Here is a 113,175-nt window from a genome sequence, read left to right as displayed (position 1 = left end):
GGTGGTGTGCGAGGTCAAGACCCGCACCGGGGAGGGCGGCGCGGCCCCGCACGAGGCGATCACCGCCGCCAAGCTGGACCGGTTGCTCCGGCTGGCTGAGCGCTGGCAGGTGGAGCAGGGGGTGCGGGCGCCGGAGGTCCGCATCGACCTCGTCGCCGTGCACCACCCGCGCCGCGGGGCTGCCCGTGTCGAGCACGTGCGGGGGCTGGTCTGATGCCGGTCGCCACCACCTGCACCGTCTCGCTCGACGGTGCCGTCGGGCACGTCGTCACCGTCCAGGCCGACGTCTCCTCGGGCATGGTCCGCACCGACCTCGTCGGTCGGGTCGACCAGTCGCTCAACGAGGCCCGCGACCGGGTCCGGATGGCCATCACCAACTCCGACCTGCCGTGGCCGGCCACCAAGCGGATCACGGTGCTGCTCGCGCCGGCCGACCTGCGCAAGCGCGGCACCCACCACGACCTCGGCATCGCCCTGGCCGTCCTCGGTGCGGAGGGGACGGTGGACCCGCTCCTGCTCAGGCACTGCTTGTACGTCGGTGAGCTGATGCTGGACGGCAGCCTGCGCTCGGTGCGCGGGGTGCTGCCGATGGTGCTGGCCGCCCGGGACCGCGGCATCACGACGGTGATGGTCCCCGAGCCGCAGGTCGCCGAGGCCCGGATGGTGCCCGGCACCACCGTGTTCGGGGTCCGGTCCCTCGCTCAGGCCGTCGCCGTGACCACCGGTGAGCCGCTGCCCGAGGCACCGCCGGTCGTGGAGTCCAGTGCCGCGAGCCTGCTGCAGTGGCGCGGCTCGAGCAGGCACGAGGCCGTCGACCTCGACGACGTGCTCGGCATGGGCGACGCCCGCGTGGCCCTGGAGGTCGCGGCCGCCGGTGGCCACCACCTCCTGCTGTCGGGGCCCAAGGGCGCCGGGAAGACGACGCTCGCCGAGCGGCTGCCGACCATCCTGCCGGACCTGGCGGGCGAGGAGTCGCTCGAGCTGACCGCCATCCACTCGCTGGCCGGCATCCTCGACCCGGGCGCCGGGATGCTCGTGCGCCCGCCGTACTCAGCCCCCCACCACGACGCGAGCAAAGTCAGCATCGTGGGTGGCGGCTCGGGCCAGGTGCGGCCCGGAGAGCTCAGCCGCACCCACTCAGGGGTGCTGTTCCTGGACGAGTTCCCGCTGTTCCGGGCCGACGTGGTCGAGGCCATGCGCGAGCCGCTGGAGAACGGCGAGATCACCATCGCCCGTGCCGAGGAGCTGGTGACCCTCCCCGCGCGCGGCATCGTGGTCCTCGCGGCCAACCCGTGCCCCTGCGGGGACCACAAGCCGCACGCCAAGGACGACCGCTGCCGCTGTCGGCCGCAGGCGCTGCGGGAGTACCGCGCCAAGCTCTCCGGACCGGTCGCCGACCGCATCGACATCGTCCGCCACGTCGAGCCGCTGGCGGCCCACGAACGGGCCGACCGGTTCGCCGCGCGGGAGGACTCCGCCACGGTGCGTGCCCGGGTCGCCCGCGCCCGCGCCCGACAGGCCGAGCGCTACGCCGACGTCGGGTGGCGGCTCAACGGACACGCCACCGGTGCCGCACTGCGCGACCACTGGCCCCTCACCGACGCCGCCACCGCACTCCTGGACTCCCACGTCGTGAAGGGCGCGCTCACCAGTCGCGGCGCCGTCCGGGTGCACCGGATGGCCTGGACCGTGCACGACCTCGCACCCGAGCCCTCCGGCCGGCCAGGTGTCGACGAGCTCGACGTCGCCCTGCGCCTGCGCACGGGTGCCCCGTTGCTCGCGACGAGCCTGGGCCGGAGGAGCGCATGAGCACGGGAGGAGGTCGCTCGGTGGATCCCTGCCTCGACGAGGACCGCCTGCACCGGCTCGGCATCGCCCACCTGACCGAGCCCGGCGACCCCCGCGTCGCCGGGCTGGTCGACGACCTGGGGGCCGCGGTCGTGCACGAGGGCCTGCTGCGCGGCCTGGACCTGCAGGGGGTCGAGCTCGACGCCGCCGCCCGGGTCGGGGCGACCGAGCCCGCCCGCGCGCTCGAGCGGGCGCACCGCGCCGGGCTGCGCTTCGTGGTCCCCGGGGACACCGAGTGGCCCGCTCAGCTCGACGACCTGGGCTCCGCGGCCCCGGTGTCGCGCCACGGGGGGCGCCCGCTGGGGGTGTGGGTGCGGGGGCCGCTGGGCCTGCACGAGATCGCGCGCTCGGTCGCGGTCGTGGGGGCCCGGGCGGCCACCACCTACGGCACCGACGTGGCTGCGCGCCTCGCGGCCGGTGTGGCCGAGAGCGGCCGCACCGTCGTCTCCGGCGCGGCCTTCGGGATCGACCAGGCCGCCCACCGTGGAGCGCTGGCCGCCGACGGTCGCACGGTCGCGGTGCTGGCGTGCGGGGCGGACCGTGTCTACCCCCAGGCGCACGCCCGCCTCATCGAGCACCTCGCCGACGAGCACTGCCTGGTCTCGGAGACCGTGCCCGGGGGCGCCCCGACGAGGATGCGGTTCCTCAGCCGCAACCGGCTGATCGCCGCCCTCACCCAGGGCACCGTGGTCGTCGAGGCGGCCCTGCGCAGCGGGGCCCTCAACACCGCCAACTGGGCGGGCCGGCTGCACCGTCACCTCATGGGGGTGCCGGGGCCGGTCACCAGCGCCCACTCCGCCGGGGTGCACCAGCTGCTCCGCGAGGGGGGTGCCCTGGTGGTCACCCACGCCGACGAGGTGCTGGAGGTGGTCGCCCCGGCGGGCGAGCAGCTGACCGTCCGGGCCCGTGGCGAGGACCGCGCCCGTGACCGTCTCACCCACCGCCAGCAGCAGGTGCTCGAGGCCGTGCCCCTGCGTCGGGCGGCCGACGACTTCTCGATCGCCGGCACCGCCGGGGTCGCCCCCCTCGAGGTGCGCGGGACGCTGCTGAAGCTGGAGGAGGCCGGGTTCGTGCGCCGTGAGGGCACCGGGTGGCGCCTCGCCGACCACGATCCCCAGCTCCCCGGCCAACCGTTCCTAGACTGGACCGGGTGAGCCAGCCGCCCGTCCAGCCTGTCGACGGGGACGACGACCCGTCCGCGGTCGAGGGGCTGCCCCCGGCGTTCCGCGACGTGCTCACCGACTACCGCCGGCACCTGGAGTCCGAGCGCGACCTGTCGGCCCACAGCGTGCGCGCCTACGTGACCGACCTCACCTCGATGCTCGAGCACGCACGCCGGCTCGGGCACGACGACCTGGCCACGCTCGAGCTCCGCACGCTGCGCAGCTGGCTGGCCCAGCAGCAGAGCCTCGGCCGCAGCCGCACGACCGTGGCCCGACGCGCGACGGCCGCCCGGGTGTTCACGGCGTGGCTGGCGCGCACCGGCCGGGTGCCGGCCGACCCAGGGGCGAGCCTGGCCAGTCCCAAGGCACACCGGGTGCTGCCGCCCGTGCTGCGCCGTGACGAGGCGGAGTCGCTGGTGCGGGCCGCGGCCGACCACGCCGACGACGGGAGCCCGATGGGGCTGCGCGACGTGGCGGTGCTCGAGCTGCTCTACGCCACGGGCATCCGGGTGGGGGAGCTGTGCGGGCTCGACGTCGATGACATCGACACCGAACGGCACGTGATCCGGGTGCTCGGCAAGGGGCGCAAGGAGCGCACCGTGCCCTTCGGACGCCCCGCCGACCTGGCCCTGCGGCTCTGGCTGCGCCGGGGACGGCCACACCTGGTGGCCGAGCACTCCGGGCCGGCACTGTTCCTCGGCGCCCGCGGCGGCCGGCTCGACCCGCGGGCCGTGCGCACGCTGGTCCACCGCCGCATCGCCGAGGTGCCGGGTGCCCCCGACATCGGCCCGCACGGCCTGCGGCACACCGCCGCGACGCACCTGCTCGAGGGCGGGGCCGACCTCCGCTCGGTCCAGGAGCTGCTCGGGCACGCCTCGTTGGCGACCACCCAGCTCTACACCCACGTCACCACCGACCGGCTGCGTCGCGCCTACCAGCAGGCGCACCCGCGCGCCTGAGCCGCCGGCCCTCCACAACCCCGAGGCCCAGCGGCCCCGTCCCCACCCGTGCCGCGGGCCCGACCTGCCGTGCACCAGTGCGACGACGCTGGACCGATGAGACTCCCCGCCGCCACCCGCCTATCCACCACCCGCCCGTCCACCCTCCCGCCCATCCGGTCGCTGGTCCTCCTCCCAGCCGTGCTGTTGGGGCTGTTGGGGCTGCTGGGGTTGCTGGGCACCGTCGTCCCACCGAGCCGGGCGGTCGCCGGCACCGAGCCGGTGGGGGAGTGGCCGCTGCGCCCCCGCCCGGCGGTGGTCGCCGGCTTCGACCCACCGGCCGACCCCTGGGGGGCAGGGCACCGCGGTGTCGACCTCCTCGGGCACGCGGGACAGCCCGTCCGTGCCGCCCTCCCCGGCACCGTGACGTACGCCGGTGGGCTGGCCGGCCGCGGCGTGGTGGTCGTCTCGCACGGCACGACCCGCACCACCTACGAGCCGGTGGAGCCAGCCGTCTCGCCGGGGGCGGACGTCGCGGCCGGTGACCGGCTCGGCACGCTGCAGGCGACGCCCTCCCACTGCGCGCCCCGGGCCTGCCTGCACTGGGGCTGGATCGACTCCGTCTCCGGCGCCTACCTCGACCCGCTGCGCCTGGTGGGGGTCGGGCCGGTGCGGCTGCTGCCGTTCCTGGGCGCGGACCCACTGGGTCCGGTGCCGGGATCGCTACCGGGACCGGTGCAGCGAACGGTCCGGGGCGGGTCGCCGGCGACCGGCTCCGTCGGATTCGCGCTCGACCCGCGAGTCGGCGTACTCTGACGGACGCAATCCTCAGGGATTGACTTCGCACGTCCGCAGACCACGACGTCCCTCCTCTCCGGAGGGGCGACCACCCGTGGGCGCTGACTCCCGGTCCCGGTCCGCCGGGTGGGGTCACGCGTGGGCGTCAGGGCGAGCCGACACCCGTCGGTGAGCAACCAACTGGAAACCAGACCGGGGTCGCAGCCGGTGCGTCCTGTCCGTCGTCGCACGGATCGACAAAGGACGTGCGGACGCCTGCGCCCCCATACAGGAGAAGAATTCACATGGCAGTCGTGACCATGCGCCAGCTCCTCGAGAGCGGCGTCCACTTCGGACACCAGACCCGTCGCTGGAACCCGAAGATGAAGCGCTTCATCATGACCGAGCGCAACGGCATCTACATCATCGACCTGCAGCAGTCGCTGTCCTACATCGACCGCTCCTACGCCTTCATCAAGGAGACCGTCGCCAAGGGCGGCACCGTGATGTTCGTGGGCACCAAGAAGCAGGCCCAGGAGGCGATCGCCGAGCAGGCGACCCGCGTCGGCATGCCCTACGTCAACCAGCGCTGGCTGGGCGGCATGCTCACCAACTTCCAGACCGTGCACCAGCGGATCAACCGCCTCAAGGAGCTCGACGAGATCGACTTCGACGACGTCGCCGGCTCCGGTCGCACCAAGAAGGAGCTCCTGCAGATGAAGCGGGAGCGCGACAAGCTCGACAAGACCCTCGGCGGCATCCGCGAGATGTCGCGCACCCCCTCCGCGGTGTGGGTCGTCGACACCAAGAAGGAGCACCTCGCCGTCGAGGAGGCCCGCAAGCTCCGGATCCCGATCATCGGCATCCTGGACACCAACTGCGACCCCGACGAGGTCGACTTCCCGATCCCGGGCAACGACGACGCCATCCGCGCCGTCGGCCTGCTGACGCGCGTCGTCGCCGACGCCGTGGCCGAGGGCCTCATCGCCCGCTCGGGCGCCAAGACCGAGGGTGCCGAGAACGGCGCCGAGGAGCCGCTGGCCGAGTGGGAGCGCGAGCTGCTCGCCGGTGACGCCGAGAAGGCCGCCGAGACCGCGACCGCCGCCGACGCCGAGGCCGCCTCCGAGGCCACCGGCGCCTCCTCCGAGGGTGCCGAGGCCGCTGCGGCCACCGAGACCCCCGCCGAGGCTCCTGCCGCCGACGAGGCCCCCGCCGAGGCTCCCGCCGCGGACGAGGCGCCCGCCGCCGACGAGGCCAAGGCCTGACGGTCCCACCACCACACGCCCCTCTTACTTCAAGGACGAAAGAAGAACATGGCTTACACCGCCGCCGACGTGAAGAAGCTCCGTGAGCTCACCCAGGCCGGGATGATGGACTGCAAGAAGGCCCTCGACGAGACCGACGGCGACTTCGGCAAGGCCGTCGAGCTGCTCCGCGTCAAGGGTGCGGCCAAGGCCGCCGCCCGCGCCGCCGAGCGCGAGGCCTCGGCCGGTCTGGTCGCTGCCTCGGGCAACGCCCTGATCAGCCTCAAGGCCGAGACGGACTTCGTCGCCAAGAACGAGGCCTTCATCAACGCCGCCCAGCAGATCGCCGACGCCGCCGACGCCCACAAGGTCGGCGACGCCGAGGCCCTCAAGGCCGTCTCCCTCGGTGAGTCCACCGTGGGCGAGACCGTCGAGGAGCTCGCGCGCACCATCGGCGAGAAGATCGAGCTCGGTGAGGTCGCCTACTTCGACGGCTCCACCACGGTCTACCTGCACAAGAAGGCCTCGGACCTGCCCCCGACCCTCGGCGTGCTCGTCGAGTTCGAGGGTGACGAGACCGCCGCCCGCCAGGCCGCCCAGCAGGCTGCCGCCCTCAAGGCGCAGTACCTCACCAGCGACCAGGTCCCCGCGGACGTCGTCGAGGCCGAGAAGCAGGTGCTGACCAAGAAGACGCTGGAGGAGGGCAAGCCCGAGGCTGCCGTCACCAAGATCGTCGAGGGTCGCATCAACGCCTTCTTCAAGGAGATCGTCCTGCTCGACCAGGAGTCGGTCTTCGAGTCGAAGAAGTCGGTCAAGCAGGTCCTCGACGCCGCCGGCACCACGGTCACCCGCTTCGCCCGCTTCGAGGTCGGCGCCTGACGCCCACCGCGTCCGGCTCCCGCCACCCGGGGCTGCCCAGCACCCAGGGGATCCGCTAGGTTCTCCTGGACGTCGAAGGAGGCCGGTCCGCTTGAACCTCAACCACAGGTCGAGCGGACCGGCCTTCTCGCACGTCCGGACCCGCCCCACTCCCCAGACCTCTCGGAAGGACGCAGGATGACCCAGTACCAGCGCGTGCTGCTCAAGCTCTCGGGCGAGGTGTTCGGCGGCGGCCAGGTCGGCGTCGACCCCGACGTCGTCTCGACCATCGCCCACGACGTGGCCGAGGTGGTCCGCAGCGGGGTCCAGGTCGCGGTCGTGACCGGCGGCGGCAACTTCTTCCGCGGCGCCGAGCTCCAGCAGCGCGGCATGGACCGCGTCCGTGCCGACTACATGGGCATGCTCGGCATCGTCATGAACTGCCTGGCCCTGCAGGACTTCCTCGAGAAGCTCGGCATCGAGACGCGGGTGCAGACCGCGATCACCATGGGCCAGGTCGCTGAGCCCTACGTCCCGCGGCGCGCCATCCGGCACATGGAGAAGGGCCGCGTGGTCATCTTCGGTGCCGGGATGGGCATGCCGTTCTTCTCCACCGACACCGTGGCGGTCCAGCGGGCCCTGGAGAGCCGCTGCGACGCGGTGTTCTTCGCCAAGAGCGGTGTCGACGGCGTCTACAGCGCCGACCCGCGCAAGGACCCCGAGGCCACCAAGTACGACCACATCACCTTCGACGAGGCCATCTCCCAGGGCCTGGCCGTCGTCGACCAGACCGCCTTCACCCTGTGCGCGGAGAACAAGCTGCCCATGGTGGTCTTCGGGATGGAGCCCGAGGGCAACATCCCGCGCGTGCTCAAGGGTGAGAGGATCGGGACGCTGGTCGACGCCGGCTGAGCCCCGCTCGCCACCTCGCCAGCAGCAGCACGGACCGGACAGACCCCCGCAGACCAGCAGCACGTACGCCGCACGAGACGCCGAGACCAGGAGCAACAGTGATCAACGACATCCTCAACGAGGCTGACAGCAAGATGGACAAGTCGGTCGAGTCGACCCGCGAGGACTTCGTCGCGATCCGGGCCGGCCGCGCCAACCCCTCGATGTTCAACAAGATCGTCGTGGACTACTACGGCACCCCCACGCCGCTGCAGCAGCTGGCGTCCTTCACCGCCCCCGAGGCGCGGATCATCCTGATCAGCCCCTACGACCAGGGCGCGATGAAGAACATCGAGCGCGCGATCCGCGACTCCGACCTGGGGGTCAACCCCGCCGACGACGGCAAGGTCATCCGCTGCGTCTTCCCCGAGCTGACCGAGGAGCGCCGCAAGGAGTTCATCAAGGTCGCCAAGGCCAAGGCCGAGGACGGCCGGGTCGCCGTGCGCAACCTGCGCCGCACCGCCAAGCAGGCCCTGGAGAAGCTCGAGAAGGACGGCGAGGTCGGCAAGGACGACGTGACCGGCGCCGAGAAGAAGCTCGACTCGATCACCAAGAAGCACACCGACGCCATCGACGAGATGCTGAAGAACAAGGAGGCCGAGCTGCTGGAGGTCTGAGACCTCCGCACGCTCGACCCGATGGACACCCCCACCCCCACGGGCCCCACTCCCGCGAGCCAGCCCACCTCGGGCAAGGACCACGGTCGAGCCGGTCGCGACCTCAAGGCCGCGATCGGCTCCGCGGCCGTCCTGCTCGGGGCGATCGCCGCCTCGCTGCTCTTCTTCAAGGCCGCCTTCATGGTGATCGTCGCGATCGCTGTGTGCGTGGCCGTCTGGGAGCTCGGCCGCGGGTTCTCCGCCAAGGGCATCGACCTGCCCGAGGAGCCGCTGATGGTGGGCGGCGTGGTCATGGTGGTCGTCGCCTACCTCTTCGGCTCCGACGCCCTGGTGACCGCCACCGCGGTGACCGGCCTGGTCACGATGCTCTGGCTGCTGCGCCGCGGCATCGAGGGCTACGTCCAGAACGCCTCCGCCTCGCTGTTCACCCTCGTCTACGTGCCCTTCCTGGGGTCCTTCGTCGCCCTGCTGCTCTCCGAGGGCGGACTGGGCGGCGGCGGCCTGGACGACGACGGCGTGCGCGGCATCATCGTCTTCATCGGTGTCACCATCGCCTCCGACACCGGCGGCTACGTCGCCGGTGTGCTGTTCGGCAAGCACCCCATGGCCCCGGTGATCTCGCCCAAGAAGTCCTGGGAGGGCTTCGCCGGGTCGATGGTGTTCACCGTCGCCGCCGGCATCATCCTGATCGTGTGGCTGCTCGACGGGGACTGGTGGGTCGGCATCTTCCTGGGCCTCATCGCGGTCGTCATGGCCACCCTGGGCGACCTGTGCGAGTCGGTGATGAAGCGCGACCTCGGCATCAAGGACATGAGCCAGGTCATCCCCGGCCACGGCGGGCTGATGGACCGGCTGGACTCCCTGCTGGCCACCATCGCGCCGATCTGGCTGCTGCTGCACCACCTCGTCTACCGCTGAGCCGCTGCTGGCGGCACCCCGCCCGGCGCGGGGGTGCGTGCCCGGCCGGGGTTCGGGGCATGCTGGGCCCATGACGGGCCACCCCAGCGACCCCAGCGCCGCTCTCGACCCGCGGGACACCGCGACCCTCCCGGCGACGCCCGCCGAGGAGCCGCAGCCGAGCTGGTGGCACCGCGGGCACCCCGTCTTCGCGGCCCTGACCGGCTTCTTCGCCGGGCTGGTCTTCGTCGTGGTCGTCCCCGGCGCGTACGCCGCCGTGCTGGCCGCCCTGATGGACTACGAGGCCGCCGAGGAACTCTTCCCGTTCGTGCTGGTCACCCTGGCGGTGCCGATCGCGCTGCTGGTCCACCCGCTGACGCGCCGCTTCGCCCGCTACATGCTCCTCGGCATCTTCTCCACCGCCCTCGTGGTCGGGGGAGTGGCCGCCCTGGTGCTGTGGCTGCTGGTCAGCCGGGGCTGAGGCACGGGTCACGGTGCCGGCCGATGGTTCGGCCGTACACCCCCGCGGGTGGGAGGATGGGGCCGTTATGTCCCAGACGCCTGCTGAGCCCATCAAGACGCTGCCCCTGGTGATGGAGGAGCCGCGCGGTCGAAAGAAGCCGCCGCGGCACCTGGCCGACCTCACCCCGGCCGAGCGCAAGGCGCTGCTGGAGGAGCAGGGCCTGCCCGGCTTCCGCGCCAAGCAGCTCTCCACGCACTACTTCGCGCGGCTGGTCGACGACCCCGAGCAGATGACCGACCTGCCGTCGGGGCAGCGCGCCGACCTGGTGGGGGCCCTGCTGCCCGAGCTGATGACCCCGCTGCGCACCATGGAGGCCGACAAGGGCACCACGCGCAAGGTGCTGTGGAAGCTCTTCGACGGCGCCCTGGTCGAGTCGGTGCTCATGCGCTACCCCGACCGCGCGACCATGTGCGTGTCCAGCCAGGCCGGCTGCGGCATGGCCTGCCCGTTCTGCGCCACCGGTCAGGGCGGCCTGCAGCGCAACATGAGCACCGCCGAGATCGTCGAGCAGGTCGTCGCCGGCGCCCGGTCGCTGGCCCGTGGCGAGGTGCCGGGCGGCCCGGGCCGGGTCTCCAACGTGGTCTTCATGGGCATGGGGGAGCCGCTGGCCAACTACAAGGCGGTCATCGGCGCCGTTCGCCGGCTCACCGACCCCACCCCCGACGGGCTCGGCATGTCCGCGCGCGGCGTCACCGTCTCCACCGTCGGCCTGGTGCCGCGCATCAAGCAGCTGGCCACCGAGGGCATCCCGGTCACGCTGGCGCTGAGCCTGCACGCCCCCGACGACGAGCTGCGCAACGAGCTGGTCCCGATCAACACCCGCTTCTCCGTGGCCGAGACCGTCGACGCCGCCTGGGAGTACGCCCGCACCACCAAGCGCCGCGTCTCCATCGAGTACGCCATGATGCGCGGCATCAACGACCAGGCCTGGCGCGCCGACCTGCTCGCCGACGTCCTCAACGCCCGCGGTGACTGGGGCTGGGTGCACGTCAACCTGATCCCGCTCAACCCCACGCCGGGCAGCAAGTGGACCGCCTCCGACCCCGCCGACGAGCGTGAGTTCGTCCGCCGGCTGGAGGCCAAGGGGATCCCGACGACGGTCCGCGACACCCGCGGCTCCGACATCGACGGCGCCTGCGGGCAGCTCGCGGCCACCGAGTAGGCCGGCGAGCGGGTTCCACGGACGTTCACCTGAGCGTCCCGGACACCCCACCCCACGCTTCCCCGGAGGTCCGCTCGCGGCCCCACCGTGAGGGTCATGACGATCCTGCACGCACCCCGCCCCACCGGCAGCGACCGGCTGCGGGTGCTGGTGGTCTCCGAGTCCTTCCTCCCGCAGGTCAACGGGGTGACCAACTCCGTGCGCCGGGTGCTGGAGCACCTGGCCGCCGAGGGCCACGTGGCCGAGCTGGTCGCACCCACCGGCCCGGCGTCGTACGCCGGCTTCCCGGTGACCGTGGCGCGCGGCGCCAGCCTGCCGTTCTACCGCGACTTCCGCATCGGCCTGGAGACACGGCGACGACTGCGGTTCGTGATGCAGCGCTTCCGGCCCGACGTCGTGCACCTGGCCTCCCCGGCCACGCTCGGGCACCAGGCGGCCCTGGTCGCGCAGGAGCTCGGCATCCCGGCGGTCGCGGTCTACCAGACCGACCTGGTCGGCTTCGCGCTGCGGTACGGCATCGCCGGCGGTCCCCGCGCGATGGCCCGGCTGACCACCCGGATCCACGGCCGGGTGGCGCGCACCCTGGCGCCCTCCAGCGCCAGCATGCGCCAGCTCGCCGACCTCGGCGTGGCCGACACCCACCTGTGGCCGCGGGGCGTGGACCTCGAGGCGTTCCACCCCGGGCGCCGCGACGACGCCGTGCGCGACCGGATCGCTCCCGACGGGCGGCTGCTGGTCGGGTACGTCGGCCGGCTGGCCGCCGAGAAGGAGCTGGACCTCCTCGTGCACCTGCACGCCGACCCGCGCTTCCGCCTGGTCCTGGTCGGCGGTGGGCCGGAGGAGGGCCGGCTGCGTCGGCTCCTGCCCGACGCCCACTTCGCGGGGGTGCTCCACGGCGCGGAGCTGGGGGCGGTCTACGCCTCGCTCGACGTGTTCGTGCACACCGGGCGGCACGAGACCTTCTGCCAGTCCGCCCAGGAGGCGCTGGCCTCCGGCGTCCCGGTGGTGGCGCCGCGCAGCGGCGGCCCCGTCGACGTGGTCGCCGACGAGGTGGCCGGCTTCCTCTACAGCCCCGGCGACGTCGGCGAGCTGGGCGGCTTCGTGGACCGCCTCGTGGACGACGCGCTCCTGCGGCGCCGCGTCTCGCGCGCGGCGCGGCTCAGCGTGGCCGACCGGTCGTGGCGTGCGGTCAACGACGCCCTGGTCGATCACTACCGCGAGGTCAGCGGCGTCCCGGCACGCGCGGGGCTGCTCGCGGGCTGAGCCGGCCTCAGACCAGCAGCGCCGCGGCCTCCTCGACGGTGTCGACGAGGTGCACCGAGTCGGCCATCGCGCGCTCGGCGGCCAGCGCCTGCAGCAGCGGCCACGCAGGCAGGGTGCGGGTCCAGTGCTCGACCCCGACCAGCACCATCGGGGCCACGTCGCCGGCGTCGGCGTAGTAGTTCTCGCAGGCGTCCTGGAAGACCTCCTGCACCGTTCCCGCGGCGCCCGGCAGGAAGACGATGCCGGCATCGCAGACCTCCAGCAGGATCGCTTCGCGGGTGGCGTTGCGGAAGTACTTCGCGATGGCCGTGGCGAAGACGCCCGGCGGCTCGTGGCCGTAGTGCCAGGTCGGGATCGCGAGGTTCTCGCGCGGATCGCCGAAGCGGTCGCAGATCGCGAACGCCGAGCCGGCCCACGCATCGACCGACGGGCGGTACGACGGCACGCGGGCCAGCTCGGCGACGGCCTCGTCCACCGCCGCAGCCGGGTGCGCCGCGAGCCGGGCGCCGAGGTTGGCCGCCTCCATCGCCCCGGGGCCACCGCCGGTGGCCACGGTGAGCCCGTCCCCGAGCAGGTGGCCGAGCCGGGCGGCGTCGGTGTAGGTGGCGTCGCCCCGCCGCGCCGCGTGCCCGCCCATCACGCCGACGACCCGGTGCTCGGCCCGCCAGGTGTCCAGGGCGAGGTCGATCGCGTGGTCGTGCAGCGTGCGGGCGAGCGCGGCCTCGTCGGCCGAGGAGCCCGGGGGCAGGTCCTGGGACCACGCGTAGGCGCGACCGTCGAGCGAGTCGGTCCACCGGGGCGCGTCGTAGAGCTCGGCCGCGGTGTAGAGCCTCTGCCGGCGTACGTCGACCGGGACGTCGGGGTCGCTGAGCCGGGGCAGGACCACGGCGCCGTCGGCCTCGGCGCCGCGCACGACCTCCTCGTCGAAGTCGCACCCCAGGAACGTCGCGCCCTCGAGGTCGTGGCCGGCCAGCAGGTCGCGACGACCCCGCAGGTCCACGTGGCGCACCCGCCACCCCGACAGGTGGCGCACCCCCTCGCCGAGCCGGCGCTCGAGCTCGGCGAGGGTGGTGACGTCGACGGTGTGGCCACGGGTGCGTCTCACGACCGAGACCCTACGTGCGGGTCGCGGACCCGGTCAGAACGCGTGCGCCAGCAGCTCGGCGTACAGGTCGAGCTCGTCGACCTCGAGGCCGCGTGCCCGGAACCAGGTGCACATGTTGCGGCAGTCGCGCAGCAGGAAGTCCATCCCGTTGACGTTGCCGACCAGGTCCACCATCTGCGGCAGGTCGATGATCACCAGGCGCTCGCCGGCCGCCAAGGTGTTGTACGGCGACAGGTCGCCGTGCACCAGCCCGGCCTGCACCATCGTGGCCATCGCCTCGCGCAGCTGCTCGAACCACGACCCGAGCAGGTCGGCGTCGGGACGGGTCTGCGCCAGTCGCGGGGCGGTCTCCTCGCCGTCGGGGCCCTCGATGCTGATCCACTCCATCAGCACCTCGGTCCCGTCGACCTGCACGGGGTAGGGGACCGGCAGGCCGAGCGACCAGAGCCGGCTGAGCGCCTGGAACTCCGCCCAGGCCCACTGCCCGGCGGCGACGCTGCGTCCGTAGGCGGACTTCTTGGCCATCGCACGGTTGTCGCGGGTGTTCCGGACCGCCCGGCCCTCGGTGTAGGCCGCCGAGCGGTGGAAGGAGCGCTGCTCCTCGCCGCGGTAGCGCTTGGACACCAGCACGACCGACTCGCCCACCGCGTCGGAGCCCGGCACGGCGCGCTCGAGCAGGAACGCGTCGGCCTCCTTGCCGGTCTTGAGGACACCGAGCTCGGTGTCGATGGCGGCCTGCGAGGTCACGACCCAGTCGGGTCGGGGCTCGGGTCCGCGGGCCAGGGGCTCGACGTCGAGCCAGGTGCTCCAGCGCTGGCTGGTGTCGTCGATCTCGTCGCTGTCGCGGAAGTCGAAGACGAAGGCCGGGTCGATGCCGGCGTACTGCTGGGGGTGCTGCTCAGGGTGACGGGACGACGTCCCGTGAGGTGTGGTCACTGCGGGTGCTCCGGTGCGTGAGGAGGGGGTGGTCTGCAGGCAGGCCCAGGACAGTCATGGACATGTCACGCTCCTTCACGCTCGGGCGGCGCGGTGCCGCTCAGGTCGGCGCCCGGGTGGGCGCCGAGGACATGGTGGCGCCGGGTGGACCCTGGGCGCCACCGAATTAGCGTGGGTCCCAGGTCGGGCCGGGGGCCCCGCGCAGCCGCACCGACAGGCAGGTCACGCACCCCTCGAGCTTCTCCAGCTCCCCGATGTCGACGGCCACCACCCGCAGGCCGCGCTCCTCGAACCGGGCCCGGGTCCGTGGGGCGGCGCTCGACATCAGCACCGTCGACTCGTCGAGCACCACCACGTGGCAGCCCGGCTCCTCGGGGACCGACTCGTAGCGCTCCCACACGCTCGCGTCGTCGACGACCGGGTCCCACCCGATGACGGTGCCGTCGGGGAGCGCGGTCACCGCGGACTTCAGGTGCAGCACCTTCGCGAGGGGTACGCCGACGACGACCGCCCCGAGCGGCGCGAGGTGCGTGCGGAGCTGGTCGACGGCGCCCGGCGTCGTACGCCCTCCGAGGCCGACCCAGACGGTGCCGTCGTGCTTGAGCACGTCGCCGCCGTCGAGGGTCTCGGGCGCCTCGATGTGCTCGATGCGGTAGCCGAGCCCGCGCAGCTCCTGCTCGGTGCCGGCGGTCTCGGGCTTGCGCTCGTCGGCGCCGGGGCGGCTGATCACCGCGACGTCGCCGTAGACCACGACGGTGTCCTCGACGAAGACAGCGTCGGGGCAGTCGTCGGCCGGCGGCACCTCGATGGTGCGCCAGCCCTCGGCGTGCAGGGCGTCGACGTAGCCCTGCCACTGGCGCAGCGCCAGGTCGGGGTCGACGGGTGACCGCTCGAGGTGGGTCACCAGACCCTCGGCGACGCGGGGGCCGGGGCGACGGACGAGCGCGAGCTTCCTCATGGCGCCATCCTCACACCCGACCGTGCGCCGCGGGGTCAGCCCAGCAGCGGGGCGACGGCACGGGCGACGAGCGAGGGCCGACCGGTGAGCCGCTCCTCGGCGTCGGCGAGCACCGTGGCGCGCAGCCCTGCGTTGATGCCCAGCCAGCGCAGCGGCTCGGGCTCCCAGTGCGGCGAGGCATGCCCGACCCAGGCGAGACGAGTCAGGTCGGTGTCCCGGCCGAGCACGAGGTCGCGCAGCGTGCGGCCCGCGAGGTTGGTGGTCGACAGCCCGTCACCGACGTACCCGCCGGCGTGCGCGAGCCCGGTGCGCCGGTCGAGCCCGACCGAGGCGCACCAGTCGCGCGGGATGCCGAGGGGTCCGCCCCAGGCGTGCTCGACACGCACCCCGCGCAGCACCGGGAACATCTCGTGCAGCGTGCCCAGCAGCCGTGCGAAGACCCGGGGGTCGCGGTCGTGGGCGGGGTGGACGCGCGACCCGAGGTGGTACGGCGCGCCGCGGCCGCCGAAGACCATCCGGCCGTCGGCGGTGCGCTGGCCGTAGACGATGAGGTGGCGGTGGTCGCTGAACGTCTCGCGCTCGCGCAGCCCGATCCGCTCCCAGGTCGCCTCGGGCAGCGGCTCGGTGGCGATGACCAGGGAGTAGACCGGGGCCAGGGCCCGGCGCAGCCCGGGCAGCCGGGGCGTCCAGGCCTCGGTGGCGCGGACGACGACGTCGGCGCGCAGGGTGCCGCGGTCGGTGCGGACCCGGCCGGGCTCCACCGCCAGCGCCGTGGTGCCCTCGTGGATCGTCACGCCGCGTCGCTCCACGGCGCGGGCCAGGCCGCGGACCAGGCGCACGGGGTGCAGCGCGGCGCAGTCGGGCGTGTACGTCGCCCCCACCGTCCCGGCGGCGTCCAGGCGTGCCCGGGCGGCGCCGGCGTCGAGGAGCGCCAGCTCGGTCTCGGGGCGACCCCAGGTGCGGGCGTGCTCGACCTCGGCCCGGGCCCGGGCGAGCTGGGCGGCGCCGCGGGCCAGCACCACCGTGCCGCCCTTGGCGGCCCGGGCGTCGATCCCCTCGGCTGTTGCGGCGCGCAGCACCTCGTCGACCGTGGCCCGCATCGCCCGGTGCTGGGCCAGGGCGGCGTCCCGCCCGTGGTCGCGGGCCAGAGAGTCGGCGGAGGCGGGGAAGAGGGCGGAGCACCACCCGCCGTTGCGGCCCGACGCGCCGTACCCGGCGACCTGCGACTCCACGACGGTGACCCGCAGGGTGGGGTCGGCCTCGGCGAGGTAGTGGGCGGTCCACAGGCCGGTGAGGCCGGCGCCGACGACCGCGACGTCGGCGTCGCGGTCACCGGGCAGCGGCGGCCGCGGCGCCCAGTCCTCCTCGGCGCTCGCGTGCCACAGCGAGAGCCGGGCGACCTCGCTCAGCGCACGCCCCAGGAGTAGGTCTGCTTGCGCAGCTTGAGGTACATGAAGGTCTCGGTGGCCACGACGCCCGGGATGTTGCGGATCCGGTGGGAGATCAGGTCCAGCAGCGCTTCGTCGCTCTCGCAGACGACCTCGGCGAGCAGGTCGTAGGAGCCGGCGGTGATGACGACGTAGTCGATCTCCTCGAGCTCGGCCAGCGCGTCGGCGACCGGCTCGAGCTGGCCGGTGCAGCGCACGCCGACCATGGCCTGGCGGGCGAAGCCCAGCTCGAGGGGGTCGGTGACGGCCACGACCTGCATGACGCCGCTGTCCACGAGCCGCTGGACCCGCTGGCGCACGGCGGCCTCGGAGAGACCGACCACCTTGCCGATGGCGGCGTAGGAGCGTCGGCCGTCCTGCTGGAGCTGCTCGATGATCGCCTTGGACACCTCGTCGAGGTTCAGGCCGGTGCGCTCCTGCTTCCTGGTCATGCCGCGCACCGTACCGTCCTGGGCGCCCTTCGCGCGTGGTGCGGCGACATCCGGACAAGGGATTTCGTTGCACTTCTGTTTCCAGACCACGGTTTCCCTTGTTCGATCGGTCGTAGGCTGCGACGATCCACATTCAGCCCATGGGTGACGCCCGTCCGCGACACCCGTCAGCGATGGAGGTCGACCGATGCCCCTGGAACCCTTCCGCCCCCTTCCGCCCCACCGGGTGGGCCGCCGCTCGCTGCTGCGCGGCGCCGGCCTCGGCGCGCTGGCCCTGGGCGCCCCCTCGCTGCTGGCCTCCTGCGGCACCGAGTCCCAGGTGCAGACCACGGAGAGCTGCACCTCCACCGACCTCTCGGACACCGAGAAGATGCTGGTCTTCTCCAACTGGCCGGAGTACATCGACGTCAAGGGCAAGAAGATGCCCACGCTCGACGCCTTCGAGGCCGAGTCGGGCATCAGCGTCACCTACAACACCGACATCAACGACAACAACGAGTTCTTCGGCAAGGTCAAGGACCAGCTCGGCAGCTGCGAGCCGATCGGGCGCGACATCGTGACCATGACCGACTGGATGGCCGCCCGGATGATCAGCCTGGGCTGGATGCAGGAGCTGGACAAGGACGCGATGCCCAACGTCGCGGCCAACCTCAAGAGCGACCTGCGCTCGCCCACCTGGGACCCCGACCGCTCCTACAGCGTCCCGTGGCAGTCCGGGCTCACCGGCATCGCCTACAACGCCAAGTACACCGGGGAGGTCGGCTCCTTCGAGGAGCTGATGACGCGCAGCGACCTGAAGGGCAAGGTCAGCCTGCTCAGCGAGATGGGCGACACGATGCTGTTCATGCTGCTGCTCGAGGGGGCGGACCCCGAGGAGTTCAGCCAGGACCAGTGGGGCTCTGCCCTGGAGCGGCTCGAGGGCTACGTGAAGTCCGGGCAGGTCCGCCGCTTCACCGGCAACGACTACATCCGCGACCTCAACGCCGGCAACGTCGTGGCCTGCGAGGCGTGGTCGGGCGACGTCATCGCCATGCAGTACGACAACCCCGACATCAAGTGGGTCGTGCCCGAGGAGGGCCTCTCCCTGTGGTCGGACAACATGATGGTGCCCAACCGCGCCGACCACCGGGCCAACGCCCAGGCGCTGATGGACCACTACTACCAGCCCGAGGTCGCCGCGACCCTCGCCGCGTGGGTCAACTACATCTGCCCCGTCGACGGGGCCCAGGAGGCCATGGAGTCGATCGACCCCTCGCTGGTCGACAACGAGCTGATCTTCCCCAGCGAGGAGTTCCTCTCCGGGGCCTACGGCTTCATGGAGCTGGACGAGAAGACCCGTCAGCAGTACGACAAGGACTTCGCCCGGGTGATCGGCGCGTGAGCGTGGCCACCTCGTCGGACCCCGCGCAGCCCGGCGCGGCCGCCGCGGCCGCCGCGGGGACCCCCGGCACCGGTGAGGACCTCGTCCTGACCGGGGTGACCAAGCGCTTCGCCACGTTCACCGCGGTCGACGACCTCGACCTCACCGTGCCGCAGGGCTCGTTCTTCGCGCTGCTGGGCCCCTCGGGCTGCGGGAAGACCACGACGCTGCGGATGGTCGCGGGCCTGGAGGAGCCCACCGAGGGCAGCATCCGGCTCGGGCAGCAGGACATCACCCGCCTCAAGCCCTACAAGCGCCCGGTCAACACCGTCTTCCAGAGCTACGCGCTCTTCCCGCACCTCACGATCGCCGACAACGTCGCCTTCGGGTTGCGGCGCCGCGGCCGCAAGCAGGTCGCCGAGGACGTACGCCGCATGCTGGAGCTGGTCGAGCTCGGCGACCTGGCCGGGCGCCGGCCGGCCCAGCTCTCCGGCGGACAGCAGCAGCGCGTCGCGCTGGCCCGTGCACTGATCAACCAGCCGCAGGTGCTGCTGCTCGACGAGCCGCTCGGCGCGCTGGACCTCAAGCTGCGCCGGCAGATGCAGATCGAGCTCAAGCGGATCCAGACCGAGGTCGGGCTCACCTTCGTCCACGTCACCCACGACCAGGAGGAGGCCATGACGATGGCCGACACCGTCGCGGTGATGAACGCCGGTCGCATCGAGCAGCTCGGCTCCCCCGAGGAGCTCTACGAGAGCCCGGCGACCACCTTCGTGGCCAACTTCCTGGGCCAGTCCAACCTGGTCTCCGGGCGGGTCTCCGGACGCGACGGCGACCGGCTGGTGCTCGACGTGCACGGCCACCGGGTCGCCGCCAGCGGCGACCGGGCCGCCCCCGGGGCCGCCGACGGCGACGTGTGGGTGGGCGTGCGCCCGGAGAAGGTCGTGGCCACCGCCTCCGGCACCCCCGGTCCCGACGGCTGCGGCACGCTGCCCGGCGGCACCGTCACCGACGTCTCGTTCGTCGGCGTCAGCACCCAGTACCTCGTGCGGATGCCGTGGGGGCAGGAGCTGACGGTCTTCGCCCAGAACGACGGCTCCGCGGCCCGGCTGGTCCACGGCGCCCCCGTCGACCTGCACTGGCGCCCTGAGCACACCTTCCTGCTCGACGCCGCCCAGGACGCCCGCGCCGGAGTGCAGCGGGAGGGGGAGTGAGCGCCGCCGGACACCTGCCCGGGGGCGAGCCGGCGACCGACGTACCCGCCGCCGTGCCCGCCGCGCAGGGCCGGCGACGCGGTCTCGCGGGCTACCTCCTGCTGCTGCCCGGCGGGGCCTGGCTCGCGCTGTTCTTCGTGGTCCCCACGCTCACCCTGGTCGCCACCAGCCTCTACGACCCGGCCGGGTCGCTGCAGCTGGGCTACCAGATGACCTGGCACTGGCAGAACTACCTCGAGTCGATCAGCGACTACTCACCGCAGCTGGTGCGCAGCCTGCTCTACGCGCTCAGCGCGACCGTGGCGTGCATGCTGCTCGGATATCCGCTGGCCTACGCGATCGCCTTCAAGGCCGGGAGGTTCAAGAACCTCATGCTGGTCGCGGTCATCGCCCCGTTCTTCACCAGCTTCTTGGTGCGCACGCTGTCGTGGCAGTACATCCTCGGCGACAACGAGGCGGTGGTCTCGGTGCTGCGGACCCTGCACGTCCTCGGGCCCGAGGGGCACCTGCTGGCGACCCCGTTCGCGGTCGTCACCGGCATCACCTACAACTTCCTGCCGTTCATGGTGCTGCCGCTCTACGCCTCGCTCGAGAACATCGACGGCCGGCTCGTGGAGGCGGCGGCCGACCTGTACTCCTCGCCGTTCACCGCGTTCCGCACGGTCACGCTGCCGCTGTCGATGCCCGGCCTGGTCGCCGGCACGCTGCTGACCTTCATCCCCGCCGCGGGCGACTACATCAACGCCGAGCTGCTGGGGAACCCGACGACCCGCATGGTCGGCAACGAGATCCAGGACCTCTTCGCCGCCGGCGACTACCCGACCGCCTCGTCGCTGTCGGTGACGCTGATGGCCGCGATCGTGGTGCTGGTCTTCGTCTACGTACGCCGGGCCGGCACCGAGGAGCTGGTGTGAGCGCCGTGACGAGCCGGACCGCGGCGACGAGGCGCGCCCCGGCGCGACCGGGGCCGGCGGCACGGGTCGGGCGCTGGCTCGCCGACCACCTGCTGCTCGGGCTCGGTCTGCTGGTGCTGCTCTACATGTGCGTGCCGGTCTTCGTGGTGGTGCTGATGTCGTTCAACGACCCGGCCAGCCGCAACTCCTACAGCTTCGACGGGTTCACGCTGGCCAACTGGACCGACATCTGCGGGCCCTACCAGCTGTGCGACTCGCTGGTGACCAGCCTGCAGATCGGGTTGCTGGCGACGCTGGTGGCCACGCTGCTCGGCACCCTGATGGCCTTCGCGATGGTGCGGCACCGCTTCCGCGGCCGGGGCACCGCCAACGTCGTGATCTTCCTGCCGATGGCCACCCCCGAGGTCGTGATGGGCTCCTCGCTGCTGGCGCTCTTCGTCAACGCCGGCTTCTCCGGGGTGCTGGGCTTCTGGACGATCTTCGTGGCCCACGTGATGTTCTGCCTGTCCTTCGTCGTGGTCACCGTCAAGGCGCGGCTGACCGGCCTGGACCCGCGGCTGGAGCAGGCGGCGATGGACCTCTACGCCAACGAGTGGCAGACGTTCTGGCGGGTCAGCTTCCCGCTGGTGTTCCCGGGCATCCTGGGCGCGGCGCTGCTGTCGTTCTCGCTGTCCTTCGACGACTTCATCATCACCAACCTCAACGCCGGCCAGACCGTCACCTTCCCGATGTTCGTGTGGGGCGCCGCCCAGCGCGGCATCCCGCCGCAGATCAACGTCATCGGGACGATCATGTTCCTGCTGGCGCTGCTCGCGGTCGGGTTCGGCGAGCTCGCCAGCCGCCGGCGCCAGGGCCGGTGAGCCGCACCGCCGCCGCGGCGGCGCTGGCCGACGCCGCCCCGCGCACCTACTGGCTCGACGACCCCGCGCGACCGGCGCCGCTGCCGTCGCTGCGCGGACGGGTGGAGGTCGACCTGCTGGTGGTCGGCGGCGGTTACACGGGGTTGTGGGCGGCGCTCGAGGCCCGGCGCCGTCACCCCGACCGGTCGGTGCTGCTCGTCGAGGCCGGCGAGTGCGGGGGCCAGGCGTCGGGGCGCAACGGCGGCTTCGCCTCCGCCAGCCTCACGCACGGCTTCGGCAACGGTCTGGAGCGCTGGCCCGAGGAGCTCGCCGAGCTCGACCGGCTGGGGGAGCGCAACCTGGCCGAGATCGGCGAGACCGTCGCGGCACTCGGGATCGACTGCGACTGGCAGCCCACCGGTGAGCTCACGGTGGCGACCAGGCCCCACCACTTGGCCGAGCTGGCCGGGCTGCAGGAGGCCATGCGCGCGCACGGGGCCGACGGCGTACGGCTGCTGGAGGGGGAGGAGACGCGCGCGCTGCTGGACTCCCCGACCTACCTCGGTGCACTGCACGACCCCACCGGCACGACCCTGGTGGAGCCGGCACGGTTGGCGTGGGGGCTGCGCGAGGCGTGCCTGGACGCCGGGGTGCGGGTGCACGAGCGGACCCGGGCCACGGGGCTGGAGCGCGCCGGTGCCGCGGTGGAGGTCGGGACGCTCGGTCCGGAGGGCGCGGGCACGGTGCGGGCGCGGCAGGTGGTGCTGGCGACCAACGCGTTCCCGCCGCTGCTGCGCCGGCTGCGGCTGATGACGGTGCCGGTCTACGACCACGTGCTGATGACCGAGCCGCTCACCGCCGAGCAGCGACGCGCGATCGGCTGGGAGGGCCGCCAGGGGGTCGGCGACGCGGCCAACCTCTTCCACTACTACCGGCTGACCCGCGACGACCGGATCCTGTGGGGCGGGTACGACGCGGTCTACCACCACGGCTCGCGCATCGATGCCTCGCTGGAGCAGCGCGACGCGACCCACCGGCTGCTGGCCGAGCACTTCCTGGAGACCTTCCCGCAGCTGGAGGGCATCCGGTTCACCCACCGCTGGGGCGGGGTCATCGACACCTGCACCCGGTTCACCGCGTTCTTCGGCACCGCCGTCGGCGACCGGGTCGGGTACGCCCTGGGCTACACCGGTCTCGGTGTCGCGGCCTCCCGGTTCGGCGCCCAGGTGGTGCTGGACCTGCTGGACGGTGCCGACACCGAGCGCACCCGGGTGCGGATGGTCCGCGAGAGGCCGCTGCCCTTCCCGCCCGAGCCGCTGCGCCGGGTCGGTATCGACCTGACCCGCTGGTCGCTGGCCCGCGCCGACGCGCGCGGCGGACGGCGCAACCTGTGGTTGCGCGGCCTGGATGCCGCCGGCCTGGGCTTCGACTCCTGACCCGCCCTTGTCCCCTTCGGAGAGGAACACCATCGTGAGCACCCTGATCCCGCACTGGCGCGACGGAGCCCGCTGGCCGGGCGCGGCCTCCCGCACCGGCGACGTGCACGACCCGGCGACCGGCCGGGTCGCCGCGCAGGTGTCGTTCGCCTCCGCCGAGGAGGTCGACGCCGTGGTGCGCGAGGCCCGGGTGGCCGGCCGGGCGTGGGCGGAGGCGTCGCTGAGCCGGCGTACGTCGGTGCTGTTCGCGTTCCGCGAGGCGCTGGTGCGCCGGCGCCACGACATCGCGGCCGCCATCACCGCCGAGCACGGCAAGGTCCTCGACGACGCGTTGGGGGAGGTGCAGCGGGGGCTGGAGGTCGCGGAGTTCGCGTGCGGCGCCCCGCACCTGCTGAAGGGCTCGTTCTCCGACGGGGTCTCGAACGGGGTGGACGTGCACTCGCTGCGCCAGGCGCTGGGCGTGGTGGCGGTGGTCTCGCCGTTCAACTTCCCGGCGATGGTGCCGCTGTGGTTCGTGCCGGTGGCGATCGCGTGCGGCAACGCGGTGGTGCTCAAGCCGAGCGAGAAGGACCCGTCGGCGTCGCTGCTGCTGGCGCAGTGCTGGGCGGAGGCGGGTCTGCCGGCGGGCGTCTTCACTGTCCTTCACGGCGACAAGGAGGCGGTGGACGCGCTGCTGGAGCACCCGGAGGTGGCGTCGGTGTCGTTCGTCGGCTCGACGCCGGTGGCGCGCTACGTCTACGAGACGGGCACGCGGCACGGCAAGCGGGTGCAGGCCCTGGGTGGGGCGAAGAACCACATGGTGGTGCTGCCGGACGCGGACCTCGACGAGGTGGCGGACGCGGCGGTCTCGGCGGGCTTCGGCTCGGCGGGGGAGCGGTGCATGGCGATCTCGGTCGTGGTCGCGGTCGACCCGGTGGGGGACGAGCTGGTCGAGCGGATCGCCGCTCGGATGGCGGGGCTGCGCACCGGCGACGGGCGTCGCGGCTGCGACATGGGCCCGCTGGTGACCGGCGCGCACCGGGACAAGGTGGCCTCCTACGTCGCGGCCGGGGTGGAGGCGGGCGCGTCGCTGGTGGTGGACGGCCGGGAGGTGGTCCCGGACGGGGACGAGAACGGTTTCTGGCTGGGGCCGACGCTCTTCGACCACGTGGCGCCGGGGGTGCCGGTCTACGACGAGGAGATCTTCGGGCCGGTCCTGTCGGTGGTGCGGGCCGCGTCGTACGACGAGGCGCTGGCGCTGGTCAACGCGAACCCCTACGGCAACGGCACGGCGATCTTCACCGGCGACGGTGGCGCGGCCCGGCGGTTCCAGCGCGAGGTGGAGGTCGGCATGGTCGGCGTCAACGTCCCCATCCCGGTGCCGATGGCCTACTACTCCTTCGGCGGGTGGAAGGCGTCGCTCTTCGGTGACACCCACGCGCACGGCATGGAGGGCGTCCACTTCTTCACCCGCGGCAAGGTCGTCACCACCCGCTGGCCGGACCCCGCCTCGCGGCCCGGCATCGACCTGGGGTTCCCACAGCACCGCTGAGTCGTGGCTGCCGGGTGCCTTTCGGCGTGTCCGGCCGGGCGCGGTCGGCGCATGCTCAACGACGCGGCACACGGTGCGTCGGCGACCGGTGCGCGAGGCCCCGTGGGAGCGTGGGCGTCCTCGGGAAAGGACGGCCACGGTGACCGACTACGACGACTTCGCGGTGGCGTACGCGCGCAGCAACGAGTCCAACCTCTTCAACGCCCACTACGCGCGCCCGGAGGTGGTCCGGCTGCTGGGTGACCTGAGGGGACGACGGGTCCTGGACGTGGGGTGCGGCTCCGGCACGTTGACCGAGTCGCTCGTGGAGCAGGGCGCCGTGGTGACTGGGTCGGACCGCAGTGCCGCGATGGTGGAGCTGGCTCGTGAGCGGCTCGGCGACCGCGCCGAGCTCGACGTCGTCGACCTGAGCTCCCCGCTTCCCTACGCCGACGCGTCCTTCGACGACGCCGTCGCCTGCCTGGTCCTGCACTACGTCCAGGACTGGTCGGCTCCGTTGGCGGAGCTGCGTCGCGTCCTGCGGCCCGGTGGCCGGGTGGTCGTGGTGGTGAACCACCCCACGGCGCACGCGGTCGTCTATCCGGACGCCGACTACTTCGCGACCAGGGAGTACTCCGAGGACTACGAGTTCGACGGCCGCACCGTCTGGCTCACGTTCTGGCACCGCCCCCTCCACGCCATGTCCGACGCTTTCACCGAGGCGGGCTTCAGGATCGGCACCATCAGCGAGCCGCCCCCGGCCCCGGGCACCCCGGTCGAGCTGCTGCCGCCCGGCCTCGAGCCGGGGCGCAGCTTCATCTGCTTCCTGTTCATGGTCCTGGAAGCGGTCTGACGGTCGTGCGGTCTCCGTGCCCGTGATCGGGACGCCCAGTCGCGGCGCTAGGACGCAGTTCCGAACGATCGTCATCGCGGCATGAGCGGACGTTTGCGCCGTAGCCTTCACAGCGTGTTCCCGTCACCGCGAGCCGCCATGGACGACGCGCTGAAACGCGTGCTGGTCGTCGAACTCCGACGCCGTGGCTTCACCGGCAGTCTCCCGCACTTCCGTCGCCGTGATGCGGGACGCATTAGCCTTCTCAGCGTTCAGCACTTCTCTAGCGGAGGCAGTTTCGTAGTCGAGGTCGCTGCCTGCCCTCCGGCTGGGCACGTGACCTCATGGGGTGCAGACGTGGCCCCGTCAAAAGTGACGGCACGCGATATCAACGACCCGCGACCCCGTCTCGGAACCCGAACTTCCTGGGTTTGGTGACCACTGGTTCGTCTACGGGCCCCGCAACTACGAGACCGACGGCCAGACCGTCTTGCCCGACTCTCACTACGTCGCTGTCGCAGAGGACGTGGTGGTCCTCCTCGACCAAGCAGAAGCCTTTTGGTCGACCACGCCTGTGTGACCGCTCATCGGCATGACGGTGCACTCGCCTGTGCGCCGCGTGGCGGAGCTAGGAAGCGGCGCGGAGACCCGCGTCGTGCAGCCGCTCAGCCCGCAGGAGTCGTGGCGGGAAGCCCTCTGATCGCCCATGATCGCGGAGGGTTCGGTGCACCAGGTGCACCGAACCCTCCGCGTTGATGACCTGCGTCTACCTGGGCGGTAGGACTTGCTTCCGTGTGCCGACCACGACGAAGGTCACGGTTGGATCACGACTCCCGGTGGGGGTGTGGATCGGCCTGTTCTGGGGGGCCGGAATGTCGGTGGCGTGGTGTGTGCTGAGGTATGGCGGTTCTCGGGCAGCAGCACCCTCTCGACAAGGTGGTCGAGAAGCTGGCTGGTGCCCTCGACGGCGGCCACGCTGCGTCCCTGATCGGGCTGGACCAGGCTGCGACCGCGAACCTGCTGCGCGGGCTGGCGCAGGTGGCCTCTCGGCTGGATGCGTTGACCGCGACGGTGCTGGCGCACGCCACGAAGGTGCGGGTGGAGGAGACCAACGGCGCGACGACGACGGCGACGTGGTGGGCCGATGCCACCAACCGCAATCGCGCGACCGCGCACCGGGACGTGAAGCTCGCTGTGGCGCTCACTCGCCACGCCGCGCTGGCCGAGGCGCTCGCTGAGGGTCGGGTGAACACCGAGCAGGCCCACGCCATCGCCCGCGCCCTGGCAGACCTGGAGACCGACGGACCCGACGACCTCGACCCGGAGATCGTCACTCAGGCCGAGAAGCACCTTCTCGACTGCGCCGACGGGTTCGACGCCAAGCACCTGAAGGTCCTGGGTCGTCACGTGCTGACCGTGGTGGCGCCGGAGGTCGGGGAGGCGCACGAGGCGCAGCTGTTGGAGGACGAGGAGCGTCGTGCCGCCGAGAAGACCAGGCTGACGTTCGCCTCCGATGGTCACGGGATGGTGCACGGAAGGTTCTCGATCCCGACGCTGCACGGTGCGATGCTCGCGAAGGCGATCCAGGCGTTGACGTGGGCGAGGCAGGACCCGGCCGAGGTCCGCCAGATCCGGCCGACGCCGGTGGCTGCCGGTGCGGCGTTCACCGAGCTGCTGGAGCGGATCGACGCCAAGGACCTGCCCACGATCGGTGGTGTCGGGGCCACGGTGGTGGTCACGATGACCATCGACTCGCTGATGGGCGGCCTCGCGGGCGCGGCCCTGGACACCGGCGAGGTCATCTCCGCCAGCACGGCACGCCGGCTCGCCTGCGAGGCCGGCGTGATCCCGATGGTGCTGGGCGGTCAGTCGGAGGTCCTCGACGTCGGCCGTCGGCGCAGGTTCCACACGAAGGCCCAGCGGCTCGCGATCGCGCAGCGCGACAAGACCTGCGTCGTCGGCGGGTGTGATGCACCGCCGAGCAGGTGCCACGTCCACCACGTGATCCCGTGGTCCCAGGGTGGGGGCACCAGCGTGAAGGACGGGCGGTTGTACTGCTCGGCGCACCACGCGATGGTCCACGACCCGAAGCGGGCGGGAAGGTTGCGGACGTAGAACGCAGTGGGCAGGTTGCTCTTGTCTCACCGGGTCTCGACGCCCGCTCGTCGCTGGCGCTCCTCGCTGCTCGACCAGCCGTGCTCACCGGGTCTCGACGACGCTCGTCGCTGGCGCTCCTCGCTGCTCGACCAGCCGTGCTCACCGGGTCTCGACGACGCTCGTCGCTGGCGCTCCTCGCTGCTCGACCACCGGGATGCGCTGGCGCTCCTTCCTGCTCGACCGGCTGGCCTCAGAGCATCGAGGAGGCCTTGTCCAGGACCACCCGGAGGATCTGCTCGATCTCGTCGAAGTGGGACTGGTCGCAGATGAGCGGGGGAGCGAGCTGGACGACCGGGTCGCCGCGGTCGTCGGCGCGGCAGTAGAGACCCTCGGAGTAGAGCTGCTTGGAGACGAAGCCGAAGAGGATGCGCTCGCACTCCTCGTCGCTGAAGGACTCCTTGGTGGTCTTGTCCTTCACCAGCTCGATCCCGTAGAAGTACCCCTCGCCGCGGACGTCGCCGACGATCGGCAGGTCCAGCAGCCGCTCCAAGGTGGCGCGGAAGGCGTCCTCGTTGCTGCGGACGTGGTCGAGGACCTTCTCCTCCTCGAAGATCTGCAGGTTCTTCAGCCCGACCGCCGTGGAGACCGGGTGGCCGCCGAAGGTGTAGCCGTGGGCGAACATCTCCGCGCCCTGGCGGAACGGCTCCATCAGCCGGCGGCTGGCGATCATCGCGCCCAGCGGCGAGTAGCCCGACGTCAGTCCCTTGGCGCAGGTGATCATGTCGGGCTGGTAGTCGAAGCGCTCCGCGCCGAACATGTGGCCCAGCCGACCGAAGGCGCAGATGACCTCGTCGGAGACCAGCAGCACGTCGTACTCGTCGCAGATCTCCCGCACCCGCTGCCAGTAGCCCGGCGGCGGGGGGAAGCAGCCGCCGGCGTTCTGCACCGGCTCCAGGAACACCGCGGCCACGGTGTCGGGGCCCTCGGCCTCGATCGCCACCGCGATCTGGTCCGCGGCCCAGCGGCCGAACTCCTCCAGCGTGCCGCCGCCGAAGCCCGGGTGCAGCTCAGCGCGGTAGTAGTTGGTGTTCGGCACCCGGAACGTCGAGGGCACCAGCGGCTCGAACTGCTGCTTCAGCAGCGGCAGCCCCGTGATCGACAGCGCGCCCTGCGTGGTGCCGTGGTAGGCGATCGCCCGGGAGATCACCTTGTGCTTCATCGGCTTGCCGGTGAGCTTGAAGTAGTTCTTCGCCAGCTTCCACGCCGTCTCCACGGCCTCGCCGCCACCGCTGGTGAAGAACACGTGGTCCAGGTCGCCGGGCGCGTAGCCGGCGACCTTCTCGGCCAGCTCGATGGCCGTCGGGTGCGCGTAGGACCACAGCGGCATGAACGCCAGCTCCTTGGCCTGCGCCGCCGCCGTCTCCGCCAGGTCCTCACGACCATGGCCCAGCTGGCTCACGAACAGCCCCGCCAGCCCGTCCAGGTAGCGCTTGCCCTTCGCGTCCCACAGGTAGGCACCCTCCCCGCGCACGATCACCGGCACGTCGCCGTCGGCGTACTGCCCGTGCCGCGTGAAGTGCATCCACAGGTGGTCCTTGGCGGCCCGCTGGAGGTGGTCGTAGTCCGGGTGCATGCGCCCATGCTGACCGTCTCGTGACGGCAACGCAAGGGATTCCGTCGCGAAAGCGTAATTATGTGACGAAATCCGTTGTTGCAGACAGGATGCGTTGTCGGGTTCGCGTGCCCGGCTGGTAGGAATCGTCCCCATGGCGACCCTCTTCCGTGGCGGCACCCTCTTCGACGGCGAGCAGTACGCCGGAGTCGCCCAGGTCCTGGTGGCCGACGGCCGCATCGCCGCCGTCTCCACCGGCGACGCTGCCGAGCAGCCCCTCGACGCCCCGGCCGGCACCCGTGTCGTCGACCTCGAGGGCGGCCTGCTCGCGCCCGGCTTCGTCGACGCCCACGTCCACGTCGTCCAGGGCGGCCTCGAGCGGGTCCGCTGCGACCTGTCCGGCCTCGACGGCCGCGAGGCCTACCTCGCCGCCGTCCGCGAGTACGCCGCCGCCCACCCCGACCTGCCCTGGATCCAGGGTGGCGGCTGGGCGATGGCGGCCTTCCCCGGCGGCACCCCCACTGCCGCCGACCTCGACGCCGTGGTGCCCGACCGCCCCGTCGCCCTGCCCAACCGCGACCACCACGGCCTGTGGGTCAACAGCCGCGCCCTCGCCCTGGCCGGCATCGACCGGCACACCCCCGACCCGCCCGACGGCCGCATCGAGCGCGACGCCGCGGGCGAGCCCACCGGCACCCTCCACGAGGGCGCCATGCAGCTGGTCAGCCGCTTGCTGCCCGCCACCACCGACGCCGAGGCCGACGCCGCACTCGCCGCCGGCCAGTCCTACCTGCACTCGGTCGGTGTCGTGGGCTGGCAGGACGCCATCGTGGGGGAGTACGTCGGCATGGACGACCCCGGCCCGGCGTACCTGCGTGCCGCCCGCGCCGGCACCCTCGCCGGCCACGTCGTCGGCGCCCTGTGGTGGGACCGCGACCGCGGCCTCGAGCAACTGCCCGGCCTGCGCGAGCGGCGCGCGGAGTACACCCACGGACGGTTCCGTGCCACCAGCGTCAAGGTCATGCAGGACGGGGTCGCCGAGAACGGCACGGCCGCCCTCACCGAGCCCTACCTCGACCGGTGCGGCCACCCCACCGCCAACGCCGGTCACTCCTTCCTCGACCCCGTCCGGCTCGGTGAGGCTGTCCGCGCCCTGGCCGCCGACGGCTTCCAGGTCCACGTCCACGGGATCGGCGACCGCGGCGTGCGCGAGGCGCTCGACGCCTTCGCCGGCCTCGACGCCGCCGGCCGCGCGCTGCGCCATCACATCGCCCACCTCCAGCTCATCCACCCCGACGACGTCGCCCGGTTCGCCGTCCTCGGGGTCGCGGCCAACATCCAGGCGCTGTGGGCCTGCCTCGACGAGCAGATGGTCGACCTGACGCTGCCGTTCCTCGGGCCCGAACGTGCCACCTGGCAGTACCCCTTCGGCGACCTCCACCGCGCCGGAGCCCGGCTCGTCGCCGGCAGCGACTGGCCGGTCAGCACCCCCGACCCACTCGCGGCCGTCCACACCGCCGTCACCCGCACGGCGTACGGCGAGGCCGGCCCGGCCGGCACCGAGCCGTTCCTGCCCGCCCAGGCGCTGGACCTCGAGACCGCGTTCGCGGCGTACACCTCCGGCAGCGCCTGGATCAACGGTCGGGACGACGCCGGCCGGGTGCGCCCCGGGGCGGTGGCCGACCTCGTGGTGCTCGACCGTGACCCGTTCGCCGGCCCGGCCGAGCAGATCGGCGCCACCCGCGTCCGCAGCACCTGGATCGACGGTGCGCTCGTCCACGAAGCCTGAAGCCGGGTCACCCGGGTCACCCGGGTCACCCGGGTCACCCGGGTCACCCGGGCCACATCGTCGTCAGACCAACGTCATGCGACGGATTCCGCGCCGTTTCGGTCAGACGTCTACCGATTCCGTAGGTCCTTCACTAGTGTCGCCGACATGGCCGACACGACCTTCCGCAACGTCATCAACGGCGAGCTCGTCCCCGCCGCGTCCGGCGCGACCTACGACGTCATCGACCCCACGACCGGTGAGGTCTACGCCCAGGCGCCCGCCTCGGGCACCGAGGACGTCGACCGCGCGTACGCCGCCGCCGACGCCGCCTTCGAGGGTTGGGGCTGGGAGACCACCCCGCAGGACCGCGCCCGCGCGCTGCTCAAGCTCGCCGACGCGATCGAGGACCGCGTCGAGGAGCTGAACGCCGTCGAGTGCCGCGACACCGGCAAGCCGCTGGGGCTGACGATGGACGAGGAGATGCCCTACGCCAGCGACCACTTCCGGTTCTTCGCCGGCGCCTGCCGCGTCCTCGAGGGGCGCGCGGCGGGGGAGTACATGGCCGACCACACCTCGTGGGTGCGGCGCGAGCCGATCGGCGTCGTCGGCCAGGTGACGCCGTGGAACTACCCGCTGCTGATGATGATCTGGAAGATCGCACCCGCCCTGGCCGCCGGCAACACCGTCGTCCTCAAGCCCAGCGACACCACCCCGGCCAGCTCCACGCTGCTCGCCAAGATCGCCCAGGAGTTCCTGCCGCCCGGCGTCCTCAACGTCGTGTGCGGCAACCGTGACACCGGCCGCGCGCTGGTCTCCCACCCGACCCCGCAGATGGTCGCGATCACCGGCTCGGTGCGCGCGGGCATGGAGGTCGCCGGGTCCGCGGCCACCGACCTGAAGAAGGTCCACCTCGAGCTCGGCGGCAAGGCGCCGGTGATCGTCTTCGACGACGCCGACCTCGCCGCCGCCGCCGAGGGCATCGCGGGCGCCGCGCTCTTCAACGCCGGGCAGGACTGCACCGCCGCCACCCGCGTCCTCGCCGCCCCCGGCATCCACGACGACCTCGTCGCCGCGCTCGCGGAGGCCGCCCGGGGGATGCCCACCGGCATGCCCGACGCCGAGGGCACCTACTACGGCCCGCTCAACAACAGCAACCAGCTCGCCCACGTCACCGGGATGGTCGACCGGCTGCCCGACCACGCCGAGGTCGTCACCGGCGGCACCCGTCACGGCGAGGCCGGCTACTTCTACGAGCCGACCGTGCTCTCCGGGCTGCGCCAGGACGACGAGCAGATCCAGACCGAGATCTTCGGCCCCGTCATGACCGTGCAGCGCTTCACCGACGAGGCCGAGGCGCTGCGCTGGGCCAACGGCGTGAAGTACGGCCTGGCCTCCAGCGTGTGGACCGCCGACCACGGCCGCGCCATGCGTGTCTCGCGCCGCCTGGACTTCGGTGCGGTGTGGATCAACACCCACATCCCGTTCGTCTCCGAGATGCCGCACGGCGGCTTCAAGCACTCCGGCTACGGCAAGGACCTCTCGATGTACGGCCTGGAGGACTACACGAGGATCAAGCACGTCATGTCCTCGATCGGTGGCTGAGGCAGCCATGAGGATCCTGCTGGTCGGCGCCGGAGGGGTGGGCTCGGCGTTCTGCGCCATCGCCGCACGGCGCGACTTCTTCGAGACGATCGTGGTCACCGACTACTCCCTGGAGCGGGCGGAGGCCGCGGCCGCCCAGGACGAGCGGTACGCCGCCGCACGCGTCGACGCCTCCTCGGCCGACGCGGTGGCCGCGCTGTGCCGCGAGCACCGCATCACCCACGTGATGAACGCCGTCGACCCGGTCTTCGACATGCCGGTCTTCGAGGGCGCCTTCGCCGCCGGCGCCGACTACCTCGACATGGCGATGTCTCTGTCGAAGCCCCATCCCGAGCGCCCCCACGAGGTGCCCGGCGTCAAGCTCGGCGACGAGCAGTTCGCTGTCGCCGAGCAGTGGGAGGCCGCCGGCAGGCTCGCCCTGGTCGGCATCGGCGTCGAGCCGGGGCTCTCCGACGTCTTCGCCCGCTACGCCGCCGACCACCTGTTCTCCGAGATCGACGAGCTCGGCACCCGCGACGGCGCCAACCTGGTCGTGCGCGACGACGACGGGAACGAGGTCTTCGCCCCGTCGTTCTCGATGTGGACCACGATCGAGGAGTGCCTCAACCCGCCCGTGGTGTGGGAGGACGGCGCGTGGCACACGACCGCGCCGTTCAGCGAGCCGGAGGTCTTCGACTTCCCCGAGGGCATCGGGCCGGTCGAGTGCGTCAACGTCGAGCACGAGGAGGTGCTCCTCATGCCGCGCTGGATCGACTGCCGCCGCGCGACCTTCAAGTACGGCCTGGGCGAGGAGATGATCACCATCCTCAAGGTGCTCCACCAGCTCGGCCTGGACTCCACCGAGAAGGTGTCGGTGAAGGGGGTGCAGGTCAGCCCCCGTGACGTGGTGGCCGCCGTGCTGCCCGACCCCGCGACCATCGGCCCGCGGATGACCGGCAAGACCTGCGCCGGCCTGTGGGTGACCGGCACCGGCAAGGACGCCGAGGGCCGGCCGACCGGGCCGCGCTCGACGTACCTCTACCACGTCGTCGACAACGAGCAGACGATGCGCGAGTACGGCCACCAGTGCGTGGTGTGGCAGACCGCCATCAACCCCGTGGTCGCCCTCGAGCTGCTCGCCACCGGTGCGTGGCAGGGCAGCGGGGTGCTCGGGCCCGAGGCGTTCGACGCCGTGCCGTTCCTGGACCTGCTCACCTCCTACGGCAGCCCGTGGGGTGTGCGAGAGTTGGCGCCGTGACCCACCAGATTCCGCAAGTACGCCGGTTGGCGACCGAGATCCCCGGACCACGTTCGCTGGAAATGCTCGAGCGCAAGAAGTCTTACGTCGCCGACGGTGTCGGCACCGCTCTGCCCGTCTTCGTGGTCGAGGCCGGCGGCGGGGTGCTCGTCGACGTCGACGGCAACAGCCTGATCGACCTCGGCTCGGGCATCGCCGTCACCACCGTCGGCAACAGCGCGCCGGCCGTGGTGCGTCGCGTCGCCGAGCAGCTCGAGGCCTTCACCCACACCTGCTTCATGGTCACCCCGTACGCCGGCTACGTCGACGTGGCCGAGCGGCTGGCCGAGCTCACCCCCGGCGACCACGCGAAGAAGTCCGCGCTGTTCAACTCCGGCGCCGAGGCGGTCGAGAACGCCGTCAAGATCGCCCGCGTGGCGACCGGCAGGGACGCCGTCGTCGTCTTCGACCACGCCTACCACGGCCGCACCAACCTCACGATGGCGATGACGGCCAAGAACATGCCCTACAAGCACGGCTTCGGGCCGTTCGCGGGCGAGGTCTACCGCGCGCCGATGTCCTACCCGCTGCACGACGGGCTCTCCGGTGCCGACGCGGCCGCGCGCGCGATCGACGTGATCGACAAGCAGGTCGGCGCCACCAACCTCGCCTGCGTGGTCATCGAGCCGATCCAGGGCGAGGGCGGCTTCATCGAGCCCGCCCCCGGCTTCCTGCCCGCGCTCGCCGACTGGTGCCGCGAGCACGACGTGGTGTTCATCGCCGACGAGATCCAGTCCGGCTTCTGCCGCACCGGCGACTGGTTCGCCTGCGACCACGAGGGCGTCGTCCCCGACCTGGTGACCACGGCCAAGGGCATCGCCGGCGGCCTGCCGCTCGCGGCCGTCACCGGCCGGGCCGAGCTGATGGACGCCGTCCACGGGGGAGGCCTGGGCGGCACCTACGGCGGCAACCCGCTGGCCTGTGCCGCCGCGCTCGGGGCCATCGAGGAGATGGAGACCCACGACCTGGCCGGCCGGGCCCGCGAGGTCGAGGCGCTGGTGCGCGGGCGGCTGGAGAAGATCGCCGCCGAGCACCCGGTCGTCGCCGAGATCCGCGGCCGGGGCGCCATGCTGGCCATCGAGCTGTGCCGGCCGGGCACCCTCGAGCCGGATGCCGCCCGGGCGGCGGCCGTGTCGGCGTACTGCCACCGCCAGGGGGTCGTCACGCTGACCTGCGGCACCTGGGGCAACGTCTTCCGCTTCCTGCCGCCGCTGTCGATCTCCGACGAGCTGCTCGAGGAGGCCTTCGACGTGGTGGCCGAGGCGTTCGCCGCGACCGCCCCCTGACAGACTCGGGTCCGTGCAGCGTCGCGACGTCGTCATCCTCGGCTCCACCGGATCCATCGGCACCCAGGCGCTCGACCTGGTGCGCGCGAACCCCGACCGGTTCCGCGTCGTCGGCCTGACCGCCGGCGGCTCGAACCCCGACCTCTTCGCCCGGCAGGTCGAGGAGTTCGGCCCGGCCGTCCACGGGCTGGGGGAGCAGGCGTCGGTCGACGCCGCGGCCCACCCCTGCGACGTGGTGCTCAACGGCATCACCGGCGCCGTGGGCCTGCGGCCGACCCTGGCCGCGCTCGACGCGGGCAGCACGCTGGCGCTGGCCAACAAGGAGTCGCTGATCATGGGCGGCCCGCTCGTCCTCGACCGGGCCGCTCCCGGCCAGCTGGTGCCCGTGGACTCCGAGCACTCCGCGATCGCGCAGTGCCTGCGCGGTGGCGCCCGCGACGAGGTACGCCGCCTGGTGCTCACCGCGAGCGGCGGCCCGTTCCGCGGGCGCACCCGCGAGCAGCTCGCCGACGTGAGCGTCGCCGACGCGCTCGCGCACCCGACGTGGGCCATGGGCCCGGTCATCACCATCAACTCCGCGACCCTGGTCAACAAGGGGCTGGAGGTCATCGAGGCGCACCTGCTCTTCGGCGTGCCGTTCGACGCGATCGAGGTCGTGGTCCACCCGACGTCGGTGGTGCACTCGATGGTGGAGTTCCACGACGGCTCGACGCTGGTGCAGGCCAGCCCGCCGACGATGATGATCCCGATCGCGCTGGGACTGGCCTGGCCCGACCGGGTGCCCGACGCTGCCGCCTCGGTCGACTGGAGCCGCCCGGAGACCTGGGAGTTCCTCCCGCTGGACGACGAGGCGTTCCCCGCCGTGGCGCTGGCCCGCGAGGCCGGCGACCTCGGCGGCACGGCCCCGTGCGTCTACAACGCCGCCAACGAGGTGGCCGTGGACGCCTTCCGTTCAGGGAACCTCCCGTTCGTCCGGATCGTCGATGTGGTGGCCGAGGTGCTGCGCTCCCACGACGTACCCTCGGAGCAGGACCTCTCGCTCGACGACGTCCTCGGGGCCGACGCATGGGCCCGCGAGGAGGCGCTCCGCGTGATCGCCCGCACCACCTGACGGACCCTCCCGAGGAATGTGATGACCGCTCTGCTCTACCTGCTCGGCGTCGTGCTGTTCGTCGGCGCCATCCTGGTCTCGATCGGGTTGCACGAGCTCGGCCACATGATCCCGGCCAAGCGGTTCGGCGGGAAGGTCACGCAGTACTTCATCGGCTTCGGCCCCACGGTGTGGAGCCGGCAGGTGGGGGAGACCGAGTACGGCCTCAAGGCGATCCCGCTCGGCGGCTACGTCAAGATCGTCGGCATGCTCCCGCCGGGGGCCACCGAGCTCGGCGAGGTCACCTACGACGAGCACGGTGAGCAGGTCACCCGGGTCCGCAAGTCCAACACCGGGATGTTCACCCAGCTGATCTCCGACGCCCGCGCCGCGGAGTGGGAGCTGGTGCAGCCCGGCGACGAGGACCGGCTGTTCTACAAGATGCCGTCGTGGAAGAAGATCGTGGTGATGGCCGGCGGCCCGTCGGTCAACATCATCATCGCGTTCGCGCTGTTCTGGGGGATCTACGCCACCTACGGCAACGTCGTCGACATCGAGGCCGAGGCCGGCCCGCCGGTCATCGACACCGTCTCCGAGTGCGTCATCCCGTTCAGCGAGGAGGGGCGCGCGTGCACCGACTCCGACCCGCTGGCTCCGGCGTACGAAGCCGGCCTGCGGCCCGGTGACGTCGTCACCTCCTTCAACGGCACCCCGGTCACCGGCTGGGACCAGCTGCGCGAGCTGATCCGCGACAACGCCGACGGCGACGCGGTGATCGGCTACGAGCGCGACGGGACGCGGCTGACCGGCGAGACCTCCACGACCGTCCAGGCGCGCCCGACCGGCGACTCCACCGAGACGCTGACCGAGGTCGGCTTCCTCGGCGTCACCCCGACCGTCCGCTACGTCACCGAGACCGGCGGCCCGCTCTACACCGCACGGCAGATGGTCGGAATGACCAAGGACACCGTGGTCGCGCTCGGCCAGCTGCCGGTGAAGGTCTGGGGCGTGGCGAAGGCGATCGTCGGCGTCGAGGAGCGCGCGATCGACAGCCCCGTCTCCATCGTCGGCGGCGGCCGGATCGCCGGCACCGTCTCCTCCACCGACCAGCTGGACCTCTCCCAGAAGGCCGTCTCCCTGGCGGGCCTGGTCGCCGGGTTCAACCTGTTCATCGGCCTGTTCAACTTCCTGCCGCTTCTCCCGCTCGACGGCGGCCACATCGCCTCCGCGTCCTGGGAGTGGGTCCGCCGCGGCTGGGCGCGCCTGCGCCGCCGCCCCGACCCCGGGTACGTCGACGCCGCCAAGCTGCTCCCCGTCGCCTACGTCGTCGCCTCCGCCCTGCTCGTCATGGGCGTGGTGCTCATCGTCGGCGACCTGGTCGTCCCCGTGCAGTTCGACGCCTGAGGGTCGGCGGGGCTCGGGGGACGTCATACGGACGGGACGTCCGTTCCTTCGTCTCGTATGACGTCCCGCGGTCCTGACCGGCCCGCACAGTCTCCACAGCAGCTCCCCGCGCCAGGCGTTCCACACCCTGCCGATGGCAGCCCCCGAGGTTCCCCTTCACCGGGGATCGTCCGGGCATGGCCACCTCGACGAGCATCGACGACGAGCTCCTCCGCGCCGCCCAGAGCGTCGCGGCGTCCCAGGGGAGCGTCCTGTCCCGACGTCAGCTCTACGCGCTGGGAGTGCCCCGATGGCTGGTGGCCAGGGAGGTCCGCGCACGGCGCTGGGCGCGGGTGGGCGACCAGGCGGTCTGCGTGCACAACGGCCCCATCAGTGACGTCGGCCGGCGCTGGGCGGCGCTGTTCGTCGGCGGCCCCCGCGCCATGCTGGACGGGGCGTCCTCGTTGGTCGCCTCGGGTCTCGAGCGCTTCGACGAGGGCAGGGTGCGGGTCTCCGTCCCACGGGGAGCCCGGATACGGCATCGTCGTGAGTACGACGTCCGCCAGACCCGACGATGGTCCGCCCAGGACCGCATGACCGACGCGGGCATCCCCAGGACCCGGCCGGCCGTGGCAGCCCTCCGCGCGGCGCTCTGGGCGCGGACCGACCGCGAGGCGACGTACGTCGTCACCGCAACGGTCCAGCAGGGCCTCGTACGCCCGGAGCAGCTCGGGCTCGAGCTCTTGCGCATCCGGCGGGACCGGCGCCGGCCCCTGCTCCACGAGGTCGTCAACGAGCTGCTGGACGGCGCTCGGTCGCTGGGGGAGCTCGACGTCGCCCGTGCACTGCGTGAGCGGGGACTTCCGGCTCCGGCCCGTCAGGTGCTGCGTCGAGATGGCCGGGGTCGCTACTACCTCGACCTCTACTGGCCGCAGTTCCGCCTCGTCGTCGAGGTCGACGGGATCCACCACTCCTGGGCCGAGAACGTCGTGGGCGACGCACTGCGCCAGAACGCTCTGACCATGCAGGGTGACCGGGTCCTGCGCCTCCCGCTGCTGGGCTTCCGCCTCGAGCGGGAGGCGTTCCTCGACCAGATCGAGGAGGCCATGGTCGCCGCGGGGTTCCGGCGCGCCGCCTGAGGAACCGCGTGGGACGTCATGCGTACGGCGGCAGCGGACGTCCCCTCCGTATGACGTCCCGGGCGGCCCCGGCGGACGTCATACGCAACGAGACAGCGGACGTCCCCTCCGTATGACGTCCCACCGCACCCCACTGAGTAGCCTGGAGCCATGACCTCGATCAGCCTCGGGATGCCCGCCGCCCCACCGCCGGTGCTGGCTCCCCGCCGCCAGACCCGCCAGATCCAGGTCGGGAAGGTCGGGGTGGGATCTGACCACCCGATCTCGGTGCAGTCGATGACCACGACGCTGACCTCCGACGTCAACGCGACGCTGCAGCAGATCGCCGAGCTGACCGCCAGCGGCTGCGACATCGTGCGGGTGGCCTGCCCCAGCCAGGACGACGCCGAGGCGCTGCCGGCGATCGCGCAGAAGGCGCAGATCCCGGTCATCGCCGACATCCACTTCCAGCCCAAGTACGTCTACGCCGCCATCGAGGCCGGCTGCGCGGCGGTCCGGGTCAACCCCGGCAACATCCGCGCCTTCGACGACCAGGTCAAGCAGATCGCCAAGGAGGCCGCCGACCACGGCACGTCGATCCGCATCGGCGTCAACGCCGGCAGCCTCGACAAGCGCCTGCTGGAGAAGTACGGCAAGGCGACCCCGGAGGCCCTCGTGGAGAGCGCCAAGTGGGAGGCCAGCCTCTTCGAGGAGCACGGCTTCCGCGACTTCAAGATCTCCGTCAAGCACAACGACCCCGTCGTGATGGTGCGGGCCTACGAGATGCTGGCCGCCGAGGGCGACTGGCCGCTCCACCTGGGTGTCACCGAGGCGGGGCCGGCCTTCCAGGGCACCATCAAGTCCGCGACCGCGTTCGGCGCGCTGCTCAGCCAGGGCATCGGCGACACCATCCGCGTGAGCCTGTCGGCCCCGCCGGTGGAGGAGGTCAAGGTCGGCATCCAGATCCTGGAGAGCCTCAACCTCAAGCCCCGACGCCTCGAGATCGTCTCCTGCCCCAGCTGCGGCCGCGCCCAGGTCGACGTCTACAAGCTCGCCGACGAGGTCACCGCCGGCCTCGACGGACTCGAGGTCCCGCTGCGCGTGGCCGTGATGGGCTGCGTCGTCAACGGCCCCGGCGAGGCCCGCGAGGCCGACCTCGGTGTCGCCTCCGGCAACGGCAAGGGCCAGATCTTCGTCAAGGGCGAGGTCATCAAGACCGTGCCGGAGTCCAAGATCGTGGAGACGCTGATCGAGGAGGCCATGCGCATCGCCGAGGGCATGGAGGCCGTCGACGGCGGTTCCGCCGAGGTCACGGTGGGCTGATCCAGCCGTGCCAGTCCCGGTCGAGCACGCACCGGCCCCGCGCCGTACGCCGTAGGCTGCGCGCGTGCTGACCACCCGCGACGGCGTCCGTCCCCTCGGCGTCGCGGACCTCGAGGAGTTCCTGGCCCTGGCCGGACGCGACCCGGTGGTCAACGTCTTCGCCGACTACCGCGCCCGCACCACCAGCCTCGAGCCGCGCTGGCTCGGCGGCGAGGTCTGGGGCCGCTTCGAGGACGGCCGGATGCGCGCCGCCTGCCACGTCGGCGCCAACCTCGTGCCCGTCCAGGCCACCGCCGAGGACGCCCGCGCCTTCGCCGAGCGGGCGATGTCCAAGGGCCGGATGGCCTCGACCGTCGTCGGCCCGCACGCGGCGGTCGAGGCGTTCTGGCGGGCCGTCTCGACGACCTGGTCCGCGCCCCGCGAGATCCGCTGGCAGCAGCCGCACCTCGAGATCGCCGGGCCGCCGCTGGTGGCTTCCGACCCTCTCGTACGCCGTACGACCCGCCAGGACATGGCCCAGCTCTATCCCGCGTGCGTGGCGATGTACACCGAGGAGGTCGGGCTCTCCCCGGAGACCGGTGGCAGCGGGGACCTCTACCGGGCGCGGGTCACGCAGCTGGTCAGCCGCGGCTGGTCCTTCGCCCGCTTCGACGAGGGCCGACTGGTCTTCAAGGCCGAGGTGGCGTGCGCGTCACCGGCCGCGGCGCAGATCCAGGGGGTCTGGGTGCCGCCCGAGCGCCGCGGTGAGGGGCTCGCCGAGTCCGGCATGGCCGCCGTCGTCGACATCGTGCGCCGGGAGATCGCCCCGACGGTCTCGCTCTACGTCAACGAGTGGAACGAGCCGGCCCGCCGCGCCTACCGGGCCGTCGGCTTCGCCGAGACCGCGCGCTTCTCCACGATCATGTTCTAGGGCGGTCTGGCAGGCTGCGTCCGTGACCCTCTCGCGCACCGCCCGCCTCGTCGCCACCGCCTTCACGATCAACGGGGTGGTCCACCTGGTGCGGCCGCAGGTCTTCGAGCCGGCGATGCCCGCCTGGGTCCCGGCGCACCGCGAGATGATCGTGTGGAGCGGGTACGCCGAGCTGGCCTGCGCCGCCGGCCTGGTCGTCCCGCGCACCCGGCGGGTCGCGGCGCTCGCGAGCGTCGGGCTGCTGGCGGGGGTCTACCCGGCCAACGTGCAGATGGCCGTGGACGCCATGGCCGGGGACAAGCCGGCGTGGAAGGTGCTCACGCTGGCCCGGCTGCCGCTGCAGTGGCCGATGGTCCGCGCCATGTGGCGCACCGCCCGCGGCTGAGCCCGCATCGGCACCCGCGGGCTCAGAGCGTGGGCAGCAGCGCGGCGACCTGCTCGAGGACCCGCTCCGAGGCGGCGTACGGCGGCTCCGGCCGTGGCCAGTGCGTGATCGCGTCGGTGAACCCCAGCCCGCCGACCCGGCCGACGAGGTCGGTGAAGAACTCCACGCTCGACAGCGACGTCCGCCCGTCGCCGCCGAACAGGGTGCCCGCGGAGTCCAGCAGCACGTAGCGCGGCAGCTCGCGACCCTCCAGCGCCTCGTCGAGCACGCGCGAGGCGGCGGCCAGCCCCGCCACCCACTCCTCGACGGTGTCGGCCGGCGGACCGGTGGTGACCCACCCGTCGCCGACGCGTGCGGCGTAGCGCACCGAGCGCGGACCGCTCCCGGCGACCAGCAGGGGGGTGCGGGCCAGCGGCGGCAGGGTCCGCGCGTCCCGGACGGAGAACCAGCGGCCGTCGGCGTCGACGTGGTCCTCCGCGCGCAGCCGCAGCAGCAGGTCGACGTCCTCCTGGAAGCGGTCGACCCGTTCCCGCACGGTCAGCTCCGGCTGGGCCAGCAGCCGGGAGTCGAGGTCGCCCCCGGTGCCCAGCCCCAGCAGGAACCGTCCGTCGGAGACGTCCTCGAGGGCCTGGGCCTCGCGCAGCAGCTGGTAGGGGTGACGGAAGTTGGGGGAGGCGACGAGCGTGCCGAGCCCGATCCGCGAGGTGGTCGCCGCGACCGCGCCGAGCACCGGCGTGGCCGCCCGCCACGGGGCGTCCGGCAGCCCGCCCCAGACCAGGTGGTCGTAGGTCCACGCGTGCGCGAAGCCCATCTCCTCCGCAGCCCGCCACCGCGGTGCGGCCTCCCGCCAGGGCAGGTCGGTCAGGACGGTGATGCCGATGCGCATGCCCGGAGTCTGCCGCAGGGCTCCCCGGGCCGGGTCACAGCCAGGGCGCGCCCTTCCCGAGGTCGGAGGCCAGCTCGCAGTCACCGGCGTCGCACCGGACGGTCCCCGAGGACTCCCGCGTCACCGCCCCGAGCAGGACGGTGTCGCCGTCCTCGAAGAGGTAGTGCTCGAAGAAGCCGTCCACCTCGTAGCGACCGGTCTCCACTCCGTCCGCTGTGCGCACGTGCACCTGCGAGGGGCCCAGGCCGTCGGTGAGCTTGAAGACCGTGAGCACGTGGCTCCCGTCCGGGGAGATCGCCCGGACCGCCTCGTCGCAGGAGCGCCACAGCTCCTGCGCAGGGTCGGAGAGCAGGCTCAGGACCGTGCAGCCGCCGTCGTACGGGTCGTCGGTGAACACCACCAGCCGGTCGTTGCGCAGGTCGGCGCGGTAGCCGTACCTGCTGCTCAGCCGCGTCCCGGTGCCACCGGCGAGGTCCCAGGCGACCACGGGGCCGTTCTCCCCGGCGTACACGACGGTCGAGGAGTCGGCGTCGAGCGGGTTGAGGTAGCCCCGGCGCTTGCGCGTCCCGAGCAGCTCCCCGCTGGTGCTGTCGAAGGCACGCAGCAGCGTGTGCCGGCGGGGCCGGGTCTTGAACCGGCCCGTGACCAGCGTGGTCCCGTCGCTCCCGAGCACCGGCTCGGCACCGTGGGTGTCGCCCAGGATCTTGCGGCTCCCGCCGCCGGGGGTCTGGGCGCGCACCTGGTCGCGGCCGTCGCGCCGCACCAGCACGACGTACCTCCCGTCGGGGCGCGTCCCGAGCAGCTGCACCCACCGGCCGCGGACGCGGGTGGCGGTGCCGTCGTCGTGGATGGTGCGCCCGTCGACGTACGGCGCCTTCGCGTCGGGTCCGCGCTCGAGCCGGGCGGGGTCGACCCGGGTGGTCTCGGCGCGTGCTCCGGTCCGGTCGGCGGCACCGCGGGCGTCGGTGCCGGCGTCGGCCGGCACGGCCGCGAGCGCGACGGCGGTCGCGACGGCGGCGGTGGTGGCAGCGAGGGCGGCCAGGGCGGAGCGGCCGGTGCGGCCGGGGCGGGTGTGTCCCGTGCGGCCGTGGCGGGTGGGTGGGACAGGGGTCCGAGAGAAGAGGCTCATGCCCCTACGACGCAGCGGATACCGGATAGGTTGTGACCGACCCGGCGCCGTAGCCTGTGGCCCATGAGTGCCCGTCACCCCCGCGTCCTGCGGATGTCGTCCCTGTTCGTGCGCACCCTGCGCGAGGACCCCGCCGACGCCGAGGTGCCGAGCCACAGGCTGCTGGTCCGCGCGGGCTACATCCGCCGCGCCGCGCCCGGCATCTACACCTGGCTGCCGCTGGGCCTGCGGGTGCTGCGCAGGATCGAGGGGATCGTGCGCGAGGAGATGGACGCGATCGGCGCCCAGGAGCTCTCGTTCCCCGCGCTGCTGCCCCGCGAGCCCTACGAGGCCACCAACCGGTGGACCGAGTACGGCGACGGCATCTTCCGGCTCAAGGACCGCAAGGACGGCGACTACCTCCTCGGCCCCACGCACGAGGAGATGTTCACCCTCGTCGTGAAGGACCTCTACAGCTCCTACAAGGACCTGCCGCTCTCGATCTACCAGATCCAGACCAAGTACCGCGACGAGGCGCGTCCCCGCGCGGGCCTGCTGCGTGGCCGCGAGTTCACGATGAAGGACTCCTACTCCTTCGACGTCGACGACGCCGGGCTGGAGGAGAGCTACCAGCAGCACCGTGACGCCTACGTCCGGATCTTCGACCGCCTCGGCTTCGAGTACGTCGTGGTGCGGGCCACCTCGGGCGCCATGGGCGGTTCGCGCTCCGAGGAGTTCCTGGCCAAGGCCGAGGTCGGCGAGGACACCTACGTGCGCTGCACGGCCTGCGACTACGCCGCCAACGTCGAGGCGGTCGAGGTGCGGGCGCCCGCACCCGTGTCGTACGACGCAGCGCCGGCCGCGCACGCCGAGCAGACCCCCGGCACGCCCACCATCGAGTCCCTGGTCACGCACCTCAACGAGGCGTTCCCCCGCAGCGACCGCCCCTGGGTCGCGGCCGACACCCTCAAGAACGTCCTGGTCCTGCTGCGCCACCCCACCGGGGAGCGCGAGGCGCTGGCGATCGGCGTGCCCGGTGACCGCGAGGTCGACCTCAAGCGGCTCGAGGGCCAGCTCGAGCCGATCGAGGTGGAGCCCATGGACGAGGCGGCGCTCAAGGAGCACCCCGCCCTGGTCAAGGGCTACATCGGCCCCGGCGGCATCGCCGCCGCCGGCATCCGCTACCTCGTCGACCCCCGGGTCGTGGAGGGCACCGCCTGGGTCACCGGCGCCGACGTCGAGGGCAGCCACGTGCTCGACCTCGTGGCCGGTCGCGACTTCACCCCCGACGGAACGATCGAGGCCGCCGAGGTGCGCGACGGCGACGCCTGCCCCCGCTGCGACGAGGGGACGCTGGAGAGCGCCCGCGGCATCGAGATGGGCCACATCTTCCAGCTCGGTCGCAAGTACGCCGAGGCGCTGGACCTGAAGGTGCTCGACGAGAACGGCAAGCTGGTCACCGTCACGATGGGCTCCTACGGGATCGGCTGCACCCGGGCCGTGGCCGCCATCGCCGAGGGGACCCTCGACGACATCGGGCTGTGCTGGCCGCGCAACGTCGCGCCCGCCGACGTGCACGTCGTGGCAGCCGGCAAGGACGAGGCCGTCTTCGCCGCCGCGGACCGGATCGCCCTCGAGCTGGCCGAGCAGGGCGTGGAGGTCCTCTACGACGACCGCACCGGGAAGGTGAGCCCCGGCGTGAAGTTCAAGGACGCCGAGCTCATCGGTGTCCCGACCATCGTGGTGGTGGGCAAGGCGCTGGCCGAGTCCGGCACCGTCGAGATCAAGGACCGGCGTACCGGCGAGCGCACCGAGGTGCCGGCCGACCACGTCGTCGACCGCCTCGTCGGGCTGGTCTCCGCGGGCTGAGGTCCCTCGGCCCGGCTGTCCGCCACGTCGAGCCGGCGTATTGATGCGCCGGTTCGGCGGGTGGTGCGGGTCGAGCCGGCGTATTGATGCGCCGGTTCGGCGGGTGGTGCGGGTCGAGCCGGCGTATTGATGCGCCGGTTCGGCGGGCGGGACGGGCAGGTCAGGACAGCCCGGCGACGAGGGCGAGCACGGCGGTCCTGGCCTCCTCGCGCGCCCGGGCCGGGTCCTCGGAGGCGGCCACGTAGAGCGCGGCCTCCCCGAGCGCACCCATCAGCAGGTGGGCCAGGGCGGGCACCGGGGCGTCCGCCGGTGCGAGGGCCCGCACACTCTGCTCGACCAGCCCGATGGCATGGCGGTGCCCGACCTCGCGCCAGGTCTGCCAGCCGAGCGCGGCCGGGCCCTCGACGAGGGTGATGCGGTGGATGGTCGGGTCGGCGCACGCGTCGAGGTAGGCGTCCAGCCCGGCGAGCAGCCTGGTGGCGGGGTCCGCGGGGTCGGCGCAGGCCTCCATCGCCTGCGAGACCCGGGCCACGACCTCGGCCTCGACCGACTCCAGGACCGCCGCGAAGAGGCCGGTCTTGCCGTCGTACTGGTGGTAGAGCGCGCCGCGCGTCACCCCGGCCGCACGGGCCAGCTCGTCGGTCGCGACGTCGGCGACGCCCCTGGTGGCGAAGAGCCGGCGCCCCGCCTCGACGAGCGCGGCCCGGGTGGTCGCGTTGCGCTCGGCCTGGGTACGCCGACCCGGAGCGGCCGCGGCGGCGGGGCGAGCGGGGCTGGAGTCGTCCATGGTGTCGCCTATGGTGCCCTGCATGGACGGCACGGGCGCGGCGGACACCACGAGCGGCACCGAGCGGGGGACCGGCCGGGGGGCCGGCCGGGGGGCCGGCCAGGGGGTCGAGGCGGTCATCTTCGACTGGGGCGGCACGCTGACCCGCTGGCACGACGTCGACTTCCACGCCGAGTCGCTCGCCCTGGCCGAGGCCGTACGCCGCACGCCGACCCGCGACGACGACCACCACGCCCGTGCGGCGCGGCTGCACGCCGCCGGCGGGGTCGTGTGGGGCCGCAGCCGGGACCACCAAACGTCAGCCACGATCGAGGACCTCTTCACCGAGGCAGGGCTCGACCACGACCCCGACCTGCTCACGGCCTACTACGAGTTCTGGGAGCCGCACACCCTCACGGACCCGGAGGTGGGGCCCCTGTGGGAGTGGCTGCGGGGGCAGGGGATCGCGGTGGGCGTGCTGTCCAACACCATCTGGCCGCGGGCCTGGCACCGGGGCTTCTTCGAGCGCGACGGCGTGCTGGGCCTGCTCGACGGTGACGTCTACACCTCCGAGCTCCCGTGGACCAAGCCGTCCCCGCTCGCGTTCGTGGCGGCGATGGAGGCCGTCGGTGCCAGCGACGCCTCGCGCTGCGTCTACGTGGGGGACCGGCTCTTCGACGACGTCTGGGGCGCCCAGCAGGCGGGGCTGCGCGCCGTCCACGTCCCGCACTCCACCATTCCCGCCGAGCAGGTCGGGCACACCGAGGGCGTCCCCGACGCCGTGGCCCACCGGCTTGCCGACGTGCGCGACATCGTCACCGCCTGGCTCTGAGCCGCTGGCGCACGGCCGAGAGGCCCGCGCGCGCCTGCGCCGAACTGCAACTTACTGCATTGCACATTTCTGAGGGAACGACCAGGAGTGATCGGGCCGGAGGGCGGGGCAGTATGCGTGCGGACCGGCGCGGTGCTCCGCACCGCAGCCGCCGTCCGGCCTCCCGGGGAAGATCTCGGGACTTCCTTCGGGAGGCCGGGCCCCTCTCGTCGGCTCTCCCGTCGGCCCCTCTGGCCGGCCCCGTCTCAGCGGGGGAGCAGGTCGCCCGCGCCGGGCATCGGCTCCGGCTCCGCCCCGAAGCGCACTGCTGAGACGGCCAGCTCGGTGAGCACGCCGGCGGCCCAGCGGCGGGTGCCCCCGGTGGTGCTGGCCACCAGGAACGCCCAGGCCTGCGTGCCGGCGCGCTCCACCCTTGCCGCCGCCCGCTCCACGTCGTCCGGTCGTCCGATCGGCGAGGGGACCGTGTAGGCGGCCTCGCTGCCCACCGGCTCCCGGCCCAGGTCGAGCAGCAGGGCGTGCAGCCGGTCGCGCCGGTCGCGGTGCTCCTCCCAGGCACGTCCGACCCGCGCGAAGAGCTCCGGCGTCGCGGACTGCGACGTCGCGGCCCCCAGCGACCCGAAGGTCCAGACCGCCGCGTGCTCCGTGGCCAGCACCCGCTGCAGGGCGTCCGCCAGCCGGTCCGAGGCCAGGTCGGCGCCGCTCACCGGGCCTCCTCCCCGAGGGTCGCCAGCTGCTGGGACACACCGGCCGCCGACGCGGCCAGCGCGCGGGCGAGGGGCCCGCTGTCGGCCGCGACGGCCCACGTCACCAGCCGCCGGGCCAGCCGCTCCTCCGTGCGTACGACGCTGCGCAGCGCCTCCGGGGCCTCGGCCGGGACCTCGGGCGCGACGGTGCCCCGCGCCGCACCGTCGGGGTCGAGGACCTGCAGCTGCGTGCGGTGGGCCTGCAGCAGGCCGGCCAGCCGCGGGCGCAGCGACGGGTGGGTGCGGCGGACGGCCCGCACCAGCGCAGCGGCCCCGGCCAGGTCGGCCCGGGCGTCCTGGAGCAGCGAGGTGTCGGCGCTCTCGGTGACCGCAGCCGGACGGGTCGTGGCCTGTCCGCAGCCCGTGGCAGCGAGCCCGAGCGTGAGTCCGCTCACGACCAGGGCGGTCCGTCGGCTCGGAGTGGGCATCGGGGTGGGCACCGAGAGACCCTAGGACATCGCGGTGGCCGCTAGGGTGTGCGGACCGGCGAGCCAGCAAGCCACAGCACGCTTTCAAGAGAACATCGGAGGACGCACCTCGTGAACAGTGCCAGTCAGGACGCGACGAGGGAGCGGATCGAGTCCGTGCTCACGGAGCCCCTCGGCGCCCTCGGCCTCGACGTGGAGGCCGTAGAGATCAGCCCGGCCGGGAAGCGACGGGTCCTGCGGGTCGCGGTGGACAAGGACGGCGGGGTGACCCTCGACGACGTCGCCGAGGCGACCCGGGAGGTCAACCGCGTCCTCGACGACTCCGACGTGATGGGCGAGCAGCCCTACACCCTCGAGGTGACCTCGCGCGGGGTCGACCGACCCCTGACCCTGCCGCGCCACTGGCGGCGCAACGCGGACCGCCTGGTGAAGGTCACCCTCGCCGACGGGTCCGCCGTGACCGGACGGATCGTCGCGGCCGGCGAGGAGTCGGTGACCCTGGAGGTCACCGGCCGACGCAGGGACCTGGCCTACGACGGCATCAGCAAGGCGCTGGTGCAGGTGGAGTTCAACCGCAGGAGCACGGCCACCGGTGACGGGGCCGACGAGGAGGGCGAGGACTGATGGACATCGACATGAGCATCCTGAGGATGCTGGAGCGCGAGAAGGAGATCTCCTTCGACGTCCTGGTCGAGGCCATCGAGCAGGCCCTGCACACGGCGTACCAGAAGACGCCGGGCGCCTACGAGGAGGCGCGCGTCGAGCTGGACCGCAAGACCGGGCACGTGACGGTCATGGCCGCCGAGCTCGACGACGACGGCAACAAGATCGGCGAGTTCGAGGACACCCCCGCCGGCTTCGGCCGGATCGCGGCGACCACGGCGAAGCAGATCATGCTGCAGCGGCTGCGCGACGCCGAGGACGACATCAAGTTCGGGGAGTTCTCCGGCCGGGAGGGCGACATCGTCTCGGGTGTCATCCAGCAGGGGCGCAACCCCGACGACGTCATGGTCGACCTCGGTCGCCTCGAGGCACTGCTGCCGCCGGGGGAGCGGGTCCCCGGTGAGCGCTACGAGCACGGGACCCGCATCAAGTGCCTGGTCGTGTCGGTGCGCAAGGGGATGCGCGGCCCCCAGATCACCCTGTCGCGCTCGCACCCCAACCTGGTCAAGAGGCTCTTCGCCCTCGAGGTCCCCGAGATCGCCGACGGCTCGGTCGAGATCGCCGCGCTGGCCCGGGAGGCGGGGCACCGCACCAAGATCGCGGTCATCGCGCGGGGGCAGGGCGTCAACGCCAAGGGCGCCTGCATCGGGCCGATGGGCCAGCGGGTGCGCAACGTGATGGCCGAGCTGCACGGCGAGAAGATCGACATCGTGGACTGGTCCGAGGACCCCGCCACGCTGGTGGCCAGCGCACTGTCGCCGGCCCGGGTCACCTCTGTCGAGATCGTCGACGCCGCCACCCGCTCCGCGCGTGTGGTCGTGCCGGACTTCCAGCTCTCCCTCGCCATCGGCAAGGAGGGGCAGAACGCTCGCCTGGCGGCACGGCTGACCGGCTGGCGCATCGACATCCGCTCCGACGAGCAGCCCGCGGGTGCCGCCGAGGCGACACCGCCGGCCGACGGCTGAGGCAGCACCCCCAGCGGCCCCCGGCGACGCCACACCCGACCGCGGGGGTGGCGCTCCCCGGTTCGGTCCGGGGCCCACGACGCGCTAAGGTGGTGCGCGGTGGCTCGCCAAGACACAACCCCCGCGCGCTCGGACCTGTCGTCCCCGGACGGTCCCGTCCGCACGTGCGTGGGATGTCGGCAGCGGGTCGCCAGACGCGAGTTGCTGCGTCTCGTGGTGGGTGAGCAGGACGGTCGACCGGCCGTCGTGCCCGACCCCACCGGGAGCGCAGCCGGCCGCGGGGCGCACCTGCACCCCACGACCGCGTGCTACGAGCTGGCCGTCCGACGGAAGGCCTTCGCCCGAGCCCTGCGAGCAGCAGGCGGGCAGGGACTCCCGACGGACGCGGTGGCGACGTACCTCACCCGCGTGCCCGACAGCCGCGACCGGACACCAGACCCGGACGCATGACCAGGAACTGGAGCAGCAGCTCATGAGCACTCGATGAGTACTTCCCGATGAGTTTGCACCACCACTAGCGGTCTCGAGGGACACCCCGGACGAGGGTCTCGAGGCCAGAAGGAGAATTGTGGCCAAGACCCGCGTTCACGAGCTCGCCAAGGAGTTCGGAGTCGAGAGCAAGTTCGTTCTCGAGAAGTTCAAGGAGATGGGGGAGTTCGTCAAGTCGGCGAGCTCGACCGTCGAGCTGCCGGCCGAGATGCGCTTCCGCAAGGAGATCGGCGAGAAGCTCAAGGCCGAGCAGGCCAGCGCTCCGGCAGCGGCTGAGAAGCCCGCCGCGAAGCCGGCCCCCAAGCCCGCTGCGAAGCCCGCCGCCGAGGCGGCTCCCGCCGAGCCCGCCGCGGCGAGCGCCCCGGAGGCGCCCGCGGCCGAGAAGCCCGCCGAGAAGGCACCCGCCACGCCGGGGCCCAGGCCCGGCCCCAAGCCCGGCCCGAAGGCCCCCGCGGCCCCCGAGCCCACGCCGGCCCCGGCCGCCGAGCAGCCGGCTGCCGAGACCACCGAGGCCGCGCCCGCCAAGCCGGCGGCACCCGAGGCCCCGGCCGCGTCGGCCTCCCCGGCCACGCCCAAGGCACCGGCCCCGCGTCCGGTCGGCAGGCCCGGCACGCCGCGGCCCGGCAACAACCCCTTCGCCTCCAGCCAGGGCATGGGTCAGCGTCCTGCTCCCCGCCCCGGCGCGGGCGGGCCGGCTGCACCCGGCGGTGGCGCCGGCGACCAGCGTCCGCCGCGTCCGCCGGCCGGCCGTGACGGTGGCGCCCCGGGTCGTCCGGGCATGCCGCGTCCCAACCCGGCGATGATGCCCAAGTCCCCGGCCGCCTTCGGCCAGGGCCCCGGCGGTCGTCCCGCGCCCGGTCGCGGCGGTGCTCCGGGTCGTCCCGGTGCCCCCGGTCGTGGCGGTGCCCCCGGTCGTGGCGGCGGCGCTCCCGGCGCCGGTCGTCCCGGCGGCGGTGGCTTCGCCGGTGGCGGTCGTCCCGGTGGCGGTCGTCCCGGCCAGCGCGGTCAGACGCAGGGTGCCTTCGGTCGCCCGGGCGGTCCCTCGCGCCGTGGTCGCAAGTCGAAGCGGGCCCGTCGCCAGGAGTTCGAGGCCATGGAGGCCCCGACCCTGGGCGGGATGCGCGTCCGCAAGGGCAACGGCGAGGTCGTCCGGCTGGCGCGTGGCGCCTCGCTGACCGACTTCGCCGAGAAGGTCGGCGTCGACGCCGCCCAGCTCGTGCAGATGCTGTTCCACCTCGGCGAGATGGTGACGGCGACCGAGTCGGTCAACGACGAGACGCTCGAGCTGCTCGGCGAGGAGCTCAACTACGTCATCCAGATCGTGTCCCCCGAGGACGAGGACCGCGAGCTGCTGGAGTCCTTCGACCTGGAGTTCGGTGAGGACGAGGGTGGCGAGGAGGACCTCGTGGTCCGCCCGCCGGTCGTCACCGTGATGGGTCACGTCGACCACGGAAAGACCAAGCTCCTCGACGCGCTGCGCTCTGCCAACGTCGTCGACAAGGAGGCCGGTGGCATCACCCAGCACATCGGTGCCTACCAGGTCACGACCGACGTCGACGACAACGAGCGACGCATCACCTTCATCGACACCCCCGGTCACGAGGCGTTCACCGCCATGCGTGCTCGTGGTGCCCAGGCCACCGACATCGCGATCCTGGTCGTCGCCGCCAACGACGGCGTCATGCCGCAGACGGTGGAGGCGCTCAACCACGCCAAGGCCGCCGGTGTGCCGATCGTGGTCGCGGTCAACAAGATCGACCTCCCCGAGGCCGACCCGACCAAGGTGCGCGGCCAGATGGCCGAGTACGGCCTGGTGCCCGAGGAGTACGGCGGCGACACGATGTTCGTCGACGTCTCGGCCAAGTCCGAGCTCAACCTCGACCGGCTGCTCGAGGCCGTCGTCCTCACCGCCGACGCGTCCCTGGACCTGCGGGCCAACCCGACCCAGGACGCCCAGGGTCTGGTCGTCGAGGCGCACCTGGACCGCGGCCGCGGCCCGGTCGCCACGGTGCTGGTCCAGCGCGGCACGCTGCGCGTCGGTGACTCGATCGTCGCCGGCCCCGCCTACGGCCGTGTCCGCGCGATGCTCGACGAGCACGGCGACAACATCGAGGAGGCCGACCCGTCGCGTCCCGCGATGGTGCTGGGTCTGAACGCCGCCCCCGGCGCCGGTCAGAACTTCATCGTCGTCGAGGACGACCGGATGGCCCGCCAGATCGCCGAGAAGCGCGAGGCGCGCGAGCGTGCGGCCATGCAGGCCAAGCGTCGTGTCCGCCGCTCGCTCGAGGACTTCATGGCCTCCATGGAGAAGGGCGAGAGCCAGGAGCTCAACCTCATCCTCAAGGGCGACGTGTCCGGCTCGGTCGAGGCGCTCGAGGACGCCCTGTCCAAGATCGACGTCGGCGACGAGGTCGGCATCCGGGTCATCGACCGCGGTGTCGGTGCGATCACCGAGACCAACGTCGACCTCGCGGCTGCCTCCGACGCGATCATCATCGGCTTCAACGTCCGCCCGCAGGGCAAGGCGACCGAGATGGCCGACCGCGAGGGCGTGGAGATCCGGTACTACTCGGTGATCTACCAGGCCATCGAGGAGATCGAGGCTGCGCTCAAGGGCATGCTCAAGCCGGAGTACGAGGAGGTCTCCCTCGGCAGGGCCGAGATCCGGGCCATCTTCCGCTCCAGCAAGATCGGCAACATCGCCGGCTGCATGGTCACCGAGGGGCTCATCCGCCGCAACGCCAAGGTGCGCCTGGTGCGCGACGGCGCCGTGGTGGCCGACAACCTCGACCTGGCCTCGCTCAAGCGCGAGAAGGACGACGCCTCCGAGGTCCGCGAGGGCTTCGAGTGCGGTCTGGTGCTGCGCAACTACCAGGACATCAAGGAAGGCGACTTCGTCGAGGCCTTTGAGATGCGCGAGATCCCGAGGAGCTGATTCCCGCACCCCGGACGGCGCCTCGCTGCGTTGTCGGGCCTCGACGGCCCGCTCCGCTCGAAGGCCGCCTTCGGCCCTCCGCCTTGCGAGGCATCCGACCGGGGCACGGGCATCAGCCCCTCTCACTGGCCGTACGCCGGGCCGGTCCGTCACCACGGACCGGCCCGGCGTCGGCCGTCCCGCCCCAGGACCCACCCGGTCCCGCCCCAGGAGTAGAAAGACCCCCCATGAGCAACCCGCGCGTGCGCAAGATCGCCGACCGGATCCAGGTGATCGTGGCCGAGATGCTCGAGCGCCGGATCAAGGACCCGCGCCTCGGCTTCGTCACCATCACCGACGTCCGGGTCTCCGGAGACAGCCAGCAGGCCACGGTCTTCTACACCGTGCTCGGCTCGCCCGAGGACCAGGAGGCCCAGCTCGCCTCGACGGCCGCCGCCCTGGAGTCCGCCAAGGGGCTGCTGCGCTCCGAGGTCGGCAAGCAGCTGGGGATGCGCCACGTCCCGACGCTGACCTTCATCGCCGACGCCCTGCCCGAGACCGCACGGCACCTCGAGGAGGTCCTGGCCCGGGCCAAGGCCCAGGACGAGGCGGTCGCCGCCGCCCGCGTGGAGGCCTACGCCGGCGAGCAGGACCCGTACAAGAAGCCGCGCGACCTCGACGACGACGACGACGACCTGGACGACGACCGGCACGACGACCTGGACGACGACCGGGACGACGACCGGGACGACGAGGCGTGACCCAGCCCGGGCTGGTCGTGGTCGACAAGCCCGGCGGCATGACCTCGCACGGGGTGGTGGCTCGGGTGCGCCGGCTCGTGGGCACCCGCAAGGTCGGGCACGCCGGCACGCTGGACCCGATGGCGACCGGGGTGCTGGTGCTCGGTGTCGACCGGGCCACGCGGCTGCTGGGTCACCTGATGCTGACCGACAAGGCCTACGACGCCACGGTGCGGCTGGGAGTGAGCACCACGACCGACGACGCCGAGGGCGAGGTGGTCGCGTCGGCCAGTGCCGCCGACCTCGACGTCGCTGCGGTCGCCGCCGCCTTCGCGACCCAGGTCGGGGAGATCGAGCAGGTGCCCACGGCCGTCTCGGCCATCAAGGTCGACGGCAAGCGCGCCTACCAGCGTGTCCGCGACGGCGAGCAGGTCGAGCTGAAGGCCCGCCCGGTCACCGTCCACGAGCTGCGCGTCGGCGAGCACCGCGTGGTCGGGGACCACCTGGACGTCGACATCTCGGTGCGCTGCTCCTCGGGCACCTACGTCCGCGCCATCGCCCGGGACGTCGGGGCCGCGCTGGGCGTGGGAGGACACCTCACCGCCCTGCGTCGCACCGCGGTCGGACCCTACGACCTCGGTGTCGCCCGGACCCTGGACCAGCTCGAGGCCGACCCGAGCGTGCTGCCGGTCGCCGACGCCGCGCGGGCCGCCTTCCCCTCCCTCGACCTCGACGAGGAGGAGGCGGGATCGGTCCGGGTGGGGCGCGCCCTGGAGCGTGACCTGGCCGGGCTGACGGCCCTGTTCGACCCGAGCGGGGAGTTCCTCGCCCTCTACGAGCCGCGGGACGGCGTCGCGCGGGCGGTCGCGGTCTTCGTCTGAGCGGACGTCCGGTCACGGGGGTCGACGCTCCGTGACCGTCCGCGGTGCGGACGTGGCCCGTTCGGGCCATGGCCACCGTGCCGGTCGAGCCGAAAGTCGCCGCGACCCTGTCCCCGGTCGTCCCCGGCGTACTAGCCTCGGACGTGGGAGAGAGGGGTCGGGGATGACCCGCATGCGGTTCCGCGGGCCGCGCGTCATCGAGGGTGGCCGGATGGGGGAGGCCACCGATGCGCGTGTCGCCGCTGTGCTCGACGTGCTCGCGGGAGGGCGCGCCTCGGTCGTGGCCGAGCGGCACGGGGTCGACCCTGCGCTGCTGCACCGGTGGACCCAGGCCTTCACCGAGGCCGGGACGGCTGCGGTCACCAACCGGCCCGGGCCGGACCTCGCCGTGCAGCGCGACCGGTTCCTCAGCGTCTTCACCCACGGCCTGCGCTCGCCGCTGGCCGTCGCCCAGGCCTGGGTGGGCCTGCTCGGTGACATGTCGATCGATGCCGCTTCGCGTCAGCAGGCACTGGTGCGCCTGCAGGCCGCGCTGGACCTGCTCGACGAGCGCACGGGGGAGGTCGAGCTGCTGACCGCCGCCATGCTCGGGCGCATCGAGCCCGACCCGCGGGCCGTCACCGTCGGCGAGGTCGCCGCCTCGCTCACCGTGCCCGAGGAGATCGGCGGTGACGGCGCGCAGGTCGTCCTCCACGTCGACGTGGACCTCTTCCCGCGCATCGTCCGCGACCTGTGGAAGGCCGCGGTGTCGACCCGGCCGGCCCCGCGCCGCGTCCACCTCGACGTACGCCGTGACGCCCCGTGGACCGAGCTGCGCATCGTCCGCGAGGGCGACCCGGTCGACCCGGAGACCGCCCGCGCCCTCTTCGAGCCCTTCGACGCCCCGGGAGGTGGGCTCTCCGGGATCACGGTCGGGCTCTACCTCGCCCGGGCGCTGACCGTGGTGCACGGCGGCACGGTCGGCATGGAGCAGGACGAGCACCGCGCGGTGCTCTGGGTGCGGGTCCCCGATCCTGCCCCCGCCGACCCCCACCACGAGGAGGAGACCTCATGAAGTTCCAGCTCGCCTGCGGCGACGTCATGCCCGGCTGCCCGACCAGCTTCAGCGCCGGGTCCCAGGAGCAGCTGCTCGGCGAGGTCGCGACCCACGCGGCGCAGGAGCACGGGATCACCGAGATCACCCCCGAGGTCGCCGCGGCGGTCTCGGCGAAGATCCGCGTCGTGGAGTGACCTGCTGCCCTGCGGGGTGACCGGCCGCCAGTAGGGTGCTGACGTGCAGCTGTGGCGGTCCTGGGACGACGTGCCGGACGACCTCGGTCGGACTGCGGTCGTCATCGGCAACTTCGACGGTGTCCACCTCGGCCACCGCCGGGTCCTCGCCCGCGCGCGGGCCGTCGCCGACGAGCGCGACCTGCTGCTGGTGGCGGTCACCTTCGACCCCCACCCGATGGCGGTCCTGCGTCCCGAGCACGCCCCCACGTCGCTGACCTCCCTCGAGACCCGCGCCGAGCTGCTGGCCGGGGCCGGCGCCGACGCCGTGCTCGCCCTCCCCTTCGACCGCGAGGTCGCGACGTGGTCCCCCGAAGAGTTCGTGGAGCGCGTGCTGGTCGACGCGCTGCACGCGGACGCCGTCGTGGTCGGTGCCAACTTCCGTTTCGGCCACCGCGCCGGGGGTGACGTGCGCACGCTCACCGAGACCGGGGAGAAGCACGGCTTCACCGCCGAGGGCATCGCGCTGGACGGCGGGCCCCAGGTCTGGTCCTCGACCTACGTCCGCACCTGCCTGGCCGCGGGCGACGTCTCCGGCGCCGCCCAGGCCCTCGGACGCGCGTACGCCGTCCGCGGCACCGTGGTCCGGGGCGACCAGCGCGGCCGCGACCTGGGCTACCCCACGGCCAACGTGCCGACCGACCCGATGGCCGCCGCCCCTGCCGACGGGGTCTACGCCGGCCGGCTGACCCGGCTGGACACCGGTGAGTCCTACCCCGCGGCGATCAGCGTGGGCACCAACCCCACGTTCCACGGGGAGCGCGCCCGCCGGGTGGAGTCCTACGTCCTCGACCGCACCGACCTCGACCTCTACGGCGTCGAGGTGGAGGTGAGCTTCGTCGAGCGGTTGCGGGGCATGGTCACCTTCGACTCCGTCGACGAGCTCGTCGCGCAGATGGCGGCCGACGTCGATCGCGCCCGCGAGCTGCTGGCGGGCTGAGGAGTGGTCCTGCCGGGCCGCCACGACCGGGGCGGCCGCGACGGTGACCCGGTGGCCGCCGCGGACGCGTGGTTCCTGGCCAACGGCCTGTCCTACTTCGTCCCCGAGTGCCGTCGCGAGGCCCGCGACGCGCTGTCCCCGCGGCGTACCGTCCCGCGGCTGCTCCTGGTGGCACTGGTCGCCGCCGCCGCGGGGGTCGCCCTGGCCTGGGGGACCGGCCAGGTCTCCGCGGCGCCCGCGGTGGTGCTCACGCTCGTGCTGGTGGCCGTGGGCTCCTACGCCCTCACGGTCCTCCACGTCCGCCCGATCCTCTCCTGGGCGCTGCGGCGCACGGCCTCCTCGCTGCCCTCGCTGCTGCCCCAGATGACCCGGGCCCTGCCGCTGCTGCTGATCTTCGTGACGTTCCTGTTCATCAACGCCGAGGTCTGGCAGCTGGCGGCGTCGCTGCAGACGGGCACGCTGTGGCTGGTGGTGCTGCTCTTCGTCGGCATGGCGGTCGCGTTCCTGCTGGTGCGGCTGCCCGAGGAGGTCGACCGGGCCGACGACGCGGTCGACGCCGACTTCCTGCGCCGCGCCTGCCGTCGTACGCCGCTGGAGGAGGTGTGCGAGGAGCTGCTGGCCGACCCGGGGGCCGACCCCGTGGCGCGCGCGACGGTGACGGGCTTCGAGCGGGGCAACCTCGTGCTGTTCCTGGTCATCGTGCAGTTCGTGCAGGTGCTGCTGCTGGCGGCGACGGTCTTCGGCTTCTTCCTGCTCTTCGGCGCGCTCACCATGGGCGTGGGGGTGCAGGAGGCCTGGACCGGTCTGGAGCGCGACGCCATCCACACGCTGCCCTACCTCGCCCAGGTCTCGGTGCCGCTGGGGAAGGTGTCGCTGTTCCTCGGGTCGTTCTCGCTGCTCTACCTCACCGTCTCGACCGTCACCGACGAGGCCTACCGCGAGCAGTTCTTCGGCCTGGTCACCCGCGAGCTCGAGCGGGCCGTCGGGGTCCGGGCGGTCTACCTCACCCTGCGGGAGCGGCGGGAGCAGGGCTCAGCCTGACCGGTGTCCCGTTGAGCGCGGCGTTCCCTGACACGTCGAGACGCTCGGGGTCGGTGAGGTCGTTGATCGAGACCCCGGGCACCGTCGCCGCGTGCGTGAGCCGCGTCCCGGGCAGCGCGTGGCCGTAGCCGTGGGGGAGGGAGACCACCCCCGGCATGACGTCCTCGCTGGCGGCGCACTCGACGTCGACGGAGCCGACCCGGCTGGTGACGGTCACGACGTCGCCGTCGCTGATGCCCCGGGCCCGCAGGTCCTCGGGGTGGGCCAGCAGCTGGTGACGGGGACGGCCGCGGGTGAGCCGGGCGGTGTTGTGCAGCCAGGAGTTGCAGTCACGGCTGTGACGCCGGCCGATCAGCAGCAGCTCGTCGGGCTGCGTCGTGGGCCCGGTGTCCAGTGAAGCCCGCAGGCGCGCGATGTCGTCCACGACCAGCCGGGGCGTGAGGTCGATGCGCTTGTCCTCGGTCTGCAGGCGCTCGGGCAGGCAGGGCCGCAGCGGGCCGAGGTCGACGCCCTCGGGGCGGCGACGCAGGGCCCGCCAGGTCAGGCCGTAGCGGTTCCCGCGCAGCAGCAGGGGTAGCAGCAGCCGCGGGCTGGCAGCCATCCGCACCCGTTGCTGCAGCCGTGCCCGCCACGGCGCCCGGGGGCCCAGCCGCGCCGCCAGCCGCGTGGCCAGCGCGCCGAAGACCTCCCAGTCGTGACGGGTGCCCGGCTCCTTGGGCAGCAGCGCCGGGGTGAACCGGGCGGTGTTGCGGATCGCGAGGCCGTGGAAGACGAGGTCGTACTGGTCGCGCTCGAGGGCGGTGGTCACCGGGAGCACGACGTCGGCGTGCCGGGTGGTCTCGTTGAGGTAGAGGTCGATGGCGACCATGAAGTCCAGGGAGTCCAGCGCCCGGGCCAGCGCACGGCCGTCCGGGGTGGAGAGCACCGGGTTGCCGGCGATGGTCACCAACGCCTTGATCTGCCCCTCGCCCGGGGTCTCGATCTCCTCCCGCAGCACCGAGACCGGCAGCTCCCCGGCGAACTCCGGGAGGTCGCGCACCCGGCTGCGCCACCGGTCGTGGTGGCCGGGGGAGACGATGCGCCTGCCGACCGTGTCGATCGCGGGCTCGGGGAACATCACCCCGCCCTCGCGGTCCAGGTTGCCGGTCAGGACGTTGAGCAGGGTCACCGCCCACTGGCAGATCGACCCGAACCCGTGGGTCGAGACCCCCAGGCGACCGTAGACCGCCGCCCGCTCGGCCGCGGCCAGCTCGCGGGCCAGCCGCTCCACGTCGGCCGCGGGGACGCCGCTGACCCGCTCGGCCAGCTCGGGGGTGAAGTCGGCCACCAGCCCCGGGAGCGCGTCAAGGTGGTCGACGTACGCCGGAGCCGTCACGAGGTCCTCGCGCAGCAGTACGTGGACCATGGCTAGCAGCAGCGCGGCGTCGCTCCCGGGCCGGACGAACAGGTGCTCGTCGGCGACCTTCGCGGTCTCCGTGCGGCGGGGGTCGACGACCACCATCCGTCCGCCGCGCGCGTGCAGCTCGCGGACCCGGGTCGGGAAGTCGGGCACCGTCATGATGGAGCCGTTCGAGGCCATCGGGTTCGCGCCGAAGACCAGGAACAGGTCGGTGCGGTCGATGTCGGGCACCGGCAGCATCAGCTGGTGGCCGAACATCTGCCAGGCGAGGAACTGGTGGGGGACCTGGTCCACCGAGGATGCGCTGAACCGGTTGCGGGTGCGCAGGCTGCGCACGAACGCGCTGCCGTGGGTGGCCGACCCGAGGGAGTGGACGTTGGGGTTGCCGAGGTAGACGCCGACGGCGTCGCGGCCGTGCTCGGTCGAGGCGGCCGCCAGCCGGTCGGCGACGAGGTCGAGGGCCTCCTCCCACGTCATCTCCTCCCACCGGGCCTGCGGCCCGGAGCCGATGCGGCGCACCGGCCGGCGCAGCCGGTCCGGGTCGGCGTGGACGTCGGCGAGGGCGACGCCCTTGGGGCAGACGTGCCCACGCGAGAGGGGGTCGTCGGGGTTGCCGCGGATGCCGGTGACCTCGCCGTCGGTGAAGGTGACGCGCAACCCGCAGATCGCCTCGCACAGGTTGCACACCCCCAGCCGGGTGCCGGTGAAGCCGGAGGGGATCGGGGAGTCCGCGAGCAGGCCCATGACGGCATCGTGCCACCGCCCGCCCCCGGCAGAGCGTGAGCAGCGCTCTTACCCGTCCGGGTGAGCGTGTCGACGCCCAGTCGGGGAAGAACGCTGTGTGGGCACCACAGCCCCGGGCGCGCCGATGCGTCCGCACCCCGAGAAGGAGTAGTGATCATGGGTTACGGAGCCGGAGGCTTTCTCGTCGTCGTCGGGCTGATCCTGGCGCTGGCCGTGCAGGACGCCGTCAGCGGAGTGGACCTGCAGATGATCGGCTGGATCATGACCATCGTCGGAGTGGCACTGCTGGTGCTGACCGCCGTCACGCTCAACCGCCGCCGCGAGACGGGCACGGTCTCCTCGACCACGCACCCCGACGGGTCGGTCACCGAGCGCCGCACCTCCCACCACGACGTCTGACCCGCGCCGCGGGCACCCGGGCCCCGCACGGGCGAGGATTTCCACCCTCGCCCGTGCGGGGCCTATTCTCGTCCGGATGCCGTCCAACGGCCGCGGATCCAGAGTGCCCGGGTGAACAGGCCCCGGCGCGCCGCGCAGCGAACAGGCCCCAGCACACGACCAGGGCCGGAAGGAGACCCGTATGTCGATCGGTACCGACGCGGAGACCAAGAAGAAGATCATCGCCGAGTACGCCACGACCGAGGGTGACACCGGCTCGCCGGAGGTCCAGATCGCGCTGCTCTCGCACCGCATCTCGCACCTGACCGAGCACCTCAAGCAGCACAAGCACGACCACCACAGCCGTCGCGGTCTGCTGCTCCTGGTCGGCCAGCGCCGTCGCCTGCTGAACTACCTGAACAAGAGCGACATCGCGCGCTACCGCTCGATCATCGAGCGTCTCGGCCTGCGCCGCTGACGCACTGCCTGACCTCAGGGCGGAGCGGTCGCCCGACCCGGGCGGCCGCTTCGACGCATTTCCGGCCCCGACCACTAGGCTCGGCGTCGTACAACTGAACAACCATCCACACCAGGAGTGACCCGCTCGCCCGGCTCGGTCCTCGGTAGTGGCTCTCAGAGCGTCGGCCGCCGTGCCGCGCGGCTGCGGGCCTCGATCGAAGACCGGCACCTTTTTCGCGGGACGCAGCGGGATGCTCTGCAACCACGAAGGACCACTCTTGACCGAGTCCCACACGGCTGAGCCCGTGATCTCCGCCGTCGAGACCGTCATCGACAACGGCTCGTTCGGCACCCGTACCGTCAAGTTCGAGACCGGCCTCCTGGCACGCCAGGCCGCCGGTTCCGTGACGGCCTACCTCGACGACGAGACGATGCTGCTCTCGGCGACGACCGCCGGGAAGCACCCGAAGGACCACTTCGACTTCTTCCCCCTGACCATCGACGTCGAGGAGCGGATGTACGCCGCGGGCAAGATCCCCGGCTCGTTCTTCCGCTCCGAGGGTCGTCCGGGCGAGGACGCGATCCTCACCTGCCGCCTCATCGACCGCCCGCTGCGCCCGACCTTCAAGAAGGGCCTGCGCAACGAGGTCCAGGTCGTCATCACCGTCCTGGCCCTCGAGCCGAACACCCCCTACGACGTGCTGGCCATCAACGCCGCGTCGATGTCCACCCAGCTCTCCGGCCTGCCGTTCTCCGGCCCGGTCGGCAGCGTGCGCGTGGCCCTGATCGACGGCCAGTGGGTCGCCTTCCCGACCCACTCCCAGCTCGAGGACGCCGTCTTCGACATGGTCGTGGCCGGCCGCGTCACCGACGCCGGCGACGTCGCGATCATGATGGTCGAGGCCGAGGCCACCGAGACCGCCTTCGGCAAGGTCCAGTCCGGTGCCCAGGCGCCGACCGAGGAGGTCGTGGCCGCCGGTCTCGACGCCTCCAAGCCCTTCATCAAGCAGCTGTGCGAGGCCCAGTCCGAGCTCGCTGCCGCCGCGGCCAAGCCGGTCCAGGACTTCCCGGTCTTCCTCGACTACGAGGACGACGTCTACGAGGCGGTCGAGTCCGCTGCCCGCGAGGACCTCGCGGCCGCGATGAGGATCGCGGACAAGCAGGAGCGCCAGGACCGCACCGACGAGATCAAGGACGGCCTGCTGGACCGTCTCGCCGGCCAGTTCGAGGGCCGCGAGAAGGAGCTCGGCGCGGCGTTCCGCTCGCTGAACAAGGCACTGGTGCGCGAGTCGATCCTGCGCGACAAGGTCCGCATCGACGGGCGTGGCCTCGCCGACATCCGTCCCCTGCACGCCGAGGTCGGCCTGATCCCGCGCGTGCACGGCTCGGCGCTGTTCGAGCGCGGCGAGACCCAGATCCTGGGTGTCACCACGCTGGACATGCTCAAGATGGAGCAGCAGCTCGACACGCTGTCGCCGGAGAAGCACCGCCGCTACATGCACAAGTACGTCTTCCCGCCGTTCTCCACCGGCGAGACCGGTCGCGTGGGCTCGCCCAAGCGCCGCGAGGTCGGCCACGGCGCGCTGGCGCGTCGCGCGCTGCTGCCCGTGCTGCCGGACCGCGAGGAGTTCCCCTACGCGATCCGCCAGCTCTCCGAGGCCATGGGCTCCAACGGCTCGACCTCGATGGGCTCGGTCTGCGCCTCGACCCTGTCGCTGCTGCAGGCCGGCGTGCCGCTCAAGGCGCCGGTCGCCGGCATCGCCATGGGCCTGGTCTCCGGTGAGATCGACGGCCAGACCACCTACGTCGCGCTCACCGACATCCTCGGTGCCGAGGACGCGTTCGGCGACATGGACTTCAAGGTCGCCGGCACCCGTGAGTTCGTCACCGCCCTGCAGCTGGACACCAAGCTCGACGGCATCCCCGCCGAGGTCCTCGGTGCCGCGCTGAAGCAGGCGCGCGACGCCCGCCTGACCATCCTCGACGTCATGGCCGAGGCCATCGACGCGCCGGAGGAGATGTCGGAGACCGCGCCGCGGATCCTCACCATCAAGATCCCGGTCGACAAGATCGGCGAGGTGATCGGTCCCAAGGGCAAGGTCATCAACCAGATCCAGGACGACACCGGCGCCTCGATCTCCATCGAGGACGACGGCACCATCTACATCGGTGCCACCGTCGGGTCCCAGGCCGAGGCCGCCCGGTCGGCGATCAACGCGATCGCCAACCCGACCATGCCCGAGGTCGGCGAGCGCTACCTCGGCACGGTCGTCAAGACGACCAACTTCGGTGCGTTCGTCTCGCTGATGCCCGGCAAGGACGGCCTGCTGCACATCAGCAAGCTGCGCTCGCTGGCCGGCGGCAAGCGTGTCGACGCCGTCGAGGACGTCGTCTCGGTGGGCCAGAAGATCCAGGTCCAGATCGCCGAGATCGACGACCGCGGCAAGCTCTCCCTGACCCCCGTCGTCGAGGACGACGGCGCCGAGGGCGAGGGCGAGACCGCCACGGAGGAGACCGCCTCCGAGGAGTGATCCTCACCAGCACGCCGTGACCGACCCGCCCGAGCCACCGGCTCGGGCGGGTCGGCCGCTTCCCCGCCACGGACAGACCGGAGCGACCCCATGAGCACCATCCAGTCCAGCGCCATGCGCGCGACGACCACGCTGTCGGAGACGACCGACGACGACGGCCTGGCCACCTCCGTCGTACGCCGCACCCTGCTGCCCTCGGGGCTGCGCATCGTGACCGAGCAGATGGCCGGGGTGCGCTCGGCGAGCATCGGCGTGTGGGTCGGTGTCGGCTCCGCCGACGAGGACGAGACGCTGCACGGCTGCTCGCACTTCCTCGAGCACGTGCTCTTCAAGGGCACGGGGACCCGCTCTGCCATGGACATCTCGGTGGCCCTCGACGCCGTCGGTGGGGAGTTCAACGCCTTCACCGCCAAGGAGTACACCTGCTTCCACGCGCGGGTGCTCGACGTCGACCTCGACCTGGCCGTGGACGTGCTCGGCGACATGATCACCGACTCCACGATCACCGCCGAGGACGTCGAGGCCGAGCGCGACGTGATCCTCGACGAGATCGCGATGCACGACGACGACCCCGACGACGTGGTGCACAACCTCTTCGCCGCGCAGGCCTACGGCGAGCACACCGCGCTCGGTCGCCCGATCGCGGGGACCGTCGAGTCGATCACCGCCCTCACCCGTGACCAGGTGGCGCAGTTCCACCGGGTGCACTACCGCCCGGCGACCATCGTGGTGTCGGTCGCCGGCAACGTCGAGCACGACCGGGTGGTGGAGCTGGTCGAGGCGGCCTTCGCGCGCAACGGGTTCCTCGACCGCGTCGAGTCACCCGTCTCACGACTGGGGGAGGGGACCCTCTCCCCGGTGCACCCGGGGACCGCGACCACCCGGCGACCCTTCGAGCAGGTCAACCTCGTGCTGGGGATGGAGGGCATCGCCCGCAACGACCCGCGCCGCTTCGCCCTGTCGATCCTGAGCACCGCCCTGGGCGGGGGCACCTCCTCCCGCCTGTTCCAGGAGGTGCGCGAGCGTCGCGGGCTGGCCTACTCCGTCTACGCCTTCGCCTCCCACCACGCCGACTCGGGTCTGGTCGGGGTGTCCGTCGGGTGCCTGCCGGCCAAGCAGGACGAGGTGCTCGTGGTCGTCCGTGAGCAGCTGGCCCTGGTGGCCAGGGACGGGATCACCGCCGAGGAGCTCGAGCGTGGCAAGGGCCAGCTCCGGGGTGGGCTGGTGCTGGGCCTGGAGGACTCCGGGTCGCGGATGGCCCGCCTGGGCAAGTCCGAGCTCGTGCACGACCGGTTGCTCACCCTCGACGAGGTGCTCGCCCACATCGACGGGGTCAGCCTGGAGGACGTCGCCTCGGTGGCGGCCGAGATCTTCTCCCGGCCCGAGGTGCTCGCGGTGGTCGGTCCCTCCTGAGGCCCGCCCGGCGCCCGCGCCGGTGCCCCGTCTGGGTGTCCTGCTCGCCGCTCAGGCGAGCACGACGCAGGCGGCGCAGGCTGCGGCCCACAGCACGCTGGCGAAGGTCCCGATGATGAACCGCTCGGCCACCGCGCCCGTGCCGGCGTTGCGCAGCTCCGGGTAGCGACCCAGGCCCTTGAGCGCCAGCACCACCGCGAGGCCCTCGGGCCAGCCGGCGACGAGCGAGGCGAGGACGCCGGCACGCTCCAGCGCGCCGATCCAGGCGCCGCCCCGCAGCAGCTGGCCGGCCTGCTCCAGGGTGTCCGGGCCGTCGTCGGCATCCACCAGGTCGAACAGCGACGTGGTGACCGGGCCGCCCCCGAGGACGGCGAGCCCGGCGGCCAGGGCGACCAGCAGGGTGCGGGGGGCGTCGCCGTGGAGCGTGAGGTCGGCGGCCCCGGCCCACCCCAGGGCGGTGACCAGCAGCCCGAGGGCGGCAGGTGCCCAGATCCGCCGACCGCGGGAGGACCACGCCCAGGCAGCGGCCACGAGCGCGGCGGCCAGCAGCACCAGCAGCATGGCTCCCGCGGCGTCGACCTGCCAGGTCATCGCACGACCTCCCGGGGGGCGGCTGACCCGGCTGCGTCCACGGCGAGCGCGGCGAGGTGGGCGACCAGCTCGCGGCCTCGGGCGCCCTCGACGGCGCCGGCAGCCCGAGCACGCTGGGTCACGGCGCTCTGTGAGATGCCGAGCCGGCGTGCCGCCCGGTCGTGCGTGTCGCCGGCGTCGAGGAGGTCGACGACCTCCCACCCACGGTCGGTACGCCGCTGCAGCAGCGACGCCCACAGCCACAGGGCCGACTCGAGGGCCCGTCCGGCCCGCTGCTCGTCGTCGGTCACCCCGACGACCACCCGGAGCCCGGCGGGGGCGTGACGTGCCGCCTCGACCCCGTCGCGGGCATGGACGAACGCCGGTCCCCGCGCCTCGCGCACGTCCCGCGGGAGCGGGGACTCGACGGGACCGATGCCGAGGCCGACGCGCCACCGGCCGTCGCGCAGCACGACCTCCAGGAGCGCGGGCAGGTGGTCGGGGTCGCCGACGAGGCCCTGCACCTCGTCGCCGGCCGTGCGCTGGAACGACAGGCGGGAGGGGAGGGGGGCGAGTGCCTCGAGGAGGGCGGTGACGTGGTCGGGGGCGGCGCGGCTGCCGCGTTGGTCCACGGTGAGGACGATGTCCACCGGGGCGTGCGGATCACCGTTCGGCATCGGACCTCCCTGATCAGGCTGCAGCCTAATGTACGGCGATCATCAGGCTGTGACCTAACGGCGTCCGATGATCCCGACGCAGGCCGGGACCTTCCGCTGCACGACCGAGACCCGGAACCCGGCGCTGCTCAGGGCCGCAGAGGTCTTCTCCACGATCTCGGCGACCTGGTCGGGGCGGGTGGCCTCGAAGAAGATGTAGACCGCACCGCCGGGCAGCACGCGCTCGTGCAGCAGGGCCACCTCGTCGCTGCAGTCGCGCACCCAGAACAGGTTGACGTTGAAGGCGTAGACCTTGTGCAGTCGCTTGACCGGCACCCGCAGGGTGGCCAGGTCGATCTGGCGCACGGTGAGCCGGCCGGCCTCGAGGTACTTCGCGCACCGGCGCTTGGTCCGGTCCACGCCGGACTCGGAGCGGTCGATCGCGAACAGCTTGCCGGTCTCCAGCCGGCTGCAGATCAGCTCCGCGCCGTAGCCGGGACCACACCCGATCTCCAGCACGTGGTCACCGGGCTGGACGTCCATGAGGTCGACCGACCAACGGATCCGGGCCGGAATGGTCTGCAGCACCATGGGGGCAAGACTGCCAGAAGTGTCCGGCGTCCGGTGGCGGGGTCGGCCCCGGTGTCGCAGGCAGGCGGTCTGCGTCACGTGGGCGGGGCCCGATGTGGAACGCTGGCCCGCGTGGAGAACGCAGTGAGCAGCACGGTCCGGCGGGTCGGCGTCCTGGGCGCCCGGGGCAAGGTCGGCACCGAGGTGTGCCGCGCCGTCGAGCAGGCCGAGGACCTCGAGCTCGTGGCCGCGATCGACGCCGAGGACGACATCGCCGCGCTCGTGGAGCGCGGCGCCGAGGCGGTGGTGGACTTCACGCACCCCGACGTGGTCATGGACAACCTCGAGTTCTGCGTCGACCACGGGATCCACGCCGTCGTCGGCACGACGGGCTTCGACGACACCCGGCTCGCGAGGCTGGAGTCGTGGCTGGCAGAAGCGCCCGCCACCGGCGTGCTCATCGCCCCCAACTTCTCCATCGGCGCGGTGCTGATGATGCGTTTCGCCGCCGAGGCCGCGCGCTTCTACGAGTCGGTCGAGATCGTCGAGCTGCACCACCCGGACAAGGCCGACGCTCCGTCGGGCACCGCCCGGCGTACCGCCGAGCTGGTCGCGGCCGCCCGGCGGGAGGCCGGCCTGGGCCCGGCGCCGGACGCCACCAGCACCGCGCTCGAGGGCGCGAGGGGTGCCGATGTCGACGGCGTGCCGGTCCACGCCCTGCGCATCCGCGGCATGGTCGCCCACCAGGAGGTCGTGCTGGGTGGCGTGGGGGAGACCCTCACGATCCGTCACGACTCCATGGACCGCGCGTCGTTCACCCCGGGGGTCCTCGCGTCGCTGCGCGCCATCTCCGGGCGCCCCGGGCTGACCGTGGGGCTGGAGAAGCTGCTCGACCTCGGCTGAGCGTCGCACGACCTGCAGAAAGTCGCAGTGCAGGAACCTGAGGCGACCCATGGGTTCCCAGGTGGTCTGGACCTTTGCCAGGCTCGTCCTCAGCGGTCGGCCCCACCGACCCCGGGTCCGGGACCGCGCCGAACGGAAACGGTGCGGCCCCAGCGGTGCCGGTGCCCTCCGTGGGGGAGGGGCCCGGTGCCGTGCGGAGCCCGCTCCGGAGCACTCCGGGGCGGGCTCCCTCAGGTCATCAGACCGAGCTGGCGCAGCACCGCGGCCGTGACCGCCGAGCCGATGACCACCACCAGGAACGGTGCCCGGGCCAGCAGCAGCACGAGGGCGGCCAGCAGTCCGGCGGCCCGGGCGTCCAGCAGCACCCGCTGGTCGCCCCCGAAGACCTGCACCGCGACCAGTCCGGCCAGCAGCGCCACCGGCAGCCGGTCCGCCACCGCCCGCACCCGCGGTCTGTCCAGCACCGCGGCCGGGACGGAGAGGCCGGCGAGCTTGAGCAGGTAGCAGGCCGCGGCGCCGCCCAGCACCGCCCCCCAGGCGCTCACGCGGGGGTCCGCCGTCCGTCGAGCACCCCGGCCAGGAGGGCGACGCTCCCCGCCAGCAGGACCGGCAGTCCCGAGGGCACCAGCGGCACGACCAGCAGCGCCACCGCCGCCGCGGCCAGGGCGAGGCGCCGGCTCTGCGTGTCCTGCAGGCGAGGCCACAGCAGCGCCAGGAAGGCGCCACCCACAGCGGCGTCGAGGCCGTAGGTCCGCGGGTCCCCCATGACCGAGCCCCCGACGGCACCCAGGAGCGTGAAGAGGTTCCAGAGGACGAAGACACCGAGACCGGTCGTCAGGAAGCCGGTGCGTGCCAGCGCCCGTGTCGGTCTGGTGATGGACATGGCCGTGGACTCGTCGATCACCAGGTGGGCGGCCGCGAGGCGTCGGGCGCCCCGCCAGGCGAGCAGGGGGGCCAGTCGCAGGCCGTAGAGGGTGTTGCGGGTGCCCAGCAGGGCGGCGGTGAGCGCACCGGTGACGGCCGGGCCGCCGGACCCGAGGACGCCGACCAGGGCGAACTGCGAGGCCCCGGTGAACATCAGCAGGGACAGCGCACAGGTCTGGGCGACGTCGAGCCCGGAGGCCACCGACACGGCGCCGAAGGACGCGCCGTACAGACCGGTCGCCACCGCGACCCCCAGGCTGTCGCGCACCACGCGGCGGTGCGCCTCGTGGGCCTGGTCGGGCAGCTGCCCGGTCACTGCCCGGTCACTGCCGCAGGTCGGTGTGCAGCCGCACCTGCTTCACGCGTACCGCGCCGGCGCCGTCGAGGTCCAGCTCGCGGTGGGCGCCGTCCGGGGCCCACCCCGCACCGTCGAGGAAGCCGCGCAGGTCGTCGTCGGAGGCCACCAGCCACGTGACGGCACGGGTGAAGCGGTCCGCGCGCAGCGTGTCGACGGCCGCCTGCAGCAGCCGGCTGCCGTGGCCCTGGCGACGCTCGTCGGGGTCCAGCACGACCTCGGCCAGCTCCCCGTCGGCGACGGGGTCGCAGTCGGGGTCGGTCGCGGGGCCGGTGAGCGCGAAGCCCACGACCCGGTTGCGCTCCAGCGCGACCAGCACCCGCTGACGCGCGTCGGTGGGGCGGGCCAGCGACTGCTCCCAGGTGCGGGTCGCCTCCTCGAGCGCCTCCGGCCCGGTCGGGAACGCCTCGGGCGGCAGCACGTCGGCGTACATCCGTGGCCAGGCGCGCAGCTGGAGGGCGGCGACCGCCGCGGCGTCCTCGGCCCAGGCGACACGGACCGAGACGTCGGCCGTGGGGCTCACCGGTAGTGCTCGGGCAGCTGCTGGCCGATCTTGACCTGGGCCTTGGGCATCCGCATGAACTTCATCTGCATGGCCCGGCTGATGGCGTACCAGGTGGTGCCCTTGGTGCTCTCGCCCGGGAAGCGCTGCGCCAGCTGGCGACGGACCCGGAAGCGCAGCTGGATCATGTCCACGACGACCAGCAGCACGGTCAGCATCAGCACCGTGCTGCCGATGCCGGCGAGCGTCTGGTTGCCGGAGTAGCTGAGGATCATCGTCACGATCAGCACCGGGACGATGACGTCGATGAAGGAGAACCGCGAGTCGACGTAGTCGCGGATGAACCGGCGCACCGGGCCCTTGTCGCGGGGGAGCAGGAAGCGCTCGTCGCCGGACTTCATGGCGGCACGCACCTTCGCGGAGTTCTCCGCCCGCTGGGCACGGGCCGCGGCGGCCTGCTCCTTGCGGGTGCGCGGGACCTTCGCACGGGCCCTGGCCGCGGCCTCGGCCTCCTTGCGCGACGGGGTGGGCCGCCCCTTGCCGGGGGTGCCCTTGCCGGGAGTGGTGGACCCGTCGGCCGCCTCGGAGATGGTCTCGGGGGCCGACTCGGACTTCGAACGACGGAACAACGTGGGCCTGTCTGCTGCGGGGACTGGTGCGGGTCCCGGCGCCGGCGGAGGCGCCGTGGGACGCACGCCAGACTACCGGTGCGGTCCGGACCCGTGCCCGCGCGTTGCCGCCGAGCCGTAGGGTGAGGGGCGACCGAGAGACACCGACCACGACCTCGTGCGAGAAGGACCGTCACCATGAGCCTCTGGAAGCGCATCACCCTGATCTTCAAGTCGAAGGCCAGCAAGGCGCTCGACCGTGCCGAGGACCCGCGCGAGACCCTCGACTACAGCTACCAGCGCCAGCTGGAGCTGCTCACCAAGGTGCGCCGTGGGGTCGCGGACGTCGCCACCAGCCGCAAGCGGGTCGAGCTGCAGATCAACCAGCTCGAGCAGCAGGCCGCGAAGCTCACCGACCAGGCCCAGAAGGCCATCGACATGGGTCGCGAGGACCTCGCCCGTGAGGCGCTGACCCGCAAGTCCGGCCTCACCGGCCAGATCAACGACCTCAAGGTGCAGCTCGCGCAGCTGCAGGGCGAGGAGGAGAAGCTCACGCTGGCCCAGCAGCGGCTGCAGGCCAAGGTGGAGAGCTTCCGCACCCGCAAGGAGACCATCAAGGCGACCTACACCGCGGCCGAGGCGCAGACCCGCATCAACGAGGCGGTCTCCGGCATCGGCGACGAGTTCGGTGACGTGGGCGCCGCGATCGCCCGCGCGGAGGACAAGACCGCGCAGATGCAGGCCCGTGCCGGCGCGATCGACGAGCTGATCGCCTCCGGTGCCCTCGACGACGCCTCCTCCCTCAACGCCGGCGACGACATCGCGCGGGAGCTGGAGTCGATGAGCAGCCAGGCCGACGTCGAGGCCGAGCTGGCCGCGATGAAGGGCGGCAAGGCTGCGCCCGACGCGATCGAGTCGGGCGAGTCGGCGGGCTCGGGGCCGATCCTCGAGGCGGCCGAGGAGAAGGTCGAGCAGCCCGAGGACCGCGCCTGAGCCCCTCAGGCTCCTCTTGGGACGGCCAGGGACACTGGGGACATGGCGCGTACTCGTTTCGTCGGTGACGCCGGGCTGACCGTCCGGATGACGACGGTCATGTTCCTGCTCGGCGGGTTGTTCGTGGCCCTGGTGGTGGCGCTGATGGCGATCGCCGGCGGCTACGGAGGGATGGGTTTCGCCCTCATCGTCGGGTTCATCGGCATCGGCATCGCGATCTACCAGTGGTGGAGCAGCGACACCGTGGCCATGAAGGCGATGCGGGCCCGCGAGGTCACCCCCCAGCAGGCGCCCGAGCTGCACGCCATGGTCGACCGGCTGTGCGTGCTCGCCGACATGCCCAAGCCGCGGGTGGGCGTGGCCGACACCAGCCTGCCCAACGCCTTCGCCACGGGGCGCTCGCCGGACCGGTCGGTCGTGGTGGTCACGACCGGCATCCTGCAGCTGCTCACCGCCGAGGAGCTCGAGGGCGTGCTCGCCCACGAGCTCGCGCACGTGGCCCATCGCGACGTGCTCGTGATGACCGTCGCCTCCTCGGCCGGCATCGTCGCCGGCATGGTCACCCAGGGCGCGCAGTACGGCGCGATGTTCGGCGGGCACCGCCGCGAGGGCAACTCCGCGCTGCCGGTGTGGCTGCTCATGCTGCTCGTGAGCATGGTCGTGTACGCCGTCAGCTTCCTGCTGCTCAAGCTGCTCTCGCGCTACCGCGAGCTCTCGGCCGACCGTGCCGGGGCCTACCTCACCATGAAGCCGGCTGCCCTGGCCTCGGCGCTGCAGAAGATCAGCGGGGGGATGAACGCCATCCCCGACCGCGACCTGCGCGCCAGCCAGGCCATGAACGCCTTCTTCATCGCCCCGGCGATCAAGGGTGTGTCCCTGCGGACCCTCACCTCGACGCATCCCTCCCTCGAGCAGCGGCTCGAGCAGCTGGCCCGCATCCAGGCCGAGCTCGGCCGGCCCACCCCGTGACCGGGCGACGCTGATGGGCCTGCTCGACTCGATCCTGGGGCGCAGCCGCCCCAAGCAGGCCAACCTCGACGCGCTCTTCGCGGTGCCCTCGGCCGCGATCACGCTGCGGGCGGCCGTGGGTCTGGCCCCCACCGGTCTCGGCGCGGTCTGCTACCGCCCCGCGGGCGGGGCCGCCTTCGCCCAGGCCGAGCAGGAGATCGTCGAGCTGCTGCGCGGAGCCGCCGACGCACCCGACGTACGCCTCGAGCACGACGAGTTCGGTTTCACCTGGCTCGTCGTCGACGACGACCCCGACGACGTCGAGGGACTGGTCACCGACCTGCACGCGGTCAACACCACGTTGGAGTCCCACGGCTTCGGTCCGGGCCTGCTGTGCTCGCTGGTGCCCTTCGAGGACGCCACAGGTCGCAGGGCCGGGCTGGTCTACCTCTACAAGCAGGGGTCGTTCTACCCCTTCGCGCCCCAGACCGGGGCCGGGCGGGCCCGGGACAACCTGCTGGAGATCCAGCTCCGCGACCTGCTGGCTGGCGAGCTCCCCGTCGAGCGCGAGATGTCGCGGTGGCTCGCCCTGTGGGGCGCCCCCGGCCTGTGATCCGCGGGTGTGATTTCCCCCGATCCGGTCGCTTTCGGACCGGTTCGGCCGCGCGGGGCGCCGGCCGCTCCCTAGCCTGTGCCCCGAGCAGACGTCGGCGGGACGTCGACGTGGGGCAGGACGGGACGGTCATGAGCGTGACGAGCGACGAGAAGCGTGTGCTGGAGATCGATCGCTACCACGTGCTCCTGGCGCCCCCTCGCGCCGACCTGGTGGCGCTGGTCGAGGTGGCCGCGCAGGTCGCGCAGGTGCCGCTGGCCACGATCAACCTCATCACCGACACCGAGCAGCACCAGATCGCCACGGCCGGCTTCGACGCCTCCATCTGTGCGCGCGAGGACTCCATGTGCAACCTCGTCCTGCACGAGAAGGAGCCGGTCATCGTGCCGGATGCCTCGCAGGACCCACGCTTCAAGGACAACCCGTTCGTGACCGGGGAGATCGGTGACGTCCGCTTCTACGCCACGCACCAGCTGCGCACGCCGGGCGGCATCGTGATCGGGACCCTGTGCGTCTTCGACACCGAGCCCCGGGACCTGGGGGACGACCAGGAGCAGGCGCTGCTCACGCTGGCCGACCGCGTCGTCGACCTGCTCGAACTGGAGCTGCGCACCCGGGAGCTGACCAGCGCCGTGGCGGAGCTCGGTGCGGCGCACGCGGAGCTGGAGCGCTCCAACCAGGTGCTGACCGCCTTCGCCGGTCAGGTCGCCCACGACCTGCGCAACCCGCTCTCGGCCGTCCGGATGTCGCTGGACCTGCTGCAGGAGCAGGTGGAGTCGCCCGATCTCGACGCCGAGACCCTGGCCTACGTCGCCACCCGCGCCACGAGCGGTGCCGAGCGGATGCAGAGCCTGATCGACGACCTGCTGGCCTACGCACGCGTGGGCGGGCAGATGGGGCGCGGGGAGGTCGACCTCGAGGCGGTCGTGGCCGACGTCCGTGCCGACCTGGCCGTGGCCCTCGAGGGCGCCGAGGTCACGGTGGGTCCGCTGCCCACGGTGACCGGTGACGAGGTCCAGCTGCGGGCGGTCCTGCAGAACCTCGTGGCCAACAGCGCCAAGTTCGCCGCCCCGGGGGAGCGAGCCCGGATCGAGGTCTGCGGCACCACGACGGCACACGGCTGGCGGCTCGAGGTGATCGACCACGGTCTCGGCGTCCCCGAGGCGGACCGCGGACGCGTGTTCCTCCCGCTGGCGCGCGCCCACGAGACCGTGGAGGGCCACGGCATCGGGCTGGCGACGGTCCGCCGGATCATCGACGCCCACCACGGGCGGATCGGGATCGACGAGACGCCGGGTGGCGGCGCGACCGTGTGGATCGAGCTGCCGCGCTGACCCACGCCACGCGGGCCGGCTCGGACGGGGCCGGTGGGGCGAGCCGCTGTCGGCTCAGTCCTTGGCGGTCTTCCCGGGCAGCGACAGCATCCGCTCCAGGGCGACCAGGGCCCACTTCTCGGTCTCGGGGTCGACCTCGATCCGGTTGACCACGACTCCGTCGACCAGGGACTCCAGTGCCCACACCAGGTGCGGCAGGTCGATCCGGTTCATCGTCGAGCAGTAGCAGACGTTGCGGTCCAGGAAGGCGATCTTCTTGTCCGGGTGGGAGTCGGCCAGCCGCTTGACCAGGTTCAGCTCGGTGCCGATGGCCCACGACGACCCGGCCGGGGCGGCCTCGATCGTCTGGATGATGAACTCGGTGGAGCCGATCAGGTCGGCCTTGAGGACGACCTCGTGCTTGCACTCGGGGTGGACCAGGATGTTGATGTCGGGGTCGGCCGCGCGCAGGTCGTCGACGACGTCCTCGGAGAAGCGGCCGTGGACCGAGCAGTGCCCCTTCCACAGGATCATCCGCGCGTCGCGCAGCTGCTGCTCGGTGAGGCCGCCGTTCGGGCGGTGCGGGTCCCACACGACGCAGTCGTCGAGGGAGAGCCCCAGCTGCAGCACGGCGGTGTTGCGGCCGAGGTGCTGGTCGGGCAGGAACAGCACCTTGGTGTCCGGCCCCTGCTGCTCGTAGGCCCACTCCAGGGCGGTCTGGGCGTTGCTCGAGGTGCACACGACACCGCCGTTGCGCCCGCAGAACGCCTTGATGTCGGCGCTGGAGTTCATGTAGGTCACCGGGACGACCTGCTGCTGGACCCCGGCGGCGGCCATCGCGTCCCAGGCCGCCTCGACCTGGGTCAGGCGGGCCATGTCGGCCATCGAGCAGCCGGCGGCGAGGTCGGGCAGCACGACCTGCTGCTCGGGCTTGGTGAGGATGTCGGCGGACTCGGCCATGAAGTGCACGCCGCAGAAGACGATGAACTCGGCGTCGGGACGTGCCGCGGCGTCCCGTGCCAGCTTGAAGGAGTCACCGGTCACGTCGGCGAACTGGATGACCTCGTCGCGCTGGTAGTGGTGCCCCAGCACGAACACGCGACTGCCCAGTGCCTCCTTGGCCGCCTGCGCCCGCGCGACGAGGTCGGGGTCGGAGGCGGCGGGCAGGTCGCCCGGGCACTCCACGCCCCGCTCGGCGGAGAGGTCCTTGCCGCGTCCCAGCGGCAGCAGCGGCAGGTCCACGGTGCTCATGGGTCCAGCCTAGGCCGGAGGCGTGTGCGAGCGCTCACCGAGTCGTGGGAGAGCGGGTCGTGGAGCCCGGGTCAGAGCAGCGCGCCGTTGTGCAGGTACGGCGTCGGCGGCTTCATCCCCCGGACCCCGAGGTAGCCCTCGGTGCGGACCGTGAGGCCGGCAGCCAGTCCGACCTGGAGCGCCCACTGGTTGGCGCCGGTGACGTGGGGGACCTCCGCGTCACCGGTGGCGGTCAGCAGCGCCGCCCACAGCAGCCGCGCAGCCGTGCGCCGGTCGGTCGCGGCCAGGGCCGCGACCCGGCCGTCGTCGGCGTAGACGTAGCCCGACGCGGACCGGCTCTCGAGCACCAGCGCGGGGGCCATCTCGGCCAGCAGGTCGTGGTCGGAGCCGCGTCCGGCGCCGCGGCACCGTCGGTCCACCGAGTCCATCAGCTCCCGGTCGCTCGACCGGGCCTCCCGGACGGCCCCGAGCGTCGGGGCGGTCGAGGTGTCGGGGCGTCCCGAGAGCACCATCTGGGGATGGAGGTCGAAGCCGGCCGCCTGGTAGCGGCGTACCGCCCGGGGGTCGGAGGAGGACGAGAGCAGCCCGCGCAGGCACCCCACCGAGTGCTGCAGGGCCGCGTCGAGCAGGGGCCTGCCCACACCGCCCTGTGCCTCGGGCAGCACCGCGAAGGTGGCCAGCGCCCACAGCGTCTCGCGGCGCAGCGAGGTCGCCATCCCGACGGTGCGCCCGTCGAGGTCGGCGACCCAGCAGCCGGGGCCGTCGGTCGCGAGCAGGCGGGCCGTCCGGTCGATCCACCGCTGCGATCGTGCGGCGGGGCGGCGCTCCGGCTCGGGGTCGGTGGCACGCCGGGTGGCCAGGTCGACCTGGAGGAACGCCTCGGCGCTGATCTGCTCGGCCACCTCGACGTCCTCGGGGCGCATCGGCCTCACGACCAGGCCCGCCCGAGACTCCGCCACGACACCCGAACCTACCCGTGCGTGAGGATGGGGTCATGCGAGTTCTGGTGGCACCCGACAAGTTCGCGGGCACCCTGACCGCCGTCGAGGCGGCGGAGGCGATCGCCGAGGGCTGGCGCCGGCGCTCCCCGGGGGACGAGATCGACCTCGCCCCGATGTCCGACGGCGGCCCCGGCTTCGTCGACGTGCTGCACGCCGCGACCGGCGGCGAGCTCGTCGTCGTCACGGTGACCGGTCCGCTCGGTGAGCCGACGCCGGCCACCCTCCTGCTCAGCGGGGACACGGCGTACGTCGAGAGCGCGCAGGCCTGCGGGGTGCACCTGACCGGCGCCGAGGGGGTCGAGCTCGCGACCACCGTCGGGGTGGGGCAGCTGGTCGCCGCGGCCGTCGATGCCGGCGCGACCACCGTCGTGGTGGGTCTCGGCGGCAGCGGCACCAACGACGGTGGGGCCGGGCTCCTGCACGCTCTCGGTGCCACTGCGGACCGTCGGCTCGACGCCGGCCCGCTGGGCCTGGCCGACGTCACGTCCGTGGACCTGGCGCCCGCGCGCGAGCGGCTCGCCGGGGTGCGTCTGGTCGCGGCCAGCGACGTGGACAGCCCGCTCACGGGGCTCTTCGGGGCCACCAAGACCTTCGGGCCGCAGAAGGGCCTGGAGGAGGGCCGCATCGCGCTCGTCGACGGCCTGCTCGAGCAGCTGGCCGTCGCCACCGACCGTCGGCTCTCCCTGGAGAAGGGGGCCGGGGCCGCGGGCGGCCTGGGGTTCGCGCTGATGCTGCTCGGCGCGACCCGCGAACCCGGGATCGACCTGGTCGCGGCTGCCGTGGACCTCGAGGCCCGTGCCCGGGCGGCCGACGTCGTCGTCACCGGTGAGGGGGCCTTCGACTTCTCCAGCCGCTCCGGCAAGGTCCCGTACGGCGTCGCGGAGATCTCCGCCCGGGCGCTGCGGCCCTGCGTGGCACTGGCCGGGCAGGTGCTGGTGGGGTCACGGGAGATGCGGGCACTCGGTGTCGAGGCGGCGTACTCGCTGGTCGAGCTGGTGGGGGAGGAGCGGGCCCTGGGGCAGCCGGCGCAGGCGCTGGGCGAGCTCGCGGAGCGGGTGGCCCGGACGTGGTCGAGGGAATAGCCGACCCTCGCCTACCATTGACCCTGGTGGACACCGGTCCGAGGCCGGACCACCGACCCAGACCCCCGCACCTCTAGTTGGGAGCACCACGACATGACCGAGCAGGTCGAGACCGAGCGTCGTACCGACAGCATCAACCTCAGCTCCGTCGCGGCGGCGAAGGTGAAGAGCCTGCTGGAGCAGGAGGGTCGCGACGACCTCCAGCTGCGGATCTCCGTGCAGCCCGGTGGCTGCTCGGGCCTGCGCTACCAGCTGTTCTTCGACGAGCGCACGCTCGACGGTGACGTCGTCACCGACTTCGACGGCGTGGCCGTCGTGGTCGACCGGATGAGCGTCCCCTACCTCAACGGCGCGATGATCGACTTCGTCGACAGCATCGAGAAGCAGGGCTTCACCATCGACAACCCGAACGCCACGGGCTCGTGCGCGTGTGGAGACAGCTTCCACTGAGCCAGGCCCTCGAGCCGACGTACGACGAAGCCCCCGACCGGACCGGTCGGGGGCTTCATCGTCGTTGCAGTGGACGGGTGCCGTCAGTCCAGGTGCAGCGAGAGCGCGTTGGCGATGCGCTGGGCGGCCTCGCCGATCTCGATGTCGCGCTTCGGGACCTCGCGCGGGTAGTCGGCGAAGTGGATGGAGGGTGCCGGCCGGGTCGCGTGCGCGGCCGCGCGGGCCAGGTGACGCTCCAGGGTGCTCCGGGTGGAGACGGCGTCGGCGTGCATCTGCGCCATGGTGCTCAGGTCGTCGTAGGAGGCCATGTCCTCGACGCTATTGGCTACTGGGGGGTACTCCCAGCTGTACCGATCGGTAGTGTTGCGCCACGTGTCTGAGACCACTGGAACCACTGCCGGGGCGCTGCTCATCGCGGGCTCCATCGCCACCGACCACCTGATGAGCTTCGCGGGCAAGTTCGAGGACTCCCTCGTCGTCGAGCAGCTGCACAAGCTGTCGGTGTCGTTCCTGGTCGACGACCTGGAGATCCGCCGCGGCGGCGTCGCGCCGAACATGTGCTTCGGCCTGGCGGCCCTGGGTTTGCGGCCGGTGCTGGTCGGCTCGGCCGGCGAGGACTTCTCCGACTACCGCTCCTGGCTCGAGCGGCACGGCGTCGACTGCGAGAGCGTGCGGATCTCGGAGTCCAAGCACACCGCCCGCTTCGTGTGCACCACCGACTCCACCATGGCCCAGTTCGCCTCGTTCTACCCCGGCGCGATGAGCGAGGCCCGGCTGATCGAGCTCGCCCCGATCGTCTCCCGTGTCGGCGAGCCCGCCTACGTCCTCATCGGTGCCGACGACCCCGACGGGATGCTGCGCCACACCGAGGAGTGCCGCCAGCGCGGCTACCCCTTCATCGCCGACCCCAGCCAGCAGCTGGCCTTCGGCGAGGGCGAGCTGATCCGCGAGCTCATCGACGGCGCCGCGATCCTGTTCTCCAACGAGTACGAGTCGCACATGATCGAGCAGAAGACCGGTTGGTCGGCCGACGAGGTGCTCGCCAAGGTCGGGCTGCAGGTCACCACGCTCGGCGCCGACGGCGTGCGGATCAAGCGTCAGGGCGAGGAGGACATCGTGGTCCCCGCCGCCAAGGACGTCGCCGCCGTGGAGCCGACCGGTGTCGGGGACGCGTTCCGGGCCGGCTACCTCGCGGCCACCGCGTGGGGCGTCGGGCTCGAGCGGGCCGCCCAGGTCGGCTGCGTGCTCGCGGCGTACGTCGTGGAGACGGTCGGCACGCAGGAGTACCACTTCACCGGGTCGGACTTCGTGGCCCGCCTCGAGGCGTCGTACGGCGCCGAGGCCGCGGCCGAGGTCCGCCCCTTCGTGGGCTGAGCCGCGGCTGGGGGTCAGCTGACCCGTCGTACGCGGTAGCGCGGGACCCCGTCGGGGGCGGAGTCCTCCCCGAGGTACTCCTGCCCGCGCATCCGGCACCACGCCGGGACGTCGGTGCGGGCCGCGACGTCCTCCACCACCACCGCGACCACCCCGCCGACGGGCACGTCGGTGTGGCGACGACCGAGCTCGATCACCGGTTGGGGGCACAGCATCCCGCGGCAGTCGAGCTCCAGGTCCGGCTCGCGTGGCTCGCCGGGGGTCACGATGGGGCTGCTGTCCACTACAGACCCACCTCGGAGCGCAGCCGGCCCACGACGTCGGGCAGCAGCGCGAGGAGGTCCTCGACCTGCTGCTCGGTGACGTCACGGCCCAGCGAGATGCGCACGTTCCCGTGCGTGAGCGCCCCCATCGCCGCCAGCACGTGACTCGGCTCCAGCGTCGAGGCCGTGCACGCCGATCCGCTCGCGACGCCGAAACCGGCCCGGTCCAGCTCGCGCACCAGCGCCTCGCCGCTGAGGTAGAGGCAGGAGAAGGTCACCAGGTGGGGGAGTCGGTCCTCCGGGTCGCCGACGACCTCGGTGTCGGGGAGGGTCGCCGCGACCGCGCGGATGTGGTCCACGAGGCGTCGGCGACGGGCGTCGACCTCCTCGCGCTCGGCGAGCGTGGCCTGGAGCGCGGCCGCCGCGGCCAGGCTCCCGGCCACGTCGGGCAGCGCCCCACCGAAGTCCTGCGGCTCGGGGTCGCCGGGGAAGGGGTTGGTCCACCGGGTGCCGCGGCGCACGAGCAGCACACCGATCCCGGGTGGCCCCGCCCACGAGGTGGCGGCGCCCGCAGCGACGGCCCAGTGCTGCGCGGGGAGGTCGAGGAGGCCCAGGGAGGCGGAGGCGTCGACGAACAGGGGGACCCCGTCCGGGAGCGGGAGGGCGCCGGCCGGCTGGAGGGTGCCCACCTCGTGGTTGGCCAGCTGGCAGGCGACGGCCGCGGTGCTGCCCCCGGCGTGCTCGACCAGGTCGTGCTCGTCGACCCGGCCGGTCGCGTCCACCGGGACCTCGACGACCTCGCCCGTGTGCAGGCGGGTCCACCAACGGGCGGCGTGGCGGACGTGGGCGTGCTCGACACCCGGGAGCACGAGCCGGGTGCCGACGTGACGACGAGCCTCGGCCAGGCCGAGGAAGCCGCGCTGGACCGCGTCGAGGGGACTGGTGAACCAGACCTCGTCACGCCGCACGCCCAGCGCGTCCGCCACGGCCTCGCGAGCGTTGTCGAGGAGCAGCCGGGCGTCCCGGCCCGGACCGTGCAGCGCCCTGGGGTCGGCGTACCCGCGCGCCAGGGCCGCCTCGAGGACCTCCCGGGCCGCCGGGTGCAGGGGAGCGCCCGCGGCTGCGTCGAGGTGTGCGTGTGCCACGCGCCGACCCTACGACCGGGCCGTCCCAACCCCCACCCTGGTCCCGACCTCGTCGCCGGATGGCGGTAGTGTGACCAGCACTCCTGATCGTTTGAGAGGAAGGCTCCACCGTTGAGTCTGCAGCACCCCTTCGGAGCGCCCTTGCGCCGCCGCGGTCGGGCCGCTCGTGCGGGCCTCGCCGTCGCCCTCAGCGCCCCTGTCCTGCTGCTCGCCGGCTGCTCGGCGGAGTCGCGTGGTGAGTGGGAGCGCCTGGCCATGCCCGAGCCCGTCACCGAGCAGGGGGAGAGCACCCTCGCACTGTGGCAGGGCGCCTGGATCGCCGCCCTCGTGACCGGTGTCATCGTGTGGGGCCTCATCGGCTACGCCGTGGTGGCCTACCGCCGCCGCAGCGACGACGAGATCCCGGTCCAGACGCGCTACAACCTGCCGCTGGAGATCTTCTACACGGTCGCCCCGGTGATGATGGTCGTGGTGTTCTTCGTGCACACGGTGCGCGTGCAGAACATCGCGCTGGCCGACGACCCCGTGCCGGACAACATCGTGGAGGTGACCGGCCAGCAGTGGTCGTGGACCTTCAACCACGGTGTCGGAGCGCTGGACGTCGAGGCCAACGAGGACAACACCGACAAGGAGTTCCCCTACTCCGAGTACGCCTACGAGGTCGGGACCGCCTCCTACATCCCGACGCTGTGGCTGCCCGTCGACGAGACGACGCGCTTCAACCTGCACAGCCCCGACGTCATCCACGACTTCGGCGTGCCGGGCTTCCTCATGAAGATGGACGTCATCCCCGGCCGGGTGAACTCCTTCCAGCTCAAGCCGACCGAGGAGGGCGAGTACCTCGGCAAGTGCTACGAGCTGTGCGGGGTCTACCACTCCCGGATGCTCTTCAAGGTCAAGGTCGTCAGCCGCGAGGAGTACGACGACTACGTCGCCGGCCTCGTCGCCGAGGGCAACGACTCCGACCTGCCGCTGATCGGCGGCGACGACGCCCGCACCCAGGCGGGCCTGGACACCGACGAGACCGAGGGAGAGGGCGAATGACCGCCACCGCGGCCCACCCGACTCAGGAGAGCGGACGCAAGACCCTGGGCGAGCTCACGGTCCGGATGCTGACCACGACCGATCACAAGCTGATCGGCAAGATGTACCTCATCACGTCGTTCGCGTGGTTCCTGGTCGGCGGCGTCATGGCCCTGCTGATCCGCGCCGAGCTCTTCGCGCCCGGCTCGCAGGTCGTCAACGACGAGCTGTACAACCAGCTGTTCACCATGCACGGCACGATCATGCTGCTGCTGTTCGCGACCCCGCTGTTCTTCGGGTTCGCCAACGTCATCATGCCTCTGCAGATCGGCTCCCCGGACGTCGCGTTCCCGCGCCTGAACATGTTCAGCTACTGGCTGTTCCTCTTCGGCGGCCTGATCGCCGCCTCCGGCTTCCTCACCCCCCAGGGCGCGGCCGACTTCGGCTGGTTCGCCTACACCCCGCTCTCCGACGCCGTGCGCTCGCCCGGCGTGGGCGGTGACCTGTGGATCATGGGTCTGTGGATGGCCGGTCTGGGCTCGATCCTCGGTGCGGTCAACTTCATCACCACGATCATCTGCATGCGCGCCCCGGGCATGACGATGTTCCGCCTGCCGATCTTCGTGTGGAACGTCCTGATCACCAGCCTGCTGGTGCTGATCGCGTTCCCGATCCTGGCCGGTGCGCTGCTGTCCCTGGAGGCCGACCGGCTGCTGGGCGCCCACGTGTTCGACACCGCGCACGGTGGCGCGATCCTGTGGCAGCACCTGTTCTGGTTCTTCGGGCACCCCGAGGTCTACATCATCGCGCTGCCGTTCTTCGGCATCGTGACCGAGATCCTGCCGGTCTTCAGCCGCAAGCCGATCTTCGGCTACGTCGGCCTGGTCGGCGCCACGCTCGGCATCGCGATCCTCTCGGTGGCGGTGTGGGCCCACCACATGTTCGTCACCGGGGCGGTGGACCTGCCGTTCTTCTCCGGCATGACCTTCCTCATCGCGGTGCCGACCGGCGTGAAGTTCTTCAACTGGATCGGCACCATGTGGGGCGGGTCGTTGTCCTTCGACACCCCGATGCTGTGGTCGGTCGGCTTCTTGACGACCTTCCTCTTCGGTGGCCTCACCGGCATCATCCTGGCCAGCCCGCCGCTGGACTTCCACGTCTCCGACTCCTACTTCGTGGTCGCGCACTTCCACTACGTCGTCTTCGGCACCGTGGTGTTCGCGATGTTCGCCGGCTTCTACTTCTGGTGGCCGAAGATGACCGGCCGGATGCTCGACGAGCGCCTGGGCAAGCTGCACTTCTGGATCCTCTTCGTCGGGTTCCACCTGACGTTCCTGGTCCAGCACTGGCTCGGTGTCGAGGGCATGCCGCGTCGCTACGCCGACTACCTGCCCGAGGACGGCTTCACCTTCCTCAACCAGGTCTCGACCGTGGGCGCGTTCCTGCTCTCGCTCTCGATGCTGCCGTTCTTCTACAACCTCTACGTCTCGCGGAAGGCTCCGCTCGTCGGTGTCGACGACCCGTGGGGCTGGGGCCGGTCGCTGGAGTGGGCCACCTCGTGCCCGCCGCCGCGGCACAACTTCCACACCATCCCGCGCATCCGCTCCGAGTCGCCGGCCTTCGACCTCCACCACCCGGAGATCGCCGCCCTCGACCTCGACCAGAACGAGGCTGCCGCCAACGGTGACTTCGCCGACGCGCCGGACATGACGGGCCGTGACGGCGTCGTGCGGGGCGAGACCTCCGAGGGGGAGAACTCCTGATGAAGGCTGAGACCTGGATCTTCGCGATCACCACGATCTTCCTGGTGCTCGTCACGCCGTCGTACTGGTTCATCACCGGTGCCGGCGAGACCGGTGCCGACTGGACCGGCACGTCGGCCCTGACCATGACGGGGCTGCTGACCCTCATGGTGACGCTGTACCTCGGCTTCCACGCCCGCAAGATGGAGCCGCGCCCCGAGGACAAGCTCGACGGCGAGATCGCCGACGGTGCCGGTGAGCTCGGCTTCTTCCCGCCGTACTCCTGGTGGCCGCTGTGGGCCGCCGCGACGCTCGGCGTGATGGTCTTCGGCCTGGCCATGGCCGCCTGGTGGCTGTTCATCATCGGCGGTGTGCTCGGCGCCCTGGCCACCTGCGGCCTGGTCTTCGAGTACTACCGGGGTGAGCACGCTCACTGAGGTCCGCCACGGATCTCTGCGGTCTGCACCGCAACCATTCGCACGCGCTCCGCGTCTCCTCTTCGGGGGAGGCGCGGAGTTCGTCGTCTCCGGGCCTGCGCCTTTACCCTGGGGACGTCCGCACCGGCCGTCCTCGCCGTCGCACACCTCGTGGGGAGAACCTGTCGATGACCGCCCGATCCGTCCGCCGTCCCGGCGCCGCCGTGGCGTCCCTGAGCCTCCTGGCGCTGGTCAGCGCGGGCCTGAGTGCCTGTGAGAGCGGCTCGGCCCTGCCGGGGTCCCAGCAGGACTCCGGCGACCCCTCGACCGGGGCCACCGCAGAGCCGGCAGCCCAGCCGCGACTGCGGCTCAACGTGCGCCGCGGCGCGAGCGAGGTACCGGTGGACACCGTGCTCGCTGTGCGGGCCGAGCACGCGTCCCTGGAGACGGTGACGGTCTCGTCCGAGGCCGGCGCCGTGGAGGGCGAGCTGGCCAGTGACGGCGCGACCTGGCGAGCCGACGAGCGGCTCGAGCCGGGCGCGGCGTACACCGTGCGCAGCGTGGGTCGCACGGCTGCCGGGGACGAGGTCACCCGGGTGGCGCGCTTCACCACCGCGGACCTCTCGCTCGCCGAGCAGACCTACGCCTCGATCGCGCCCCTGGACGGCGAGACAGTCGGCGTGGGTATGCCGGTGGTCGTCACCTTCGACGTCCCCGTCACCGACCGGGCGGAGTTCGAGCGACACATGCACGTGCAGTCGACCCCCCGCCAGGCGGGCACCTGGCACTGGGTGAGCGACTCCGAGGCGCACTGGCGCCCGCGGACGTACTGGAAGGCCGGTACGCAGGTGCACGTCGACCTCGACGTCAACGGCGTCGCCGCCGGCGAGGGGGTCTACGGGCAGCACGACCGCGAGATCGACTTCCAGGTCGGCGACGCACACGTCTACCGGGTCGATGCCCGGACCCACCAGATGAAGGTCTTCTCCAACGGCGAGCTGCTGCGCACCCTCCCGGTGACGACGGGCAAGCCGGGCTTCGAGACCCGCAACGGCGTGAAGGTCATCATCGAGAAGTTCGACGAGAAGCGGATGAACTCCGAGACCGTCGGGATCTCCGCCGGCTCCTCGGAGGCCTACGACATCGACGACGTCCAGTGGGCGATGCGCCTGACGTACTCCGGTGAGTTCATCCACGCCGCACCGTGGTCGGTCGGCAGCCAGGGGAGGGCCAACGTCTCGCACGGCTGCACCGGCATGTCCACCGCCGACGCCGGCTGGCTCTACGCGATGACCCGCCGCGGGGACGTGGTCGAGACCGTGGGCACCGAGGGCGACGACATGACGCTGACCAACGGGTACGGCGACTGGAACGCCAGCTTCAAGGAGTACCGCGAGGGTTCTGCGCTGTAGGAGCGCAGCGACGCTCCGGAAACGACTCAGCCCCCGGTCCGATCGGACCGGGGGCTGAAGTCTCGTGCTGCTGAGTCAGCGTCGCGACTGGGTCTCGACACGCGGGTCACGGCTTCGCACGCTCAGCCGTGCCGCTCGCTCGACCAGCATCGTCGTAGCCGCTGGCGCGTCTACGACCCGCGAAGCGTCTCACCCTCGACGGCGTGGTGGCCGTCGAACTGGTGGCCGTCGGCCGCGTGGCCGTCCAAGGACGCCGTGAGCTCGTGCTCGTGCTCGGCGTGGTGCCGGGCCTCCTCGAGCTCCTGCGCGGTCGGCTTCTGCACGTTGTCGGCGAACCAGAGCTCGGAGAGCTTGGCCCGCAGCCCGTTGAGGCGCCCACCCGGAGCGTCGACGCCGGAGGCGTCGGTCTCGCCGTGGGGGGAGTAGACCTCGTCGCGGTCCCGCGCGGTCAGCGTGTAGGCGGAGGCCTCGCTGATCGGCAGGTGACGCTCGGAGTAGCCGCCCTCGGGGGAGCGCAGGATGACACCGGTCTCGTAGCCGTGCAGCAGCTTCTCCTGGTCGTGACGCTGCAGGGAGATGCACCAACGCCGCGTGATCCAGAAGGCGATCGCCGGCCCGACGAACACCGCCACCCGCATGAAGTAGGTGATCTGGTTGATGCTCGCGTTGAGCTTGATCGCGATCAGGTCGTTGCCGCCGGCAGCCCACATCAGGCCGTAGAACGTCATCAGCGAGACCATCAGGGCCGTGCGCGTCGGCGCGTTGCGCGGACGCTCCAGCAGGTGGTGCTCCCGCTTGTCGCCGGTGATCCAGGCCTCCAGGAAGGGCAGGAGGAGCAGGATCGTGAACATCAGGCCCGGGAGCACGATGATCGGCAGGAAGACGTTGAGCGCGAAGGAGTAGCCGAAGAAGTGGAACTCCCAGCCCGGCATGATGCGCAGCGCGCCGTCGGGCCAGCCCATGTACCAGTCCGGCTGTGAACCGGCGGTGACCTTGGTCGGGTCGTAGGGGCCGTACTTCCAGATCGGGTTGATGCCGAGCAGGCCGCCCATCAGCGCGGTGACGCCGAAGACGATGAAGAAGAAACCACCGGCCTTCGCGGCGTACACGGGGAGCATCGGGAAGCCGACGACGTTCTCCTCGGTGCGGCCGGGTCCGGGCCACTGGGTGTGCTTGTGGTAGACGAGCAGCAGCATGTGGGCCCCGATGAGCGCCAGCAGGATGCCCGGGATCAGCAGCACGTGGACGGTGTAGAGCCGCGGGATGATCTGCTCGCCCGGGAACTCGCCGCCGAAGAGGAAGAAGCTCATGTAGGAGCCCACGACCGGCATCGACTTCATGAAGCCGTCCGCGGCGCGGATACCGGTGCCGGAGAGCAGGTCGTCGGGCAGCGAGTAGCCGGTGAAGCCCTCGAGGGTGCCGAGGAGCAGCAGCAGCGAGCCGATGACCCAGTTGAGCTCACGCGGCTTGCGGTAGGCGCCGGTGAAGTAGACGCGCAGCAGGTGGACCATCATCGAGGCGATGAAGATCATCGCGGCCCAGTGGTGCATCTGCCGCATGAGCAGTCCACCGCGCACGTCGAAGGAGATGTGGACCGTCGAGGCCATCGCGTCGGACATCAGCACGCCGCGCAGCGGGTCGTAGGAGCCGTCGTAGACGACCTCGGCCATGCTCGGGTGGTACCACAGCGTGAGGAACACGCCGGTCAGGAGCAGGACCACGAAGCTCCACAGGGCGATCTCGCCCAGCATGAAGGACCAGTGGTCCGGGAAGACCTTGCGCAGGTTCTTCTTCATCGCGGTGCCCAGGCCCAGGCGCTCGTCGGCCCAGTTGGCCACCGCCCCGCCCTTGCCGGGCTTCTTCGCGGTGGCGGCCGAGCTGTTGCTCGTGGCCACCTTGCTGGTGTCGATGCTCACAGGTCAGCCTCTCCCTGGTCGCCGATGTCCTTGTGGTCGCGCTCCCAGTACGTCGGCCCCACCGGCTCGGTGAAGTCGGACTGGGCCACCAGGTAGCCCTCCTCGTCGACGGCGAGGGGGAGCTGGGGGAGGTGCCGGCCGGCCGGGCCGAAGACCACGCGACCGGAGTCGGCGAGGTCGAAGGTCGACTGGTGGCAGGGGCACAGCACGTGGTGCGTGGTGCGCTCGTAGAGCGAGATCGGGCAGCCCACGTGGGTGCAGATCTTGGAGTAGCAGACGATGCCGTCCACCGACCAGTTGTCGCGTCCCTCGCCCGGGATGATGCTCTCCGGCTCCATCCGGACCACGATGACCGCGGCCTTGGACTTGGCGACCAGCAGCTCGGCGCCGTGGAGCGTCGGGTAGCCGTTCTCCTCGGTGGGGAAGATCGCCTCGGGCTCGGCGTTGACGAGGTCGCCGATCTCCAGGTCGGAGGCCTTGATCGGGGTGCCGACGACGTCGCGGACCACGCGCATGCCCGCGGTCCACACGGTCTTCTCGAGGCCGGCGCCGGGGTAGTCGGCCTCGGCGGCCTGGCTCGGGGTCGGGCCCAGGTCGCGCAGCAGCACCACGGCGGGCGCGCCGAGCAGGCCGAGCGAGGCCAGCAGCGTGTTGCGCACGAGCGGACGGCGGGCGATGCCGGAGTCCTCCGCGCCGGCCGACAGAGCGGTCAGCGTGGCCTCGCGGTCCTCGTCGGAGGAACGGGCGGGGTGGCGCATCTCGACCATCTCGTGGTCGCTCATCAGCTTGCGGGCCCACTGGATCGTGCCGGCGCCGATCAGCAGCAGCGCGAGGCCGAGGAAGACCCCGAGGCCGACCGTGGAGGCGCCCAGGCCCAGGAAGGTGTTCCAGTTGTCGCCGACGTCGGCGACGAAGTAGGTGACCACGAACAGCACGACGCAGACCATCGACAAGACGTACATCGAGGCGATCTGACGCTCGGCGCGCTTGGCGGCCGCCTCGTCGATGTCGGTGGGGCGCCACGTGTGCTCGGGCAGACCCGGGTTGGGGATCGGCTCCTCGGCCGGGAGGTTGCTCCCGCCGTGGCCGGGCAGCTCGTTGCTCACGCCTCCACCTTCTTCTTGTTCGACCGCGTCGTGTGAGCGGCGATCCAGACTGCGAACCCGACCAGCGCGCCGATGCCGACGACCCAGGCGAACAGGCCCTCGGCCACCGGGCCGAGACCACCCATCGTGAAGCCACCGATGGCAGCGGCGTCGTCGAGGGAGCCGAGGTAGGCGATGACGTCGCGCTTCTCGTCAGGGGTCAGGTTGCCGTTGCTGAAGGTCGGCATGGTCTGCGGACCGGTCAGCAGGGCCTCGTAGATGTACTTGGGCTCCACGCCGCGGATCTTCGGGGCGTAGCCACCGCGGGGCATGGCGCCGCCGGAGCCCTCGAAGTTGTGGCAGGCGGTGCAGTTGGTGAGGAACAGCTGGCCACCGCGGACGATGGCGGCCTCCTGGGCCGCGCTGTCCAGGCCCTCGATGCTGTAGTCGCTCTCGTCGGGGATGGCCGGACCGGGGCCGAGCGTGGCGACGAACGCGGCCAGGGCGGCGGTCTCCTCCTCGCTGTAGGCGACCTCCTTGCGGGGCGCCTGCGCGCCGGGCTGGGCCATCGGCATGCGGCCGGTGCCGACCTGGAAGTCGACCGCAGCGGCGCCGACGCCGACGAGCGAGGGACCGAGGTTGTTGCCGCGGTCGGTGGTGATGCCCTCGCCGTTGGTGCCGTGGCAGGTCGAGCAGCCCACGAGGAAGAGCTTGCGACCCTCCTCGACCTGGCTGGCCAGGTCCTGGGTCTTCTCGGCCGAGGCCGGGGTCATCACGGCGGTCCAGAGACCGCCTGCGGTGACCAGCCCCAGCAGGAGCAGCAGCGCGCCCGCGATCGGCCCGCGACGGTGGCGGGACAGTCGGCCGGCAGTGAGGTTCAGGATGCGCACGTCAAGAGTCCTTGGTCCGGGGTCAGTCTAAGGAGGCAGTTCAAGGTCACTTGACGAGGTAGATCGTCGCGAACAGCCCGATCCACACCACGTCGACGAAGTGCCAGTAGTAGGAGACGACGATCGCGCTGACCGCCTGCTCGTGGGTGAACTTGCGCGCCAGGTAGGTGCGCCCCAGCACGAGCAGGAAGGCGATCAGGCCGCCGGTCACGTGGATCCCGTGGAAGCCGGTTGTCAGGTAGAACATCGTGCCGTAGGCGGAGTCCTGGATGGTGACCCCCTCCTGCACGAGCGTGGCGTACTCGACGGCCTGGCCGCCGATGAAGATCGCCCCCATCACGTAGGTGAGGAAGAACCACTCGCGCAGGCCCCAGCCCTTGACGGCGAGGAGCGACCCCGAGCGGCCGACCTGACCGCGCTCGGCGGCGAAGACGCCGAGCTGGCAGGTCAGCGAGGACAGCACCAGGATCGTGGTGTTGACCGCCGCGAAGGGGACGTCGAGGAGCTCGGTGTTCTGGGCCCACAGCTCCGGGCTGACCGAGCGGATCGTGAAGTACGCCGCGAACAGTGCCGCGAAGAACATCAGCTCGCTGGAGAGCCAGATGATCGTCCCGACACTGACCATGCTGGGTCGGTCGTGGTGCCCGTGGAGCCGGGATGCTGGGATGGTTGCCGCTGTCGCCACGCGAGCATTATGTCGTGGCTTTCCCGAAGGGCCACCCCGACCCCCCGAACATGGGCGACCTAGACTCCTGAGCGTGCTCAGGACCCCCCTGGCGGACGCCTCCGCGACCTCGGAGTACCTGCCTGCCCTGGACCTGACGGGGGTCTTCACCGCCTGGTCGTTCGAGCCGGTGCCCATCGTGCTCGTGGCCTGGTTCGGTGGTCTGTACCTGCTCGGCGTACGCCGGCTCCGTGCCCGCGGCGACGCCTGGTCGCCCGCGCGCACGCTGTCCTTCGTGGGCATCGGGCTCGGGTCGTTCCTCTTCGCCACCTCGTCGGGTCTGGGGACCTACGACACGACGCTGCTCAGCGTCCACATGGTCCAGCACATGATCCTGTCGATGCTGGTGCCGCTGGCGCTCGCGCTCGGGGCCCCGGTGACGCTGGCGCTGAGGACGCTGCCCGGGTCGCCGCGGCGGTGGCTGCTCGCGGTGCTGCACTCGCGGCTCGCGACGGTGCTGACCTTCCCGCCGCTGGTCCTGGCGGCGTACGTCGTCTCGCCCTGGGCGCTCTACTACTCCGGGTGGTACCCCGCGACCCTGGAGTCGACGTACTGGCACGAGGCGATGCACCTGCACCTGGTGCTGGTCGGGGCGATGTTCTTCTGGCCGCTCATGGGGATCGACCCCGTGCCCGGGCGCGTCGGCTACCCCTTCCGAGTGCTCATCACGGTCCTCACGCTGCCCTTCCACGCCTTCCTCGGGGTGACGATCATGGGGCAGGAGACGCTCATCGCCGGGGAGCACTACCTCGCCCTGCGCGAGGGACCGATGGGAGCGTGGCTGCCCGACGCGCTGGAGGACCAGCACCTCGCGGGCGGCATCCTGTGGGGCTCGGGCGACCTCATCGGCCTGGTGTTCTTCGGGGTGCTGTTCACCCAGTGGGTGCGCTCCTCGATGGCCGAGGCCCGGCGTGAGGACCGCCGGCTGGACCGGCTGGAGGCCCAGGAGGCGGCCCGCACGGCGAGGGTCCCGGCGGAGTGAGCGACCAGGGGCCTACGATGGCCCGCGTGAGCGACTCCACTGCCTCCCGCAAGCCGCTGAAGGTCCTCGTCTACTCCGACGACGTCACCACGCGCCAGCAGGTCATCCTGGCCCTGGGTCGTCGGCCGCACCCCGACCTGCCCGAGCTCGAGTACGTCGAGGTCGCCACCGAGCCGGTGGTCATCCAGAACATGGACGCCGGGCACATCGACCTCGCGATCCTCGACGGGGAGGCCGTGCCGGCCGGGGGCATGGGCATCGCCAAGCAGCTCAAGGACGAGATCTTCCAGTGCCCTCCGGTGGTCGTGCTGACCGGGCGCCCGCAGGACGCCTGGCTGGCCACCTGGTCGCGGGCCGAGGCGGCGGTGCCGCACCCGCTGGACCCGATCGCCCTCGCCGAGACCGTCGTGGGCCTGCTGCGCTCGCGGGTCCCGGCCACCTCCGCCTGAGCCCCGGAGCCGCCGCATGAGCACGTGGCCCGAGGTCCTCGGCGACCTCGTCGCCGGCCGCGACCTCTCCGCCGAGCAGACCGCCTGGGCGATGGCCGAGCTGCTCGAGGGCAACGCCACCCCCGCGCAGGTCGCTGGTTTCGCCGTGGCGCTGCGGGCCAAGGGCGAGACCAGCGAGGAGCTCACCGGCCTGGTGGCCGCGATGTACGAGCGGGCGACCCCGATCTCGGTCCCCGGCCGTCTGCTCGACGTCGTCGGCACCGGTGGGGACCGCTCGATGTCGGTCAACATCTCCACGATGTCGGCGATCGTGGCAGCCGGCGCCGGGGCCACCGTCGTCAAGCACGGCAACCGCTCGGCGTCCTCGCAGTCCGGCTCGGCCGACGTCCTGGAGGCGCTGGGGATCCGCCTCGACCTGCCCGCGAGCCGGGTGGCCGAGGTGGCGACCGAGGCGGGCATCACCTTCTGCTTCGCCGCGACCTTCCACCCCGCGATGCGGCACGCGGCGGTCGCCCGCCGCGAGCTCGGGATCGCGACGGCGTTCAACCTGCTGGGCCCCCTGAGCAACCCCGCACGCCCCGCCGCCCAGGCCATCGGGTGCGCGGATGCCCGGATGGCGCCGGTCATGGCGGGCGTCTACGCCGCCCGCGGGGTCGACGCCTGGGTCTTCCGCGGCGACGACGGGCTCGACGAGCTGACCACGACCACCACGTCGACCGTGTGGGTGGTCCACGGCGGCGAGGTCACCGAGGACCGCGTCGACCCCGCCGCGCTCGGCCTCGCGCCCGCGACGACCGAGGACCTGCGCGGCGGCGACGCCCAGCACAACGCCGAGGTCGTGCGCAGGCTGCTCGCCGGGGAGGCCGGGCCGGTGCGCGACGCCGTGCTCCTCAACGCCGGTGCCGCACTGGCCGTCCACGACGAGCCGGGTGTGCCCGTCCACGACGCGCTGCCGCGTGGCCTCGCGCGGGCGGCCGGTGCGATCGACAGCGGAGCCGCCGCCGGTCTCCTCGAGCGCTGGGTGGCCGCGACCGGCCGCTGATCCGGACCTCGGCCGGCCCGTCACCAGTCCTCGGGAGCCTCGAGCAGCTCGACCTCGGCGGAGGTCGCGACCACGCGCCAGCCCGCGTCCTCCAGGGCGGCGGTGAGCCGGTGGTCGGTGCGCAGGAACGCGACCTCGGCACCGGTCCCGCGCACGAGGTCCTGCCAGCCACGGTCCAGGCCGAGGATCGAGGTGTTCCGCTCCAGCTCCTCGGTGGTGAAGGTGTCGCCGTAGCCGTGCATCACCAGGTCGAGCTGGGGATAGGCCCACATGACGTAGCCGCCGTCCCCCCAGTCGTTGAGCACGGTCGTGCCGGCCGGCAGCGAGCCGAGCCGGTCCTCCACCCAGTCGGCGCGGACCGGGGTCTCCGCCGAGGTCCGGGGCACGAGCACGGCCAGCACCAGCAGCGCCGCAACGGCCGCGCCGAGCCCCCACCCGACCTCGCGACGGCCGGGAGGGGTCGGCTGACCGGGGATCAGGGACTGCAGCGCCAGGGCCGTGACGGGCGCGAGGGTCACGGCTGCCAGCGGCAGCGTTCGGTTGGAGTAGAGGGCCAGACCGAGCCCCAGCCCCAGGAACAGCGACGTCGGCCACGAGGCACCGCGTCGCAGCACCACGAGGAGGGCCGGAGCGGCCAGCAGGATCAGGGCCGCTCCCGTCGGGCTGGTGAAGTCGGGGGCGCCCCACTCGGAGAAGAACCGTCCGCGGCCCGCGACCGTCAGCACCGCGCCGTACAGAGCGGGGCCGACGGGGGTCAGTGCCGCGCTGACCGCGCAGGCGACGAGCACCGCAGCCTGGCGCGGCAGCTCGCGGGACCGCAGGCCACGGTGCAGACCGGCGGCCACGACGCCGACCGCGCCGACGACCAGGGCGAAGGGCCACATGCCGTGCCACATCGCCCACCACCAGGTGAGCGGGACGAGGAGCCAGGGGCGGCTCCCGGTCAGGGCAGCCTGCCACCAGGCGTGCACCGTGAGGGCCATGAACGCGTAGCTGAGCACCTGCGGACGCATCGACAGGGCGGGCCAGCAGGCCCACAGCACGAGCGCGGTGAGGACGGCGACCACGACCGGGTCGGCGCGCCGGCGGCAGACCCAGGCCACGGCCAGGACGAGTGCCACGAGCTGCAGGCCGGAGAGCCAGGCGACACCCGGCAGGCCGACCCGCTCCTCGATGGCCGCCATGAGCACCTGCGGCAGCCACTGGGTCGGCAGCCAGTCCCGGGTCGCGGACGTCGACACGCTGCCCGGGTCGCGCAAGGACCACCCGGCGAGGAACTCCGCCCCGAAGCGCAGGTGGAAGTAGGTGTCGGGGTTCGTGAGGGGTCGTGCGGCCCGGGCCACGGCCACGACCAGCACGCCGAGCAGCGTGAGCGCGGGCAACCAGACCCGAGCAGCCCGGGAGACCACGGCGCGGTCAGTCCAGACCGAGGGAGAACGCGGCCTCGAGGTCGTGACGGGAGTGGGTGCGGAAGGCGATGTGGGTCTCGGTGTCGGTGACCCCGGGGACCTTGTTGATGCGGTCGGCGACGACGTTGGCCACGTCCTCGTGCTGCCGCACGCGCACCAGCGCGATCAGGTCGACCTGACCGGTCACGGAGTAGACCTCCGAGACGCCGTCGATCGCAGCGATCTCCTCGGCCACCTCGGGGATCCGGGCGACCTCGGCGTTGACGAACACGATGGCGGTGATCACGGGGTCACCGTACCCGCGAGCGCGTCCCGCGACCGGCGTACGCGCTCGTGCACGGCCAGCTCCTTGGTGGCACCGGCGACCGGGCAGACCCACTCGCCCAGGACGTCGACCAACCGGATGCCCGGCTGCTCGAGCCAGCCGAGGATCCTCTCGGTCTCCTCGACGGTGGCGGCAGGAGCGGGACCCGGGGCCGTGCGGACCGTCTCCGCGCTCGCCCGCAGCTGCTCGACGTAGGCCACCGCGTCGGCTCCGGCGGGGATCACCCCCGCGGCGGCCAGCCGGCCGAACCGCACCACGTGCACGGCCCAACGGCCGTCGTCCTCGCGGCGGGCCGCGACGACCTCCGAACAGCCGCTGAGGGCACCGACGCGCTGGGTGCGGGCCGCTGCGCGGACGAACGCGGCGAGCCGGTCCCGGTGCACGCCGGCCTCCTCGAAGCGCTCGTCGTCGGCCAGGGCGTTCATCCGCCGGTTGATCTGCTCCACGACCGCGTCGGGGCGGCGCAGCAGGGTGTCGCGCAGCTGACGGACCACGGCGGCGTACGTCGCCTCGTCGGCGGAGCCGTCGCACGGCGAGAGGCAGCGGCCCATCTCGGCCAGCACGCACGGGGTGCGCCGGGTGCGCGGGCCGATGCGGTCGGCGCACTGGCGCACGGGGAAGGTCTCGTGCAGCACGTCGAGGCCCGACTGGGCCGCGCGGCGGGAGGAGAACGGACCCAGGTAGTCGGCGCCGTCGTCGAGGACCTTGGAGACCAGCGAGAGCCGCGGCCACGGCTCACGGGTGAGCTTGACGAAGTGGGTCTTCTCCGGGTGCTTGGACCGGCGGTTGTAGCGCGGCTTGTGCTCGGCGATGAGTCGCAGCTCGCGCACCGCCGCCTCGAGCGGGGTCGCGCACTCGATGCCGGTGACCGAGGCGGCCAGCCCGACCATCTCACCCATGCGGGACCGGGTCTCGGAGGCGGTGAAGTAGGAACGGACGCGGGTGCGGAGGTCCTTGCTGGTGCCGACGTAGAGCACGCGCTGGGTCTGGTCGCGGAACAGGTAGACGCCGGGGGAGTGCGGCAGTCCCTCGGCGAGGTGCCGCTTGCGGCGCTGGGCCGCGCTCACCCGCGAGGTGAACGTCTGCAGCTCCTCGAGCGTGTGCACGCCCTGACCGCCCAGGCGCCCCATGAGGCCGTGCAGCACGTCGACCGTGGCCCGAGCGTCGGCCAGCGCCCGGTGGTTGGGCGTCGTGCCGGCCCCGAACAGGCGGGCCAGGGAGGAGAGCTTGCAGTTGGGGGCGTCGTCGCGGGTGACGACCTTGCGGGCCAGTCGCGCGGTGTCGACGACCTCGAAGCGCGGCCAGGGCCGCTGCTGCAGGGCCGCGAAGTGCTGCAGGAACCCCACGTCGAAGGGGGCGTTGTGGGCGACGAGGACGCTCCCGGCGGCGAACTCGAGGAAGGCGGGCAGGGCGGACTCGATGCGCGGGGCCCCGGCCACCATCGCGTTGGTGATGCCGGTGAGGACGGCGATGAAGGGCGGGATCTCGGTACCGGGGTCGACCAGGGTCTGGAACTCCCCGAGGACCTCCCCGCCGCGCACCTTGACCGCCCCGATCTCGGTGATCATGGACCCCGAGGTCGGGGAACCGCCGGTGGTCTCGAGGTCGACCACGCAGAAGGTGAGGTCGCGCAGGGGTCGGCCGAGCTCGTCGAAGCTGCGCTGGCCCTCCCACAGGGCTCCTGCACGGCTGCTGGTCATGGGGACGACGCTAGATCGGTGCGCCGACAACGCGGTGGCGACGCGCGGCCTACGCTGAGCGGACACGAGTCGTGAGGGGGAGTGCAGGTGAGCGGGACGGTCCGGCTGGACGAGCTGCCGGTGGCGGTGCGCACCAGGGTCCTCACCCTGGTCGCTGACGTGCTGCCCGAGGTGCCCCAGCTGCCTGCGGCGCTGCGCAAGGTGGCCGGGTTCGCGCCGGCGCGACGCGCCCGCCTGGGGGGCCAGGCGATCACCGCCGGCCTCGCCGACGAGGACCTGCGGGACCGGATCGCCCACCAGGTGTCGGTACGCCGGCAGGACGAGCTGGTCGCGCTGCGAGACGGCACCATGCACGACTCCCTCGAGGCCGCCGCCCTGGACTGGCTGGTGCGGCCCCAGGGCTGGACCCGCCGCCTGGACACCTCGGTCAGCGAGGTCGAGCAGCACGCCGCGCAGCAGCAGGAGGCCGTCGTCCAGGCGCGCGAGGAGCGGTGGCAGCAGCGGGCGGAGCAGGCCGAGGCCGAGCTGCGCGACCTGCGCGCCTCGTACCGCCAGCAGGTCGAGGGGTACAAGGCCGAGGTCTCCCAGCTGCGACGCAAGCTGGGGGAGGCCCGCGCCCAGCGACGTGACGTCGACGAGGAGGCCGTCGCCGCGGCGCACGCCGCCGAGGAGGGTCGGGCCGCGGCCGAGGTCGCTCTCGCCGCCCGGGAGAAGGAGGTCCGTCGGCTGCGGGCCGAGGTCGAGCGGCTCGAGGCCGAGGCGCGTCAGGGCCGACGAGGTGGCCGCAGCGAGAAGGAGCAGGCCACGGCACGCACCCGGGTCCTGCTCGACACCATCCTCGACGCGGCCGCCGGCCTGCGCCGTGAGCTGGCGCTGCCCCCGGTCACGACCAGCCCCGGTGAACGGGTCGAGGAGTCCCTGGCGGCTCCGGAGGTGCCCGGTCCCCGCGCGGTGCCGGAGGTCGGGCCCGCGCTGCTCGAGCAGTACCTCTCACTGCCCCGGTCCCGACTGGTCGTCGACGGCTACAACGTGTCCATGGGTGCCTGGTCGGGCTCCTCGCTGGAGGCCCAACGCACCCGGCTGCTCACGGCGATGGCACCCCTCGTGGCCCGCACCGGGGCCGAGACGACCGTCGTCTTCGACGGTGCGGACGCCGACACCCGGCCCCCGACGTCCCAGCCGCGCGGGGTCAAGGTGCTCTTCAGCCCCAAGGGGGTCATCGCCGACGAGGTGATCGGGCAGCTCGTCGAGGCAGAGCCACGCGGACGGGTCGTGCTCGTGGTCAGCGACGACCGGGAGGTGCAGGCGCGCTGCCAGCGGGCCGGTGCCCGCGCGGTCGCCTCAGCCGCGTTGCTGGGACTGCTGGGCGGCTGAGCCACCGACGTACCACTGCGGCGCCAGGACCCGGACCGCCATCGTGGCGACGAGAGCCGCGGCCACGAGAGCCGCTCCTGTGGCAGGGACGTCGGTGACCGCCCACCACAGTGCGTTGCTGCGCCACGCCTCGTCCGGATCGACGGAGTAGGCCTCCCGCACGGCGCCGACCGCCACGGCCACGGTCTGGGCTCCCAGCAGCCCGGGCAGGAGCGCTCGCGCCACGCGGCCGGCCCGATGGGCGCTCAGGGTCAGAGCGGGGAACGCGCACGCCATCGTCTCGAGCATCAGCCGGTACCCGTAGAAGCCGGTCCCACCCGCGAAGACGTTCATCAGTCCCTGCACCACCGAGTACGCGAGCCCTCCGAGGAGCAGGGCGGTCGCCCAGTCCGGCAGTCCCCGCCAGTGGCGGGCCAACGCCGGCAGCAGCAGGAGGATGCAGGGGGTGACGACGAGGAGCCCTCGTCCCGGGGAGACCCAGAGACCCGCCAGGTTCGCCAGCTGGTCCCAGCGCTGCCCCTCGGCGGCCCTGGAGGCGTAGACGTCGACCGAGGCGTAGCCGCCGGCGGGATCCCACTCGCCGTACACCCACCGACTCCACGCCGTCGCACCGGCCAGGAACGCGCCGCTGACGAGGCCCGCGGCCACCGCGGGACGCAGCTCACGCCGGCGCGCCGCCACGACGAGCCCCAGGACGGCCACGACCACGGACGCGTGCAGGCGCCCCCACAGCGCCACGCCTCCGAAGGCGCCGACGGTCCCCCACGATCCCGCGGGGGACCGGGAGGCGGCCCAGGCCATCCCGGCGATGCCGAGCAGGGTGACGGTGTGCGGCCACAGGCTGTCGGCGGACACCGCCCAGACGGGGGTCGCCAGCGCCAGCGCGCTGACGGCGACCATGGTCGCGGCGTGCCCGAGGTGGGGCAGCAGTGCCCGAGCCATCAGACCCAGGGTGAGGAGGGTGAGCACGACAGCCAGCACCGAGGCGGGGACGAGTGAGAAGTCCTCGGGGGCGGTGCCTCGTGACCAGAGGTACGCCGGGATGCCGGCAGCGATCGCGCCGGGGGAGCGGAACACCACCTGGTGTCCGTGCAGGGACTCCCGCACCCACAGGTGCTGCCCGGGCTTGGTCTCGATCGCCTCCAGTGGAAAGCCGTCGAGCCAGGGCATCCCCGTGGTCGCGAGGCGCCAGGCGCCCAGGTTGGCCGACAGCACGTCGTTGACGACGTACCGGGTCGAGATCGTGGTGAGCAGGACGCCCGCGAGCAGGAGGGTCCACACGGCCCAGGCGAGACCGCGGCGCATCGGGGACGACATCCGGGGGATCGTGTCACGCGTACGGGACCCACGGCGTGGAACGCGACACGCCGGTCGGGACGTGGGCGGCGCGGACTGTCGGTGCTCGCTGCGAGCGTGCGGAGCATGACGACGAGGATCGATTGCGACACCTGCGTGGTGCGCGGGCTGGCCTGCCACGACTGCGTGGTGACGGTGCTGCTCGGCCCCCCACCCGAGCTGGGCTTCGACGAGGAGGACCGGGCGCTGCTGGGCGCCCTCGCGGACGGAGGGCTGGTGCCGCCGCTGCGGCTGGTGACCCCGACCGACGGGCCGGGGCCGGACGCCTCCGGGTCCGACCTCCCGGGCTCCGACATCGCCACCGCCTGACGTACTCGTGCCGTGCACGTCGGCGGCGCCGTCGATGTGGCGGGTGTGACGGGAGTGACACCAGGACCCTGCTGTGGCAGGGGATCGGTCGGCCCAGCGTGAAATCGTCGTGCGACATGCCCCGGAGGTTTGGCCGGGCTCCGTCCCACCGACTACCGTCACGCGGGGCGTTCGTGACCAGCGGGCCGGCCGGGTCCGCGCGAGCGCCGTCGTCACAGCAAGGGAGACCACTCGCTCGTGCTGCAGCGTCGCTCTCGACTCGCCACCTTCCTCTCCGCCGCACTGCTGGCGGGACTCGTCGGCCTCGTGCCGTCCACGCCGGCGCAGGCCGAGCCGGACATCGACGACGTGAAGTCCCGGGTCGACCGGCTCTACCACGAGGCGGAGCAGGCCTCCGAGCGCTACAACGACGCCCGTCTCGAGCTCGGCGAGCTCAAGCGCGACCTGAAGGCGGTCACCTCCGACCAGGCCCGGCAGGACAAGCGGATGCGCGCGGTGCGCAACCGCGTCCGCGACGCGGTGGTCCGCACCTACGAGGGTCACCGGCTCTCGGCGGTCGGTCAGGTCGCCCTGTCGGGTGACCCGTCGGCGTTCCTGTCGCAGATGTCGACGATGTCTGCCTACGACAGCCTCACCGACCAGCTCTTCGACTCCTACGCCTCGGAGGTCAAGGCCCTCGGCATCCGGCTGCAGGCCACCACCCGGCGCACCGCCGAGGTCACGCGGCTCAAGGACCGGCTGGCCGAGGAGAAGTCGACCATCGAGTCGAAGCTCGACGAGGCCGAGAGCCTCCTGGCCCGCCTGGAGGCCGAGGAGCGCGAAGAGGTCCTCTCGCGCGACAGCGACCGGGTCCCGTCCTCCGTGCCGGCCTCGGGCCGCGCCGCGGCCGCCATCCAGTACGCCATGGCCCAGGTCGGCAAGGCCTACGTCTACGGCGCCGCCGGCCCGAGCGCCTTCGACTGCTCAGGGCTGACCATGCGGGCCTACGGCCAGGCCGGCGTCGGCCTGCCGCACTCCTCGGGTGCGCAGTTCTCCTCCGGTCCGCGCATCGCCGCCAGCGCCCTGCAGCCCGGCGACCTGGTCTTCTACTACAGCCCGATCAGCCACGTCGGCATCTACATCGGCAACGGCATGATCGTCCACGCGGCCAACCCCAGCCAGGGCGTGCGGGTCTCCCCGCTGCACTCCATGCCGTACGTCGGCGCTGTCCGCCCTGGCTGACCTCACCGACGCCGCGCCCACTGCGCGGCGCCGTCGCCCGCGCCTCGTCCTGGCCCTGGTGGTCACGGGCGTGCTCGCCGCGGTGCTGGTCATCGGCCGTGTCGTCGAGGGGCCCTACGTCGCCGCCCCGCCGACCACGTCGACGAACGCCGCTGACCCGGCCGGCGCCACCCGGGTACTGGAGGGTCTCGAGGACGCCCTGGCCGACGGCGACGCGGGGGCAGCGGCCGCCCTCGCTCCGACCGGTGACGCCGCATCGGAGGACCTGCTGGAGTCCCTTGCCGACAACGCCCGCCGGCTGCGGGTCCGCGACCTGGACCTGCGCTACGTCGACGTGGTCGGGGTGCCCGACGGGAGCGGTGCCTGGGCGGTCCGGGCCGACCTGAGCTGGTCGTGGGGAGGGGTCGACAGCGGGGTCGCCCGCAGCGAGGTCGAGGTCGGCCTGCGCACGGTCGACGGCACGCTGGGGACCACGGGCTTCACCGGGGGGCGGGTGCCGCTGTGGCTGACCGGCCCGGTGCTGGTGGACCGGGGCGCGGGCACGCTCGTGGTCACCGCGGGCGCCGACCCCGCGCCGTACTCCATGCTGGCGCGGCGCGCCGTGCCGCAGGCGGCGCGGGTGCTGGGAGCCTCGACGGGTCCACTCGTGGTCGAGGTGCCCGCCGACGCAGCCGGCCTCGACGCACTGCTGGGGGTGCCCGAGGGCACCTACCGCGACGTGGCCGCCGTCACCGCCTCGGTCGACGGCCTGCTCTCGGCCTCCTCGCCCGTCCACGTCTTCGTCAACCCCGCCGAGCTGGGGCGGTTGCGCCGGACGGGCGCCCAGGTGGTCATGACCCACGAGGCGGTCCACGCCGTCACCGGCGCACCGACCAGCCGGGCGCCGGTGTGGCTGGTCGAGGGCTTCGCCGACTACGTCGCCCTGCGCGACGTGGACCTGCCGCTGTCCCGCACCGCCGCGCAGGTCCTGGCACTGGTGCGGGAGGACGGCGTTCCGGGACGGCTGCCCAGTGAGTCCGACTTCGACCTGACGGCTCCGCACCTCGGTGCGGCGTACGAGGCGGCGTGGCTGGCCTGCCGGGCGCTCGCCTCCATCGTGGGCGAGGAGGGGCTGGTCGAGGTCTACCGACGCACCTCCGAGGGCGAGGACGTGGGGGTCGCCCTGGCCGCGGCGGACACCGACCTGGCGGCGGTGACCGCCACCTGGCAGCAGCAGCTGCGACGAGCGGCACGATGAGCTGGATGAGCTCCCAGCGACGGGTGGCCCTGGCCGTGGCGCTGGTCTCGACCACGGTCTTCGTACTGCTGGCGGTCCTGCTCGTGCCCTGGTCGCCGGTGCCGGGAGGCACACCGGCCGCCGTGCCGGTGGGGGAGGTCCTCACCCCGATGGAGGTCTCACGAGCCGAGCAGTTCTCGGGCGTGCTGCGCCGGTGGGGCTGGGCCGCCACGGCCGTGAACCTGGTGGTGGTGGTGCTGCTCGCGTCCTCCGCCCGGGTGCGCCGCTGGGTCGGCGGGCTGCCGTGGCCCTGGTGGCTCCAGGTGCTGGCGGTCGTGGCCGGCATCGAGGTGGCGAGCCGGGCCGCGACGACGGCGTTCTCCGTGCTGGCCCGTCGGCACGTGCGTGCGGCCGGTCTGTCGGAGCAGTCGTGGGCGGGGTTCGCCCGTGACCTCGTGGTCTCCGAGGCCCTCGACATCGTGGTGACCGGCCTGCTCGCCCTGGTGGTCGTGGGCTGCGCGCGTCGCTGGCGCCGCGCCTGGCCGGCCGTCGTGGGCACCATGGCCGCCGGTCTGGTGATCGCGGGCAGCTTCGTCTACCCGCTCGTCGTCGAGCCGCTGTTCAACGACTTCGCGCCGCTGCCGCCGGGGGAGCTCCGCACGGGCGTCCTCGCGCTCGCGGAGGCCGAGGGCGTGCCCGTCGACGAGGTGCTGGTCGCAGACGCCTCCCGGCGCACGACCACGCTCAACGCCTACGTCTCCGGGTTTGCCGGCAGCCGGCGGGTGGTGCTCTACGACAACCTCGTGGACGACGTGCCGCGCGAGGAGGCCCTCTCCGTCGTGGCGCACGAGCTCGCGCACGCCCGGCACGACGACGTGCTCGTCGGCACCCTGCTCGGGGCCAGCGGGGCCGCCGCGGCGGCGGGCCTCCTGGGCCTGCTGCTCATGCGGAGGCGACCGAGCGAGCCCGCGACGGTGCCGACCATGGTGGCGCTGCTCGTGGTGGGGGGCCTGCTGGCCCTCCCGGTCCAGAACGGCATCAGCCGCTCGATCGAGCTGCGCGCGGACGTGGAGGCGCTGCGGGTGACCGGGGACCCGGAGGCCTTCGTGGCCCTGCAGCGTCGCCTGGCCCTGCGGTCCCTGGCCGACCCGACGCCGCCGGCCTGGTCTCAGTGGTGGTTCGGCAGCCACCCGACCCTGCTCGTGCGTGTGGCCCTCGCCCGGTCCTGAGACGGGGCGAGGGCCACACGGCCGCGAGGCGGCAGGTCCGCTAGCAGGTCTGCGAGGTGGTGCTGGCCACGGTCTCGCAGGTGTCGTCGAACAACCCGGCGACCTCCTCGCCGAAGAGGAAGATCACCAGCACAATCACGGCGGCGATGCCAGCGATCAGCAGGCCGTACTCGACGGAGGACGCCCCGGTCTCGCGGTCGACCGGGCGCCTCGCCATCAGCAGCTGGTCGCGGTGGCGCCGGTAGAGATGCAGCTGCTCGTGTCGGAGAAGATGTCCCCGACCACGCCGCCGAAGGCGAACACGACGACGACGATCAGCGCCGCGATGCCGGCGATCAGCAGGCCGTACTCGACGGCGGAGGCGCCGCGCTCGTCGCGGTCCTCGAAGCGGGCGTCCAGCATGATGCGCAGGAACTCGAGCATGTGATTTCTCCCTGTGGTCTTCGGCCCCCGACGAGGAGCCTCATGGCTCCATTCTCCTGTGGACCTCCCGGGAGGTTCATCCCATGAAGGTCCGGACCGGAGTAGTCATTCCGGACTAGTGCGCCCCGGCTGACGGGGGTGGGAGCGGGCCGTCGGTCAGGCGTCGGGCTGCCGCTGCACGCTGGAGAGCAGCCCGATCCGCATCGCGGTGACCAGCGCCTGGGCGCGGTTGGCGGCTCCGAGCTTCTGGTAGATCCGGGCGATGTGGGACTTGGCGGTCGACTCGCTCATGTACAGCTGCGCGCCGATCTGGGCGGCGCCGAGGCCGTCGGCGAGCAGGACGAGGACCTCGTGCTCGCGGTCGGTCAGCCGGGTGGACTCAGCGGCCCCACGGCGCATCATCGCCCCCACCAGCCCGCTGCAGATGAACGAGCGGGGGGAGACCGAGGCGTGCCGGGCGGCCTTGACCACCTCGGGGGAGGGAGCGTCCTTGCCCACGAAGCCGGAGGCCCCCGCCTCCATGGCGGCGAAGATCTGGTCGTCCCCGGAGTGCATCGTGAGCACGATGAGCCCGACGTCGTCGTGGTCGCGGCGCAGCGTGCGGACGATGTCGAGGCCGGTGCCGTCGCCGAGCTGCAGGTCGGTGACGACCACGTCGGGTCGCAGCTCCTCGAAGCGGGTCAGGGCCTCGGCCACCGAGCCCGCCTGCCCGACGACCGTCATGTCGGGCTGGAGGTCGAAGACGCCGGCCAGCCCGGCGCGGATCAGCTCGTGGTCGTCGACCAGCAGCACGGAGATGTTCTCGCTCATCGGGTGGTGCTCACCTGCTTCGTCTCGGGGGTGGGTGCGGCCGGCGGGTGTCCCGACTCCGCGGAGAGCCGGACGCTGACGGTCAGCCCGCCGCCGGGTGGTTCCTCGATCGCCAGGTCGGCGTCGATGAGGTGGGCCCGCTCACGCATGATGCCCATGCCGTAGGAGTCCGAACGCGCCTCGCCCAGGCCCTTGCCGTCGTCGGCCACGGTGATCGCGGCGTACGGCGCCGCCACCTGGCAGTGCACCCGGATCGTGCGGCACTCCGCGTGCTTCACGGCGTTGTTGAGCGCCTCCTGGGTGATGCGGAACAGCTCGGCCTCGACCTCGGGGCGCAGGCGCTGGGCCTGCTCGTCGAGCGTGACCTCGATCGGGATGCCCGAGCTCTGGCTGAGGTTGCGGGTGACACCGACGATCGCGGTGCCCAGCGACTCGCTGCTGCCGACCGTGGTGCGCAGCGTGGTGACCGAGCGACGCACCTCGGAGACGATCGCGGTGATCCGCTCGCGCAGCATGCCCAGCTGGGACTCCGCCTCCGGCGTCGGGGCCTGGGCTGCCAGCGCGTCGACGAGGTAGCCGAGGGAGGCGATGTCCTGGGCGACGCCGTCGTGCATCTCCCGTGAGAGGCGTTGCCGCTCGTCGGCGGTCGCGGTGTCGCGGAACGCCTCGAAGAGCAGCCCCGTCTCGAGCTGGACCGCCTGCTCCTCCAGCGCCAGCTGCAGCCGGCCGACGCGGTGGCGCAGCTCGTCCGGCCCGATGCTGGAGCCCGACGGCACCGCGCCGCTCACGACGGCGATGGTGGTGCGGTGGCCCTCGAGGGGGAAGGCGAAGGAACCGTCCTCGACCACCGGTTGGTCGCGGGCCCAGGCAGCGGCGGCGAAGTCGGCGCACCGGTCCAGGTCGCCGCCGGACAGCGACTTCGCGGCCAGGACAGCGAGGTGGTCGTCGAGCGGCACGTGGATGCTGATGGCCGCGGCGGGGATGTCGTCCAGGACCGTGCTGAGGATGACCCCACCGAGGCTGCGCGGCTCCAGGCCCGAGGACAGGCCGACGGAGAGGTGGTTGAGCTCGCGCAGCAGGTCGGAGGCGTGCCGGTAGGGGGCGGTCGGGTCGTCGTCGCGCAACGCACCGCGGACGAACGTCGCGACCATCCCCAGCGCCAGGCCCATCGCGACCCAGGTGAAGACGGTCAACGACTGCTCGGCGCTGAGGGCTCCGCCGGAGGCCACCCCGACCACCACCACTGCGGTCAGCTCCGCCGACAGCGCGAGGAGGACCCCACGCAGGCCGCGCCAGAGTCCTGCCACGAAGGGCGGGACCGCCAGGGCACCCAGGACCGCCTGCGACGACAGGTCGGTGCCGACCACGAGCCCGACGAAACCGGCGTCGAGCACGACCAGGGGCACCCGCAGCCGAGGCGCCCGCAGCTCCAGGCTGAGGGCCAGCAGCCAACCCGTCCCGAGCGCCGTCAGGAGCACGGCCGCGGAGACGTTCCGGTCCCAGAGGATGGGGCCCCCGAGCGCGAGCAGCACGAAGCCGCGCGCGGCGGCGGCGATGCGCAGGTCGGGGGCGATCCTCATGGGGTCCTCATCATGTGGCTCCGGTGCGGGCCTAGAAGCTGTCCATGATGCTGATGACCGCGGGCCCCATCACCGCGACGAAGAGACAGGGCAGGATGCAGAAGATGAGCGGGACCGTGATCTTCACCGGCACCTGCTGCGCCTTCTCCTCGGCTCGCTGACGACGCTTGACCCGCATCTCGCTGGACTGCACGCGCAGCACCTGGCCGACCGGCACGCCGAAGGAGTCGGCCTGGACCATCGAGCTCACGAAGCTCTTGAGGTCGGCGACGTTGGTGCGGTCCGACATTGCCCGCAGCGCTGCGGCCCGGCCCTGACCGATCTGCATCTCGCGCAGCACCCGGGAGAACTCGTCGGCCAGGGGGCCCTCGGTGTTGCGGGAGACCTGCTGGACCGCGGCGTCGAAGCCGAGCCCGGACTCGACGCTGATGGTCATCAGGTCGATCGCGTCGGGGAGGTCGCGCTGGATCTGCAGGGAGCGGTCGTAGGCCTTCTGGTAGAGGTAGAGGTTCGGGCCGAAGAAGCCCACCACCAGCCCACCCAGGACCACCGCGAGGCGGACGGGGGTGCCGGCGCCCAGCATCAGGCTGAAGAGCAGGGCGACGACCAGCCCGGCCACCGCGCCGACGATCTTGCCGGAGGTGACGCGGTCCACCGTCCAGCCCGGCGGGTTGCCGGCGAGGTCGAGCTTGCGTCGGATCCGATCGGCGGAGTCGGCGCCGGAGAGCCTCCGGCCGAGCCCGAGCGTGCGTGCCTGGAGCGGCTCCCAGACGCGCTCGGAGAAGGGCCGGTCGATCTCGTCGGTGAGCTCCTTCGGGGCGCTGGTCATCGCCTGCAGCACCGCCAGCGACTTGCCGACCCCGGAGGCCTCGGCGTCGCTGGTGGTGGCCGAGGCCACGAGCAGGATGGCGACGAGGACCAGGAGCACCCCCAGCACGAGCAGCAGGGTCATCTCACACCTCCACCTTCACCAGACGGCTCATCCAGAACACTCCCACTGCGAGCCAGAGCCCCGCTCCCACCATCATGACGATCCCGAGCGGTTCGGTGAACATCACGCTGACGTAGTCGTAGTTGGTCAGCAGCAGGTAGACCATGAACAGCGGTGGCAGCAGCCCCAGCACCCACGCCGAGAGCTTGCCCTCCGCAGCCAGGGCGTTGACCTGGCGACGGACGTACTCGCGCTCGCGCATGGTGCCGGCGACGGTGTCCAGCAGCTCGGCGAGGTTGCCACCGACCTGGCGCTGGATGCGGATCGCCATCACGACCCACTCGAAGTCCTTGCTGTCGAAGCGCTCGGCCAGACCCTCCAGCGCGTCCTCGATGGTGACGCCGAGCCGGGTCTCCACGAGCACCCGGCGGAACTCCGTGCAGATCGGCTCGGGGCCCTCGCGGACCACGGTGTCCACCGACTGCGCCAGCGAGAGGCCGGCCGACAGCGAGCCGCTGATCAGCTGCAGCGTGTCGGGCAGGCCGGCGTTGAAGGCCTTGCGCCGCCGGGATCGACGCATGCCCAGGTAGACCCAGGGTCCGAGGACGCCGAGCAGGATGAAGACGAGCCCCAGGACGACGTTGCCGGCGCCCAGCAGCAGTCCGAAGATGCCGGCGACCACCACGATCCCGGCGTGGACCAGCAGCCACTCGGCCGGCTTGAGCTCGCTGCCGGCGCCCTCGAGCCGATGCGCGATGGTGGCCTCGAGGCCCTTGGTCCGGCGCAGCACCTGGGCCGCGGCGTCCTTGGCCTGGGCGATGGCCTGCTCGGTGTCCAGGCGCGGAGCGCCCTGGTCGGCGTCACCGCTCGTGCGAGCGGTGTAGGACGCCACCCGGTCCGCGGCGGTCGGGGCCGGAGCCGGGCGGGGGACCAGGGCCACCAGCAGGACGACCAGCCCGAGCCCGATGGCGAGCACCCCGGCGTACATCGCCCAGCCCGGCAGCGCCCACCCTCCGGAGCGCACCAGCTGGTCGTCGACACCGGTGCCGCCCGCCACGGACTCTGCGACCGCGGCGAAGGCCTCGGCAGAGACCGTGCCGGAGCTGGTGGTCAGGCTGACCGCGACGGTCTGGTCCACCGAGTCCAGGCCGTCGGGCACCTGGGCGGTGACCAGCACCTGGCGGTCGAGCGCGTCGGCCTCGGCGGCGAAGGTGCGGGTCAGCGCCTCGCTCGTCGCCGGGATCACCTGGCCACCGCCAGCGGTGGCCAGGGTGGTGAGGTCGTCGGCCGGTCGCTCCACCAGGGACACGACGTCGAGACGGATCTGTGCCGCCTCGACGGCGGCGGTCACCGTCTCCAGCGTGGTGTCGGTGGTGTCGGCGCCGTCGGAGAGCACGACGAGCGTGCGCTGCCCGTCGGTCCCGGCCACGTCGACGGCGCTGAGGACGCCGTCGTAGAGCGCGGTCTGCCCGGACAGCGAGAGGTCCCCGATGACGGTGCGCGCGGCGGCACGGTCCTGCGTGGGGGCCAGCGGCTGTGCCACCGACTTCGCGAACGTGACGATGCCCAGCGAGACGTCGTCCGGGAGCCCGTCGACGTAGGCCAGCGCAGCCGAGCGGGCGGCCTCGATCTTCTCCCCGGCCATGGAGTTGCTGGTGTCCATCACCAGCACGGCCGTACGCCGCACGGCACCCGACGTGCCGGCGGGCTCGGCCTCCGCGTCGACCCGGTCGCCGCCGATGCGTACCTCGATGCTGCCCAGGTCGGGGGAGGCGTCGGGTGGCAGGGACACGATGACCTGCACCGTGCCGTCGGCGGCGGGCTCGACGTAGGAGATCGAGGCCTCGTCGCCGGCACCCCAGGCCGCGGTGGGCAGCACCACCCAGGCCAGGCCGAGCACCGCCGCGAAGAGGCGCGCGAGACGGGGGGTCATCACATGCGGTCCGTGGCGAAGACCATCGGGTCGACGGTGACGTTGGAGTAGGCCATCTTCTCCAGGAACTTCGGGCGCAGACCGGTCGGACGCAGGCGGCCCAGCGAGCGGCCGTCGGCGTCGAAGCCCAGGGAGGAGTCGAAGACGAAGATGTCCTGGAGGGTGATCACGTCGCCCTCCATCCGCTCCACCTCGGTGATGTGCGTGATGCGGCGCGTGCCGTCCTTGAGCCGGGACTGGTGGACGATCAGGTCCACGGCGCTGGCCACCTGCTCGCGGATGGCCCGCATCGGCAGGTCCATGCCCGCCATCAGCACCATCGTCTCCATGCGCGACAGGGTGTCGCGGGGGCCGTTGGAGTGCAGCGTGCAGATGGAGCCGTCGTGACCGGTGTTCATCGCCTGGAGCATGTCCAGGGCGGAGGCGTCGCGGACCTCGCCGACGATGACGCGGTCGGGCCGCATGCGCAGGCTGTTCTTGACGAGGTCACGGATGCTGACCGCGCCCTTGCCCTCGATGTTGGCCGGGCGTGACTCCAGTCGCACCACGTGGTCCTGCTTGAGCTGGAGCTCGGCGGCGTCCTCGATGGTCACGATCCGCTCGTCGCCGGGGATGAAGGACGACAGCACGTTGAGGGTCGTGGTCTTGCCGGCGCCGGTGCCGCCCGACACGATCACGTTGAGGCGGCCGCGCACGCAGGCCTCGAGGAAGTCGCAGGTCTGCGGGGTGAGGGAGCCGAACGAGATCAGGTCCAGCGCGGTCAACGGGTCGGCGGCGAACTTGCGGATCGTCAGCGCGGAGCCGTCCACGGCCAGGGGCGGGACGACGGCGTTGACGCGGCTGCCGTCGGGCAGGCGGGCATCGACCATCGGCGAGGACTCATCGACCCGTCGCCCGATACGGGACACGATCTTGTCGATGGTGCGGCGCAGGTGTGCCTCGTCGGCGAAGGTCGCCTCGGCCGGGACGAGTTTGCCCTTGCGCTCGAGCCAGATGTCCTTGTGCCCGTTGACCATCACCTCGGAGACGTCGGGGTCGCGCAGGTAGGGCTCGATGGGGCCGTAGCCGAGGATGTCGTCGCTGATCTCCTGCGTGACGCGCTGCCGGTCGCTGCTGGAGAGCGGGCGGTCCTGGGCACCGAGCACGTCGGCGAGGACGGCACGGACCCGCTGGTCGAGCTGGTCCTGGTCCATGTCGGCGTCGTAGAGCTGGGGACCGAGCTGCTTGAGCAGCTCGGTGTGCACGCTCTGCTTCAGCTCCTCGATGCGGTCGCCCTTCTGCGAGGACAGTCGGGACCGGGCGGGTGGCTCGGGAGCGGTACGGCGAGCGGCGGCCGCGGCGGCGTACGAGGTCGTCGGCGCGGGCGTGGTGGCGCCGGCGGAGCCCTCGGTGGAGGCGGCCGGGTCGGTGGTGGACGCGTCGTCCCCCTGCGGGCGGTCGCCCTCCGCGGCGGCCTGCTCGGCCTGACGGGCGGCCGCGAGGCGGTCGGCGAGGCTGCTCATGGGTTACCTCCTGAGCCGGAAGCGGGACCGGCCGCGCTCGGCGGCCTCCTGCTCGTCGCTGTGGGTGGGGGCCGGGCCGGACTCGTCGTCCTCGGGACCGATGAGGGGGACCCCCGCGATCTCCGAGGCGAGGGCGCGCACGGCCTGGCTGGACTGGTGGGAGGGCGTGGCCACCACGATGGGCGTGCCCGCGTTGGTGGCGGCGGCGACCTCGACCGCGGACGAGACCGACGCCGAGACGGGGATGCCCAGGATCTGCTCGACCTTGTCGCCGGTGATGCCCACCGCGTCGTCGGCGCGGTTCAGCAGCAGGTGCCGGTGCCCGCGGGCGATGTCGAGCATGTCGAGGGTCTCCAGGGCGACCTTGACGTTCTTCAGGGTGGGCACGTCGAGCGTGGCCACGATGACGCACTCGTCGGTCTCGTCCAGCGCGGTGAGGACCTGCTCGTCGAAGGACGGTGCGGTGTCGACGACGACGAAGTCGAAGCTCTCCCGCAGCGTCCGCAGGATCTTGGCCACCAGCACGGGGGAGACCCGCTCCCGCACGTCGGGGTGCGAGGGGGCCGCCAGGACCATCATCGAGTCCGCGTGGCGGGTGAGCAGCGTGTCGAGCTGCGCGGCGTCGAGGGAGTCCTCGGAGCCGATGGCGTGCTCGATGGAGTGGGTGGGGAAGAGCTGCATGGTGATGGCGACGTCGCCGAAGGCCAGGTCGAGGTCGACCAGGCAGACCCGTCGGGCGCCGCGCTCGGTGAGCGCGAGGGCCAGGTTGACCGCCATCGTCGTCTTGCCCACGCCACCCTTGGGGGAGAAGACGGTCACGACCCGACCCAGCTGCTGCGCGCCGCTGGGGCCCCTCAACGCCGTCCAGAGCTCGCGGGCCCGGTCGACGGCGGAGCGGATGGCCTCGGTGTCGTCGACGGCCACGACGTCGCGCGCTCCGGCCTTCATGGCACTGCCGAGCACACCGGTGTCGAGCTTGTCCCGCACCAGCACGGCGCTGACCGTGGGCCGGCTGACCCGCAGGTCCTCGCAGACCTTCAGGCAGTCGTCGAGGTCGAGGTGGGGGCCCAGCACCACGACGTACTCGTCGCCGTGCTGTCCCAACCAGGCGCGCATCCGGTCCACCGAGTCGACGCCCTGGCTGCCCGGGGGCATGCCGGACAGCAGCGCGGTGACCGCACTGGTCTCGGTGTCGACGGCGACGGGCATCGGATCAGCTCACTGGAAGAGGGAGTCGGAGGTGGTGGGCGGGGCGAGGGTCACCTTGGAGTCCTCGGTGAGCAGTGCGAAGGACAGCTCACCCTGCTGCTGTCCCAGCAGCACCCGCTGCATCTGGACCTGGCTGACCGAGAGCGTGATGAGGGTGCGCGGCAGCGACTCGACCACCTGCTGGCCGGCCTCGCCGCCCTGGCCGTTGGTGGTGGTCGTGGTCGTGACGGGAGTGGTGGAGCCCACCGCGATGACCTTCACACGGGTCAGCAGCACCCGGGAGTAGGGCTGGCCGGTCGTCGGGTCGCTGCCGTTGATGAAGATCGCGACCTCGGAGCCGGGGTTGACGAACCCGGCGACGCGGGCCGGGTCGGTGAGGTTGATCGACATCGCCATGTCGCCCTCGTCCGGGATCTGCAGCCGGGGCTCGTCCACGGCGGTGTCGCCCAGCTTCTGCGGCACGATCTGCTCGCCGGGGTAGATGACGGTCAGTGCGAGCTTCTGGTCGACCCCCTCGGTGGTGACCAGGGCACCGGGCAGGACCTGGCCCTGCGGCACGGCCTGCCGGGCCAGCTTGCCGGCCGCGGCGGCGTCGGCGATGCGCTCCCCGCGCTCGATCTGCACGGTGGCCACCAGCACGTCGGTGGTCTCGAACTTCTCCTGGGCCCGGTTGTCGGCGCCGCGGACGTAGAGGAACACCAACGCGGTCCCCAGGGCGGCCACCACGGCAGCGGCGACGAGGAGCATCCTGCGACGGTCCATCACGAACCTTTCGTTGCAGGGACGTGGGGCCCCATCCCCATGTCCGCACGTCATGACAGGGGCGCGGCAGCGCCCCCCTCCACGGCCATGCTAGGAGCGCCGGTAGGGCCGATGGGCCCTTTTCCCGCAATTGCGGACCGCTGTGAGCCTCAGCGGATGCCACGGGTGTCGTCCGTCCGCTGGGAGCAGCCGACGAGGCGCGGGAGGGGCGGGGGAGCAGCGAGTGACGGCCGGAGGCCGACCTCAGCGGTAGAGCGCCTCCACGTGCGCCCGCGACTCGCGCATGACCACCGACCGCTTGAGCTTCAGGCTGGGCGTCAGCTGGCCGCCCTCCTCCGTCCACTCCTCGGCGATGACGGCGAACTTGCGGATGGACTCCGCCTTCGAGACTGCTCGGTTGGCGTCCTCGACGGCCTCCTCCACCGCGGCGCGGACGTCCGCGTGATCGAGGAGGTCCTCCGCCGATCCGCTGAGCCCGCGTCCGTCGGCCCAGACCGCGAGGGCCTCGCGGTCGAGCGTGACCAGCGCACCGATGAAGGGCTGGCCGTCGCCCACGACGAGGCACTGGTCCACGAGCGCGTGGGCGCGCACGCGGTCCTCGAGCACGGCCGGCGCCACGTTCTTGCCGCCGGCGGTCACGAGGATCTCCTTCTTGCGGCCGGTGATGCGGACGAAGCCCTCGTCGTCGACCTCCCCGACGTCCCCGCTGTGGAACCAGCCGTCGCGTTCGAGGGTCTCGGCCGTGGCGGTCTCGTTGTCCCAGTAGCCCGCGAAGACCTGGCCGCCGCGGAAGAGCAGCTCGCCGTCGTCCGCGACGCGCACTGCCGTGCCCGGGAGCGGACGCCCGACGGTGCCGATCTTGTGGGCCCCCGGGAGGTTCACGGTGAGCGCGGCGGTGGTCTCGGTCAGGCCGTAGCCCTCGAGGATGGTCAGGCCGACCCCGCGGTAGAAGTGGCCCAGACGCTCGCCGAGCGGGGCGCCGCCGGAGACCGCGAAGGTGCAGCTGCCGCCCAGGGCGGCGAGGAGCTTGCCGTAGACGAGGCGGCTGAACACGGCGTGCTCGGCACGCACGCGCAGCGGCACCCGGCCGCGGTCCTGAGCGCGGGACCAGGCGATCGCGGTCTCGGCAGCCCGGTCGAACACCGTGCCGCGTCCCTCTGCCGCCGCCTTCTGGGAGGCGGTGTTGAAGACCTTCTCGAAGACCCGCGGCACGGCGAGCACGAAGGTCGGACGGAAGGACTGCAGGTCGGGCAGCAGGTTCTTGATGTCGGGGCTGTGCCCCAGCCGGGTGCGCGACATGACGCACCCCACCTGGATGATCCGGGCGAACACGTGGGCCAGCGGCAGGAACAGCAGCGTCGAGGCGCCCTCGGTGTCGAAGAGCGACTCGAGCTCCTCCGTGGCGACACCGAGCTCGAAGAGGAAGTTCCCGTGCGTGAGCATGCAGCCCTTGGGACGCCCGGTGGTGCCGGAGGTGTAGATGATCGTCGCGAGGTCCAGCGGGGTCGCGGACGTACGCCGCTGCTCGAGCAGGTCGTCGGCGACATCGGCCCCGAGCCGGGTCAGCACGTCGACGGCGTTGTCGGCGAAGGACCACACGTGCAGCAGGTCCTCGAGGTCGGCGCGCACGGCACTGACCCGGGCGGTGTGCTCGGGGCCCTCGGTGACGACGGCGCGGGCGCCGGAGTCCGCGAGGATCCAGGCGACCTGCTCCTCCGAGGAGGTCTCGTAGACCGGCACGGTCACGGCGCCGGCGAACCAGATGGCGTAGTCCAGGAGCGTCCACTCGTACCGGGTCTTCGACATCAGCGCCACCCGGTCCCCGGGCTCGACGCCGGCGGCCACGAGACCCTTGGCCACGGCCCGCACCTCGTCGAGGAACACCGCGGCCGTCACGTCGGTCCAGCCGCCCGTGCCGTCGGGGCGGCTCATCACGGCCGCCTCGGGTGCCTCGGCCGCGTTGCGGAGGACCGCGTCGGTGAGGTTGCCGGTGGTGGGGACCTCGACGGTCATGGGCGTCGAGTACTCGCGCACTGCTGCTCCTGTCTGGGCCTTCGACGAACGTGCCTCGGCACGTTACCGCCGTCGGGTCGACCCGGCCCCATCCGGTACGCTCGCGCAGCCGGAGGTCTCCTTCTCCAGCCCCCAT

The 113,175-nt window shown here is 72.5% G+C and carries 110 protein-coding genes (1 of these 110 only partly in view); 68 read left to right on the top strand and 42 right to left on the bottom strand.

Annotated elements, in window-relative coordinates:
- The 13 genes from BKA05_RS11385 to BKA05_RS11325 form a co-directional block, all read left to right on the top strand.
- A protein-coding gene (locus BKA05_RS11385) for a YraN family protein (protein ID WP_179531534.1) crosses the window boundary here: on the top strand, positions 1-214 show its 3' portion. 146 nt of this gene lie to the left of the window's left edge; the window shows 214 of its 360 coding nt (coding positions 147-360); the start codon falls outside the window, past its left edge; it ends in the stop codon at positions 212-214.
- Complete coding sequence (locus tag BKA05_RS11380) at positions 214-1,809, top strand: YifB family Mg chelatase-like AAA ATPase (RefSeq protein ID WP_179531533.1); 1,596 nt, start codon at positions 214-216, stop codon at positions 1,807-1,809. The genes BKA05_RS11385 and BKA05_RS11380 overlap by 1 nt, the downstream gene beginning before the upstream one ends.
- On the top strand, positions 1,806-3,002 hold the full coding sequence (gene dprA / locus BKA05_RS11375) for a DNA-processing protein DprA (protein ID WP_179531532.1): 1,197 nt from the start codon (positions 1,806-1,808) through the stop codon (positions 3,000-3,002). Before BKA05_RS11380 ends, dprA begins: the two co-directional genes overlap by 4 nt.
- Positions 2,999-3,970 (top strand): tyrosine recombinase XerC, encoded by a 972-nt coding sequence (locus tag BKA05_RS11370; protein WP_415836831.1) that lies wholly within the window; start codon positions 2,999-3,001, stop codon positions 3,968-3,970. Before dprA ends, BKA05_RS11370 begins: the two co-directional genes overlap by 4 nt.
- A 96-nt stretch (positions 3,971-4,066) precedes the next feature.
- Positions 4,067-4,765, top strand: coding sequence for a M23 family metallopeptidase (locus BKA05_RS11365; protein WP_179531531.1), 699 nt, complete (start codon positions 4,067-4,069; stop codon positions 4,763-4,765).
- A 266-nt stretch (positions 4,766-5,031) separates the two neighbouring features.
- Positions 5,032-5,991 (top strand): 30S ribosomal protein S2, encoded by a 960-nt coding sequence (rpsB, locus tag BKA05_RS11360; RefSeq protein WP_179531530.1) that lies wholly within the window; start codon positions 5,032-5,034, stop codon positions 5,989-5,991.
- Positions 5,992-6,039: 48 nt separating this feature from the next.
- Positions 6,040-6,849: a translation elongation factor Ts gene (tsf, locus tag BKA05_RS11355; protein ID WP_179531529.1), complete on the top strand. Its 810-nt coding sequence runs from the start codon at positions 6,040-6,042 to the stop codon at positions 6,847-6,849.
- A 177-nt stretch (positions 6,850-7,026) separates the two neighbouring features.
- Positions 7,027-7,740 carry a UMP kinase gene (pyrH, locus tag BKA05_RS11350; RefSeq protein WP_179531528.1) on the top strand — a complete coding sequence of 238 codons (714 nt, stop codon included), beginning with the start codon at positions 7,027-7,029 and terminating at the stop codon, positions 7,738-7,740.
- 101 nt (positions 7,741-7,841) lie between these two features.
- Complete coding sequence (frr, locus tag BKA05_RS11345) at positions 7,842-8,396, top strand: ribosome recycling factor (RefSeq protein ID WP_298755598.1); 555 nt, start codon at positions 7,842-7,844, stop codon at positions 8,394-8,396.
- A gap of 21 nt (positions 8,397-8,417) precedes the next feature.
- A complete protein-coding gene (locus BKA05_RS11340) occupies positions 8,418-9,314 on the top strand; it encodes a phosphatidate cytidylyltransferase (protein ID WP_179531526.1) in 897 nt (298 codons plus the stop codon).
- 70 nt (positions 9,315-9,384) lie between these two features.
- Positions 9,385-9,774 (top strand): hypothetical protein, encoded by a 390-nt coding sequence (locus tag BKA05_RS11335; protein WP_179531525.1) that lies wholly within the window; start codon positions 9,385-9,387, stop codon positions 9,772-9,774.
- A gap of 13 nt (positions 9,775-9,787) precedes the next feature.
- Complete coding sequence (gene rlmN, locus BKA05_RS11330; RefSeq protein ID WP_462938310.1) at positions 9,788-10,978, top strand: dual-specificity RNA methyltransferase RlmN; 1,191 nt, start codon at positions 9,788-9,790, stop codon at positions 10,976-10,978.
- Between the two features lie 96 nt (positions 10,979-11,074).
- Positions 11,075-12,241, top strand: coding sequence for a glycosyltransferase family 4 protein (locus BKA05_RS11325; RefSeq protein WP_179531523.1), 1,167 nt, complete (start codon positions 11,075-11,077; stop codon positions 12,239-12,241).
- A gap of 7 nt (positions 12,242-12,248) precedes the next feature.
- On the opposite strand, the gene BKA05_RS11320 is transcribed toward BKA05_RS11325, so the two are convergent.
- The 5 genes from BKA05_RS11320 to BKA05_RS11300 all read right to left on the bottom strand — a co-directional run bounded on the left by BKA05_RS11320 (position 12,249) and on the right by BKA05_RS11300 (position 17,119).
- Positions 12,249-13,346, bottom strand: coding sequence for an LOG family protein (locus BKA05_RS11320; RefSeq protein ID WP_179531522.1), 1,098 nt, complete (start codon positions 13,344-13,346; stop codon positions 12,249-12,251).
- Between the two features lie 33 nt (positions 13,347-13,379).
- Positions 13,380-14,282 carry an RIO1 family regulatory kinase/ATPase domain-containing protein gene (locus BKA05_RS19725; RefSeq protein ID WP_179531521.1) on the bottom strand — a complete coding sequence of 301 codons (903 nt, stop codon included), beginning with the start codon at positions 14,280-14,282 and terminating at the stop codon, positions 13,380-13,382.
- A 166-nt stretch (positions 14,283-14,448) separates the two neighbouring features.
- A complete protein-coding gene (gene ddaH, locus BKA05_RS11310; RefSeq protein ID WP_179531520.1) occupies positions 14,449-15,240 on the bottom strand; it encodes a dimethylargininase in 792 nt (263 codons plus the stop codon).
- A 35-nt stretch (positions 15,241-15,275) separates the two neighbouring features.
- Complete coding sequence (locus BKA05_RS11305; protein WP_246290224.1) at positions 15,276-16,580, bottom strand: NAD(P)/FAD-dependent oxidoreductase; 1,305 nt, start codon at positions 16,578-16,580, stop codon at positions 15,276-15,278.
- Positions 16,581-16,645: 65 nt separating this feature from the next.
- Positions 16,646-17,119 carry an Lrp/AsnC family transcriptional regulator gene (locus BKA05_RS11300; protein WP_179531519.1) on the bottom strand — a complete coding sequence of 158 codons (474 nt, stop codon included), beginning with the start codon at positions 17,117-17,119 and terminating at the stop codon, positions 16,646-16,648.
- 187 nt (positions 17,120-17,306) lie between these two features.
- Here BKA05_RS11300 and BKA05_RS11295 point away from each other — a divergent pair, with 187 nt between their 5' ends.
- The 9 genes from BKA05_RS11295 (at position 17,307) to BKA05_RS11255 (ending at position 27,339) form a co-directional block, all read left to right on the top strand.
- Complete coding sequence (locus BKA05_RS11295; protein WP_179531518.1) at positions 17,307-18,500, top strand: polyamine ABC transporter substrate-binding protein; 1,194 nt, start codon at positions 17,307-17,309, stop codon at positions 18,498-18,500.
- The gene (locus tag BKA05_RS11290) at positions 18,497-19,693 is read left to right on the top strand and encodes an ABC transporter ATP-binding protein (RefSeq protein ID WP_343045630.1); all 1,197 of its coding nucleotides are present in this window, start codon (positions 18,497-18,499) and stop codon (positions 19,691-19,693) included. The genes BKA05_RS11295 and BKA05_RS11290 overlap by 4 nt, the downstream gene beginning before the upstream one ends.
- Complete coding sequence (locus BKA05_RS11285; protein ID WP_179531517.1) at positions 19,690-20,607, top strand: ABC transporter permease subunit; 918 nt, start codon at positions 19,690-19,692, stop codon at positions 20,605-20,607. Before BKA05_RS11290 ends, BKA05_RS11285 begins: the two co-directional genes overlap by 4 nt.
- Positions 20,604-21,467: an ABC transporter permease gene (locus tag BKA05_RS11280; protein ID WP_343045629.1), complete on the top strand. Its 864-nt coding sequence runs from the start codon at positions 20,604-20,606 to the stop codon at positions 21,465-21,467. The genes BKA05_RS11285 and BKA05_RS11280 overlap by 4 nt, the downstream gene beginning before the upstream one ends.
- Positions 21,464-22,882 (top strand): FAD-dependent oxidoreductase, encoded by a 1,419-nt coding sequence (locus BKA05_RS11275; protein ID WP_179531516.1) that lies wholly within the window; start codon positions 21,464-21,466, stop codon positions 22,880-22,882. The genes BKA05_RS11280 and BKA05_RS11275 overlap by 4 nt, the downstream gene beginning before the upstream one ends.
- Before the next feature lie 34 nt (positions 22,883-22,916).
- On the top strand, positions 22,917-24,413 hold the full coding sequence (locus BKA05_RS11270; protein ID WP_343045628.1) for a CoA-acylating methylmalonate-semialdehyde dehydrogenase: 1,497 nt from the start codon (positions 22,917-22,919) through the stop codon (positions 24,411-24,413).
- A 139-nt stretch (positions 24,414-24,552) separates the two neighbouring features.
- The gene (locus tag BKA05_RS11265) at positions 24,553-25,245 is read left to right on the top strand and encodes a class I SAM-dependent methyltransferase (RefSeq protein WP_343045627.1); all 693 of its coding nucleotides are present in this window, start codon (positions 24,553-24,555) and stop codon (positions 25,243-25,245) included.
- 81 nt (positions 25,246-25,326) lie between these two features.
- A complete protein-coding gene (locus BKA05_RS20480; RefSeq protein WP_415836668.1) occupies positions 25,327-25,662 on the top strand; it encodes a DUF4304 domain-containing protein in 336 nt (111 codons plus the stop codon).
- A gap of 498 nt (positions 25,663-26,160) precedes the next feature.
- A complete protein-coding gene (locus BKA05_RS11255) occupies positions 26,161-27,339 on the top strand; it encodes a DUF222 domain-containing protein (protein WP_179531513.1) in 1,179 nt (392 codons plus the stop codon).
- Between the two features lie 232 nt (positions 27,340-27,571).
- Here the strand turns inward: BKA05_RS11255 and BKA05_RS11250 are convergent, their stop codons facing one another.
- A complete protein-coding gene (locus BKA05_RS11250; RefSeq protein ID WP_179531512.1) occupies positions 27,572-28,954 on the bottom strand; it encodes an aspartate aminotransferase family protein in 1,383 nt (460 codons plus the stop codon).
- Positions 28,955-29,087: 133 nt separating this feature from the next.
- On the opposite strand from BKA05_RS11250, the gene BKA05_RS11245 reads away from it, so the two are divergent.
- The 10 genes from BKA05_RS11245 (at position 29,088) to BKA05_RS11200 (ending at position 41,077) form a co-directional block, all read left to right on the top strand.
- Complete coding sequence (locus BKA05_RS11245) at positions 29,088-30,722, top strand: amidohydrolase (protein WP_179531511.1); 1,635 nt, start codon at positions 29,088-29,090, stop codon at positions 30,720-30,722.
- A 147-nt stretch (positions 30,723-30,869) separates the two neighbouring features.
- Positions 30,870-32,306: a gamma-aminobutyraldehyde dehydrogenase gene (locus BKA05_RS11240; protein WP_179531510.1), complete on the top strand. Its 1,437-nt coding sequence runs from the start codon at positions 30,870-30,872 to the stop codon at positions 32,304-32,306.
- Positions 32,307-32,313: 7 nt separating this feature from the next.
- Positions 32,314-33,543 (top strand): saccharopine dehydrogenase family protein, encoded by a 1,230-nt coding sequence (locus BKA05_RS11235; protein ID WP_179531509.1) that lies wholly within the window; start codon positions 32,314-32,316, stop codon positions 33,541-33,543.
- A complete protein-coding gene (gene gabT / locus BKA05_RS11230) occupies positions 33,516-34,868 on the top strand; it encodes a 4-aminobutyrate--2-oxoglutarate transaminase (protein WP_179531508.1) in 1,353 nt (450 codons plus the stop codon). The genes BKA05_RS11235 and gabT overlap by 28 nt, the downstream gene beginning before the upstream one ends.
- A 13-nt stretch (positions 34,869-34,881) precedes the next feature.
- A complete protein-coding gene (gene dxr, locus BKA05_RS11225) occupies positions 34,882-35,979 on the top strand; it encodes a 1-deoxy-D-xylulose-5-phosphate reductoisomerase (RefSeq protein ID WP_179531507.1) in 1,098 nt (365 codons plus the stop codon).
- 21 nt (positions 35,980-36,000) lie between these two features.
- Positions 36,001-37,362 (top strand): M50 family metallopeptidase, encoded by a 1,362-nt coding sequence (locus BKA05_RS11220; protein WP_281364577.1) that lies wholly within the window; start codon positions 36,001-36,003, stop codon positions 37,360-37,362.
- Between the two features lie 176 nt (positions 37,363-37,538).
- Positions 37,539-38,480: an endonuclease domain-containing protein gene (locus BKA05_RS11215; protein ID WP_179531506.1), complete on the top strand. Its 942-nt coding sequence runs from the start codon at positions 37,539-37,541 to the stop codon at positions 38,478-38,480.
- Positions 38,481-38,630: 150 nt separating this feature from the next.
- A complete protein-coding gene (ispG, locus tag BKA05_RS11210) occupies positions 38,631-39,782 on the top strand; it encodes a flavodoxin-dependent (E)-4-hydroxy-3-methylbut-2-enyl-diphosphate synthase (RefSeq protein WP_179531505.1) in 1,152 nt (383 codons plus the stop codon).
- Positions 39,783-39,846: 64 nt separating this feature from the next.
- Positions 39,847-40,692, top strand: coding sequence for a GNAT family N-acetyltransferase (locus tag BKA05_RS11205; protein ID WP_179531504.1), 846 nt, complete (start codon positions 39,847-39,849; stop codon positions 40,690-40,692).
- Between the two features lie 22 nt (positions 40,693-40,714).
- Positions 40,715-41,077 (top strand): DoxX family protein, encoded by a 363-nt coding sequence (locus tag BKA05_RS11200; protein WP_179531503.1) that lies wholly within the window; start codon positions 40,715-40,717, stop codon positions 41,075-41,077.
- 22 nt (positions 41,078-41,099) lie between these two features.
- Here the strand turns inward: BKA05_RS11200 and BKA05_RS11195 are convergent, their stop codons facing one another.
- Positions 41,100-41,963 carry an LLM class flavin-dependent oxidoreductase gene (locus BKA05_RS11195; RefSeq protein WP_179531502.1) on the bottom strand — a complete coding sequence of 288 codons (864 nt, stop codon included), beginning with the start codon at positions 41,961-41,963 and terminating at the stop codon, positions 41,100-41,102.
- Between the two features lie 34 nt (positions 41,964-41,997).
- Positions 41,998-43,092: a hypothetical protein gene (locus BKA05_RS11190; protein ID WP_179531501.1), complete on the bottom strand. Its 1,095-nt coding sequence runs from the start codon at positions 43,090-43,092 to the stop codon at positions 41,998-42,000.
- A 63-nt stretch (positions 43,093-43,155) separates the two neighbouring features.
- On the opposite strand from BKA05_RS11190, the gene BKA05_RS11185 reads away from it, so the two are divergent.
- Entirely contained in the window at positions 43,156-44,940 is a 1,785-nt protein-coding gene (locus BKA05_RS11185) for a proline--tRNA ligase (RefSeq protein WP_246289792.1), read from the top strand.
- 160 nt (positions 44,941-45,100) lie between these two features.
- On the opposite strand, the gene BKA05_RS11180 is transcribed toward BKA05_RS11185, so the two are convergent.
- The gene (locus BKA05_RS11180) at positions 45,101-45,727 is read right to left on the bottom strand and encodes a TetR/AcrR family transcriptional regulator (protein WP_179531500.1); all 627 of its coding nucleotides are present in this window, start codon (positions 45,725-45,727) and stop codon (positions 45,101-45,103) included.
- Between the two features lie 22 nt (positions 45,728-45,749).
- Between BKA05_RS11180 and BKA05_RS11175 the strand changes: the two genes are divergently transcribed.
- Positions 45,750-46,538 carry an HAD family hydrolase gene (locus BKA05_RS11175; protein ID WP_179531499.1) on the top strand — a complete coding sequence of 263 codons (789 nt, stop codon included), beginning with the start codon at positions 45,750-45,752 and terminating at the stop codon, positions 46,536-46,538.
- A gap of 245 nt (positions 46,539-46,783) precedes the next feature.
- Here the strand turns inward: BKA05_RS11175 and BKA05_RS20320 are convergent, their stop codons facing one another.
- Together BKA05_RS20320 and BKA05_RS20315 are read right to left on the bottom strand one after the other, a co-directional pair.
- Positions 46,784-47,242, bottom strand: coding sequence for a DUF4439 domain-containing protein (locus BKA05_RS20320; RefSeq protein ID WP_179531498.1), 459 nt, complete (start codon positions 47,240-47,242; stop codon positions 46,784-46,786).
- A complete protein-coding gene (locus BKA05_RS20315) occupies positions 47,239-47,721 on the bottom strand; it encodes a hypothetical protein (protein ID WP_179531497.1) in 483 nt (160 codons plus the stop codon). The genes BKA05_RS20320 and BKA05_RS20315 overlap by 4 nt, the downstream gene beginning before the upstream one ends.
- Before the next feature lie 99 nt (positions 47,722-47,820).
- Here BKA05_RS20315 and rimP point away from each other — a divergent pair, with 99 nt between their 5' ends.
- The 10 genes from rimP to BKA05_RS11115 all read left to right on the top strand — a co-directional run bounded on the left by rimP (position 47,821) and on the right by BKA05_RS11115 (position 57,611).
- On the top strand, positions 47,821-48,333 hold the full coding sequence (rimP, locus tag BKA05_RS11160; protein WP_179531496.1) for a ribosome maturation factor RimP: 513 nt from the start codon (positions 47,821-47,823) through the stop codon (positions 48,331-48,333).
- Positions 48,333-49,337: a transcription termination factor NusA gene (gene nusA, locus BKA05_RS11155; protein ID WP_179531495.1), complete on the top strand. Its 1,005-nt coding sequence runs from the start codon at positions 48,333-48,335 to the stop codon at positions 49,335-49,337. Before rimP ends, nusA begins: the two co-directional genes overlap by 1 nt.
- Positions 49,338-49,436: 99 nt before the next feature.
- A complete protein-coding gene (locus tag BKA05_RS11150; protein WP_343045626.1) occupies positions 49,437-49,787 on the top strand; it encodes a YlxR family protein in 351 nt (116 codons plus the stop codon).
- 118 nt (positions 49,788-49,905) lie between these two features.
- Complete coding sequence (gene infB / locus BKA05_RS20065; protein WP_179531494.1) at positions 49,906-52,761, top strand: translation initiation factor IF-2; 2,856 nt, start codon at positions 49,906-49,908, stop codon at positions 52,759-52,761.
- Positions 52,762-52,988: 227 nt separating this feature from the next.
- A complete protein-coding gene (rbfA, locus tag BKA05_RS11140; RefSeq protein WP_179531493.1) occupies positions 52,989-53,501 on the top strand; it encodes a 30S ribosome-binding factor RbfA in 513 nt (170 codons plus the stop codon).
- On the top strand, positions 53,498-54,361 hold the full coding sequence (gene truB, locus BKA05_RS11135) for a tRNA pseudouridine(55) synthase TruB (protein WP_179531492.1): 864 nt from the start codon (positions 53,498-53,500) through the stop codon (positions 54,359-54,361). The genes rbfA and truB overlap by 4 nt, the downstream gene beginning before the upstream one ends.
- 163 nt (positions 54,362-54,524) lie before the next feature.
- Complete coding sequence (locus tag BKA05_RS11130) at positions 54,525-55,415, top strand: ATP-binding protein (protein ID WP_179531491.1); 891 nt, start codon at positions 54,525-54,527, stop codon at positions 55,413-55,415.
- The gene (locus BKA05_RS11125; RefSeq protein WP_179531490.1) at positions 55,412-55,591 is read left to right on the top strand and encodes a DUF1059 domain-containing protein; all 180 of its coding nucleotides are present in this window, start codon (positions 55,412-55,414) and stop codon (positions 55,589-55,591) included. The genes BKA05_RS11130 and BKA05_RS11125 overlap by 4 nt, the downstream gene beginning before the upstream one ends.
- Positions 55,592-55,634: 43 nt before the next feature.
- Entirely contained in the window at positions 55,635-56,570 is a 936-nt protein-coding gene (locus BKA05_RS11120) for a bifunctional riboflavin kinase/FAD synthetase (protein ID WP_179531489.1), read from the top strand.
- A 51-nt stretch (positions 56,571-56,621) separates the two neighbouring features.
- Positions 56,622-57,611 carry a hypothetical protein gene (locus BKA05_RS11115; protein WP_343045625.1) on the top strand — a complete coding sequence of 330 codons (990 nt, stop codon included), beginning with the start codon at positions 56,622-56,624 and terminating at the stop codon, positions 57,609-57,611.
- Here BKA05_RS11115 and BKA05_RS11110 read toward each other — a convergent pair.
- Positions 57,574-59,754, bottom strand: coding sequence for a molybdopterin-dependent oxidoreductase (locus tag BKA05_RS11110; RefSeq protein WP_179531488.1), 2,181 nt, complete (start codon positions 59,752-59,754; stop codon positions 57,574-57,576). The two genes, BKA05_RS11115 and BKA05_RS11110, sit on opposite strands and share 38 nt — an antisense overlap.
- 156 nt (positions 59,755-59,910) lie before the next feature.
- On the opposite strand from BKA05_RS11110, the gene BKA05_RS11105 reads away from it, so the two are divergent.
- The 4 genes from BKA05_RS11105 (at position 59,911) to BKA05_RS11090 (ending at position 64,535) form a co-directional block, all read left to right on the top strand.
- Positions 59,911-60,153: a DUF6458 family protein gene (locus BKA05_RS11105; RefSeq protein ID WP_179531487.1), complete on the top strand. Its 243-nt coding sequence runs from the start codon at positions 59,911-59,913 to the stop codon at positions 60,151-60,153.
- Between the two features lie 181 nt (positions 60,154-60,334).
- Entirely contained in the window at positions 60,335-60,610 is a 276-nt protein-coding gene (gene rpsO / locus BKA05_RS11100) for a 30S ribosomal protein S15 (RefSeq protein ID WP_179531486.1), read from the top strand.
- Positions 60,611-60,842: 232 nt separating this feature from the next.
- Complete coding sequence (locus tag BKA05_RS11095; RefSeq protein WP_415836753.1) at positions 60,843-63,122, top strand: polyribonucleotide nucleotidyltransferase; 2,280 nt, start codon at positions 60,843-60,845, stop codon at positions 63,120-63,122.
- A gap of 90 nt (positions 63,123-63,212) precedes the next feature.
- Positions 63,213-64,535: a M16 family metallopeptidase gene (locus tag BKA05_RS11090; RefSeq protein WP_179531485.1), complete on the top strand. Its 1,323-nt coding sequence runs from the start codon at positions 63,213-63,215 to the stop codon at positions 64,533-64,535.
- Between the two features lie 51 nt (positions 64,536-64,586).
- Here the strand turns inward: BKA05_RS11090 and BKA05_RS11085 are convergent, their stop codons facing one another.
- Genes BKA05_RS11085 through BKA05_RS11075 form a run of 3 tightly spaced genes read right to left on the bottom strand, consistent with a single transcriptional unit; the run spans position 64,587 to position 66,352 of the window.
- Positions 64,587-65,126: a hypothetical protein gene (locus tag BKA05_RS11085; protein WP_179531484.1), complete on the bottom strand. Its 540-nt coding sequence runs from the start codon at positions 65,124-65,126 to the stop codon at positions 64,587-64,589.
- Entirely contained in the window at positions 65,123-65,782 is a 660-nt protein-coding gene (locus BKA05_RS11080; protein ID WP_179531483.1) for a transposase, read from the bottom strand. Before BKA05_RS11080 ends, BKA05_RS11085 begins: the two co-directional genes overlap by 4 nt.
- 54 nt (positions 65,783-65,836) lie before the next feature.
- On the bottom strand, positions 65,837-66,352 hold the full coding sequence (locus BKA05_RS11075; RefSeq protein ID WP_179531482.1) for a class I SAM-dependent methyltransferase: 516 nt from the start codon (positions 66,350-66,352) through the stop codon (positions 65,837-65,839).
- A 123-nt stretch (positions 66,353-66,475) separates the two neighbouring features.
- On the opposite strand from BKA05_RS11075, the gene dapB reads away from it, so the two are divergent.
- On the top strand, positions 66,476-67,234 hold the full coding sequence (gene dapB / locus BKA05_RS11070; protein WP_343045624.1) for a 4-hydroxy-tetrahydrodipicolinate reductase: 759 nt from the start codon (positions 66,476-66,478) through the stop codon (positions 67,232-67,234).
- Between the two features lie 230 nt (positions 67,235-67,464).
- On the opposite strand, the gene BKA05_RS11065 is transcribed toward dapB, so the two are convergent.
- Genes BKA05_RS11065 through BKA05_RS11050 form a run of 4 tightly spaced genes read right to left on the bottom strand, consistent with a single transcriptional unit; the run spans position 67,465 to position 69,644 of the window.
- The gene (locus BKA05_RS11065; protein ID WP_179531480.1) at positions 67,465-67,779 is read right to left on the bottom strand and encodes an AzlD domain-containing protein; all 315 of its coding nucleotides are present in this window, start codon (positions 67,777-67,779) and stop codon (positions 67,465-67,467) included.
- A complete protein-coding gene (locus BKA05_RS11060; protein ID WP_179531479.1) occupies positions 67,776-68,474 on the bottom strand; it encodes an AzlC family ABC transporter permease in 699 nt (232 codons plus the stop codon). Before BKA05_RS11060 ends, BKA05_RS11065 begins: the two co-directional genes overlap by 4 nt.
- Positions 68,475-68,481: 7 nt before the next feature.
- Entirely contained in the window at positions 68,482-69,036 is a 555-nt protein-coding gene (locus tag BKA05_RS11055) for a GNAT family N-acetyltransferase (protein ID WP_343045623.1), read from the bottom strand.
- The gene (locus tag BKA05_RS11050) at positions 69,033-69,644 is read right to left on the bottom strand and encodes a DUF3043 domain-containing protein (RefSeq protein WP_218842394.1); all 612 of its coding nucleotides are present in this window, start codon (positions 69,642-69,644) and stop codon (positions 69,033-69,035) included. The genes BKA05_RS11055 and BKA05_RS11050 overlap by 4 nt, the downstream gene beginning before the upstream one ends.
- 177 nt (positions 69,645-69,821) lie before the next feature.
- Here BKA05_RS11050 and BKA05_RS11045 point away from each other — a divergent pair, with 177 nt between their 5' ends.
- The 4 genes from BKA05_RS11045 (at position 69,822) to BKA05_RS11030 (ending at position 73,511) form a co-directional block, all read left to right on the top strand.
- Positions 69,822-70,616, top strand: coding sequence for a PspA/IM30 family protein (locus BKA05_RS11045; protein ID WP_179531478.1), 795 nt, complete (start codon positions 69,822-69,824; stop codon positions 70,614-70,616).
- 42 nt (positions 70,617-70,658) lie between these two features.
- Entirely contained in the window at positions 70,659-71,585 is a 927-nt protein-coding gene (htpX, locus tag BKA05_RS11040) for a zinc metalloprotease HtpX (RefSeq protein ID WP_179531477.1), read from the top strand.
- Positions 71,586-71,598: 13 nt separating this feature from the next.
- Positions 71,599-72,177, top strand: coding sequence for a PspA-associated protein PspAB (gene pspAB, locus BKA05_RS11035; protein WP_179531476.1), 579 nt, complete (start codon positions 71,599-71,601; stop codon positions 72,175-72,177).
- Positions 72,178-72,308: 131 nt separating this feature from the next.
- A complete protein-coding gene (locus tag BKA05_RS11030; RefSeq protein WP_179531475.1) occupies positions 72,309-73,511 on the top strand; it encodes a sensor histidine kinase in 1,203 nt (400 codons plus the stop codon).
- A 54-nt stretch (positions 73,512-73,565) separates the two neighbouring features.
- Here BKA05_RS11030 and nadA read toward each other — a convergent pair whose 3' ends face one another.
- Together nadA and BKA05_RS11020 are read right to left on the bottom strand one after the other, a co-directional pair.
- Positions 73,566-74,741 carry a quinolinate synthase NadA gene (gene nadA / locus BKA05_RS11025; RefSeq protein WP_179531474.1) on the bottom strand — a complete coding sequence of 392 codons (1,176 nt, stop codon included), beginning with the start codon at positions 74,739-74,741 and terminating at the stop codon, positions 73,566-73,568.
- Positions 74,742-74,812: 71 nt separating this feature from the next.
- Entirely contained in the window at positions 74,813-75,700 is an 888-nt protein-coding gene (locus BKA05_RS11020; protein WP_343045622.1) for a GNAT family N-acetyltransferase, read from the bottom strand.
- A 35-nt stretch (positions 75,701-75,735) separates the two neighbouring features.
- On the opposite strand from BKA05_RS11020, the gene BKA05_RS11015 reads away from it, so the two are divergent.
- Complete coding sequence (locus BKA05_RS11015) at positions 75,736-76,824, top strand: glycerate kinase family protein (protein ID WP_179531473.1); 1,089 nt, start codon at positions 75,736-75,738, stop codon at positions 76,822-76,824.
- A 93-nt stretch (positions 76,825-76,917) separates the two neighbouring features.
- On the top strand, positions 76,918-77,274 hold the full coding sequence (gene erpA, locus BKA05_RS11010) for an iron-sulfur cluster insertion protein ErpA (RefSeq protein WP_179531472.1): 357 nt from the start codon (positions 76,918-76,920) through the stop codon (positions 77,272-77,274).
- Between the two features lie 83 nt (positions 77,275-77,357).
- On the opposite strand, the gene BKA05_RS11005 is transcribed toward erpA, so the two are convergent.
- A complete protein-coding gene (locus BKA05_RS11005) occupies positions 77,358-77,582 on the bottom strand; it encodes a hypothetical protein (protein ID WP_179531471.1) in 225 nt (74 codons plus the stop codon).
- A 133-nt stretch (positions 77,583-77,715) separates the two neighbouring features.
- Between BKA05_RS11005 and BKA05_RS11000 the strand changes: the two genes are divergently transcribed.
- Positions 77,716-78,648 (top strand): carbohydrate kinase family protein, encoded by a 933-nt coding sequence (locus BKA05_RS11000; RefSeq protein ID WP_246290215.1) that lies wholly within the window; start codon positions 77,716-77,718, stop codon positions 78,646-78,648.
- Positions 78,649-78,662: 14 nt separating this feature from the next.
- Here the strand turns inward: BKA05_RS11000 and BKA05_RS10995 are convergent, their stop codons facing one another.
- Positions 78,663-78,932 carry a sulfurtransferase TusA family protein gene (locus BKA05_RS10995; protein WP_343045621.1) on the bottom strand — a complete coding sequence of 90 codons (270 nt, stop codon included), beginning with the start codon at positions 78,930-78,932 and terminating at the stop codon, positions 78,663-78,665.
- A complete protein-coding gene (locus BKA05_RS10990) occupies positions 78,932-80,056 on the bottom strand; it encodes an aminotransferase class V-fold PLP-dependent enzyme (RefSeq protein WP_179531469.1) in 1,125 nt (374 codons plus the stop codon). The genes BKA05_RS10995 and BKA05_RS10990 overlap by 1 nt, the downstream gene beginning before the upstream one ends.
- Before the next feature lie 111 nt (positions 80,057-80,167).
- Between BKA05_RS10990 and ctaC the strand changes: the two genes are divergently transcribed.
- From ctaC to BKA05_RS10970, 4 genes are all read left to right on the top strand, one after another.
- A complete protein-coding gene (gene ctaC / locus BKA05_RS10985) occupies positions 80,168-81,100 on the top strand; it encodes an aa3-type cytochrome oxidase subunit II (protein ID WP_246289790.1) in 933 nt (310 codons plus the stop codon).
- Entirely contained in the window at positions 81,097-82,842 is a 1,746-nt protein-coding gene (ctaD, locus tag BKA05_RS10980; protein ID WP_179531468.1) for an aa3-type cytochrome oxidase subunit I, read from the top strand. Before ctaC ends, ctaD begins: the two co-directional genes overlap by 4 nt.
- The gene (locus tag BKA05_RS10975; protein ID WP_179531467.1) at positions 82,842-83,258 is read left to right on the top strand and encodes a cytochrome c oxidase subunit 4; all 417 of its coding nucleotides are present in this window, start codon (positions 82,842-82,844) and stop codon (positions 83,256-83,258) included. Before ctaD ends, BKA05_RS10975 begins: the two co-directional genes overlap by 1 nt.
- Before the next feature lie 167 nt (positions 83,259-83,425).
- Complete coding sequence (locus BKA05_RS10970) at positions 83,426-84,649, top strand: L,D-transpeptidase (protein ID WP_179531466.1); 1,224 nt, start codon at positions 83,426-83,428, stop codon at positions 84,647-84,649.
- A gap of 170 nt (positions 84,650-84,819) precedes the next feature.
- Here the strand turns inward: BKA05_RS10970 and qcrB are convergent, their stop codons facing one another.
- The 4 genes from qcrB to ctaE are packed head-to-tail and all read right to left on the bottom strand — an operon-like array spanning position 84,820 to position 89,225.
- A complete protein-coding gene (gene qcrB / locus BKA05_RS10965; protein ID WP_179531465.1) occupies positions 84,820-86,565 on the bottom strand; it encodes a cytochrome bc1 complex cytochrome b subunit in 1,746 nt (581 codons plus the stop codon).
- Positions 86,562-87,671, bottom strand: coding sequence for a cytochrome bc1 complex Rieske iron-sulfur subunit (gene qcrA, locus BKA05_RS10960; protein ID WP_179531464.1), 1,110 nt, complete (start codon positions 87,669-87,671; stop codon positions 86,562-86,564). The genes qcrB and qcrA overlap by 4 nt, the downstream gene beginning before the upstream one ends.
- Entirely contained in the window at positions 87,668-88,540 is an 873-nt protein-coding gene (gene qcrC, locus BKA05_RS10955; protein ID WP_415836625.1) for a cytochrome bc1 complex diheme cytochrome c subunit, read from the bottom strand. The genes qcrA and qcrC overlap by 4 nt, the downstream gene beginning before the upstream one ends.
- A gap of 46 nt (positions 88,541-88,586) precedes the next feature.
- Entirely contained in the window at positions 88,587-89,225 is a 639-nt protein-coding gene (gene ctaE, locus BKA05_RS10950) for an aa3-type cytochrome oxidase subunit III (protein ID WP_462938309.1), read from the bottom strand.
- A gap of 73 nt (positions 89,226-89,298) precedes the next feature.
- Between ctaE and BKA05_RS10945 the strand changes: the two genes are divergently transcribed.
- From BKA05_RS10945 to trpD, 3 genes are read left to right on the top strand one after another with little or no spacing between them, the layout of a single operon-like run.
- Positions 89,299-90,246, top strand: coding sequence for a cytochrome c oxidase assembly protein (locus BKA05_RS10945; protein WP_179529591.1), 948 nt, complete (start codon positions 89,299-89,301; stop codon positions 90,244-90,246).
- Between the two features lie 17 nt (positions 90,247-90,263).
- A complete protein-coding gene (locus BKA05_RS10940) occupies positions 90,264-90,695 on the top strand; it encodes an Rv3143 family two-component system response regulator (RefSeq protein WP_179531462.1) in 432 nt (143 codons plus the stop codon).
- 16 nt (positions 90,696-90,711) lie between these two features.
- Entirely contained in the window at positions 90,712-91,737 is a 1,026-nt protein-coding gene (trpD, locus tag BKA05_RS10935; protein ID WP_179531461.1) for an anthranilate phosphoribosyltransferase, read from the top strand.
- Between the two features lie 20 nt (positions 91,738-91,757).
- Here trpD and BKA05_RS10930 read toward each other — a convergent pair whose 3' ends face one another.
- The 3 genes from BKA05_RS10930 to BKA05_RS10920 are packed head-to-tail and all read right to left on the bottom strand — an operon-like array spanning position 91,758 to position 95,171.
- Positions 91,758-93,146 (bottom strand): hypothetical protein, encoded by a 1,389-nt coding sequence (locus BKA05_RS10930; protein WP_179531460.1) that lies wholly within the window; start codon positions 93,144-93,146, stop codon positions 91,758-91,760.
- 7 nt (positions 93,147-93,153) lie between these two features.
- Complete coding sequence (locus BKA05_RS10925; protein ID WP_179531459.1) at positions 93,154-93,432, bottom strand: Lrp/AsnC family transcriptional regulator; 279 nt, start codon at positions 93,430-93,432, stop codon at positions 93,154-93,156.
- On the bottom strand, positions 93,429-95,171 hold the full coding sequence (locus BKA05_RS10920; RefSeq protein ID WP_179531458.1) for a DEDD exonuclease domain-containing protein: 1,743 nt from the start codon (positions 95,169-95,171) through the stop codon (positions 93,429-93,431). The genes BKA05_RS10925 and BKA05_RS10920 overlap by 4 nt, the downstream gene beginning before the upstream one ends.
- Positions 95,172-95,258: 87 nt before the next feature.
- Between BKA05_RS10920 and BKA05_RS20310 the strand changes: the two genes are divergently transcribed.
- The gene (locus BKA05_RS20310) at positions 95,259-96,545 is read left to right on the top strand and encodes an NYN domain-containing protein (RefSeq protein WP_179531457.1); all 1,287 of its coding nucleotides are present in this window, start codon (positions 95,259-95,261) and stop codon (positions 96,543-96,545) included.
- On the opposite strand, the gene BKA05_RS10910 is transcribed toward BKA05_RS20310, so the two are convergent.
- Positions 96,513-97,862: a hypothetical protein gene (locus BKA05_RS10910; protein ID WP_179531456.1), complete on the bottom strand. Its 1,350-nt coding sequence runs from the start codon at positions 97,860-97,862 to the stop codon at positions 96,513-96,515. The two genes, BKA05_RS20310 and BKA05_RS10910, sit on opposite strands and share 33 nt — an antisense overlap.
- A 105-nt stretch (positions 97,863-97,967) precedes the next feature.
- Between BKA05_RS10910 and BKA05_RS10905 the strand changes: the two genes are divergently transcribed.
- The 4 genes from BKA05_RS10905 (at position 97,968) to BKA05_RS10890 (ending at position 101,876) form a co-directional block, all read left to right on the top strand.
- Positions 97,968-98,210 (top strand): hypothetical protein, encoded by a 243-nt coding sequence (locus BKA05_RS10905; RefSeq protein WP_179531455.1) that lies wholly within the window; start codon positions 97,968-97,970, stop codon positions 98,208-98,210.
- 237 nt (positions 98,211-98,447) lie between these two features.
- On the top strand, positions 98,448-99,431 hold the full coding sequence (locus BKA05_RS10900) for an NlpC/P60 family protein (RefSeq protein WP_179531454.1): 984 nt from the start codon (positions 98,448-98,450) through the stop codon (positions 99,429-99,431).
- A 58-nt stretch (positions 99,432-99,489) separates the two neighbouring features.
- Positions 99,490-100,668 (top strand): hypothetical protein, encoded by a 1,179-nt coding sequence (locus tag BKA05_RS10895; RefSeq protein ID WP_179531453.1) that lies wholly within the window; start codon positions 99,490-99,492, stop codon positions 100,666-100,668.
- Between the two features lie 5 nt (positions 100,669-100,673).
- The gene (locus tag BKA05_RS10890; protein ID WP_179531452.1) at positions 100,674-101,876 is read left to right on the top strand and encodes a M48 family metalloprotease; all 1,203 of its coding nucleotides are present in this window, start codon (positions 100,674-100,676) and stop codon (positions 101,874-101,876) included.
- Positions 101,877-101,916: 40 nt separating this feature from the next.
- Here BKA05_RS10890 and BKA05_RS10885 read toward each other — a convergent pair whose 3' ends face one another.
- From BKA05_RS10885 to BKA05_RS10840, 10 genes are all read right to left on the bottom strand, one after another.
- Positions 101,917-102,093, bottom strand: coding sequence for a Flp family type IVb pilin (locus BKA05_RS10885; RefSeq protein ID WP_179531451.1), 177 nt, complete (start codon positions 102,091-102,093; stop codon positions 101,917-101,919).
- Complete coding sequence (locus BKA05_RS10880) at positions 102,093-102,299, bottom strand: Flp family type IVb pilin (RefSeq protein ID WP_179531450.1); 207 nt, start codon at positions 102,297-102,299, stop codon at positions 102,093-102,095. The genes BKA05_RS10885 and BKA05_RS10880 overlap by 1 nt, the downstream gene beginning before the upstream one ends.
- A 156-nt stretch (positions 102,300-102,455) precedes the next feature.
- On the bottom strand, positions 102,456-103,109 hold the full coding sequence (locus BKA05_RS10875; protein ID WP_179531449.1) for a response regulator transcription factor: 654 nt from the start codon (positions 103,107-103,109) through the stop codon (positions 102,456-102,458).
- Positions 103,106-104,689 carry a sensor histidine kinase gene (locus BKA05_RS10870; protein WP_179531448.1) on the bottom strand — a complete coding sequence of 528 codons (1,584 nt, stop codon included), beginning with the start codon at positions 104,687-104,689 and terminating at the stop codon, positions 103,106-103,108. The genes BKA05_RS10875 and BKA05_RS10870 overlap by 4 nt, the downstream gene beginning before the upstream one ends.
- Positions 104,690-104,720: 31 nt before the next feature.
- The gene (locus BKA05_RS10865) at positions 104,721-105,641 is read right to left on the bottom strand and encodes a type II secretion system F family protein (protein WP_179531447.1); all 921 of its coding nucleotides are present in this window, start codon (positions 105,639-105,641) and stop codon (positions 104,721-104,723) included.
- 1 nt (position 105,642) lies between these two features.
- Positions 105,643-107,553, bottom strand: a complete 1,911-nt coding sequence (locus BKA05_RS10860; RefSeq protein ID WP_179531446.1) for a type II secretion system F family protein — start codon at positions 107,551-107,553, stop codon at positions 105,643-105,645.
- Positions 107,553-109,055 carry a TadA family conjugal transfer-associated ATPase gene (locus BKA05_RS10855; RefSeq protein WP_179531445.1) on the bottom strand — a complete coding sequence of 501 codons (1,503 nt, stop codon included), beginning with the start codon at positions 109,053-109,055 and terminating at the stop codon, positions 107,553-107,555. Before BKA05_RS10855 ends, BKA05_RS10860 begins: the two co-directional genes overlap by 1 nt.
- Positions 109,056-109,058: 3 nt before the next feature.
- A complete protein-coding gene (locus BKA05_RS10850) occupies positions 109,059-110,264 on the bottom strand; it encodes a CpaE/TadZ family protein (RefSeq protein WP_179531444.1) in 1,206 nt (401 codons plus the stop codon).
- A gap of 9 nt (positions 110,265-110,273) precedes the next feature.
- Positions 110,274-111,026, bottom strand: coding sequence for a Flp pilus assembly protein CpaB (gene cpaB, locus BKA05_RS10845; protein ID WP_179531443.1), 753 nt, complete (start codon positions 111,024-111,026; stop codon positions 110,274-110,276).
- A gap of 243 nt (positions 111,027-111,269) precedes the next feature.
- A complete protein-coding gene (locus BKA05_RS10840) occupies positions 111,270-113,039 on the bottom strand; it encodes an AMP-dependent synthetase/ligase (RefSeq protein WP_218842393.1) in 1,770 nt (589 codons plus the stop codon).
- Positions 113,040-113,175: the final 136 nt, after the last annotated feature.

It is taken from the genome of Nocardioides marinus (assembly GCF_013408145.1).
Lineage (GTDB): Bacteria > Actinomycetota > Actinomycetes > Propionibacteriales > Nocardioidaceae > Nocardioides > Nocardioides marinus.
The sequence above is the reverse complement of the archived record's forward strand: the minus strand, read 5'-3'. Positions and strand labels throughout refer to the sequence as shown.

What these genes read in the sequence shown, in the direction of transcription:
- BKA05_RS11245 (WP_179531511.1), top strand. Translation starts at nt 29,088, where the DNA reads ATGGCGACCCTCTTCCGTGGCGGCACCCTCTTCGACGGCGAGCAGTAC.
- BKA05_RS10940 (WP_179531462.1), top strand. Translation starts at nt 90,264, where the DNA reads ATGGCCCGCGTGAGCGACTCCACTGCCTCCCGCAAGCCGCTGAAGGTC.
- ddaH (WP_179531520.1), bottom strand. Translation starts at nt 15,240, where the DNA reads ATGAGGAAGCTCGCGCTCGTCCGTCGCCCCGGCCCCCGCGTCGCCGAG.
- BKA05_RS11095 (WP_415836753.1), top strand. Translation starts at nt 60,843, where the DNA reads ATGCTCTGCAACCACGAAGGACCACTCTTGACCGAGTCCCACACGGCT.
- BKA05_RS11190 (WP_179531501.1), bottom strand. Translation starts at nt 43,092, where the DNA reads ATGAGCCTCTTCTCTCGGACCCCTGTCCCACCCACCCGCCACGGCCGC.
- BKA05_RS11300 (WP_179531519.1), bottom strand. Translation starts at nt 17,119, where the DNA reads ATGACCAGGAAGCAGGAGCGCACCGGCCTGAACCTCGACGAGGTGTCC.
- BKA05_RS10910 (WP_179531456.1), bottom strand. Translation starts at nt 97,862, where the DNA reads ATGTCGTCCCCGATGCGCCGCGGTCTCGCCTGGGCCGTGTGGACCCTC.
- BKA05_RS10855 (WP_179531445.1), bottom strand. Translation starts at nt 109,055, where the DNA reads ATGAGCAGCCTCGCCGACCGCCTCGCGGCCGCCCGTCAGGCCGAGCAG.
- BKA05_RS20480 (WP_415836668.1), top strand. Translation starts at nt 25,327, where the DNA reads ATGAGCGGACGTTTGCGCCGTAGCCTTCACAGCGTGTTCCCGTCACCG.
- BKA05_RS10865 (WP_179531447.1), bottom strand. Translation starts at nt 105,641, where the DNA reads ATGACCCTGCTGCTCGTGCTGGGGGTGCTCCTGGTCCTCGTCGCCATC.
- BKA05_RS11295 (WP_179531518.1), top strand. Translation starts at nt 17,307, where the DNA reads ATGCCCCTGGAACCCTTCCGCCCCCTTCCGCCCCACCGGGTGGGCCGC.
- htpX (WP_179531477.1), top strand. Translation starts at nt 70,659, where the DNA reads ATGGCGCGTACTCGTTTCGTCGGTGACGCCGGGCTGACCGTCCGGATG.
- pspAB (WP_179531476.1), top strand. Translation starts at nt 71,599, where the DNA reads ATGGGCCTGCTCGACTCGATCCTGGGGCGCAGCCGCCCCAAGCAGGCC.
- BKA05_RS11130 (WP_179531491.1), top strand. Translation starts at nt 54,525, where the DNA reads ATGACCCGCATGCGGTTCCGCGGGCCGCGCGTCATCGAGGGTGGCCGG.
- BKA05_RS11340 (WP_179531526.1), top strand. Translation starts at nt 8,418, where the DNA reads ATGGACACCCCCACCCCCACGGGCCCCACTCCCGCGAGCCAGCCCACC.
- BKA05_RS10975 (WP_179531467.1), top strand. Translation starts at nt 82,842, where the DNA reads ATGAAGGCTGAGACCTGGATCTTCGCGATCACCACGATCTTCCTGGTG.
- nusA (WP_179531495.1), top strand. Translation starts at nt 48,333, where the DNA reads ATGGACATCGACATGAGCATCCTGAGGATGCTGGAGCGCGAGAAGGAG.
- BKA05_RS11125 (WP_179531490.1), top strand. Translation starts at nt 55,412, where the DNA reads ATGAAGTTCCAGCTCGCCTGCGGCGACGTCATGCCCGGCTGCCCGACC.
- rpsB (WP_179531530.1), top strand. Translation starts at nt 5,032, where the DNA reads ATGGCAGTCGTGACCATGCGCCAGCTCCTCGAGAGCGGCGTCCACTTC.
- BKA05_RS11240 (WP_179531510.1), top strand. Translation starts at nt 30,870, where the DNA reads ATGGCCGACACGACCTTCCGCAACGTCATCAACGGCGAGCTCGTCCCC.
- BKA05_RS11110 (WP_179531488.1), bottom strand. Translation starts at nt 59,754, where the DNA reads ATGGGCCTGCTCGCGGACTCCCCGATCCCCTCCGGCTTCACCGGCACC.
- BKA05_RS11250 (WP_179531512.1), bottom strand. Translation starts at nt 28,954, where the DNA reads ATGCACCCGGACTACGACCACCTCCAGCGGGCCGCCAAGGACCACCTG.
- BKA05_RS11365 (WP_179531531.1), top strand. Translation starts at nt 4,067, where the DNA reads ATGAGACTCCCCGCCGCCACCCGCCTATCCACCACCCGCCCGTCCACC.
- BKA05_RS10870 (WP_179531448.1), bottom strand. Translation starts at nt 104,689, where the DNA reads ATGAGGATCGCCCCCGACCTGCGCATCGCCGCCGCCGCGCGCGGCTTC.
- nadA (WP_179531474.1), bottom strand. Translation starts at nt 74,741, where the DNA reads ATGAGCACCGTGGACCTGCCGCTGCTGCCGCTGGGACGCGGCAAGGAC.
- BKA05_RS11105 (WP_179531487.1), top strand. Translation starts at nt 59,911, where the DNA reads ATGGGTTACGGAGCCGGAGGCTTTCTCGTCGTCGTCGGGCTGATCCTG.
- trpD (WP_179531461.1), top strand. Translation starts at nt 90,712, where the DNA reads ATGAGCACGTGGCCCGAGGTCCTCGGCGACCTCGTCGCCGGCCGCGAC.
- pyrH (WP_179531528.1), top strand. Translation starts at nt 7,027, where the DNA reads ATGACCCAGTACCAGCGCGTGCTGCTCAAGCTCTCGGGCGAGGTGTTC.
- BKA05_RS11085 (WP_179531484.1), bottom strand. Translation starts at nt 65,126, where the DNA reads ATGACCTGGCAGGTCGACGCCGCGGGAGCCATGCTGCTGGTGCTGCTG.
- dprA (WP_179531532.1), top strand. Translation starts at nt 1,806, where the DNA reads ATGAGCACGGGAGGAGGTCGCTCGGTGGATCCCTGCCTCGACGAGGAC.
- rpsO (WP_179531486.1), top strand. Translation starts at nt 60,335, where the DNA reads ATGTCGATCGGTACCGACGCGGAGACCAAGAAGAAGATCATCGCCGAG.
- BKA05_RS11045 (WP_179531478.1), top strand. Translation starts at nt 69,822, where the DNA reads ATGAGCCTCTGGAAGCGCATCACCCTGATCTTCAAGTCGAAGGCCAGC.
- BKA05_RS10880 (WP_179531450.1), bottom strand. Translation starts at nt 102,299, where the DNA reads ATGCTCGAGTTCCTGCGCATCATGCTGGACGCCCGCTTCGAGGACCGC.
- BKA05_RS11195 (WP_179531502.1), bottom strand. Translation starts at nt 41,963, where the DNA reads ATGCGCATCGGCATCACCGTCCTGACCGACCTGCCCTGGCGGGAGGCC.
- BKA05_RS11090 (WP_179531485.1), top strand. Translation starts at nt 63,213, where the DNA reads ATGAGCACCATCCAGTCCAGCGCCATGCGCGCGACGACCACGCTGTCG.
- BKA05_RS10875 (WP_179531449.1), bottom strand. Translation starts at nt 103,109, where the DNA reads ATGAGCGAGAACATCTCCGTGCTGCTGGTCGACGACCACGAGCTGATC.
- cpaB (WP_179531443.1), bottom strand. Translation starts at nt 111,026, where the DNA reads ATGGACCGTCGCAGGATGCTCCTCGTCGCCGCTGCCGTGGTGGCCGCC.
- BKA05_RS10920 (WP_179531458.1), bottom strand. Translation starts at nt 95,171, where the DNA reads ATGACCAGCAGCCGTGCAGGAGCCCTGTGGGAGGGCCAGCGCAGCTTC.
- erpA (WP_179531472.1), top strand. Translation starts at nt 76,918, where the DNA reads ATGACCGAGCAGGTCGAGACCGAGCGTCGTACCGACAGCATCAACCTC.
- BKA05_RS11000 (WP_246290215.1), top strand. Translation starts at nt 77,716, where the DNA reads ATGAGCTTCGCGGGCAAGTTCGAGGACTCCCTCGTCGTCGAGCAGCTG.
- BKA05_RS11015 (WP_179531473.1), top strand. Translation starts at nt 75,736, where the DNA reads ATGCGAGTTCTGGTGGCACCCGACAAGTTCGCGGGCACCCTGACCGCC.
- BKA05_RS11325 (WP_179531523.1), top strand. Translation starts at nt 11,075, where the DNA reads ATGACGATCCTGCACGCACCCCGCCCCACCGGCAGCGACCGGCTGCGG.
- BKA05_RS11075 (WP_179531482.1), bottom strand. Translation starts at nt 66,352, where the DNA reads ATGGTGCTGCAGACCATTCCGGCCCGGATCCGTTGGTCGGTCGACCTC.
- BKA05_RS10890 (WP_179531452.1), top strand. Translation starts at nt 100,674, where the DNA reads ATGAGCTCCCAGCGACGGGTGGCCCTGGCCGTGGCGCTGGTCTCGACC.
- BKA05_RS11335 (WP_179531525.1), top strand. Translation starts at nt 9,385, where the DNA reads ATGACGGGCCACCCCAGCGACCCCAGCGCCGCTCTCGACCCGCGGGAC.
- BKA05_RS11220 (WP_281364577.1), top strand. Translation starts at nt 36,001, where the DNA reads ATGACCGCTCTGCTCTACCTGCTCGGCGTCGTGCTGTTCGTCGGCGCC.
- BKA05_RS11235 (WP_179531509.1), top strand. Translation starts at nt 32,314, where the DNA reads ATGAGGATCCTGCTGGTCGGCGCCGGAGGGGTGGGCTCGGCGTTCTGC.
- BKA05_RS11030 (WP_179531475.1), top strand. Translation starts at nt 72,309, where the DNA reads ATGAGCGTGACGAGCGACGAGAAGCGTGTGCTGGAGATCGATCGCTAC.
- BKA05_RS10840 (WP_218842393.1), bottom strand. Translation starts at nt 113,039, where the DNA reads ATGACCGTCGAGGTCCCCACCACCGGCAACCTCACCGACGCGGTCCTC.
- BKA05_RS10970 (WP_179531466.1), top strand. Translation starts at nt 83,426, where the DNA reads ATGACCGCCCGATCCGTCCGCCGTCCCGGCGCCGCCGTGGCGTCCCTG.
- BKA05_RS11005 (WP_179531471.1), bottom strand. Translation starts at nt 77,582, where the DNA reads ATGGCCTCCTACGACGACCTGAGCACCATGGCGCAGATGCACGCCGAC.
- BKA05_RS10905 (WP_179531455.1), top strand. Translation starts at nt 97,968, where the DNA reads ATGACGACGAGGATCGATTGCGACACCTGCGTGGTGCGCGGGCTGGCC.
- ctaD (WP_179531468.1), top strand. Translation starts at nt 81,097, where the DNA reads ATGACCGCCACCGCGGCCCACCCGACTCAGGAGAGCGGACGCAAGACC.
- tsf (WP_179531529.1), top strand. Translation starts at nt 6,040, where the DNA reads ATGGCTTACACCGCCGCCGACGTGAAGAAGCTCCGTGAGCTCACCCAG.
- BKA05_RS11380 (WP_179531533.1), top strand. Translation starts at nt 214, where the DNA reads ATGCCGGTCGCCACCACCTGCACCGTCTCGCTCGACGGTGCCGTCGGG.
- BKA05_RS11180 (WP_179531500.1), bottom strand. Translation starts at nt 45,727, where the DNA reads ATGGACGACTCCAGCCCCGCTCGCCCCGCCGCCGCGGCCGCTCCGGGT.
- BKA05_RS10860 (WP_179531446.1), bottom strand. Translation starts at nt 107,553, where the DNA reads ATGACCCCCCGTCTCGCGCGCCTCTTCGCGGCGGTGCTCGGCCTGGCC.
- BKA05_RS11215 (WP_179531506.1), top strand. Translation starts at nt 37,539, where the DNA reads ATGGCCACCTCGACGAGCATCGACGACGAGCTCCTCCGCGCCGCCCAG.
- BKA05_RS11175 (WP_179531499.1), top strand. Translation starts at nt 45,750, where the DNA reads ATGGACGGCACGGGCGCGGCGGACACCACGAGCGGCACCGAGCGGGGG.
- BKA05_RS10850 (WP_179531444.1), bottom strand. Translation starts at nt 110,264, where the DNA reads ATGCCCGTCGCCGTCGACACCGAGACCAGTGCGGTCACCGCGCTGCTG.
- ispG (WP_179531505.1), top strand. Translation starts at nt 38,631, where the DNA reads ATGACCTCGATCAGCCTCGGGATGCCCGCCGCCCCACCGCCGGTGCTG.
- BKA05_RS10885 (WP_179531451.1), bottom strand. Translation starts at nt 102,093, where the DNA reads ATGGCGAGGCGCCCGGTCGACCGCGAGACCGGGGCGTCCTCCGTCGAG.
- rbfA (WP_179531493.1), top strand. Translation starts at nt 52,989, where the DNA reads ATGAGCAACCCGCGCGTGCGCAAGATCGCCGACCGGATCCAGGTGATC.
- BKA05_RS11080 (WP_179531483.1), bottom strand. Translation starts at nt 65,782, where the DNA reads ATGCCGAACGGTGATCCGCACGCCCCGGTGGACATCGTCCTCACCGTG.
- BKA05_RS11185 (WP_246289792.1), top strand. Translation starts at nt 43,156, where the DNA reads ATGAGTGCCCGTCACCCCCGCGTCCTGCGGATGTCGTCCCTGTTCGTG.